This window comes from Sodalis ligni, from assembly GCF_016865525.2.
In the GTDB taxonomy this organism is placed as follows: domain Bacteria; phylum Pseudomonadota; class Gammaproteobacteria; order Enterobacterales; family Enterobacteriaceae; genus Acerihabitans; species Acerihabitans ligni.
On record NZ_CP075169.1, the window covers coordinates 1,557,134 to 1,671,753 of the forward strand.

Genomic DNA, 114,620 nt, shown 5'->3' on the forward strand with positions numbered 1-114,620 from the left:
TTCACCGCGCTGGATGATCCTTCAACCGCGAAAAAAAGTTTTGATGGTAATGTTCTGGGAAGCTACAACAAGCAATCCGGCAACACCACGAGCTCGAATCTGGCGGCCAGCAGCACCATGACGTGGTTTCAACCCACCAACGCCTATAGTATTTGGGGCGAAGCGGCTAACGACTCCTCCAATAATGTACGTTCGGATGAAAAATATCAGGCCGGTGCCCGTGCCCGCCATAATCTGGATACCGATAACTTCCTGTTCGGACAGGCTAACTGGCTAAGCGATCGTTATAACGGCTATCGCTCGCGCTCCACCGCTACCGCCGGCTATGGCCGTCAATTGCTCAACGGTCCTATCTCGCATTTGCGGGTGGAAGCCGGCCCCGGCGTACGGCACGACGAATTTGAAGGCGGCGGCAGACAAACCAAGGCGCTGGCCTATGGCGCAATGTCCTTTACCTATCAGTTAACCGATACCACCCAGTTTATCCAGGGCGTATCTCTTTTAGGTAACGCGGATCTTACCGCGAACTCCGAAACCGGTCTTAGCGTGGCCATCAATAAAAGCTTCTCGCTGAAAGTGACCTACGACGTGACCTATAACAGCGCTCCGCCTGATGGCGCACCAAAACATACCGATACCAAGACCGCCATTGCCTTGGTCTACGGGCTGTAATTTTCCCTTCGATTCAGTCGTGATGAACGGCTGAATCCACGGCTTGAAAGAATATAAAGTCAGCGGAGGGATGTCTTGCGGGTGAAAATCTTATTTTAAGTGTTTTTATCACGTTTTGATGATCTTAAGCTGGACAAAGGACTTACCAATTGCTGTACTACACACGACACAGAGTTAGTGTCTATCATTTTATTAAAGGTAAGTTTGATGTCTAAGATTAAAGGTAACGTTAAGTGGTTTAACGAATCTAAAGGATTCGGTTTCATTACTCCTGAAGACGGCAGCAAAGATGTATTCGTGCATTTCTCCGCTATCCAGAGTAACGGTTTCAAAACGCTGGCAGAAGGCCAACGCGTTGAGTTTGAAATCACTAACGGCGCCAAAGGCCCTTCGGCCGCTGACGTAACAGCTATTTAAATATAGCCGGTTTCCTGAAAAACCCGCCTTGTGCGGGTTTTGTTGTTTCTAAGGAGGGAAAAGTTTTCACTCTAAGGGCACAGACGGTCCGAAGATATGCACCAATCCTATCGCCATGGAAGTCATGAGCAACGAGCCCGCCAGATTCAGCAGAATATTCAATCCCGCCCACATCAATTGCCCGTTAAGCATTAGCGTCACCACTTCCGCCGAGAAAGTGGAAAAGGTAGTTAAACCGCCGCACAGGCCGGTGGTGATAAAGAGCTTCCAGGCCGGCTCGATATGCGTCATGCGCACGAAGAGAGCCAGGCACAGGCCGATAACAAATGCCCCCACCAGATTGACCGCCAGGGTACCGGCCGGGATATGAATCGACGAACCGCTTAATTTCAAACTCACATACCAGCGCAGCACGCTGCCAAGACCTCCGCCAATAAAGACGGCCGAAAGAAGGGTAAACATATAGACCTTTCATGATTGGGGGAATGAAAGCTCACAAAGGCGAACATGACGCTACGTCCCCCTTGCCAGCAGGTTAACGTAGGCATCATCAGCCGAAACGGCGGTTAAAGGAGGAATGCCATCTCCTGCAATCATTATACATAAAAATTGTCTATAGCATAGGAGGGGGGTGCTTACTGAGGGGCGCTCAAGGGGTTAGGCTGGCGAATGCCGCCGGTATTGGAAAATCGTTGTTTCGCCGCCCCGCAATTGCTGGTACGGTAGGTAACAGTGGTGGGTTGGTATCATACCGATCCGGGCGTATTTACCGTTACGTATGTAAATCTGTTACAGATATCTCTTGTAATAGGGCGATAATAACGTTAAAAGCGTTAGACTGTAATTTCGCTGGTTTTATGAGCAAGCGTTAATCAAGAAGGTGATTATGGAAGGTTTAAGCATTACCAAATTATTAGTTATCGGCGCCTTGATTGTGCTGCTGTTCGGTACCAACAAATTGCGCAGCCTCGGCGGCGATCTGGGGGCGGCTATCAAAGGGTTCAAAAAGGCCATGAACAACGATGAGCCGACCGCGCAGAAAACGCAAACTGAAGAACCGGTGGCTCCTCAGGTAACAGAACACCATAAAGACTAAGGCGAGCTGGTAAAAAGGATGGTCGCTTCGCCCATCCTTTTCGGCGTGCCTGCTGTATGCTACACCGCCTAATGAAATAACCCCTGTTGTCCTTTATGCAAAGGACGACGGTTATTTCACCTCGATTCCCTTGGCCTGCAAATCCGCGTGATAAGACGAACGGACAAAAGGACCGCACGCCGCATGGGTAAAGCCCATCGCCAATGCTTCCCCCTTCATGTCGTCGAACTCCTGCGGGCTGACATAACGCTTCACCGCCAGGTGATGCCGGCTGGGTTGCAGATATTGGCCGAGCGTCAGCATGGTCACGCCATGACGGCGCAGGTCGCGCATGACTTCAATGATTTCTTCGTTGGTTTCGCCGAGTCCTACCATTAGTCCGGATTTGGTCGGCAGTTCCGGATTCGCTTCTTTAAAGCGCTCCAGCAGCTTCAGGGACCAGGAGTAGTCGGCGCCGGGGCGCACCTGGCGATAAAGCCGCGGCACGTTTTCCAGATTATGGTTGAAGACGTCCGGCGGCGAGGTGTTGATGATTTCCAACGCGCGATCCATGCGGCCGCGAAAATCCGGCACCAGCGTTTCTATTTTGATGGTGGGGTTTTTGGCCCGGATGGCGCTGATGCAATCGGCAAAATGCCTGGCGCCGCCATCGCGTAAATCGTCGCGATCCACCGAGGTCACCACCACGTAACGCAGACCCATCTCCGCGATGGTTTGGGCCAGTTTTTCCGGCTCGCCGGCGTCCGGCGACGTGGGCCGGCCATGGGCCACATCGCAGAAAGGGCACCGGCGGGTGCAGATGGCGCCGAGGATCATAAAGGTGGCGGTGCCGTGATTAAAACACTCCGCCAGGTTAGGACAGGAAGCTTCTTCGCAGACTGAGTGAAGACCGTTTTTGCGCATCGCGGCCTTTATTCCCTGGATACGCGTGGAATCCGACGGCAGTTTGATCTTCATCCATTCCGGTTTGCGCAACAGCTCTTGCCGCTCAACCGCCACGGTTTTAACCGGAATCAAGGCCATTTTGTCGGCGTCACGGTATTTAACGCCGCGTTCCATCTGTATCGGTTTAGTCATAATGTAGCGGATCCCGTCCCTAAAGTACCGAAATGAACCTTTTCATCCGGACTGTTACGTGGTTGTTCAACTTTATTTGATAAAACGTCAAAAATTATAACATGTTTGACGCCGGCGGTGCATGCACTTCAGGCTCTGTTGGGTAATCTTCCCTACGCCATGGCAGGATCTCGGCGGCGGGGCCCTTTAACAAGGCGAGAAAAGATTCAATCAGCACCGGCGCGACATCGGCCGTTTGCACTCCGGGGACATAGTCGCTTACCTGGGTCATGCGCAATCCGGCATAGCCGCAGGGGTTGATGCGCAGGAACGGCGAGAGATCCATGGCGATATTCAACGCCAGGCCGTGGAAAGAGCAGCCTTTGCGGATGCGCAGCCCCAGGGAACAGATTTTGGCATCCCCCACGTATACCCCCGGCGCATCAGCACGGGCGCGGGCGCTGATATCAAAGCGGGCCAGCGTCGCCACTACCGTGTCTTCCAATAGAGTGACCAGTTGCCTGACCCCGAGTTTACGGCGTTTCAGATCGAGCAATACATACATAACCTGCTGTCCGGGGCCGTGAAAGGTGACCTGGCCGCCGCGATCGCTTTGTATGACCGGAATGGCTCCCGGCTGCAGAATATGTTCGGCCTTGCCGGCCTGTCCCTGGGTAAAGACCTGGGGATGCTGCACCAGCCATATTTCATCCGGCGTGTCAGAGCCGCGGCGATTGGTGAAGCGATGCATCGCCTGCGACACCACGTCATAGGGCTGCAGATCCAACTGACGAATAATGATGTTATCCGATGACACAGGCAGCTCCCCGTTTACAAAACCATGCGGACCATCTCGATCTTGCCCAATTCCTCATACAACGCCTCCACCTGCTCGATATGCGTAGCGGTGATAGTAATGGAAACCGCGTGATAATTGCCCTTGCTGCTCGGTTTGACCTCAGGGATATAATCGCCGGGCGCATGGCGCTGCACCACTTCCACCACATCGTCAACCAGCTCGGGACGCGCGACGCCCATGACTTTATAGGTGAACGGGCAGGGGAATTCGAGCAGTTCATTCAGTTTGGTTTTCATTAGCGCTCCGCTCCGGATAGCGTATATATCCCGGCAAAACCCAGAGGCGGTATGCAGGAATACAAAAATGACACACCCGCGATAGCGGGTGTGTTAACAATTGGATCTATTATACGGCGGAGGCTTTAAGCCTGACAAGGAATGCTTCCGTTACGCGAACCAGTGGTGGAACATCAGTTTGATATAATCCACCATCCGGCTGAAGATATTGCCTTCTTTAACTTCATTCAGTACCACCAGGGGGTGCTGATCGATAATCTTTCCATCGAGCTGAAAATTGATGGTGCCCACCTGCTGATTCAGGGCCAGCGGCGCGTGCAGCTCGGTCTTGTCAAGGGTATAGCTGGCTTTCAGATCTTTCATGCGTCCGCGGGGAATGGTGAGATAGGCATCTTTATCCACGCCCAGCTTGACAATATCGGTATCGCCGAACCAGACCGGCTCGGAGGCAAATTCTTTACCGGCTTTCAGCGGCGCCACGGTTTCGAAGAAACGGAACCCCCAGGTCAGCAATTTGCGGGTTTCGTTTTCACGTCCCTTCGGGGAATGGCCGCCCATCACCGCGGAAATCAGCCGCGTCGGGCCGTCGGTGGCTGAAGCCACCAGGTTGAAACCGGCGGAATCCGTATGGCCGGTTTTGATACCGTCCACGTTCAAATTGGTATCCCACAATAAACCGTTACGGTTCAATTGACGGATATTGTTGAAGGTAAATTCCCGTTCTTTATAGGTGGCATACTCATCCGGCACGTCGCGGATGAGCGCTTTGCCGATCATCGCCATATCCCGGGCGGAGCTGAACTGGCCCGGCGCGTCGAGACCGTGCACCGTCTCAAAATGCGTATTGGGCAGGCCCAGGGCGGTGACGTAATTATTCATCAGGCTGACAAAGGCATCCTGGCTGCCGGCGACAAAATCCGCCATGGCAACGCAGGCGTCATTGCCCGACTGAAGGATGATCCCCCGGTTTAACAGAGCCACAGGGACGCGATCCCCCGGTTTGAGGAACATCAATGACGAACCTTTAAATACCGGGTTACCGGTCGCCCAAGCATCCTTATTCACGGTGACGACGTCGTTGGGGGAGATTTTGCCCGCCTTGATCGCCTGGCCGATGACATAACTGGTCATCATTTTGGTCAGACTGGCCGGATCGCGCCGGCTGTCGGCATTCTGCTCCGCCAATACCTTGCCGGAGTTGTAATCAATCAGGATATAGGATTCAGCATCAATTTGCGGTACGCCGGGAATCATGGTCTTGAGATTCACATCATCCGCCTGGCCGTGGGCCAGGGGGATCAACGCAATGACGGTACTTAACGCTAAGCGCTTGAATAAAAGGTGGGTCATTTCTTTATTCATGTCAGGACAACAGCATCCATGGGAGTAAGTTAAAATCGTGCCACACTATAGCAGATGTATAAAAGAGCGGCACCAGACAATCGATTCTCTGGTAAAGGAGAACCTTTTAAGAATGTTTCAGGGTTCCGGGCATTAAAACCCCGGCCGCTGCGGCCCGGCCGGAGCCAGCGCCGGGTTGGGATCCGGCCGGGAAACGGCGCCGCATTTACTCCGGCGCAGCGGTTATAAATGACTGCTGCTGCGCTTCGCTGGTTAACCGCTGCTGCAGCGCGGCGGCCTGCTGGCGGCTGCTGAACGGGCCAAGCTGGACCCGATAAAGGTTGCCGTTGGCGGTCACTTTGCCCGGAACGCCAAAACGCTCGCCGAGGGTCTTTTGCCAGGCCAGCGCGCGCTGTTTATCCCCCAGCGCGCCCACCTGTACCACGTAGCGGCCGGATGCCGGGGCAGTCGCCGCGGCGGAGACATGGGTCTTCGTATAGGTCGCGGCCGGGGCGGCGGAAGCATGGGACGGCGTATAGGTTGCGGCCGGCGCGGCGGACGTATGGGACGGCTGGTAAGTCGCTGCCGGCTGCGGTGCGGCGGGGGCTGGTTCATCAGACTCCACTACGCCGGCCGGCAGCGGGGTGGGCCTGCCCAGAAAACCGCTGCCGGAGCCGGAAGCGGACGGCGCGGGGGCCATATCGGGCTCAGCAGGCACCGGGTCCGCCACCGGGCGGATAGCCGGCGCAGGCGCCGTTCCCGAGGCGACGCGCGTATCATCCACGGGGGCGGACGACTGCATCGCGCCCGGCGACGGGGCATCCAGGTTCGGGCGGGGCGGCAGCGCATAGTTCTGTTTGGCCACCACGGTGCCGATGGTGCCCGGCCCGGACAACGTGCCGTCCGGGGCGACCTGGATGAAATCCACCTTGACCGTGGTTTGATTGGAGATATTGAGCCGTTCGGCGGCGGCCTCCGTCAGGTCGATAATCCGTCCGGGCGTATAGGGCCCGCGATCGTTGACCCGCACCACCAGCTGGCGGCCGTTGCTCAGATTGGTCACCCTCACATAGCTTGGCAGGGGCAGGGTCGGGTGCGCGGCGGCCAGGGCCTGCGCATCGAAGGGTTCGCCGTTGGCGGTGGTGGTGCCGTTGTGCTCGGCGCCATAAGAGGAGGCCAGCCCGGTTTCACTGAAATTCTGCGGATTTTTGACGATACGGTAGGTCTTGCCGCCCATCTCGTAGTCTTGGCCGGTATTGGGGTTATAGGGTTCATAGCGCGGCTCCACGCCGCTGATTTCCACTACCGGGCCGTTATAGGCCGGTGCGGAGGATTGCTGCGGTGTTTCAGTGGTCGTGGTACATGCCGTGAGCAATAGCCCAATCACGCCGATCCAGTGCCATTCCTTCCGCATTGCTCACCTCTATAAATTTTTAGACAGCATCTTCCGATGAGTATGTATCGACATGACGATACCAAACCCCGCCATAAGCACAATCAGGGCCGAGCCGCCGTAGCTTACCAGGGGCAGCGGTACGCCGACCACCGGTAAGATACCACTTACCATGCCGATATTCACGAAGACATAAACGAACAGAATCAGCATCAGCCCCCCCGCCATTACGCGGCCAAAGGTGGTTTGCGCCTTGGCGGCAATCACCAGTCCGCGCATGATTACGCATAGATATAGACCTAATAACACCAGAGCGCCAATCAGTCCGAGTTCTTCTCCCAGTACCGCGAAAATGAAATCGGTATGGCGTTCCGGCAAAAACTCCAATTGGGATTGGGTGCCCTGCAGCCAGCCTTTGCCGCTTAAGCCGCCTGAACCGATGGCGATTTTGGATTGGATGATATGGTAGCCCGCCCCTAGTGGATCGGTTTCCGGATCCAACAGCATCATTACCCGCTCCCGCTGGTAATCATGCATCAAAAAGAACCACAGTATGGGAATAAAGGCCGCCACCAGCAGCGCCGCCAGGATAATAAGCTTCCAGCTCATCCCGGACAGGAACAGGACAAACAGCCCCGAGGCGGCAATCAATATGGCGGTGCCCAGATCGGGCTGGGGCGCCCCCAGCAGGGGCGGTACAAAAATCAGTACCAGGGCGATGGCGGGATTTTTCAGCGAGGGAGGGCAGCTGGTGCGGGTGTAAAACGCGCGACCATCAGCGGCACGGCGATTTTAGCGATTTCCGAAGGCTGAAACCGCACGAAGCCTAAATCCAGCCAGCGCTGGGCCCCTTTACTGACCTGGCCGAAAGCGTCCACCAGCATCAGCAGCACCAGGCTGATAACATATAAATAGGGGGCCCATGCCTCATAAACCCGGGGCGGCACCTGCGCCAGCCCCAGCATGATCAGCAGGCCCATCACGATCTGGCCGATCTTGCGTTCCATCATGCCCACATCCTGGCCGCTGGCGCTCCATATAACGATGGCGCTGTAGCCCAGCAGCAGCATTATAAGGAGAAGAAACGGCAAATCGATATGGAGCTTGGCCCAGAACGTCCCGTTTTGCTGATTATCCGTCATGTCGTTCAATCACCTTCGGTACCGGGCTGAGCGGGCTGCTCGGCCGGTAAGTTAATCGTGTTGTCGCCCAACATGATATGATCAAGGATCTGGCGGGCGATCGTTCCCACCGCCGGACCGACCCCGCCGTTTTCCAGCACCACCACCACCGCCACCTCGGGCTTGTCATAAGGCGCGAATGCCGTCATCAATTTATGGTCGCGCAGGCGCTCGGCAATTTTATGCGCATTATAGACCTCATTGGCCTTCAGGCCGTAAACCTGGGCGGTGCCTGATTTGGCCGCCACCTTATAAGGCGCATCGGAAAAATTCTTGCGGGCGGTGCCGTTCGGCCGGTTGGCCACCCCGAACATACCGTCTTTGGCAATTTCCCAATAACCGGAATGAGGATCGCCGATTTGGACATGTTCCTGCTGCTGGTAAGGAACCAGCTTACCGTTCTCTCGGGTACTGTACAGCAGATGGGGGACCCGCACCGCGCCATCATTGATAAGGGACATCAGCGCCTTGGACATCTGAATCGGCGTTGCGGTCCAATAGCCCTGCCCGATGCCCACCGGGATGGTATCGCCAAGATACCAGGGTTTTTTAAAGCGCTGCAGTTTCCATTCACGGGTCGGCATGACCCCGGCGCGCTCTTCCGAAAGGTCGATGCCGGTTAACGAGCCATAGCCGAATTTCGACATCCATTCCGAAAGCCGGTCGATACCCAAATCATAAGCCACCTGATAGAAAAAGGTATCCGCCGATTCCTCCAGGGCTTTGGTGACGTTAAGCTTGCCGTGTCCCCATTTTTTCCAGTCGCGATAGCGCTTATCCGATCCGGGCAACTGCCACCAGCCGGGATCGAACAGCGTAAAGTTTTTGTTGATGACGCCCAGGGTCATGGCAGACACCGATATATAGGGCTTAACCGTCGAGGCGGGAGGATAGACCCCCTGAGTGGCGCGATTGATTAACGGCCGGTTTTCATCCTCCAGCAAACTCCGGTACTCTTTGCCGGAGATGCCGTCCACGAACAGGTTAGGATCGTAACTGGGATTGGACACCAGCGCGCGGATGCCGCCGTCGCGGGGGTCCGCCACCACCACCGCCGACCGGCTGCCCGCCAGCAGTTGCTCGATATAGATTTGCAGGTGCAAATCCAGCGTCAGGTAAATGTCCTTGCCAGCTTGCGGCGGCTGTTCATGCAGTTGGCGAATAACCCGGCCGCGATTATTGACTTCCACCTCTTCGTAACCGGTTTTGCCGTGCAGGACGCTTTCATAATACCGTTCGATACCCAGTTTACCGATATCATTAGTAGCGGCATAGTTCGCCAGGATGCCTTCTTTGTCCAGTCGCTCCACGTCCTTGTCATTGATTTTGGAAACGTAACCGATGACGTGGGTCAGGGCGGATCCATAAGGATAATAGCGGCGCTGGTAGCCTTTGACTTCCACCCCTGGAAAATTGAACTGATTCACGGCGAAGCGGGCCTGTTCCACGTCGGTCAGTCCAACCTTAAGCGGTATCGAGGTAAAACGATGGGATCGTTTACGTTCTTTTTGAAAATTGGCGATGTCGTCGTCAGTGAGATCGACAATGGGCCTGAGGGCCTTGATGGTGCCCTGCAGATCGTCGACTTTTTCAGGCATCAGCTCGAGCTGGTAAATGGTGCGGTTCAGCGCCAGCGGAATGCCGTTGCGATCGTAAATGATACCGCGGCTGGGGGCGATGGGCACCAGTTTGATCCGGTTCTCGTTGGACCGGGTGCGATAATCCTCAAAACGGGTAATCTGCAGATGGTAAAGATTGACCACCAGAATCCCGCTTAATAGCAGGATACCTAAAAATGCCACCAGCGCGCGGCGAATGAACAGTGCCGACTCAGCCGAATAGTCGCGAAAGGGGTTATGATCTATTTTCATTCCGCGAGATTATACTCAATAGCTTTCAAGTTGCATCTTCACCGGATCATTCCCGATGATAAGGATGGTTGGTGGTAATGCTCCAGGCACGATACAGGCTCTCCGCGACTAACACCCGGACTAAGGGGTGAGGCAAGGTTAACGGCGATAACGACCAGCTCTGTTCCGCCGCCGCTTTGCAGGCCGGGGCCAGCCCTTCGGGACCGCCAATCAACAGGCTGACATCCCGGCCGTCCTGCTTCCAGCGTTCCAGTTGAAGCGCCAGGAATGGCGTCTCCCACGGGGTGCCGGGGATATCCAGCGTCACGATGCGATTGCCTTTACCTACCGCGGCCAACATCAATTCGCCTTCTTTTTCCAAAATCCGACCGATATCGGCGTTCTTACCCCGTTTGCCGGCCGGGATTTCCGTCAGTTCGAACGGCATGTCTTTCGGAAAGCGGCGCAAATAATCCATAAACCCGGTTTGTACCCAATCCGGCATCCTGTTGCCCACCGCGATCAGCTGAAGTCTCACCGATCAGCTCCAGAGTTTTTCCAATTCATAAAGCTGACGACTTTCTGCCTGCATCACATGCACGATGACATCCCCCAGATCCACCACGATCCAGTCGGCGATTTTTTCGCCCTCTACCCCTAACGGCATCAGGCCCGCGGTGCGGGACTCCTGTACTACGTGATCGGCGATGGACATCACATGGCGGCTTGAGGTGCCGGTACAGATCACCATGCAGTCCGTGATGCTGGATTTACCCCGTACGTCCAGGGAAATAATATCCTGGCCTTTCAAATCATCAATTTTATCAATGACGAAATCTTTGAGCGTGTTACCTTGCAAAGGTTCCCCCTTCGGTGTGCTTCGCATCCGCTGCCCTGTGGAACACATGTAGGACATCGCAATTCAATGGGTTGATTCCTGCCCGATTACTGACTGGGATCGGCTGGTGCTTAACCGCGAAATAAGCCGCGCAGTATAACACGGGCGGCACACTAGAGATATAAGCCCTGTTCGTCAATATATCGCTGAACCGACGGCGTCAGCATATCATCGCAACGCAGGCCCTCGTGGCGCCGTTCCCGGATTAACGAGGCTGAAATTGACAATTGCGGGGTGGGCGCCAAATAGATAAGCCCGGCGGGTTTCGTTTGCAATTGACCGACATCGGTGGTCAGGCGCGCCTCAAGCCAGGACTGCAATGCCGGTGTGGACATTTTAGCCCCATAACCCGGGCGGGCGCAAACCAACAGGTGACACTTATCCAATAATTCAAGTCCCCGGTGCCATTGAGGCAGGGTCAGCAGGGAATCCTGCCCGATGATAAACCCCAGCGGCGCGGTGCGGCCTCGCTCCCGGCGCAATGTTTCGAAGGTGTCCACGGTCCAGGAGGGGTTATCGCGCCGCAGTTCACGGTCGTCGATATCGAACAATGAGCCGCCGATATCCGCCAGTGCCATTTGCACCATGGCCAGCCGCTGCTGGGCGCTGGCCTCCGGCTGCGGACGGTGGGGCGGGACATTGTTTGGCAATAGGGTAACGCGTTTAAGCCCCACCAGTTTCGCCAGGGCGATAACCGGTTTGATATGGCCGTAATGTATCGGGTCGAACGTGCCGCCGAACATTGCCGTCAAGGGCGGGGCGGTCAAGGGTTGGGTGACGGTTTCAGACATTGATCGGCGTTCCGGCGGTGATTTTACCGCATAGCAGCAGCGAGAGGGTTTCCAGATCGGACCAGACCGGATAGCCATAATCCTGCTTGAGTGTTATCTCAATGGCGGTCATCAGCGACACCGCCTGATGCAGCTGGCGTGGCGACAGCCGCTGCAAAGCCGCCGTCAGCAGCGGCCGCCGGGTCTGCCAGACCTTGTGCTGATCAAGCAAGGAGCGCAATGGCGACTGGTGCATTTGCCGTTGAATTGTCAGTAACAACATCACCTCTCGCTGCAGGCTGCGTAATAAAATCACCGGTTCGCAGGCTTCCTGCCGCAGCTGCCTGAGTATATGCCCGGCCCGTTTGCTTTTCGCCGCCAGCATGGCGTCCACCCAGTGGAACGGCGTGAAGTGCGCCGCGTCGTTAACCGCGGTTTCCACCCGCGGCAACGTCAGGCTGCCGTCGGGATAAATCAGCGAAAGGCGTTCCAGGGCCTGGGACAATGCCATCAGGTTGCCTTCATAGCAATAACAGAGCAATTGATTCGCGGCGTCGTCCAGGTTGAGCTGCATCGCCTTGGCCCGCAAGGCAGTCCAGCGGGGCAGCTGTCCCTGCTCAGGCGTCATGCAGGCCACATAGACCCCATCGCGGGCGAGCGCCTTGTACCAGCCGCTGTTTTCCTGGGCGCGGGTTAATTTGGTCCCCCGCAGCATCAATAACAGATCCGGATGAAGCAGAGTGGACAATTGCGCCAGTTTTTCGCCCAAGGCTGCGTTGGCCCCGTTGTCCGGCAGTATCAGCAATAAGGTCTGCCGGCTGGCGAACAGGCTCATTGCCTGGCAAAGGCTGAAAATCTCGTCCCAGTCCACGGACGCATCCAGGGTAAAGCTAAGATGTTCGCAAAAGCCCTGGGATTCCGCCTGGCGGCGTATCGCATCGTGGCTTTCCTGCAGCAGCAGCGGATCGTTCCCGAACAGCAAATAACAGGCGCGCAGCGATTCCTGCAACTGCGCGCCGAGCTGCTCGGGGTAAAGCTTGATCATTGCGCTTCCTGCGCCGCCAAGGCTTTTTGCAGGGTGATGCTCGCCTGTTTATCGGCCTGCTCCTTGCTGGCCTCCTCGGCGGCATGAACCGCCAAAAGCCTGCGCACCAGCTGCTGTGCCGCCTGTTCCCGCATCTCCTGCCGGATAATATCGCTTTCATTATCCTTAGCCAGGGCGGTCAGGGGGTTGTCGAAGAACGAGCGGAACACCCTGATACTGATGGGGAAGAGATCTTTGCCCGGCGTCAGCACCGTTGCCTGCACATCCAGCACCAATTGGTATTCGGCGGTTTTACCGTCCTGGAATACCGACACCGTCTCCTGGCTTTCGCTGGCGCCGGTTATGCGTAATGAAGGCAACAGCCGGCTTTTGGCCACGGAGTCGTTGACTATCTTCATGTCATTAAGCCGTAATTCCGATCGCACCGCCCGCGTCAGCGGACCATAGGGATCGTAACTGTTCAGGGTTAATGTCTTCAAATCATCGGGGACCATGGTATGAGCTCCCGTCCCGCGCAAATGATAACCGCAGCCCGCGGTGACCAGCACCGCGAACCCCAGCAATAATGCCTTCATCCGATGTCGCACAAAGCCTCCTTGTCTTAACCTACAACCAGGTTAAGCAATTTGCCCGGTACATAAATGACTTTACGTACCTGGACCCCTTCAAGATATTTTGCCACCAGATGTTCCTGGGCGGCGCGTTCACGTACCAATGCCTCGTCGGCATCGGCGGGCACGGTAATTCTGCCGCGCAGTTTACCATTGACCTGAATCACCACCAGTTTGGCATCTTCCACCATGGCGCTGTCATCGGCAACCGGCCAGGGCGCGTTGTCGATATCCCCTTCGCCCCCCAGTTCCCGCCACAGGACGAAACTGGTGTGGGGGGTAAAGGGATAAAGCATGCGCACCACCGTCAGCAGCGCTTCCCGCAGCAGCGCGCGATCCTGCCCGCTGTCCTGCGGTAACCGCGCCAGCTTGTTCATCAGTTCCATAATGGCGGCGATGGCGGTGTTGAAGGTTTGACGCCGGCCGATATCATCGGTCACCTTGGCAATGGTCTTATGCAGATCGCGGCGCAGCTCTTTTTGCAGGTCGGTAAGGGCGCTCACGTCCAACGGCTCCGCGGGCCCCGCCGCCGCATGATCATAAACCAGTTTCCATACGCGTTTGAGAAAACGGTTGGCGCCTTCAACGCCGGACTCCTGCCACTCCAGCGTCATTTCCGCCGGCGAGGCGAACATCATGAACAGGCGAACGGTATCGGCGCCGTATTTTTCCACCATGACCTGCGGATCGATGCCGTTGTTTTTCGATTTGGACATCTTGCTCATGCCGGCATAAACCAGCTCGCGGCCCTCGGGGTCGACGGCTTTGACGATACGGCCTTTTTCATCCCGATCCACCGTCACATCCACCGGCGAGACCCAGACGCGTTCGCCGCCGGCGCCGGTATAATAAAACGCGTCCGCCAGCACCATGCCCTGGCACAACAGGCGCTTGGCGGGTTCATCGGAATTCACCAGCCCGGCGTCGCGCAGCAATTTATGATAGAAGCGGAAGTACATCAAATGCATGATGGCATGTTCGATGCCTCCTATATACTGATCCACCGGCAGCCAGTAATTGGCGGCGGCGGGGTCCAGCATACCGGTGTCAAAGTGCGGGCAGGTATAGCGGGCATAATACCAGGATGACTCCATAAAGGTGTCGAAGGTATCGGTTTCACGTAATGCCGGCCTGCCGTTCACGGTGGTTTTCGCCCACTGGGGGTCGGCCTTTATCGGGCTGGTGATGCCGTCCATGATCACATCTTCCGGCAGCAGTACCGGCAATTGATCGTCCGGCGTCGGGATGACCGTGCCGTCTTCCAATGTGACCATCGGAATCGGCGCGCCCCAATAGCGCTGCCGGGATACGCCCCAATCCCGCAGGCGATAATTCACCTTGCGCTCGCCTACGCCCAGCGCCACCAGCTTATCGGCGATGGCATTGAACGCGGCGGCGTAATCAAGGCCGTCGAATTCGCCGGAGTTGAACAGCACGCCTTTTTCCGTCATGGCCTGCGCCACGAGATCCGGTTCGCTGCCGTCCGCCGCCAGGATCACCGGTTTGATGGACAGCCCGTATTTGGTGGCGAATTCCCAGTCGCGCTGGTCATGGCCCGGCACCGCCATCACCGCGCCCGTACCGTAGTCCATCAGCACGAAATTGGCGACCCAAATAGGTACCCGCTCGCCGTTTAACGGATGAATGGCGAACAGGCCGGTTTCCATGCCTTTTTTCTCCATGGTGGCCATGTCGGCTTCCGCCACCTTGGTATTACGGCATTCGGCGATAAAATCCGCCAGGGCCGGATTGGCGGCGGCGGCCTGCAGCGACAGCGGGTGGCCGGCGGCGATGGCGACATAGGTAACACCCATGAACGTATCGGGACGGGTGGTATACACCGACAGCTTTTCGCCGCCGTCCTCGACGTCAAAACGGATTTCAACCCCCTCGGAGCGGCCGATCCAGTTGCGCTGCATGGTTTTCACCTGCTCAGGCCAGCTCTCCAGCTTGTCCAGGTCATAAAGCAGCTGGTCCGCGTAAGCGGTGATTTTTACGAACCATTGCGGAATCTCTTTGCGTTCCACCTTGGTATCGCAGCGCCAGCAACAGCCGTCGATAACCTGTTCGTTGGCCAGTACCGTCTGGTCGTGGGGGCACCAGTTCACCGCGGAGGTCTTTTTATAGACCAGCCCTTTTTCATACAGCCGGGCGAAGAACCACTGTTCCCAACGATAATATTCCGGACGGCAGGTAGTGACCTCGCGGTCCCAGTCATAACCGAATCCCAGCAGTTTAAGCTGGGTTTTCATATAATCGATATTGGCATAGGTCCAGGGCGCCGGCGCGGTATTGTTTTTCACCGCCGCGCCTTCCGCCGGCAGACCGAAAGCATCCCAGCCGATGGGCTGAAGCACGTTTTTGCCCAGCATGCGCTGATAGCGAGAAATGACGTCCCCGATGGTGTAATTGCGCACATGGCCCATATGCAGGCGGCCGGAAGGATAGGGCAGCATGGACAGGCAATAGTATTTTTGCTTGCTGCTATCCTCTGTGACTTTGAAGGTGTTGTGATCATGCCAGTGACGCTGGACGTGGGGTTCGATTTCTTCCGGGCGATATTGCTCTTGCATGGCAGCCAGTGGTCCTATAGTGAAATACAGCTACGCCCGTATTTTTTATCGGACGTTCTTAACCAAAGATCCGCATAGCATAGCTGATAAGCAACAGTGGCAACAACACCCGCCGCAGCCCAGAGGCGTATTTCTGCCACAATAGGTGTCATTGGAGCAAAATATTTCCCTGCCGCCGGCTTTATGCCGGATGAGTTTGCCGCCATGAGCTAGAATTATCGGCACAATACCTATTCCGGTTCGGCCAGCGGAGCATGACAGACCGGATTGGCTGAGACGAGGAGTTAATGATGGATAACGTTGCGCTATATTACCGGGAATTACTGGCCTCCCTTAGTCACCAACTGGAGCAGGGCGAACGGGATATTGATGCCTTGGTGGCGGATGGCCACCGGCGGCTTATCGCTGCGGGGGATCTGACCCCCGCCGAAGTGGATAGTCTGACCCGGGCGGTACGCCGCGACCTGGAAGAGTTTGCCCGCAGCTATGATGAAAGCCGCGCGGAAAACACCGATAGCGTTTTTACCCGGGTAATAAAAGAGAGCCTGTGGCAGGAGCTGGCGGATATCACCGATAAGACCCAGCTTGAGTGGCAGGAAATCTTTAAGGATGTATCACATCACGGCGTCTATACCAGCGGCGAGGTAGTGGGGCTGGGCAATCTGGTGTGCGAGCGGTGCCATCACACCCTGCCGGTTTACACGCCGGAAGTGCTGCCGCTGTGTCCGGAGTGCGGTTTTGATCAGTTTCAGCGGCGGCCGTTCTAAGGGGTTAAGAGAGGGCGTGCCGCGCAGGGCTTCATTGACCTGTCCGCGGCAAAATCACTGCAAGGTTAATTAGCCATTAAGATAATGTAATGTAAAATTTCTTATCAAGACCAATGGGAATTAATCGGAGAACACAATGTACTCAAGCAGTAATTTTACCCCACGCTCCTACGTTCCAATACCGCCGGTTAAACAGGTCAGCATCCCCGAAAATATACCTGTCGCACGTTTAGGCGGTGCCGGAAATAATAATTTATCGCCTGTCCCTGACTTCGCCAAGGATGAATACGAACCGTCTTGCGGTCCGACTTTTGATCTGGGAAAAATCAAGGAATGCCTGACTCTCAACATGCCATTCAATGCGGTGGTCTGGAGTTATGGAATTAAAATAGAAACCCTCGATTGCCAATTCCTGCAAATGATAGCCGGCAAATCTTCGGCGCAAGACGTTACGCTGAAGGGTAAATCTTATCTTACCGTCGCCAGGAATTTCGGATTAAAAGGAGAGATGATGATTTTGTGAAGCTGCAAATGATAGCCGTCAACAGTGAAGGTGAACCAAGCATCCGCCAGGGTGAGTCGTGGCAATCCATTGCCGCGAGATTAGAGTTGAAACCGGGGAAAAGGCGTTCGATAAGCTGCAAATGCTGGCTTTTGAAATCAAGGCTGAGCCACGCGTCCGCAAGGGGGAATCGTGGCACTCCGTCGCAAATGAGTTTGCTTTTACCCCTCAAGGCGAAGCCTATGGCAAATTGCAAAAATTAGCATTGGACATCGTGGCTAAGGAACCCATATTCAATAATCAACGCTTCCCCATGGTTGCGGAAAAACGGGGTATCAAGAGGGGCGATCCTGCTTATGTCCATTTGCTCGATATGGCTCGCCATAAAATCATACGGCAGGTTATGAAAGGCAATGATTGTGATCGGATCGATTATTCGAGTCACTGCGCCGCAATGTTATTTGAACTTGATGTAGAAGAGTACGACATACCTCAAGAAGAATTTTTAAAAACGAAGCAGAGGTATATTGATTTGCACCGAAAACATATTGAAGCTTTAATGGTAATGAGAAAGGAAGAATGAATTAAGCGTCGGGTCCACGTAATTTTTATCCTGGCCGGCCACTTCTTTCCCCGTTTCCGACAATAGCGATTTGATATATTTCGAACCGTTATGAAACCCTTAAGTTTGTCATAGCATTAATCCAGCCTATTCAGGATTCCAGCGCCCAGATATTTTTTACCGTGGGTGCGATAAATGTTATCGGTCGAACTTCCCTGTTCGACCGTCTATCCTGGGCCGGTATCAGTGAAGGATTTTCGCCAGGAAATCCCGGGCGCGATCGGTTTGCGGATGCTGGAAGAACGCCTCTTTATGCGTGTCTTCCACTATCCGGCCTTCATCCATGAAAATCACCCGGTTGGCCACTTTGCGCGCGAAGCCCATTTCATGGGTGACCACCATCATGGTCATGCCATCGTGGGCCAGCTCCACCATGACATCCAGCACTTCGTTTATCATCTCCGGATCCAGCGCCGAGGTCGGTTCATCAAACAGCATCGCCACCGGGTCCATGCAGAGCGCGCGGGCAATGGCCACCCGCTGTTGCTGGCCGCCGGACAGCTGGCCGGGATATTTATCGGCCTGTACGGACAGGCCGACGCGCTCCAGCAATTTCAGCCCTTTTTCCCGCGCGGCGTCTTTATTGCGCTTGAGCACTTTTATTTGCGCCAAGGTCAGGTTTTCGATAATGGAGAGATGGGGAAACAGCTCAAAATGCTGGAATACCATGCCCACTTTGGCGCGTAATTGCGCCAGATTGGTATGGCGGTCATTCACCACGATATCATTGACCTGGATTTTTCCCTGCTGGATGGGCTCGAGGCCGTTGACGGTTTTAATCAAGGTGGATTTGCCCGAACCCGAAGGACCGCAAACCACCACGACCTCGCCGGTTTGCACTTCGGTTGAACAGTCGGTCAGAACCTGAAAGTGACCATACCATTTTGAAATATTTTTCAGGGAAATCATCAAACCGTCCTTTTCTTCAGATAATTCACCAGCAGAGAAGCGCTCAGGCTGATGACAAAATAAACCGCCCCGGCAAACAGTATCATTTCCACCTGGGTGCCGTCGCGCTCGCCCACCGACGTCGCGGTGCGAAAAAAGTCCGCCAGGCTTAACACGTAAACCAGCGAGGTATCCTGGAACAGCACGATACCCTGAGTCAGCAGCAGCGGCACCATGGCCCGGAACGCCTGGGGCAGTATCACCAACTGCATCGATTGCCAATGGGTCATGCCCAGCGCCAGCGCGGCGGAGCCCTGTCCGCGGGCGACGCTGATGATGCCGGCGCGGATAATTTCGGAATAATAGGCGGCTTCAAACAGGGAAAACGCCACCATGGCCGAAATCAGCCGGATATCGGTTTTCGGCGACAGTCCCATGACTCTTTGCAGGAAGCTGGGCACCACCAGGTAAAACCACAGCAGCACCATCAGCAAGGGCACGGAACGGAACAGGTTAACGTAAATCTTCGCCAGCCAGCTTATGGGCTTGAACGGCGACAGGCGCATGACCGCCAGGATGGTGCCCCAGACAATGCCGACCACAACCGCGGTAACGGTGATCTTCAGCGTTATCGCCATACCCTGCAGCATATAGGGCAAACTGGGAACAACGGAACTCCAGTCAAATTGATACATCATTTACCTCCTATATGGCCGGGCAAACGCACTTTTTTCTCAAGGAGATACATGGCAAACATAATAACCGCGTTAATGATCAGATAGCCCACCGTAATGGCGGTGAAGGATTCATAGGCATGGGCGGAATAATCCAGCAGTTTGCCGGCCTGCGCCGCCATTTCCACCAGGCCGATGGTGGAGGCCACCGCGGAGTTTTTTACCAGATTCAGCATTTCCGACGTCATGGGCGGCAGGATGACCCGATAGGCGCTGGGCAGCAACACATAGCGGTAGGTCTGGCTCAGGGTCAGTCCCATGGCCAGCCCGGCGGCCCGCTGGCCCGACGGCAGGGACTGGATGCCGGAGCGCACCTGCTCGCAAATGCGGGCGGCGGTAAACAGTCCCAGGCAAACCATTGACGAGACGAAAAATTGTATATTCGGATTGAGCTCTGATTTGAACCACATGCCGATATTCGCCGGCAATAATTCCGGCACCACCAGATACCAGATAAAAAATTGCACGATCAGGGGCACATTGCGGAAAAGCTCCACATAACAGGTGCCCAAGGCGGAAAGGAAACGGTTTGGCACGGTGCGAAGGATGCCGAACAGCGATCCCACCAGCAATGCGATAATCCAGGCGCAAAAAGAGACCGCGACGGTCATTTTAAATCCCGACCATAACCAGCCGAGATACGTGGTGTTGCCAAATGGAGCGGCCTCAAAAAAAATGCCCCAGTCCCAATTTATAGACATAAAAAACTCCGGGAAAAAAGGGTAGCATCGCTACCCTGAAGATTGATGAAGACCACCATGTCCATACCGCGGGGAACGTCCGCGGCATGTCTGTCTGTCCGGGACCTCAAGCAATCGAGAGGACGGGGAGTCGCCCGTCCTTATAGTCGTTATTAGTTTACGGCTTTATCGTTAGGGGTTTTAAAGAGCTGCTTGACGTCATCGGACATCTCGAAATTCATATTCATGTTCTTCGGCGGAATGGGCTGTTTAAACCAGGTATCATACCATTTCGCCGCTTGGCCGGAGGTTTGGATGGAAACAATGGTGTCGTCCATCAGCTTCTTGAACTGCGTGTCGCCTTTACGCAGCATACAGCCATAGGCTTCTTTTGATTGCGGGGTGCCGATGATGTCCCACTGTGACGGGTTTTTGGATTTGGCGCGTTCGCCGGCCAGCAGGGCATCGTCCAGCATAAAGGCCTGCGCCCGTCCGGTTTCCAGCGTACGGAACGAGTCGCCGTGATCTTTGGTGGCGATGATGCGCATATTCATATGCTTTTCGTCGTTCAGTTTATTGATCAGCACTTCGGACGTAGTGCCGGCGGTCACCACGACGGTTTTGCCGGCCAGGTCGGAGAAGTCTTTGATGTCACTTCCTTTTTTGACCGCCAGCCGGGTGCCGATGACAAACAGGGTATTGGAGAAATCCACCTGTTTCTGGCGTTCAAGGTTATTAGTGGTGGAACTGCATTCAAAATCATAGGTGCCGTTTTGCAGCAACGGAATACGGTTTTGCGAACTGATAGGCAGGTACTTCACCTGGAGATTGGGCGCATCGATTTTTTTCTTAATGGCATCCACGATGGCGTCGGAGTAATTCTGGGAGTAGCCCACGACCTTTTGCTGGTTGTCGTAATAAGAAAAGGGTACCGAGGATTCGCGATGACCCACTACCACCACGCCGCTGTCTTTGATTTTTTTCAGTGTGCCGGTCAGGTCTTCAGCGTGGGCCATGCTCCCCGCCATACCTAATATCAATAATGATAAAGCCACTTTGCGCATTTGCATCTTCCAACTCCTTTGCTGTCATTACGGTGCTGGTGGAATAAGCAGCCCGTAATCATGAGTATCACGTTAAGCGCCTAATGCTTAGCGCGTAAAATCAAACGAAGCCTTATAAAAAGGAACTTTATTAAAAATAGTCGATTGTAAATTCTTTGAAATCAAAAAGTTTGAGTTTTGTGAGATTAAGCGCACCAAAATACGGCGTAAGGGGCGGATTCGCACAATAAAAGTGCATAAAATGCACCATGGCGGCGCATTTCGGGCGGAATTCCCACAACAAAAAACAGATTTTAACGACCATCGCATGATTATGGAGCAATATCTATGCCAAGGTCATTAATTACATGCTTATTATGTTTAGTTGGCGTCAAGGGACGATAACGCCACGTGAGCTTTGAAAATGTCCATGGGCTTGGGGATCCGCGCCGGGTCGGGATGCTTTTCCGGGTTCCAGAGGTCGGCAAAACTGACGGCGCGGCCGCAATGGATAAAGGCTTCCTCAACGTCGATGCAAAGGATGCTTTTTGCCGGATGCCCGTTCAGCGGGAAGCGCCGGCACAGCGCCGGATCGACGGAGATGCGTGCCCGGCCGTTGACCCGGAACGTCTCCTGCCAGCCGGGAATGAGGAACAACATGCCCACGTAGGGGTTTTGCAGGAGGTTGTTCAGGCCGTCAAGGCGATTATTGCCGGCGCGGTCGGGCAAAAGCAGCGTCTTGTCATCCTCTACCTGAACGAAACCGGGTTCGCCGCCTTTGGGCGAGCAATCGATGCCATGGGTGCCGAGGGTACCGAGAACCATAAAGGGCGACAGGGCGATCAGGCGGCGGCCATAGTCATCAATATGATTGATTTGCTTGAGGATTACCCCTTTGGCGGGCTGCGCATAGTGCTCGCGAAGCTGAGCGGCATCGGTTATCAGATAACGGGGATCGGGCGTCATGGCATTCTCTTTGCTGAAAATAAAGGGAGGTGTTGCTGTCGAAAAGATAGCAGTAATGAGAATGATTAACAATGGCATGAAAGCGGGCTGGTTCGCCCGCTGTTTGCTCTATCAGAACCGTGGTTGCCGGCGGCGGCCGAATACCAGCGCGGCAAAGCCCAGCAGCAGGGTGGCTATCCACAGCGGCCAATCGCCGAAACGGGCGTAAGGGGTCATGCCGGTGGTGGGAGTTACCCTGGCGTTGAGTACGTCGCGGGTAAACTGAGGCAACTGCGCGTCGATTTTGCCGTCGGCGCCAATCACCGCCGTTATGCCGTTATTGGTGCTGCGCAGCAGCGGACGGCCCAGCTCCAGGGAGCGCATACGCGCCATCTGGAAATGTTGCCACGGCCCGATGGAGTGGCCGAACCAGGCGTCATTGGAGATGGTGAGCAGGAAATCGGTATCGGGGCGGAAGTTATCCCTTACCTGGGAGCCGAGGACGATTTCGTAGCAAATGGCCGCCGTCAGCTTCATGCCGGCCACGCTGAGCTGCGGCTGGATATAATTGCCGCGGCTGAAAGACGACATCGGCAGATTGAAGAGCGGCGCCAGCGGACGCAGCAGCTTTTCAAACGGCACAAATTCGCCAAACGGCACCAGGTGGTGCTTAGAGTAACGATTCGGGCTCGGGTAATGGTAAGGGGTATTTTCCCCCAGCACCACGATGCTGTTGTAATACTGATAGCCCGCCGGCGACGGACGGGAATCGATAATGCCGGTGATAAGGCTGCTGTGCTCGTCCCGCAGCAGCCCATCCAGCGTCAGCAGGAACCGGTTCTGATCCACTTCGTCATCCGGTATCGCCGATTCGGGCCAGATGATGATTTGCGCCTTTCCCAGAACCGGGCGGCTATGGTTCAGATAAATATCCAGCGTCGGCCGTACCTGATCGGCGTCCCATTTCAGGGATTGAGCGATATTCCCCTGAACCATGGCCACGTTAATCGATCGCGCATCGTCGGCGGTGTACCAGCGCAGGGTGCTCAGCGGCCAGGGCAGCAGCAGCAGCGCCAGTCCGCAAACCGCCGCCAATGGGCCGCGCAGCGCCAGGGCGGCCACCAGCAGCCCGCTGACGGCCATCAGCACGAACGTCAGGGACTCGACGCCGAACAGCGGCGCAAGGCCCTTGAGGGGGCCGTCGATTTGCGTATAGCCGAACTGCAGCCAGGGTAGGCCTGTCAGCACCCAGCCGCGCAGGAATTCCGTAATCTGCCAAAGCACCGGCGCGCCCAGCGCCAGCCGCCACAGGGACGTGGCAGGCCAGATGCGCGTCAGCAGGCCGCTGAACAGCATCGGGTAAAGCGCCAGATAGGCCGCCAATATCACCACCAGACCGACATTGACCGGCCCGGGCAGGCCGCCGAACTGGGCGATGCTGACATAAATCCAGTTCATGCCGCTGCCGAACAGGCCGAATCCCCAGATAAATCCCAGCCAGGCGGCCTGGCGGGGCGTGCGGTTTAAACCGACCGCCAACAGGCCGGCCAATGACAAGAGCGCAGCCGGCCAGAAATCATAGGGTGAAAAAGCCAGCGTGCCGCAGGCACCTGTTAACAGCGCCAGCAGCATGCGCAGCCACTGGCGTTCAAATCGCTCGGCGATAACCATGTAAAAATTATTCTTCCATTATGGGTTGCGGTGAATCGTCGGGGATTTTGACATGAACCTGGATGATTCGTCTACTGTCGGCCATGGCGACCTTGAACACGTAGTTGTCAATTTCAATGGTTTCGCCGCGGGCCGGCAAATGGCCGAACGCCTGCATCACCAGACCGCCGATGGTATCCACTTCCTCGTCGCTGAAATGGGTGCCGAACGCGTCGTTGAAATCTTCAATGGGGGTCAGGGCGCGAATGGTAAAGGTATGGCGGTTAAGCTGGCGGATATCCCGATCTTCCTCATCGTCATATTCATCTTCGATCTCGCCGACTATCAGCTCCAGGATATCCTCGATGGTTACCAGGCCTGAGACGCCGCCGAACTCATCGATGACGATGGCCATGTGATAGCGCTGGGATCGAAACTCCTTGAGCATGCGATCGACCCTCTTGCTTTCCGGCACCACCACCGCGGGACGCAATACTTTATCCATGCTGAAAGGCTGGGAATCGCTGAGCATAAAAGGCAGCAGATCCTTGGCCATCAGAATCCCCTCGATATGATCCTTATCCTCGCTGATGACCGGAAAGCGGGAGTGGGCGGATTCGATAATGACATCGAGGCACTCTTCCAGCGACTGGTTGTTTTTCAGGGTGACAATCTGGGATCGGGGAATCATGATATCCCTGACGCGCTGTTCGGCGATGTCCATTACGCCTTCCAGCATATCGCGGGTATCGGGATCTATCAGTTCGTTTTGTTCCGAGTCGCGGATAAGCTCCAGCAAATCATTACGATTTTTGGGTTCACCATGGAACAGTTGATTAAGGATAAGGGTAAAAAAGCCTTTCTTGGGACTGGGGCTGTCATTGCTTTGCGAATGGTCGTCGCTCATGGCGTTTAGTTAATTTCACTCGTAGTGGGTTAGGGGTTAACGTCTTTTTCCGCACGATAAGGGTCCGGATAACCCATGGATTGCAGGATTTCGGCTTCCAGCGCTTCCATTTCCTCAGCTTCCTCGTCGAGGATATGATCATACCCTAGCAGATGAAGGCAGCCGTGAACAACCATATGCGCCCAATGGGCCTCCAAGGGAACATTTTGTTCCAGCGCTTCACGCTCCACCACCTGGCGGCATATCACCAGATCCCCAGCAGCGGCAGTTCAACTTGCGGCGGAGCTTCAAAGGGAACGACAAGACATTGGTGGGCTTATCCATGCCGCGGTAGGTCAGGTTGAGTTCGTGGCTTTCCGCTTCATCCACCAGCCGGACGGTCACTTCGGCCTGCTGGCGAAAACGCGGCAGCACCGCCGTAAGCCAGCGGGTAAAGGCCGTTTCATCGGGCAAACCCGCGACGTCTTCGCAGGCCGGCTGTAAATCAAGAATAACGTCGCTCATCAGGCTTGTCCCTCGTTATCGCCGAACGTCCCATGGCCGTTGTAGTGGTTCTGGGCTTCGCGCTTGCGCAGCTCCGCCAGAGCGTCTTTACGTTTTTGTTCGGCGTTTTCCCATTCCTCATAGGCCACGACGATGCGGGCCACCACCGGATGGCGCACTACGTCTTCGCTATGGAAAAAGTTGAAACTGATTTCCTCGACCCCCGCCAGCACATCGATGGCGTGGCGCAGCCCGGATTTGGCGTTGCGCGGCAGGTCGATTTGCGTGATGTCGCCGGTAATCACCGCCTTGGAATTGAACCCGATCCGCGTCAGGAACATTTTCATTTGTTCAATGGTGGTGTTCTGGCTCTCATCCAGAATGATAAAAGCATCGTTGAGGGTCCGTCCGCGCATATAGGCCAGCGGGGCGACTTCAATAACGTTGCGTTCGATGAGCTTTTCCACCCGTTCGAAACCGAGCATTTCAAACAGCGCGTCATACAGCGGACGCAGGTAAGGGTCTACCTTCTGGGCAAGATCGCCGGGGAGGAACCCCAGTTTTTCTCCCGCTTCCACCGCCGGGCGGGTCAGCATGATACGGCGTACCTCCTGGCGCTCCAGGGCATCCACCGCCGCCGCCACCGCCAGATAGGTTTTGCCGGTACCGGCCGGGCCGACGCCGAAGGTAATATCATGATCGAGAATATGGGCGATATATTGCGCCTGGTTCGGCGTCCGGGGCTTGATGACCCCCCGTTTGGTCTGGATGTTCACCGCTTTGCCATAATCCGGCACGCTTTCGGCGGTTTGTTCAAGAACCCGGCTTTCCTTGATAGCCAGATGGATTTTTTCGGGCTCGATATCGGCGATAAGGCCGCGTACCGGCGCGGTATCCACATAGAGCGTTCGCAGGATGTTGGCCGCCGCGTCGACGCTAAGCGGCGTGCCCACGAGTTTAAAGACGTTGTCACGACGATTGATTTCAATGCCCAACCGGCGTTCAAGATGTTTTATATTGTCATCAAACGGCCCGCAGAGGCTCATCAAGCGGTTGTTATCCGCAGGCTCAAGCACGATTTCTTTAGTGTCAACGTTCAAACTTTTCCTCTTGGCCGTAAAGACCATGTTATAGAGTTTTAGGGGTATCGAGGCCGGCCGGCAACGATAACGCCACGGGATGTATAATTAATAAGAGAAGTAAACACCCGCCGGCGCCACGGGCGCAAGCCTTCAAGATGATATGGGGGCACGAATCGTAAAAAGCAACCGATGGGTGTGCCTGGGGGGAAGGGCGGCGGTAAACCGCCCGCCCCCCGGTGGATCGGGGAGGAATCACGGCTGGTAGATACCCACGCCGATATCGTTCTCTTTGCGGGTGCGGGCAATGACCGACGCCGGGCTTTCACTGACCCGAAGGCCCATTTGCTCCTCGGTGCGCACCACAACGCCGCGCAGCGAGTTCGGGTAAATATCGACGATTTCCACATCCACAAACTTGCCTATCATATCCGGCCGGCCTTCGAAGTTCACCACGCGGTTATTTTCAGTGCGGCCGGAAAGTTCCATCAGGCTCTTGCGGGAGGTGCCTTCCACCAGGATGCGCTGCACCGTGCCCTTCATCCGGCGGCTGTACTGCATAGCCTGCTGGCTGATGCGTTCCTGCAGCAGGTAAAGCCGCTGTTTCTTCTCGTCCCCGCTGACGTCGTCCACCATATCGGCGGCCGGGGTGCCGGGACGGGCGGAGTAGATGAAGCTGTAGCTCATATCGAAATTCACATCGGCGATAAGCTGCATGGTCTGTTCGAAATCGGCCTGGGTTTCACCGGGGAAGCCGATGATGAAATCGGAGCTTATCTGAATGCCGGGACGTGCCTTGCGCAATTTCCGGATAATCGATTTGTATTCCAAGGCGGTATGGGCGCGTTTCATCATGGTCAAAATACGATCCGAACCGCTTTGCACCGGCAGATGCACAAAGCTCACCAGTTCAGGGGTATCCAGATATACTTCGATGATATCGTCAGTGAATTCGATGGGATGGCTGGTGGTGAACCGAACCCTATCGATGCCGTCTATGGCCGCCACCAGGCGCAGCAGCTCGGCGAAGGTGCAAATATCGCCGTCGTAGCTGGCGCCGCGGTAGGCGTTGACGTTCTGGCCCAGCAGGTTGACTTCCCGCACGCCCTGCGCCGCCAGCTGCGCTATTTCGAACAGGATGTCGTCGCAGGGGCGGCTGACTTCCTCGCCGCGGGTATAGGGCACCACGCAGAAACTGCAATATTTGTTGCAGCCTTCCATAATGGAGACAAAGGCAGTGGGGCCGTCGGCGCGCGGTTCCGGCAGGCGGTCGAATTTTTCGATTTCCGGGAAGCTGATGTCCACCACCGGGCTGCGGGTGCCGCGGACGTGATTGATCATTTCCGGCAGCCGGTGCAGGGTCTGCGGCCCGAAAATAATGTCCACATAATGGGCGCGTTCGCGGATATGGGCGCCTTCCTGCGACGCGACGCAGCCGCCGACGCCGATAATCAAATCCGGATTGGCTTTTTTCAGCTCCCGCCAGCGCCCCAGCTGATGGAATACCTTTTCCTGGGCTTTTTCGCGAATGGAGCAGGTATTGAGCAGCAATACATCCGCTTCCTCGGGGTTATCCGTCAACTGGTAGCCATGGGTGCTGTCCAGTAAGTCGGCCATCTTGGATGAATCGTATTCGTTCATCTGACAGCCCCAGGTTTTGATATGCAGTTTTTTCGTCATCGGCTTGCCGTTTACTCAGTGCAGGTAAAAAGCATAAAGGCTTATGCTGGGCGCGTATTGTAATACGTTGGCCTGATTGTGACCAGCCTGCCGAGCATGAGGTTGTCCGGGATAATGAAAAATTGCGTTACACTATGCAAATCCTTATCAGCGATTTAAGTGTAACCGACATGGCAGACAATACATCCTATGATGTGGTGGTGGCGGGAGGCGGCATGGTGGGCGCGGCGGCGGCGCTGGCGCTGGCGCAGGCCGGTTTCAGCGTGCTGGTGCTGGACCACGCTCCTCCCGTGGCGCCGCTGCCCGATGCCCCGCCGGATTTGCGGGTTTCCGCCATCAGTTGCGCCTCGGTTGAACTGTTGCGCCGCCTGGGGGCATGGGAACGTATCGGCGAAGAGTATCGGGTCCCTTATCGCCGCCTGGAAACCTGGGAGTGGGACGCATCCCGGGTGACCTTTGACGCGGCGGCGCTGCGCTTGCCTGAACTGGGATTCATGGTGGAGAATTACCGTGTGCAGCGGGGATTGTGGCAGGCGTTCGAGGCCTGTGATAGCTTGCGGCTGCTGTGTCCCGCCAGCCTGACGGCCATGAGCTATGACGGCGGCAACTGGCGTCTGGCGCTGGATAACGGCGAGACGGTCACCACCCGGCTGCTGATTGGCGCCGACGGCGCGCAATCGCGGGTTCGCCGGCAGGCGGGCATCGGCGTGAGCGGCTGGCAGTATCGTCAATCTTGCCTGTTGATCACCGTGGCCTGTCCCTACGGCCAGCAGGATACCACCTGGCAGGAGTTCTCTCCCGACGGCCCCCGGGCCTTTTTACCGCTCTATAACCAGTGGGCCGCCTTGGTGTGGTATGACAGCGCGGCGCGCATCAAACAGCTGCAGGCATTATCGCTGCCGGCGCTGGAGCGGGAAGTGCTGCGGGTTTTCCCCCGGCGTCTGGGGACGGTCAAAGTGCATGCCGCCGGCGCTTTCCCTCTGGTGCGCAGCCATGCCCGCCGCTATGTCAATCCCGGCCTGGCCCTTATCGGCGATGCGGCCCATACCATCAATCCCCTGGCGGGACAGGGGGTGAATCTGGGATTCAGGGATGTGGAGGCATTGGCGGACGTGGTAGCCGGCGCCCGCGACCATGGCGAGCCCTGGGACGAACTGCGGATTCTCAAGCGCTACCAGCATCGTCGCTACGCCGATAACCTGTTGATGCAAAGCGGGATGGATCTGTTCTATACCGCCTTCAGCAATAACCTGCCGCCAGTGAAATTGGCGCGCAATCTCGGCCTGATGCTGGCCCAGCGGGCAGGGGCGCTGAAAACGCGGGCGCTGAAATACGCCCTCGGATTATAGGGTGTTCTTGTGGCGTCGGGATCGCTCCCCGCCGGATCACATTGCCAGTATGCGGGCTTTTTGGGTGCTGAACTCTTCGTCGCTCAAAATGCCCCGTTCTTTCAACGAAGCCAGTTTTTCCAGCTGGATTATCATCTCCATCGGCGCCGGGTCAAGGGGATACTCCCGCGTTGCCGCCGCTCCGGCGACGGATGTGTTCAGCCGTTCACAGGCGCTGTTCACCAGGTTGGTGAAGGGGATCACTGCGCCTTTCATCACATTCTCGATGGTATAGACTTGGCCGGTGGTGTTCAGGATAATGCTGCCGGTCATCATCCGGGTCCTGCTGCTCACCGATACGATATCCGCCAGACTGACGTTCACCTGTTTAAGGCCGAATACCATGCCCTTATCCAGGAAAATCACCCGCCGGTCGGTCAGGGTGATGAGCCAGGTGTTGCCGCCCATCAGGCCGGCAGCAACGGCCAAGGGAGTTTCGTCATCTTCCAGGATGGCGGGCAGGTGGGAAAATTCTTTGCGGGTGCCAAGGGGCATATCGCCGGCCTGCTTGGATAGGCGTTTGAATTCGATTTTTAATTCTTCAAGCGTTGCGGTTTTATAGTTAATCATCGTTGATTCTCAATCAATAATTTACAATTTCATCTCTATCCATCCTGGATGCGGGGCAGTTTGCACGAGAAGCCGCGTTTAAAACCTTGATCTGGATTTACTTGCGCTGCTTTAGTGGTGGAAATGAACAAACGAGGCCGTCGATGCTGCCTCTCCTTTTTCTCAGAGTATAAAAACCAATCAAGAGTTCATTACGCAACGATGAACGGACCGACGGATCGGTATCTTTGCCCCATTAACGCGTCCTAGGGGAAATAGGCAGAGGATTATGGCGGGGATTATGGTTTAAGGAACAATATATTGACGGCGGCGCGGCCGCGTATTTATGAGGAGAGCAGGGGGACACGCCAGTCGGCCGCCGGGCAGGACCGCCGTTTTCTCTGACGGTATTTGCTTGAGATAAAAAAAACGGAGCGATGTCAACGACATTCGCTCCGTTCTAAACAGCCCGCTGTTACCAGCTTGGCCGTTTGACTGCAAACGCAGTCTTGTATGGCTGGGGTACCAGGATTCGAACCTGGGGTGGCGGAATCAGAATCCGCTGCCTTACCGCTTGGCGATACCCCAAAAATGTGGTGGCTACGACGGGAATCGAACCTGTGACCCCAGCATTATGAGTGCTGTGCTCTAACCAGCTGAGCTACGTAGCCAAATTATACTTAAATATTCGTGGCTTACAATACTTTTTGCCAATTTATTTTGGCTGGGATACCAGGATTCGAACCTGGGGGTGGCGGGATCAAAACCCGCTGCCTTACCGCTTGGCTATATCCCAAAGCAACCGCAACCACAAAAATTCTTGCCTCGCATAACTGAACGAAGCTATTGGCTGGGGTACCAGGATTCGAACCTGGGCGTGGCGGGATCAAAACCCGCTGCCTTACCGCTTGGCTATACCCCATCCGGCGCGTAACCGAAATATGGTGCGGGAGGCGAGACTTGAACTCGCACACCTTGCGGCGCCAGAACCTAAATCTGGTGCGTCTACCAATTTCGCCACTCCCGCAAAGTATGGTGGCTACGACGGGAATCGAACCTGTGACCCCAGCATTATGAGTGCTGTGCTCTAACCAGCTGAGCTACGTAGCCTTCCTTCCGCGTGACCATCATTCGGCGTTGCGGGGCGCATTATGCGTAGTTGCAGAAATTCAGTCAACACCTTTTTTTGGGAATCGGCCTTTGCGCATGCTGTTTGTCCGGCTTATGACCAACCTGATGATAAAAACCGCATAAGGGGGGATTTTAGCACTTTTAGACGCAAAAAAACCGGGCCGTACCGGCCCGAAGATGCTACTAACGGCGCTGCAACAAGTCTGGGCAGGCGGGAAGGCCACGCCTGCTTAACCCCTTCAGCACGGTTTCCCTTTAACACGCTTGCCGCACCCCCGGCGATCGCGGTCTTACCGCGCTGAGGGGCGCTCGATCGGGCAGGAAAACCATGCCCGATTCGACCCCACCAGCACGGTTTCCCTTTATCACGATTGTTGCACGAAAGGCGATCGCGGTCTTACCGCGCTGAGGGGCGCTCGATCGGGCAGGAAAACCATGCCCGATTCGACCCCACCAGCACGGTTTCCCTTTATCACGATTGTTGCACGAAAGGCGATCGCGGGCTTACCGCGCTGAGGGGCGCTCTGTCGGGCAGGAAAACCATGCCCGATTCGACCCCTTCAGCACGGTTTCCCTTTAACACGCTTGTTGCACGAAAGGCGATCGCGGGCCTGACCTATCTGACCTATGCTTCAATAAGCCGATTGATGCACGCCTACGGCGCGTCCCGAGGGATCGTCCATGTTTTTGAAGGACTCGTCCCATTCGATGGCCTTAGCCGACGAGCAAGCCACCGACGGACCGCCGGGAACACACTCGGCGGCGCTGGGTAACGGGAACAGCTCTTCAAAGATTTCGCGGTAGAAATAGGCCTCTTTGGAGGTAGGAGTGTTATAGGGAAAACGGAAATGCGCATTGGCCAATTGCTGATCGGTGATTTGCGCGGCGGCCACTTCCTTGAGGGTATCAATCCAGCTATACCCCACGCCGTCGGAAAATTGCTCCTTCTGGCGCCAGGCAATACTCTGCGGCAGGTAAGACGCAAAGCATTCGCGCAGCACGTGTTTCTCGATTTTGCCGTGGCCGCACATCTTATCCTGCGGATTGATCCGCATGGCCACATCCAGGAAGTTCTTGTCCAGGAAGGGAACGCGGGCTTCCACGCCCCACGCGGACATGGCCTTGTTGGCCCGGGCGCAGTCGTACATATGCAGTGCCTGCAGTTTGCGCACCAGCTCCTCGTGGAACTCTTTGGCGTTCGGCGCCTTATGGAAATAGAGATACCCGCCGAACACCTCGTCGGCGCCTTCCCCTGACAATACCATCTTGATGCCCATGGCCTTGATTTTACGGGACATCAGATACATGGGGGTGGAGGCGCGGATCGTGGTGACATCATAGGTCTCGATGTGATAAATCACATCGCGGATGGCATCCAGTCCTTCCTGCACCGTAAAATGGATTTCATGATGCACGGTGCCCAGATGGGTGGCCACCTCTTTGGCGGCGCGTAAATCCGGGGAGCCTTCCAGGCCGACGGCAAAGGAGTGCAGCTGTGGCCACCAGGCTTCGGTGCGCGCCTGGTCTTCCACGCGGCGGGCGGCATATTTTTTGGTAATGGCGGAAATAATGGAGGAATCCAGGCCGCCGGACAGCAGCACACCGTAAGGCACATCGGACATCAGATGGCTTTTGACCGATTCCTCAAGGGCGTCGCGCAGGGCGGCTTTATCAGTGACGTTGTCTTTGACGCTGTCATAGGAGAACCAATCGCGGCTGTAGTATTCGCGAATTTCGCCATCCTGGCTCCACAGGTAACTTCCCGGGGGGAACTCTTTGATGCTGCGGCAGATAGGCACCAGCGCCTTCATTTCCGAGGCCACGAACAGGGTGCCGTTTTCATCGAAGCCCATATAAAGGGGGATTATGCCCATATGGTCGCGGCCGATGAGGTAAGCGTCTTTTTCGGTATCATAAAGGACAAAGGCGAACATACCGCGCAAATCATCAAGAAATGCCGGTCCCTTTTCCTGATACAGCGCCAGTATCACTTCGCAATCTGAGCCGGTCTGGAATGCGTAGCGGTCCCCCAGTTCCTGACGGAGGGCCTGGTGATTGTAGATCTCGCCGTTTACCGCCAGCACATGGGTGTGGGCGGCATTGTACAGCGGTTGTGCGCCGGTATTGACGTCAACGATGGAGAGACGTTCATGGGCGAGAATCGCTTTGTCGCTGGCGAAGACGCCGGACCAGTCCGGGCCGCGATGGCGCATCAGGCGCGACATTTCCAGCGCTGTTTTGCGCAGTTCCGTGGGATCGGATTTCAGATCCAGGGCACCAAAGATTGAACACATAATTTTTCCTTGCTTCTTTTAGAGTCGTGTAAGCCGTCTCGATAACATCGATTTAGCATCAAAATGCCCCAACTATTCAAGATCTGGCAATGAAAAAAGCCTTGCTGTTGAAGATTAAATAATTTTAATGGCTAAATAATGAGGATTCACTATTAAAAAGGGCCCGGCGGCCCCGGGATTTAACCAATCGTTAATGAATAAAACGGCTCATTCGTCTTTTCCGACATTTAGTTGCCTTCCAGCAAGCGTTGCAGCAGTACGCCGTTGAGCATGGCCCGTTTCACCAGGGCAAAGGCGCCGATGGCCGAGCCGTGGTTCAGCGCGGAAATCACCACCGGCAGATTTTGCCGGAAACCGCTGAGAGTCTGGTTATCAATGCAGCGCTGCACCGCAGGCAGCAGGACTTTATGCGCTTCGGTAATTTCACCGGCCAGCACCACTTTTTGCGGATTGAACAGGTTGATGGCGATGGCGATCACCTTGCCAAGATGATGTCCCACCTGCTCGATGACCTCGCATGCCAAAGGGTCGCCACGGTTGGCGGCTTTGCAAATGGCGTCAATCTGGCAATTGTCTAGAGTGAGCTTGCTCGGGTAGCCCTGGTTGAGCAAATGCCGTACCCGTTGTTCGATGGCGCCGTTGGCGGCAATGGTTTCCAGACAGCCAAAGTTGCCGCAGTGGCACCGCTCTCCAAGCGGGTCTACCTGGATATGACCGATTTCCCCCACGTTGCCGTTACTGCCGAGAAAAATCTGGCCATTCACCAGGATGCCCGCACCGGTGCCGCGGTGCAAACGAACCAAAATGGAGTCATCGCAGTCACGGGATGCACCAAAATAGTGCTCCGCCAGCGCCAAACTGCGGATGTCGTGGCCGACAAAAGCGGTTAAATGGAACCGCTTTTGTAAATTTTCCACCAGAGGCCACTGATTGACGGTGATATGCGGCATATAGCGCACCACGCCGGAATAGGGATCCACCAGGCCCGGCAGAATCACCGAAATGGCAATGAGCTCACGGATCTTGCGCTGGCTTTGTTCCAGAAAACGGCCGATGGCGGTAAACAGCGCCTCTTCCAGCGCCTGCTGGGTCCGCTCAGGCAGCGGCACATACTCTTCGCACAGGGATTTGCCGGTGAGATCATACAGGGTGATGGTCGTGTCGTGACGGCCCAGGCGAATGCCGATGGCCTGAAAGGCGCGGGTTTCGGCAACGATGGAGATTGCCCGGCGGCCGCCGGTGGAGGCCTGTTGATCCACTTCGCGGATCAGGCCGCGTTCCAGCAGCTGGCGGGTAATCTTGGTGATGCTGGCCGGCGCCAGCTGACTCTGTTCCGCTATCTGAATGCGCGATATCGGACCTGATTGGTCTATCAGGCGGTAGACCGCCGCGCCATTAAGTTGTTTTACAAGATCAACATTACCTATCGGGGCCTGTCCGCCTGGGGTCATCAGTGCTCTACTCGCTCATCGTTAAACTTCATCGCCATTCACGATGGTTTTGATTATCCGGTAATCGCGGGTAAAGGCGGTAAGGTTAGCCGCTTTACCCACCTGCAGCGTACCCAGACGATCGCTTATACCCAGAGCCTGCGCGGGGTATAAGGTTGCCATACGCAACGCTTCATCCAACGGAATACCGACATACTCGACGCTATTGCGTACCGCGTCAATCATCGTGAGAGCCGAACCGCTCAGTGTGCCGTTTTCATCCAGGCACAGGCCGTCGCGGTAGTAGATTGTTTTACCGGCGAAAATAAACCGGTCAATCTTGCCGTCGGCTCCGGCCGGCGCGGTGGCATCGGTAATCAGCACCAGCTTTTCACCCTTGATGCGTTTAGCGTTGCGCACGTTGGCGTAATTGACGTGCAGACCGTCGACGATGATGCCGCAGTAAATTTCCGGCGCATCGAAGATGGCCCCGATAAGGCCCGGTTCACGGCCCACCAGTTGGGGCATGGCATTAAACAGGTGGGTGGCGGAGCCGACGCCGGCGGCAAAACCCGCTTTCGCCTGTTCATAGGTGGCGTTTGAATGTCCGGCGGAGACCACGATGCCCGCCTGCCGCAGGCGGCGGATAACGCCGGCATCCACCTGTTCCGGCGCCAGGGTGATCTGGGCGATAACGTCGGCATTGGCGCACAGATAGTCAATCATCGCCGCGTCGGGGGTCCGCATCAGCGCCGGATCGTGTGTGCCTTTTTTGATGGGATTCAAATAAGGCCCTTCCAGGTGCAGACCCAGCGCCTGGTTTTTATGTTGGGCTAAAAAAGCGCGCATCACGTCAATGGCGCGATGCATGAATTCATCAGTGCTGGTGATAAGCGTCGGCAGGAAGCTGGTACAGCCCGATTTCTCATTGGCACGCTGCATAATTTCCAGCGTACCAACCGATAAAGCGTCGAGGGAGTCGTTGAATTGCACTCCGCCGCAGCCATTAAGCTGCAGATCGATAAAACCCGGCGCCAGGATGGCTCCGGACAAATCACGGCGTTCTATATCGGCCGGCAACGAGGCCGTCGGACAAACTGCGCTGATCAAGGCGTCGTCTATGATTAGCGCATAGTCGTCAAGTACTTGATAGCCGGTAAAAATACGGCCATTGATTAATGCGTACATCGTTCGCTCCCGGTTGACAGTCAAACAGCTTTAAGACTATCCGCTTCCAGTTCACGGAAATATTTCACTGTTTTGACCTTAAGTTCCAAAGTAGAAGGTTCATCGCAAACCATCACCGCTTTAGCATGAAGTTGTAGGCAACTGATAGTCCACATATGATTGACATTACCTTCCACCGCGGCTTGCAAAGCCAGGGCTTTTTGGTGGCCAATCACCAGAATCATCACTTCTTCCGCGTCCAGCAGGGTGCCGACGCCCACGGTCAGGGCGAAACGGGGAACCTTTTCCACATCATCATCGAAGAAGCGGGAATTTACCCGGCGGGTTTCCTGTGTCAGGGTTTTGATGCGGGTGCGGGACGCCAGCGACGAGGCCGGTTCATTAAAGGCGATATGACCATCGTTGCCGACGCCGCCCATAAACAGATGGATCTTGCCGTAGGATTTGATTTTCTCTTCGTAGCGTCGGCACTCTTCGTCGATGTCAGGCGCATTGCCGTTAAGAAGGTTGATATTTTCGCGCGGGATATCGATATGATCGAAGAAATTCTTATGCATGAAAGTATGATAGCTCTCAGGATGCGACGCGGGCAGGCCGACGTATTCATCCATATTGAAAGTGACCACATTTTTAAAGCTGACCTGGCCCGCTTTATGCATTTCAATAAGATATTTGTACGCTTCAAGGGGGGTGCTGCCGGTGGGCAGTCCCAGGATAAAGGGTCGTTCCGCGGTGGGTTTAAACGCATTGATGCGGCTGACGATATAGGCGGCGGCCCATTTGCCGACTTCAGCGGCGGTTTGTAACGGAATGAGTCTCATCATTGACCTCTTGCAGATTAGGGCATATCTCCGGCCTGGCATGAAGAGTATAGCGTTGACGCCTTCCCCCTGAAACAATTAGGGACTACTCTTCACGCCGCCGGTACAGTTTTATGCGGATTTTTCGCTTAGCAAAATAAGTTTGACATATTTATCAGAATAAGTCACAAATTCGACAGCAACAAGGTGACAATAATCACATATTGCTGGTATTTAATTTGCGTTGAAAATTAAACTTCCTACACTGCTGGTGATGGGGTCATTTAACGCGAAATTGGAAGCAGGCAGGGGTAACAGCCCAAAATTTGGGTTGTACAATAGGGTCTAAAGGGGAATCAAGGTGAATATACTCAGTTATCTACAGAAGATCGGCCGTGCGCTGATGGTGCCGGTGGCGACATTGCCCGCCGCCGCCATCCTGATGGGTGTCGGCTACTGGATTGACCCGGTGGGCTGGGGAAGCGACAGTTCGCTGGCCGCTTTTTTCATCACAGCCGGTTCGGCAATCATCAATAATATGTCTTTGCTGTTCGCCGTGGGCGTGGCGTACGGCATGTCCAAGGACAAGGATGGCGCGGCGGCGTTGTCCGGCCTGGTGGGTTTCATGGTGGTCACCACCCTGTGCGCGCCGGCGGCAGTGGCGATGATTCAGAAAATTCCGGTGGCCAGCGTTCCCGCGGCCTTCGGCAAGATCAATAACCAGTTCGTCGGCATCTTGGTGGGCATCATTTCCGCCGAGCTGTATAACCGCTTCAGCCAAGTCGAGCTGCCCAAGGCCCTGTCATTCTTCAGCGGACGGCGCCTGGTGCCTATACTGGTTTCCTTTGTGATGATCGTCGTATCGTTCATCCTGATGTATGTCTGGCCGGTGATTTTTAATGCCCTGGTGGGTTTCGGGGTGTACATCCAGCATATGGGCGCGCTCGGCGCGGGCATCTACGCCTTCTTTAACCGCCTGCTGATTCCGGTCGGCCTGCACCATGCGCTGAACTCGGTATTCTGGTTCGACGTGGCCGGCATCAACGACATTCCCAAATTCCTCGGCGGCGCGCAATCCATCGCCAACGGTACCGGTATCCCCGGCATCACCGGCCGCTATCAGGCCGGCTTCTTCCCGATCATGATGTTCGGTTTGCCCGGCGCCGCTCTGGCCATCTATCATTGCGCCCGTCCGGAAAACAGAAGCAAAGTGGCCGGTATCATGCTGGCCGGCGCCTTCGCCGCGTTTTTTACCGGTATCACCGAACCGCTGGAATTCTCCTTCATGTTCGTGGCGCCGGTGCTGTATTTCCTGCACGCGCTATTAACCGGTTTGTCGGTATTTATCGCCGCCAGCATGCACTGGATGGCCGGTTTCGGCTTCAGCGCCGGCCTGGTGGATATGGTGCTGTCGTCCCGCAACCCGCTGGCCGTGCACTGGTATATGCTGATTCCGCAAGGGATTGTGTTTTTCGTCATCTATTATGTGGTATTCCGTTACACCATCAACCGCTTCAATCTGCTGACCCCGGGACGTGAACTGGCCATGGCCGGCGATGAAGCAGACGGTTACGATGTCGATGTGGACGCTAACCCGGTAGCAGGCGGCAAGGCCGGCGAAACCGAAGTGCTGGCGCGCCGTTTTATCAGCTCGGTAGGCGGATCGGATAACCTGACCGGTATCGATGCCTGCATCACCCGTCTGCGCCTGAGCGTCAAAGACTCGGCGATAGTAAATGAATCCCTGGCGAAAAACCTGGGGGCTCAGGGGGTGATTCGTTTAAATAAAGAGAGCGTGCAGATTATCGTCGGCACCCGTGCCGAAATCATTGCCGATGCCATGCGCAAAGTGCTCACCACCGGCCCGGTGGCGGCGGCCAGGTCGGTTTCCCAAGCGCCCGCGGCGGCGCCGGTTACGCCGATTCATGCACCCCAGGACGCGCGTCCGGTTGTGGTCAGCCTGATTTCACCGCTGACCGGTGAAATCGTGCCGCTGGAGCAGGTGCCTGATGAAGGTTTTGCCAGCAAAGCCGTGGGGGAGGGGGTAGCCGTTCGTCCCACCGGTAAGCTGGTCTTGTCGCCCGCCAACGGGACGCTGGTGAAGATGTTCGGTACCCACCATGCATTTTGCCTGGAAACCGACACCGGCGCCGAAGTGGTGGTGCATATCGGTATCGATACCGTCAATTTGCAGGGGCAGGGTTTCACCTGTCTGGTGGACGAAGGCAGCAAGGTCACCCAGGGACAGCCGATTCTTGAGCTCGATCTGGAATATCTGAATGCCAACGCCCGTTCCATGATAAGTCCGGTGGTTATCACCAATATGGACCAGTTCGGTGCGATTTCCGCTACCGCTACCGGCCTGGTGATTGCCGGCGAAAGTAAATTGCTCGATATCACCGCGAAATAAGTCCTGAACCGTTCCGATGGTTGTCGATAAACGTACTGGGAGTCAATTAGTCGGGACGGGATGATAGAAAAGTAAACCGTCCGCGCCAGGGATGGCGCGGATCGAGCCTACAAGGACGTATTCACGGCGGGTTTACGATCTAGTATTCTGTCCCGACCGGGCACGTTGTCAATAAGCTACGGAACGGTAAACCGTCCCTCCATTTTTCCAGCCAAGCCCGTTTGCCCTTATCCCCCGTCCATTCCCTGCTTATGGTAGAATAGTGCTAACCGGCAACGCTCCGTCATTGAACGCCGAGCGGGCATCCGGCCAAGTCCGGCTTGAGATTTTTCGCAACTAACGGTTGTGTCGGAACCTGGCATGTTGGAACATATAGCCTTATGGGTATTAGAGGAATGAATGTCGTGCTTTCGTTTAGAGGAACATCAAGATGAGTGAGGCTGAAGCCCGCCCGACTAATTTTATTCGTCAAATTATTGATGAAGATCTGGCCACCGGGAAGCACACCTCCGTGCATACCCGTTTCCCGCCGGAGCCTAACGGCTATCTGCATATCGGCCATGCCAAATCCATTTGCCTGAATTTCGGCATCGCCAAGGATTATCAGGGAAAATGCAACCTGCGGTTCGACGATACCAATCCGGCGAAAGAAGATATCGAATATGTCGATTCCATCAAGCAGGACGTGAAATGGCTGGGATTTGAGTGGAGCGGTGAAATCCATTATTCCTCGGATTACTTTGATCAACTGCACGCCTATGCCATCGAATTGATCAACAAAGGGCTGGCCTACGTGGACGAGCTCTCTCCCGACGCCATCCGCGAATACCGCGGCAATTTGACCACTCCCGGCAAAAACAGCCCGTTCCGCGAGCGTCCGGTGGAGCAGAACCTGGCGCTGTTCGCCATTATGCGCAGCGGCGGATTCCCGGAAGGTTCCGCCTGCCTGCGGGCCAAAATCGACATGGCCTCGCCTTTTATGGTGATGCGCGACCCGGTGCTTTACCGTATCAAGTTCGCCGAGCATCATCAGACCGGGTCCAAGTGGTGCATCTATCCGATGTATGACTTTACTCACTGCATCTCCGACGCCCTGGAAGGCATCACCCATTCATTATGCACCCTCGAGTTCCAGGATAACCGCCGCCTGTATGACTGGGTGCTGGACAATATCACCATTCCCTGCCATCCGCGGCAGTATGAATTTTCGCGGCTCAACCTCGAATACGCCATTATGTCCAAGCGTAAGCTTAACCAGCTGGTGGCGGATAAGATTGTCGAGGGCTGGGACGACCCGCGCATGCCCACCATCTCCGGCTTGCGCCGCCGCGGTTATACCGCCTCGTCTATTCGTGAGTTTTGCCGCCGCATCGGGGTGACCAAGCAGGAAAACAACGTGGAAATGGCCGCGCTGGAAGCCTGTATCCGCGAGGATTTGAACGAATCCGCGCCTCGCGCGATGGCGGTTATCGATCCGGTGAAAGTCATTATCGAGAATCTGCCGGCGGGTTACGAAGAAGACGTCACCATGCCCAATCATCCCAACAATCCGGCGATGGGAAGCCGTCAGGTAGCCTTCAGCCGCGAGATCTATATCGATCGCGCGGATTTTCGCGAAGAGGCCAATAAACAGTACAAGCGCCTGGTGCTGGGTAAAGAGGTCCGTTTGCGCAACGCCTATGTCATCAAGGCTGAGCGCATCGATAAAGACCTGCAGGGTGAGATCACCGCTATCTATTGTTCTTACGATCCCGAGACCCTGAGCAAGGATCCGGCGGACGGGCGCAAGGTAAAAGGCGTGATCCACTGGGTTTCCGCCACGCGCAATATCGCGGCGGAGTTCCGGTTATACGACCGTTTGTTCAGCGACGCCAATCCGGCGGCGGCGGATGACTTTCTCGCCACCATCAATCCGCAATCCCTGGTAATCAAGCAGGGTTTCGCCGAGTGCGGCGTCCTGAACGCCAAGCCGGAACAGCCCTATCAGTTCGAACGGGAAGGGTATTTTTGCGCCGACAGCCGCTACTTTAGCCAGCAGCATCCGGTGTTCAACCGCACCGTGGGGCTGCGGGATACCTGGACTAAAATCGCCCTTTGACCGGCATGTTCAGTCCCATGCGGGCGGCGCCTATGGCGCCGTTGAAAGAGGACGAAGAGGCCTTGGCAAAGGTCAGCGCCGTATAAGGTAGGGGTTTGCGGGTAAACAGGCCGGTACGCTCCACGAGCCGGTCATAGGGGAAATCCGCCATATCCATCACGCCGCCCCCCAGCAAAACGTAATCGGGATCGAACAGGTTGATCCCGGTTGCAATGGCTTTTGCCGCCAAATCCATAAACTCCGCCAGGCTCTTTTCATTTCGGGCATAGGTGAAAATCTCAGTCAGCGGGTAGTCCCGGGGCGCTCCGGCGTACCAGCGGGCCAGGGCCACGCCGGAGCACAGGGTTTCCAGACAGCCCGGATTGCCGCAGCCGCAGCGGGCGGCGGGATCCCCCAGGGGGATGTGGCCGAGTTCGCCGGCGACCCCGTGCGCGCCGACATAAGGGGCACCGTTCAGCCAGACCCCGAAACCGAAGCCGGTCCCCAGATAGAAGCCCAGAACCAGCTTATCCGCTATCTGCCCCTCGGTGACGTCATAATACAATTGCATATTCACATCACGTTCAAAGGTCACCGGGCATAAAAAATTCTCTTCCAGGCAGGTGGCCAGATCGGTGAATTCCCCGGCATCGCAAGGCAGGTTGGGCACGGAAATAATGGTCCTTTTATCCCGGCCGATGGAGGCGGGAAGACCTATCATCAAGGCGGCGACATCCGCCTCGCGGCCTGACAGATGCCCCTTGATAAAGGCTACCAGCCCCTTGGCCAGGCCGCCGGCTATCACCGGTTGGGTTCTTTCCTTATCGGTTATCACTACCTGGCCGTGAGCGGTTAATAAACAGATCCTGATATGGGTGGCGCCCATATCCACCCCTACCACGACTTTTTGGCGTTTACGCATGGCCGTCAGCCTCGTTCTGGGCATGCTGGATATTCGCCTGCATGATTTGCCAGGCCTGGCGGATATCGGCGGCATTGTTGAATAAACCGGAGGAGCCGACGATAAACACATCCGCGCCCGCCTCAATCAAGGATTTAAACGTCCGCTCATTGCACGAACCGTCAATTTCGATTTCATAGCGCAGCCGATGCTGTTCGCGATAGCGTTTCAGCTCCCTGATTTTATCCAGCATTTCACTGATAAAAGGCTGGCCGGCAAAACCGGGATCGACGGTCAGCACGGTAATTTTATCCGCGAGATGGATATAATATTTCATGACCTCCACCGTGCTTTCCGGACTCAGGATAAAACCCACCTTTAGCCCCAGGGAAGTGATTTTATCCACCACCCGGAACGCCTGGCCGGAAAGCGTTTCGGGATGCAGGGTAATCATACCGGCGCCGGCGGCGGCCAGTGTTTCGATATAATCCTCGGGATTGGTGACCATCAAATGGCAGTCCATGGGCTTGGTGGCCAGACGTTTTACCTGCTCGACAAAAAACGGCGACAGCGTCAGGTTGGGCACAAAATGCCCGTCCATGATATCGATATGCAGATAATCGGCGTGACCATCGATAAATTCGATCTGTTCTTTAAAATTGCTTAAATCCATACACATCAGAGAAGGCGAAATTTTCATATCGGGCCCCTATTTACTGATCAGCCGATCTAATGCCACGGCGGCGATAATTAATCCCCCCATGACCACTAATTGGTAATACGTTTGTACTTGCAGAATATTCAGTCCGTTATTGATGGTACCTATAATCAAACCGCCGATAACCACGGAGAAAATCCGCCCTTTGCCGCCAAAAAAACTGGTTCCGCCGATGATGGCGCTGGCGATGGCATAGGTCTCAAAACCGATACCGGCCAGAGGTTCCGCCGCCCCCAGGCGCGCGGTCGACACCACGCCGGCCAGCCCGGCGCAGATGCCGGAAATGATAAATACGATAAGAATGTGGAATTTGACATCGATGCCGGAAAAGAAGGCGGAATTCTTATTCCCCCCCAGGGCGTAAATGTTGCGGCCAAGACGGGTATGGGAGGTGATGAACCACAGGATGACGGCAATCAACAAGGCAAAGATCACCGGGACCGGGATCCCTAATGGACTGGCGGCGAAAAAATTAACGAAACCGAATGAAAAGCCATAAACCGAATTGGCATCGGAAATAACCAGCGTGACGCCGCGGAAAATCGCGTTGGTACCAAGGGTAATGATAAACGGATGCAGGCCGGTCCAATTCACCAGACAGCCATTAATAGCCCCGAGCAGTCCGCCCACCAACACTCCGCCGATCAGCGCCGCCGATAGAGGGTCAAGACCCGCCAGCATCAATTTTGCCGTTACCATGCCGGACAACGCCAATACTGCCCCAACCGACAGGTCGATACCCGCCACCAGTATGGCAAAAAATTCCCCCATGCCGATAAGCACGGTAACCGACCTTTGCACCAGAATCTGAGTGATATTATTGGCTTTTAAAAAATACTCACTGGATAAAGAACCAAAGATCGCAACGATAATGGCCAGGATAAAAAAGGTGCCGTATTGATCCCAAAATTTCTGGAAGTTGAACTTGGACTTATCCATTTTTATTTCCCCTAATTTTGTGGTAGCGCCCATTTCATGATATCCTCTTCGCTGATAGATTCGTTATTATCAAGAATATTGGCCAGTTGCCCTTCGCAGAATATGGCGATGCGATCGCAGACAGATAATATTTCCTGTAATTCAGAAGAGACCATTAAAATAGTCTTGCCGGTAGCAGCCAGGTTACGCATCACTTTATAAATTTCCGCTTTGGCGCCGACATCTATACCACGGGTGGGTTCATCAAAAATAATAACTTCCGGTTCACAGCATAGCCATTTTGATATCAATACTTTCTGCTGATTACCGCCGGAAAGTTCAGTGATATTTTGATCCACCGAACTGCATTTCAAAGACAATAATTCTTTTTGCTGCTCAGCTAATTCGCGCTCGCGCTCTTGGTTGAATAAACCCATGGCGCCCTTGAAACCACCATCTTTCAGGCTTTTACTGATGGCTATATTCTGGGCGATGGAAAAATTCTCAAAAAATCCGTTTTCGCGCCGGCTTTCCGTGATATACCCCATGCCTTTTTTCAAGGCGTCCAGAGGCGACGAGGGCGTGATATCCACGTTATGCAGCTTAACCCGGCCGGTACTGGTGGGCTCAACCCCGAAAATACAGTTCATGAATTCCGTGCGGCCTGAGCCCACCAGGCCGGCAAACCCCATGATTTCGCCTCTTTTCACCGTAAAGGAGATATGTTTCACCCGGCGTTTGTCTTTGCTGGTGATATCGCAGACTTCAAAAATGGTGTCGGCATCCTCCACGCCGACGCTCTCCTTCATGGCGCGGAACCGATTTTGCAGTTCCCGCCCCACCATCATCCGAACGATATCGTCATTGGTAACGTCGGTGACCCGTCCGGAGGCCACGCTGTTGCCGTCTTTCATGACCGTGAACCGGTTACAGATCCGCCGGATTTCGTTCAGCTTATGGGAGATATAGACGATGGCAGTGCCATCTTGCCGCAGCTGATTCATTATCAGGAAAGATAATCCACCTCGTTATAGGTTAATGAAGAGGTGGGTTCATCCATAATAATAACCCGCGCATCCAGCATTAAGGTTTTAGCGATTTCCAGCATCTGCTTTTGGCTGATGGAAAGGTTACGCACCTTTTCATCCAGCCTGACTTTAATCCTACCCGCAATAACATGATGGCCGCTTTGGTCCGCATCTCCTGCCAGTCTACCCGATTAAATCCCAAGGTCCTTTTAACCGGCAATCGGCCGATAAACAGATTTTCCAACACGGTAAGTTCATCAATAACGCTCAGCTCCTGATATATAATACCAATACCCAGCTTTGCGGCTATTTTATGATCCAGTCTATTGTATTCAATATTATCAATGGTGATTTTACCCGCCGTCGGTTCATAAATGCCGGAGAGAATTTTCATCAGGGTTGATTTGCCGGCGCCATTTTCTCCCAATAACGCATGTATTTCATGGGTGAAGATTTCAAAATCAACGGATTTTAATGCCTGCACGGGTCCGAAACTTTTAGCGATCCCTTCCATTTTAATATATGGCGCGGTCATATCATTCTCCGGCGTATGCATGTTATGCAGATTTAATCGCTATTTGTCGGGATTATTTCGTCACTAATATTGAATCCACGGTGACAATTTTAGGCTGGGCATTCAATGCTATCAGCTTTCCGGATTTAACCGAGTCCACCAAAATAGCTAGGCCGTTGGCGCCGATTTCCGCCGGGTTTTGCGCCACGGTGGCGGTCATCATTCCCTCGGAAACCATCTTACGGGCTTCCGGCACCCCGTCGGTGCCCACCACCAGGATATGTCCGGTTTGTCCGGCATTGGCCACCGCCTGGGCTACCCCCATTGCCATGGTATCGTTAGCGCAGTAAAACGCCTTGAGCTTGGGATTACGCTGCAGGACATTGGTGGCGACATCCAGCGCCTTGATGCGATCCCAATCCGCCGGCTGGCTGGCGACCAGTTTGATATTGCTGTCGGCTTTGAACGCTTGGGTGGCGCCGACACGGCGCGATTCACCGGAAGCATTGCCGGCCTTGCCTTCAATAATGGCCACGTCGCCGCCGTCTTTACCCAGTTTGCCAATAATGTATTTGGCCGCGCTGGCGCCGACGGTAACGTTATCAGTGGTAATGAAGGCTTCCACGTTGCCTTTGGCTTTGGTGAGGCTGTCCATATCGATTTTTTCATCGAGATTCACCAGGTGAATGCCTTGCTGATAAGCCTTGGCCACCGGGATAACCAGGTTTACCGAAGATAAAGGCGCAAAGGCGATGCCTTTATAATTTTTATTGGTCAAATCCTCGAACAACTGTAATTGCGATTGAAAATCCCCCTCGGAGGGTGATGCGAAAATATCGACGGTTACACCCAGCTCCTTTGCCTTTTGCTCAACGCCTTGTTTCATTTCCACCCAATAAGGATTGGACAGGGTTTTCAATACGACGGCGTAATCGGCTGCCGCCCGGGCCGCCACGGTGGACAACATCAACCCGCAGGCCGCACTGCCGACAAATTTAATGAATTTATTCATTTTTTATCTCCAAGAGAGAATTATTTATAATCACGCTTCAGATACTGGGTAATGGCACTGGTTTTTTCCAAATTTTTATTAGCTAAATCAATATCCTGCCTGGCTACCGAAACAAAAAACGCATCCAGCAGGGTCAATTGCAGAATACGGGCCGAGGCATTCCTGCCCAGCAGCGGCGTTTCCGGGGCCGGTGAACAGATGTTGAAATCCGCCAGCCGCGCTATGGCTGAATTGCTGCTGTGGGTAATGCAGATAATTTTCGCCCCGTTGTCCTTGGCAATTTCCACCACCCGCTTGAGATCGGTGGTGCGGCCCGAATGGGACACCACCAGCGCCGCATCGCCGGGCTGTAACAGGGATGCCGACATCATCATCAGGTGGGCATCGCGGAATGCGGTGCAGCGTAGGCCGATTTTCAGGAATTTGTGCTGAACGTCGGTACAAATTGAATTCGAGCCGCCGACGCCATAGAGTTCACGCTGGCGGGCATTGAAAAAACAGCGGGCGGCCTGCTGGATCTCCTGCGCATCGACAATGGCCTGGCCTTCAACGATGGTGCGTACCGTGAGGTTAAACACCTTATTCACCAGATCCTCCGGACTGTCATCCGGCGACAGTTCGGCGGTAATATCATGATCCGCATGATCAAAATATTCGACAATCGCGCTGCGTAGCTGCCGAAAACCGCTGAAGCCCAGAATTTTCGACACCTTGACAATCATGGCTTCCGACATGCCGAGGCTTTGCGCCACCTCTTTAATGCCGGAAATATGGCTAAGATTGCCTGGCGTTAAAAACCACTCCACGATTCGGCTTTCATTTTCGGTCATCCCTTCTTGCTTGATGCGAAGATAGGGAGCGATGCCGATACCTCGGGGCATGGCGCCGTTCAGTTCCGATTCAGTCATTTTCAGATCTCTGATTATCATTGCTGACGGCACTATATCAACATAGGATGCATAACAAATATGCAGCATACTTCACGTTTTAAAATAATTTATAAAGTTAGTGCTTTTTGTAAAAGTAATGCCGGGCATTGCTAATGGCGCCGTGAAAACGACACCGAAGCCTTACTGATAAAATATTATTATAATACAATAGGTAACATGTATTTTTAGCGAAGATTTTTTTTCGCTTGTGGATTTGAACAGCAGGGATGAGAATTGATGGGTGTGTTATTGTTTTAAATATTTATAATAAATTTTAATTTGTGAAGTTTCTTATGCTGACGCGATTCCGCGGCGCAGGCTCAACGGGCTGTGGCCGCCTGGCCGGCATGAAGGGGCTGAGTAGCGAATGGAGTGAAAGAATTAACGGCAGCGGGATAAGAAACGGGACGGCATCAGTCCATGTGCCATCGGCAATTTGCGGAATAACCAAAACCACCCGTTTCAGCAGTGGTTTTCAAGCTTTGAACGATGCCCTGTGTCGCTATGGTTACTCTTTAAGGCTGTGCACCGCTTCGTCAACATCATGATCGTGCAGGGTCTCATCCTCACGGCAATTACCGACTTCACAATGGCCATAAAGATATAAACTGTGATTAGTGAGTTTGATATTGTGTTTTTTAGCGATATCCCGTTGGCGCGCTTCGATAAACTCGTCACGAAATTCAATGACCTTGCCGCAATCGAGGCAGATCAGGTGGTCGTGATGATGTTGCTGCGTCAGTTCAAAAACGGATTTACCGCCTTCGAAATTATGGCGGGTGACGATCCCGGCGTCATCAAACTGATTCAGTACGCGATAAACGGTGGCTAAACCAATCTCCTCACCCATATCGATCAGTTTTTATAGAGATCCTCCGCACTGACGTGATGGCATTCCGGATCTTGCAGCACTTCCAGAATTTTAAGTCTGGGAAGTGTGACTTTCAGGCCGGCCTTCTTCAATGCAATATTATTGTCAGTCATGCGGGTTTAGTCCTGTTGCTTTGATAATCTGATTGTAGGCTAATGTAGCCTATAACAATGGTCGGCCTGAAAAATGTAACGCCGTCTCATTATAGGACTGCCTGTGTAAAATGAAAACCGCGGCCTTTTTACAATGATAGTCTGTTTAAGGTGAGGCAAGTTTTATCACATTTCATTAAAATCGGTCTAACCGCCAGGCTATTGTACTGCTTTGTGGATGAAAGTTAAAAACTTGTATCTATCGATTTGAAAGGAATTATATATCAACAGCTTCAACCGGCCGTCAACGCTATGGACGGCACGGGTTTAGCCGGGAAACCCGGCGGCGGCTCAGCCGAGCTTGAGTTCGGCGCTGATTTGTTTTACCCAGGCGTCCACGCGGTCATTGGTCAGCTCTGGCTGGCGATCTTCGTCTATGGCCAAACCGATAAAATGCTTATCGTCCGCCAGACCCTTCGATGCTTCAAAATGGTAGCCGGCGGTAGGCCAATGACCCACGATGGTGGCGCCATGGGGTTCGATGATATCGCGAATGGTGCCCATGGCATCACAAAAATATTCGGCGTAGTCTTCCTGATCGCCGCAGCCGAACAGCGCTACCTGTTTTCCCGTGAAATCAATGTCTTCCAATGTGGGGAAAAAGTCGTCCCAGTCACATTGCGCTTCGCCGTAATACCAGGTGGGAATGCCCAGCAGCAGGGTGGAGAATTGTTCCAGGTCCTCTTTGCTGCTTTTGGCAATGTCATGCACTTCGGCAACATCGGCGCCCAGCTGCTTTTGAATCATTTTGGCAATATTTTCGGTATTGCCGGTGTCACTGCCAAAAAAAATGCCTACGCTTGCCATGAATTTGAAAACCTCTTAAATATTAAGGATATGGTTTACCAGACGATCAACCGGCTTTTCGGGAAATAATCGTGCAATAATAGCAGACCCTCACAGCGGGAGAAACTCGTTCAACCGGAGTTTTATCGCAAAAGCCGGTCTTTTCCGGTCCCGGACGGCGAGCCCGGCCTTAATCTTCCTTGCCGGCGGCATCCTGATGCCGTTCCAGCTCGGCCAGCAGGATTTGTTCAATCAGCTCGCTGCGGGAGAGATCGTGCTGAAAAGCCAGCTCGTTTAATGCAGCCACCGCCTGCGCATTGATTTTTAACTCAACCCGGCGCAGACCCCGCACCTTGTCCCGGCGCAATTGATTGCGTTTATTGATTCGCAATTGTTCATCACGGGAAAGCGGGTTGGTTTTCGGGCGCCCCGGGCGTTTTTCATCGATAAACAAATCCAGGGTGGTGCGGTCCGTTTGTTCTTTTGCCATAAGTCGTGAAGGGATTGTGCATCCAAAAGCGGGCGGGTAAGTCCTTGCCGGTAAACATAGCAAGCCATATTACCCCACCCCGGTGATAAACGACAATGATTAACACTGCCGGATGGGTAAACCGGCCGGTCGCGGTTAGCTCCCCAGGGAATCCGCCAGAAACCGCACAACGGCGCGCAGCGTCGCTTCAGGCTTTTGGGCATGCACCCAATGGCCCGCGCCGGCCACCACGTGGGCCCGCGCCCGTGGAAACTGCCGCCGGATGGCTTCGCTGTACTCCTCCTTCACATAGGGGGAGAGGCCGCCGCGGATAAATAATACCGGCCCGTCCCAGGGCGGTATTTCCTTCCAGCCGATAAGCGCCGGATAGTTTTCCCATAATGCATCGATATTAAATCGCCACGCGCCCTGGGAAAAGGATTTCAATAAGAACTGAATAGTGTCCTTATCGTCGATATCCTGTTCCATCAGCAGCGCCGCCTCGCTACGCTGCGCCGCTCCCGCCTTCTCCACCCGTCTGAGAGGCGGCGAATACCGAGTCGTGATGGCGGGTGGGATAGGCCACCGGCGCGATATCAATCACCACCAGCGCGGCGATGCGATCCGGCATCAGCGCCGACAGCGCCATAGCCACCTTGCCCCCCATGGAGTGGCCGATAATGATGCATTTCCCCAATTGCAATTCGTCAAGCAAGGCCGCCACATCCCCGCTCATGGCGCCATAACCGGCCTCGTCGTCGTGGGGCGAAAGGCCGTGATTGCGCAGATCGATTTGCAGGGTGGCATGATTTTCCCCCAGCGGGCGCGCCAGTACGCCCAGATTGTCCAAACTGCCGAACAGGCCGTGCAGTAATACCACCGGCAAAGCGTTTCCCGGTTGCCGGGCCGGTTGCAAACGATAATGTAATTTCATCCCGATCCTCGTGTCGACAGCAAAGGCGACTAGCGTATCATGAGGTATTGACGCCTGCGCCGCAAAAAAGGGTATCAATCCCCGCATCGCCGTCGGGGAAATTCCGACTTTATGCCAAAGCCGGATACTAGCGCTGTTCGCGGGGCCGGTTTAGCTTGTATAATCCTGTTGATTGATTTAAGAGAAGAAAGCCCCCGGATAAAGATGAAAACAATCGAACTCGACGAAGACCTCTACCGTTTTATTGCCAGCCACACCCAGCATATCGGCGAAAGCGCCTCGGACATCCTGCGCCGGATGCTGAAATTTTCTCCCCAGGCCAATGAGCCCGTCCGTCCGGCATCCGCCGCGCCGGCAAAAACGGAAGCCTCGACCCCGGCCCGGGATCGCGTCAGGGCGATGCGTGAATTATTGCTCTCGGACGTCTATGCTGAACAAAACAAGGCGGTAGAGCGTTTCATACTGGTGCTGTCCACCCTTTATTCCTTGTCGCCCGCCGATTTCTCCGAAGCGGCGGACGTGCTGCGCGGCCGTACCCGGACCTATTTTGCCGGCGATGAGCACACGTTATTGCAAAACGGCAGCCATACTAAACCTAAGCAGGTGCCGGGAACGCCCTACTGGGTTATTACCAATACCAACACCGATCGTAAACGGGGTATGGTAGAACACATTATGCTGGCTATGCAGTTCCCGGTGGAACTGACAGATAAAGTTTGCGGCACCATTTGATAAACGACAGCCAATGGAGAAGCACCGATGGCTAATAGCCCCCGTGCCGGACAACCCGCCCGGCAAAGTGATTTGATTAACGTGGCGCAGTTGACCTCGCAATATTATGTTTTGCGGCCCGAGCCAGGTAATGCCGCCCATGCGGTGAAATTCGGTACTTCAGGCCATCGCGGCAGCGCGGGGCGCCACAGTTTCAACGAAGCCCACATCCTGGCCATCAGCCAGGCGATTGCGGAAGAACGTCAAAAACAGGGTGTTACCGGGCCTTGTTATGTGGGCAAAGATACCCACGCCCTGTCCGAACCGGCCTTTATTTCCGTACTGGAAGTGCTGAGCGCCAACGGCGTGGACATCATCGTCCAGCAGGATAACGGCTTCACCCCGACGCCCGCGGTGTCTAACGCCATTTTGGTCCACAATCGCCGCGGCGGTCCCCAGGCGGACGGCATCGTGATTACGCCTTCGCACAATCCGCCGGAAGACGGCGGCATCAAATATAATCCGCCCAACGGCGGACCGGCCGACACCAATCTGACCAAAGTCATCGAAGAGCGCGCCAATGCTCTGCTGGCGGATGAACTGCGGGGCGTGCGGCGCCAATCCCTCGACGCGGCCTGGAACAGCGGCCGTGTCCACGCCCAGGATCTGGTGCAGGCTTATGTGGAAGGTCTGGCGGAGGTGGTGGATATGGCGGCCATCCAGGGCGCCGGCCTCAAGCTGGGCGTCGACCCCCTTGGCGGCTCGGGCATTGCCTATTGGCAGCGCATCGCTGAGCATTACCAGCTGGATTTAACGCTGGTCAATGAAGAAATCGACCAGACGTTCCGGTTTATGTATCTGGATCATGACGGCATCATCCGCATGGACTGCTCGTCGCAGTGGGCCATGACCGGTTTGCTGTCGCTGCGGGACAAGTTCGATTTGGCGCTGGCCAACGATCCCGATTACGATCGTCACGGCATTGTCACGCCCGCCGGGCTGATGAACCCGAACCATTTCCTAGCGGTCTCCATTGATTACCTGTTCCAGCATCGCCCGCAGTGGGGCGCCGACGTGGCGGTGGGTAAAACGCTGGTGTCCAGCGCCATGATCGACCGGGTGGTTGAATCCCTGGGCCGCAAGCTGGTGGAAGTGCCGGTGGGCTTTAAGTGGTTCGTCGACGGCCTGTTTGACGGCAGCCTGGGTTTTGGCGGCGAAGAGAGCGCCGGCGCTTCGTTCCTGCGGTTTGACGGCCGTCCCTGGTCCACCGATAAGGACGGCATCATCATGTGCCTGCTGGCGGCGGAAATCACCGCGGTCACCGGCAAGAATCCGCAGCAGCACTATGACGAGCTGGCGCAACGCTTCGGCGCTCCCAGCTATAACCGTATCCAGGCCCCGGCCACCCATGCCCAGAAAGCCGTTCTGTCCAAGCTGTCGCCGGATCAGGTTGGCGCAAGCATGCTGGCGGGGGATGCCATTACCGCCCGGCTTACCACCGCCCCCGGTAACGGCGCCTCCATCGGCGGCCTGAAAGTAATGACCGCCAACGGCTGGTTTGCCGCCCGGCCTTCCGGTACCGAGGAAGCCTATAAAATTTATTGCGAAAGCTTTCTTGGGCCGAAGCACCGCGAACAAATTGAAAAAGAAGCGGTGGATATCGTCAGCGAGGTGCTGGCGGGGGCGAAATAACCCAACCCGTAGCCATTGCCGTGGAGCAAGCCCTCATGGGTGGCTCACGGCGTGTTGGCGAGCGGGTTGTCCCGGCCGGGAACGTTGTCTGTGAGGGTTCAGGCGCTGATAATTCAGCGCCTTTGTGCACGAGGGTTTGAGAGGACGGCGGAGTCTTCCCGCCTTCGATTCGATTGCGCTGAGCGTGGCGCACCCCGTGCCATTTTGAACGTTTTCGCTCTAACGGTTTTGTGCCGGTAAGTTATTCTCCAGCAGGCCAAGCCATGGAGGGAATGAGGTCGATTCATCAGCACGTCGGAAAAGCGAGATTAATTCGCTGAATCCTAGAGGTAAGGGGGTTTTCGCTTCCCAGCCCAATAACGCTTTCGCACGATGAGGATTGCCAACAAATCTGGAAACGTCGAACGCGCGAGAGGGTGCATCATGGATGCCAATCTCGATTCCGTCGGCGGCCAGGGATACCGCAAGGCGAGCCAGCTGATTTAGCGTAACGCCCTGACCCGAGACGAAATGGACGGGAGGCAAGAGCTCTTTCTTCCCCGTGGCTTCCACTAAACGAAAGAGTCCTTCCGCCACATCGGAAACATGGGTAAAGTCAAATGTGTTTGCCCCGCCGTCCACCCTGAGCTCTCCGCCGAAAGCCGCGGTTCTGGCAAATGCCACCGCAACGCGATCGGCATGATCTGAAATGGCTCCATAGACATTGGAAAACCTGCAGATATTGGCCCGGATTCCTGAGGAAACCGCGTCATGAATCAGACGTTCCCCCTGGACTTTCATTTTTGCATAGGCATTTAGCGGCAGAAGCTGAGCATCTTCATGGACAGGCAATTCCGTTGAATTTCCATATACCTCTCTGCTGCTGGCAAATATGATCCACGGTTTTTTCTCTTTATCGGCGACCGCTTTCAACAATGTCCTTAAACCTGCGACATTCACCGAGTAAGCTAACTCGGGATGTTCTTCCGCCCATACCACACGGGAGACCGCGGCTAAATGCACAATGCCTTCTACACCGTGCAGCGCATGCCGGAGAGTATCGGCACATCTAATATCCTCCTGTTGATTGCGTCGAATATCAAATTCCTGTGCGGCAATACCGGCTTTGCGCAGGTAGCGAAGCAAGTATTGGCCAATGAGACCCTGGGATCCTGTTACTAGTATCATCGTCGGCACCTTCCTTATGGCTTTAAGAGAACAATCAATGTCAGAGAGAGTAAGTTATTCAGATTGAAAATAGTCTATTGTTTTTTATAATTTAGCCTGCATTTAACTTAACTCGTGATGCTTTTAATGATCCTGCTGATAGCGGATTTACTAATAGACTTGAAGTGATGATTACTTTATCAAGTATATCTGTTTCCTACTATCAGGTAGTGTTGATTTACACCATACAGTGAAGAAGATGGTAATATAAAAAGATAAGATACACTACCATCAAAAGATGGGTGAGCACGATTTATTTTATATAAATATATGTTACATGGAAATCTAAAATAATGTATCAATTATAAATATATACTTTGTTTACTCTACTCCATTTATAAACTATGCCATTAATATCATATGTTGACTTAGCTTTTATCATTCAGTAGCTTTAATATCAATTTTTCATAAAAGTAATTAATAATAGTTCGACTTAAGGATATAAATATGCGAGCTAAGAGAGCAAATGAAAGAGTTAATCCTTATTGGGAAATAATGATGTTTTCTCTAAATCAATATGCCGGACGGCGATTGCACATTATATGTCTTATTAGTGCATCTGTTTTATTAACCTGCTCGGAGCTGTTCATACCGGTTTTGTAGGGCGCCTGGTTGATATCATAACCCAAGGAGCCGACCATTTTCGGGGCACGGTTTCATTATTAGCGATGATTGTCATTCTCGACATGAGCTCGGTTATTTTAAGGGATATTATCTTCCGCGTGATAATATATTTCACCTCAGGATCATGCGATCATTGACAGTGAATGTCTTCAGCCATATCCAGCGATTACCCACGGAATGGCATATTCACAACCTTGCCGGCGCCACCATACGCAGGCTGAGTCGTGGAGTACTTGCCATGGATCTATTCAACTATCTGATTTTCATAGAGCTTATTCCAAGCGCTTTTATATTGATTGGGGCTACGTTCATTATCGGGCTGCACTGGCCGATTGTGGGCGTCGTTGTGGGGGTCGGTCTTTTGGCTTTCGTCTGCATAACGCTTTTACTGATCCAAAGATATATTTCTCCTGCCGCAAAAGTTGCCAATGACGCCGATGCCGTGCTGAACGGCACCATTGCCGATGCCATATCATGCAACATGCTGGTAAAGAGCTTTGCTTCCGAGCCAAAGGAAGAGGCTCGGGTCAGGCGCGAGGCCGAGGCGTGGCGTTCGCATCTTATGTGTTTTTGGCATCGGAGCGCTACGGCGGGAAGTATCCAGTATGGAATGCTAGTGGCCTTGAACGGCGTATTGATTGGTACAGGATTGTGGTTATGGCAGCGTGGTTATGCTTCCCCAGGTGATGTGACCTACATCATCACTACCTATGCCATTATCAATGGATATCTACGCGGTATGGAACACAACATTCGCAGCCTGCAGCGTTCAGTGAATGAGATGGAAGATTTGGTGACTTTCAATAAGGTGCCTGTAGAAGCCGGAAGGGATGAAACTGTCACCACAAAAGCATTAACGGGGATCAATTGTTTTAAAATATTGATTTTCGCTATCCCGGCCAGGATAAGCTACTTTATAGAAATTTCAATTTATCCATCGCGGCAGGTGAACGCATTGGGGTAGTAGGACATTCGGGTGGAGGAAAAACAACGTTCGTAAAGCTGCTGCAACGGCTTTACGAGGTAGAGCGAGGCACGATCAGAGTTGATGGCATTGATATAAAAGATGTTGATATTGAATATTTAAGAAATCATATTTCCATAGTGAGTCAAGAGCCTTTGCTGTTTCACCGGACCTTGTTGGAAAATATCGGCTATGGTAATGAGAATGTTTGTTTAGCTGATATTCACGGCGCGGCCAAGCGTGCCCGGATACACGATTTTATTATGAGTTTGCCCGAGGGTTATGACACCGTCGTGGGTGAGCGCGGTCTGAGATTATCCGGCGGCGAGAAACAGCGTGTAGCGATCGCGCGGATCATGCTAAGCCAAACGCCGATAATCGTCCTTGATGAAGCCACCTCCAATCTGGACAGTATCTCAGAGGCGGAAATCCAGAATGAGATTGAAAAAAGCTGGTCAGGTCGAACTCTTATCGTTATTGCTCATCGTCTTTCTTCTGTAAGAGATATGGATCGCATTCTGGTGTTCGCCGATGGGCAGATTGTCGAAGAAGGAGATCACGAAACTCTTCTACTTAAAAAAGACGGGAATTACAGGGCGCTTATGGAAAAGCAAAACAGATATTGCCAAGCGACGTGACGTTGGCATCGGCAGCGCTGGCGGCCATGGCAGGATGCAGCCCTCGACATTTAGATATATCTTTTCTTGCATTTCCGATTTAGGTGATCTAACTTAGATATATCTAATTAGTTGTATCTAAGAAACAGGAGATAACCTATGTTTTTCCATTTACATCATCATCATGCCTGCCGGGATACCGGCGAAGGAGCGCGGGATACCGGCAGGGGGCCATCGCCATGGCGGCGAAGGCCAATCTCGCCGGGCAGCTTTATTTGAGAGCCGGCGCGGCGGCGATGATTTTCGCGGCCGGGGCTTTGGCGGCGAACGCCACGGCGATGATTTTCGCGGCCGGGGCTTTGGCGGCGAACGCCACGGCGATGATTTTCGCGGTCGGGATTTTGGCGGCGAACGCCACGGCGATGATTTTCGCGGCCGGGGGTTTGGCGATGAGCGCCGCTGCGGCGATTTTCGCGGTCGGGATTTTGGCGGCGAACGCCACGGCGATGATTTTCGCGGCCGGGGGTTTGGCGATGAGCGCCGCTGCGGCGATTTTCGTGGCCGGGGCTTCGGCGGTGATTTTCATGGCCGCGGCAGAGGTGAAGATCGTGCCGGCGGCCATTTCGGACATGGACGCGACAGCGGAGGGCGGCATGATGGCGACCATCGGGGACGGCGTCCGCTGGAGCACGGCGATCTGCGCTTGGTGCTGCTGGCCCTGGTGGCGCGCAAACCCAGCCACGGTTATGAATTGATCAAGGCTATCGAGCAGGCGTCTTCCGGTTTGTATGTGCCCAGCCCCGGCGTGATATATCCAACCTTAAGCCTGCTGGTGGACCAGGATTTCATCAATGCCGCCAGCCCGGACGGGCAAAGCCGCAAAATCTATCAAATCACTGCCGAGGGACAGGCGGAGCTGGCCAAGCACCAGCCGCTTATAGATGCTGTTTTTACCCGGCTTTCGCAAATCGGCAGGCGGCGTGAGGGCAGTCTGCTTCCCGGCATCAGCGAGAGCCTGGATAGGCTAAGAGGGTTGCTGCGGGGTAATATGATGCGCGCCGATCTGACGCCGGAGCAGGTTGAGCGCATCAATAACGCGCTGCTTACCGCGGTAAAAAATATCGAGGCGGAATTGATGGCGGCCCCCGATGCCGGCGCGGCGCAAGACTGATGCAGCGAGGGACGATGCTTTTCAGGGCGGCTTACCGGCCGCCCGGTTTTATGCCGTTCCCAATACCGGCTAACCCAGCGCCACCATCAGCGCGCCGGCGGTTATCAGCACTACGCCGGCACCCGCCACCCGCGCTACCTTTTCCCCAAACAGCAACACCGCCATGACCACCGCGAATACCACGCTAAGTTTATCAATGGGGGCGACCTGCGAGACATTACCGGATTTTATCGCCATAAAATAAAATAGCCAGGATAACGCGCCGGCCACTCCGCTCAATAAGATGAATGCCAGGGCTTTTTTGTCGGCCAGGATATCGCTCACCAGACTCATCTTACCCTGCACCACCACCACGCCTACCAGAAACAGCGCCATGACCACCGAACGGACGGCAGTTGCGCTGTTGGCATCCAAATGCTGCAATCCGATTTTACCAAAAATCGCCACCAGCGAGGCGGTAAGCGCGGAAAGCAGGGCGTAAATCAGCCAGGTACTCATAGGCGTGTCCATAAAATTGAAAGTTCTGATGATACAAGCCTCTGGATAGCGTGACCAGATTTTGTGAGCAGGTTCACATCCTGTCAGGACATAAAACGATAGCCGATGCCGGTTTCCGTAAGCAAGTGACGGGGGCGGGCCGGATCTTCTTCGAGTTTTTGCCGCAGATGCCCCATGTATATCCGCAGATAATGGCTGTGTTCCACCGCGTTGGGGCCCCATACCTCGCTCAGCAGTTGGCGCTGGGTGACCACTTTGCCCTGATGGGACAGCAGTGTGGCCAGCAGGCGGAATTCAATGGGCGTCAAATGGAGTAGCTCGCCGTCCCGCGTCACCTGGCGATTGACCAGGTCTACGTTGATGGCGGCAAAGGTCACCGTCGACGGTTTGTCTCCCCCCCGCAGCGGATGGCGCAGGGAGACCCGTACACGGGCCAGCAGTTCACCGATACCGAAAGGTTTGGTCAGGTAATCGTCCGCCCCGGCGTCCAGGGCGTCAATCTTGTCCTGCTCATCGCTTCGGGCGGACAGCACCATCACCGCAACCGAACTCCATTGGCGCAGGTCGCGAATAAAATCAACGCCGTTGCCGTCCGGCAAGCCCAGGTCGAGAATCACCAGATCCGGCTTGCGGGTAGCCGCCTCAAGCAGGCCGCGGGCCATATTTTCCGCATCGAAGACCCGGTAACCCTCCCGCTCCAGGGCCTGGCGGACAAAGCGCCGAATGGCAGCCTCATCTTCCACAATAAGAATATTCACTGTCATGGCGCTCATCATCCCATCCTTATGGCATTGCCCGGTTTGCGAAGCGGCGGCGGGTGGAACCCAACCTAAAACAATGTCACCACGCCGGGACATTATCCACTTAAATATCATTGCGGTGAATCCCCCTGGCGCCGGCGGCGGCCGAATAGCGAATCATCGCGGATAAACCGGCAAGACTTTTGTTAAAAGCCGGCCACCGGGCGCGGCATAATCGTCTACGCTTTGCTGAACAAACAATAGTCTAGGAGGGCCCTGAATGAGCAATAAAATTCCTGTCGGCATCAGTGCCTGCCTGACGGGAGATGCGGTGCGTTTTGATGGAGGCCACAAACGCCTCTCTTTCGCCATGGATGAGCTGGCTCCTTATGTTCGGTTCAATCCTGTTTGTCCAGAAATGGCCATTGGCCTGCCGGCGCCGAGGCCCTCTTTGCGGCTGGTGAAGGATAGCGGCGGTCGCATCAGCCTGCGCACCGGCAAAAGCGGTAACGATACCGATTTGACGGAATCCATGCAGCGGTTCGCCCGCGAGCGAAGCCGGCAGCTGACGGATCTTTGCGGTTTTATTGTCTGCGCCAAATCCCCCAGCTGCGGTATGGAGCGGGTGCGGGTTTATGATGGCGCCGGCTCGCGGAAAAACGGGGTGGGCCTGTTTTGCCAAGTATTGATGGCTGAGTTGCCTTGGTTGCCGGTGGAGGAGGACGGACGGCTCCAGGATGCGCTGCTGAGGGAGAATTTTGTCGGACGGGTATATACGCTGTATGAATTTAATCAACTGCTGCGGGAAGGGCTGACTCGCGGTGCGTTAATGGCGTTTCACCGGCGCTACAAGCTCTTGCTGCTGGCCCATTCCCAACCGGAGTACCGTCGCATCGGGCCCTTTGTAGCCGCCATGGATCGCTGGGAGTCGCTGGAGGCGTTCGCCATGGAGTATCGCCTTCGTTTGATGACGCTGCTATCCCATAAAGCGACGCGTCCCAACCACACCAATGTGTTGATGCATGTGCAGGGCTATTTTCATCGTCACCTGACGCACAAACAGCGGGAGGAATTGTCCCTGCTTATCGACAGCTACCGGCGGGGCGTGCAGCCGCTGCTCGCGCCCCTTGCGCTGGTAAGACATTATATGGCCGAGTATCCCGACCCGTGGCTATCGCAGCAGCGATACTTCGAGCCCTATCCGGAGGCGCTGCGGCTGCGTTACGGACACTAACGGCAAGGAAGAACATGAAAAACCATATCGTCTGGCTGCGAAACGATTTACGCATCCATGCCAATCCGGCTTTATCAGCCGCCTGTTCCCGGCCGGACGCACGGGTGACCGCATTGTTTATCGCGACGCCGGGACAATGGCGAGCCCATGACATGTCGCCCCGTCAGGCAGATTTTCTGTACCGCAATCTCATCGAACTGCGGCGTGCCCTGGCGGATCGCGGTATTCTCCTGCATTACCATCAATGTGACGATTATGTTGCCGCGGCGGCCTGGCTGGCGGATTTTTGCCGTCAGCGGCAAGCGGATGCATTGTTTTATAATTATCAATATGAATATAACGAGCGCCTGCGCGACCGGGCGGTAGAGCAGGCCCTCGACGGCCATGTGATATGTCAGGGATTCGACGACGGCGTGCTGCTGCCGCCGGGGAGCGTCACCACCGGCGATGGGGATATGTACAAAGTATTTACCCCTTTTCGCGCCGCCTTTATCCGGCGGCTGAGAACCGAAGACCCTCACTGTCTGCCGGCGCCGGCGCGCCGCGACGCAACTCCCCAAGATCCGATTGACGAATTGGTGCCTTTCGATTACCCGCGCCGGGAGACCGAGGGTTACCCCGCCGGCGAAGAGGCCGCGTTATCCCGTTTGCGCGACTTTTGCCATGAACGGCTGCAGGGCTATTCCCTTGGAAGGAACCAGCCCGCCCTGGACGCCACCAGCCGGCTGTCCGCCTACCTCACTCTGGGGATATTGTCGCCGGTACAGTGCTACAACCGGCTGCGCACCGCCTGCCCGATAGTGCTGGATCAGGCCGACAGCGGGGCATTCAGCTGGCTGAATGAATTGATCTGGCGGGATTTTTACCGTCACATCATGGTTTTTTATCCCGACGTGTGCCGGCACCGTCCCTTTGTCGCCTGGACCCGCCATGTGGCCTGGCGGCGGGATGAGTCCTTGCTGACCGCCTGGCAACAGGGCCGCACCGGTTTTCCTATCGTGGATGCCGCCATGCGCCAGTTGAACGAGACCGGCTGGATGCATAATCGTCTGCGCATGATCTGCGCCAGTTTTTTGGTGAAGGATTTATTGATTGATTGGCGGGAGGGAGAGCGCTATTTCATGCGCCGGTTAATCGACGGCGACCTGTCGGCAAATAACGGCGGCTGGCAATGGGCCGCCTCCACCGGCACCGATGCCGCGCCCTATTTCCGTATTTTCAACCCCGCCACCCAGGGGCGCCGGTTTGATGAACAGGGCCGGTTTATACGGCGCTGGCTGCCGGAACTGGCGTCCGTGCCGGATAAATTTCTCCATGAACCCTATATTTGGCCTCTGGCCGAGCAAACCGGACTGGATTATCCGCGGCCGATCGTTGATCATGGACAGGCACGTCAATCCGCCCTGGCGGCTTATCAAGCGGCCAAAGCACAAAATTCGGCTCCCTCCCCTGGGTAGCCGGCGAACGGGGATATCGGGCCATGCTTAATACGGAACTTGAACAACTCATCAATCAGCAACTGGGCGCCGGCGCTTTTGAGGACTATGGCCCCAACGGGCTACAGGTGGAAGGCCGCCCGCAAATCAGCCGTATCGTCACCGGCGTTACCGCTTCGCAGGCGCTGCTGGACGCCGCGGTGGCGCATAGCGCCGATGCGGTGCTGGTACATCACGGTTATTTCTGGAAAAATGAATCGCCGGTAGTGACGGGCATGAAACAGCGCCGCCTGAAGACCCTGCTGAACCACGATATCAATTTACTCGCCTGGCATTTGCCCCTGGATGCCCATCCGGTGCTGGGAAATAACGCTCAATTGGCGGCGCTGTTGGACATAGAAGCGCAGGGACTGCTGGAACCGCTGCTGCCCTGGGGGACCTTTGCCACGCCGGTCAGCGGGCAGGAGCTGCAGCGCCGGCTGGAGATGCGGCTGGAGAGGGAGGTGCTGCACTGCGGTGATAACGCACCGGCGCAAATCCGCCGCCTTGCCTGGTGCACCGGCGGCGGACAAGGGTTCATCGAACAGGCCGCCCGTGCCGGGGTGGATGCCTTTATCACCGGCGAAGTCTCCGAGCAGACCATTCACATTGCACGCGAGACGGGGATACATTTCTATGCGGCCGGCCATCATGCCACCGAACGCGGCGGTATCAAGGCGCTGGGGGAGTGGCTGGCGCGGGAACACCATCTCGACGTGACCTTTATCGACATACCGAACCCGGCGTGACCGGGAAAATAAACCCTTGCTTGCAAACGGTCCCAGGCTGTTTGCGGGATTTTTTACCGGACCATTCTGCCGGTACGCACCAGACGGAACCGGCATCGGTTCCCAGGAGGAGAGGTTGCAACGTGCTCGATGTTATTTATTGGGTGAAAGCGCGGTGGTGCTGGAGCTGGAGCCTCCCATAACCCTGGTCAGCCAGCGGCGGATTTGGGGACTTGCCGAACGCCTGATGCATCATGAAGACGTGCGCGAGGTGATCCCGGGCATGAATAATCTTACCGTGCTGCTCACCAACCCCCAGCAGCTGGCGCTGGACGCCATTGAGCGCTTGCAAAGCTGGTGGGAGGATAGCGATGCCATCACTCCTGAGCCGCGGGCTGTTTCCATTCCGGTGATTTATGGCGGCGAGGACGGTCCCGATTTGAGTCTGGTGGCCGAGTTTGCCGGTATGACGCCCAGTGACGTGGTGGCATGCCATGCAGGCAGCGCCTATGACGTTTATTTTATCGGTTTCCAGCCCGGCTTTCCCTATCTTGGCGGTTTGCCGGAGCGTCTTTCCGTTCCGCGTCGCGGCGAACCCCGTCTCAAGGTGCCCGCCGGTTCGGTGGGCATCGGCGGCAGGCAAACCGGCATCTATCCGCTGGCGAGTCCCGGCGGCTGGCAAATCATCGGGCGTACGCCGCTTAAGCTGTTCAATCCCGACGCCAGCCGGCCGACCCTGCTGCTGCCCGGCGACAGCGTGCGTTTTGTCCCGCAGAAGGAGGGCATATGCTGAAAGTATTGCATGCCGGCATCATGACCTCGATACAAGACGCCGGTCGGACCGGTTACCGTTCCCTGGGTATCAGCCCTGGCGGCGTGCTGGACAAGCCGGCCATGAAACTGGCCAACCTGCTGGTGGGTAACCTTCCGGGCGACGCCGTACTGGAGATAACCCTCGGACAGTTCAGCGCGCAGATTACCGCCCCGGGCTGGCTGGCGCTTACCGGCGCGGATTGCCATGCCCACCTGGACGGTAATCCTCTCTGGACCGGCTGGCGTTTCCCGGTACGCCCGGGCCAGGTGGTGAAGCTGTCGACGCCGAAACACGGTATGCGCAGCTATCTGGCGGTCAGCGGCGGATTTGCCGTTCCGGAGGTTCTGGGCTCCCGCAGCACGGATCTTACCGCCGGCTTCGGCGGCTGCTCCGGTCGCCTGCTCCAGGACGGCGACCTGCTGCCGGCGGGAGAGCCGGAAATGGTGCCGGAACGGCAGATCGGCATTCGCCAACTGCTGTTCGGCAACCGGGTCCGCGCGCTGCCCGGTCCCGAATACCGTGAATTTAGCGCCGATTCCCAAGATGCGCTGTGGCGTTCAAGCTGGCAGCTCAGCCCGCAGAGCAACCGCATGGGGTACCGCCTACTGGGCCCGGCCCTGAAGCGCAATACCGAGCGTGAATTATTTTCCCATGGGTTATTGCCGGGCGTGGTGCAGGTACCGCACGGCGGCCAGCCGATAGTGCTGCTGGCGGACGCGCAGACCACCGGCGGCTATCCGCGCATCGCCTGCGTTATCGAGGCCGATTTGTATCATCTGGCGCAGATCCGCCTGGGGGAACCGATTCATTTTGTGCTTTGCACGCTGGAAGAAGCCCATGACGCCTGGATTGAACAAACCCACTACCTCGAACAGATAGCCTTCCAACTGAAAATACTGGAGCCCATATGATCGATTTGAATGCCGATTTGGGCGAGGGCTGCCCCAATGATGAAGCCTTGCTGCAGTGGGTGAGCTCGGCAAACATCGCCTGCGGCTTTCATGCCGGCGACGCCGACGGCATGCGCCGGTCGATCCAATGGGCATTGCGCTACGGCGTCGCCATCGGCGCCCATCCCAGCTTTCCCGATCGGGAAAATTTCGGCCGCAGCGCCATGGCGTTGCCGCCGGAAACGGTGTACGCGCAAATCATTTATCAGCTGGGCGCCCTGGCGGCGCTGGTGCGGGCGGAAGGGGGCAGGATGGCGCACGTCAAGCCGCACGGCATGCTCTACAACCAGTCGGCGCGGGACCCGCTGCTGGCCGATGCCGTCGCCCGCGGGATAAAAGCGGTGGACCCGGCGCTGCGGCTCATAGGGCTGGCGGACAGCGAACTGACCAAAGCCGGAGAACGCCACGGCTTGACGGTGCGGCACGAAGTGTTCGCCGACCGGAACTACCGACGGGACGGCACGCTGGTGCCGCGCAGCGAGGCGGACGCGTTGATTGAGGACGAGGAACAGTCCCTGGCGCATACCCTGTCCATGATAAAGGACGGCCGGGTACAGACGTTGGAAGGTGAGTGGATAAGCGTAAAGGCCGATACTGTCTGCCTGCACGGCGACGGCGCCCATGCGCTGGCGTTTGCCCGCCGTATACGCGCCGCCCTGCAGCAGGAGGGCATAACCGTCGCCGCCGGCTGAGGACGCCATAAACCCGCTACCATAGGTATTCCCTATCTCCCGCCTAAATCATTTAGCGTTACCCTAGCCCGATACGCGCTTCTATCAGCTGATCTATCCACTTTTCAAGAGGGTAAACACATGCAACAAGCGGTGAATTTATGGCCGTTAATGGGCATTTTGGCCATCATTTGCGGTTTTTTATTACGCTTAAACGCCGAATTGGTGGTCATCATCGCCGGTATTATTACCGGGCTGGCGGCGCATATGCCGGTAGGGGATATCCTGGAAAAACTCGGCTCGGGATTTTTGGCTACCCGTAATCTGGCCTTTATTCTGTTGATACCCTTGGCCACCATCGGCTTGCTGGAGCGCCATGGCCTGAAGGAGCATGCGCAAAGCTGGATCGCGAAAATCAAAAACGCCACCGCCGGCCGGCTGCTGATAATTTATATACTGGCTCGAGAATTGACCGCCGCCATGGGCCTTACCAGCCTGGGCGGGCATCCGCAAATGGTGCGCCCGCTGCTGGCGCCCATGGCCGAAGGCGCCGTGGAAAACCGCTACGGCGATTTGCCGCAGCGGGTGCGGTATAGGCTGCGCGCCATGGCGGCGGCCACCGATAACGTCGGCCTATTTTTCGGTGAGGATATTTTCGTGGCGTTCGGCGCCATCCTGTTTATGCATAATTTTCTGCTGGAGTCCGCCGGTATCCAGACCGAACCGCTGCATATCGCCCTCTACGGCGTTCCCACCGCGATCTGCGCCTTCCTGATCCACACCTACCGCCTGCACCGCCTGGATAAGCATATGGCGGAACTGCTGGGTACGGTTAAACGGGATGCGCTGAGCCACGCGGGAGCGGAAAAATGACGTTTCAGCAAGATTACCTGTACTGGCTGGCGGGAATACTGTTGCTGCTGGTGGGCGCCATGTCATTACGTGACAAGGCCAACCCGCGGCGGTGGCTCACCGGCGCCTTCTGGGGACTGTACGGACTGGTGTTTCTTATCGGCGACTGGAGCGTCACTTTTATGGCGCGGATCGTCGGGCCGGGCATGGACCCGCAACAGTGGCTGCATAAAGCCATCGGCGCCTTGGTGGTCCTGCTGGCGCTGATTGCCGGTTTCGGCGGCGTGCGCACGGGCAGCTACCACCAGCCCGGCCGCCGGCAGCGGGAACAGAGCGCCAAACGCCTGGGCAATTTGTTGTTTGCGCCGGCGCTGGCCATTCCGTTGGTCACCGTGGCGGGCGTGTTGATACTCGATAATATGCCCACCTGGCAGCAGGCGCTGTTTGGCGCGGGTAACCACTCCACTTTGATTACCCTCTTTTCCATTACCCTGGGTTGTATTATCGGCCTGCTGCTGGCAGTACGCTTTACCGGCGACCGGCCGCTGCAATCAATCCAGGAATCGCGCCGGCTGCTGGATTCCATCGGCTGGGCCTTTATCTTGCCGCAGATACTGGCCACCCTCGGCCTGTTGTTCACCAGCGCCGGCGTCGGCGCCGCCGTTTCGCATCTTACCGAAACCTATCTGGCGGTGGATAATCGATTTATCGCCGTGGTGGTTTTTTGTGTTGGTATGGCTGTGCTGACGATGATAATGGGCAATGCGTTTGCCGCGTTTCCCATCGTGGCCGCCGGGATCGGCATACCGGTTCTGGTGGTGCAACACGGGGGCAATCCGGCGGTCATGGCCGCCGTGGGTATGTTTTCCGGCTATTGCGGTTCCCTGATGACCCCCATGGCGGCGAATTTCAATCTGGTGCCGGCGGCCTTGCTGGAGCTGCCGGACCGGTATGCGGTGATCAAAGCGCAGATCCCCACCGGCCTGGCGCTGCTGCTGGCAAATGTGGCGCTGATGTATTTTATGCTATGAGATAACCTTCATGAAAACAGTCTTGCTCACCGGTTTCGAGCCTTTCGGCGGCGACTCGATAAATCCGTCCTGGGAAGTGGTGCGGCAGTATCAGTATCGGCGGATAGACACGGCCGACGTGGTGGTCTGTCAACTGCCTTGCGTTTTCGGCCGGTCCGCCGAGGTCTTGAATGAAGCCATCGATCGCTACCGTCCGTCACTGGTACTGGCGCTGGGCCTGGCCGGAGGGCGGCAGCGGATTTCCGTCGAGCGGGTGGCCATCAACGTGGACGATGCGCGCATCGCCGATAATAGCCAGCGGCAGCCCATCGATCGTCCGGTGATTTCAAGCGGTCCGGCGGCCTATTTCGCCACGGTGCCCATAAAAGCGATGGTAAATGCCATGCTCGGCGCCGGCATACCCGCCGAAGTTTCTCAAAGCGCCGGTACCTTTGTCTGCAACCATGTGATGTATGCGTTGCTGCATCGGCTCGCTCACATGTCCGGCGCGGTCAGAGGGGGATTTATTCATCTGCCTTATCTGCCGCAGCAGGCGGCGGCTCTGGCCAATGCGCCCAGCATGGCGCGGGAGACCATGGCAGCGGGACTGGAAATCGTAATACAAACCGCGCTGACGGTGGAAGAGGATCTGCATATCGCCGGCGGGGCCGTCAGTTAAAGTCGAAGGCAGGCTCCGAAGCGGTGCGGATAAAAAAGCAAACGCCGCAAATTGCGGCGTGTTTACCATCCGGCAGCCTGTTCCGACCGGGCGCCTTGTTAACAAACTCACGCCGCATAGAGCGACGTTGATATAATCATCTCATTTAATCTGCGACTTGAATTCCCGTTGATCGTAACCGGTATACAGCTGGCGCGGACGGGCGATTTTGACGCCGTCGTCATGCATTTCCTTCCAATGGGCAATCCAGCCCACGGTGCGCGACATGGCGAAAATCACGGTAAACATGGATGCCGGGATCCCCATGGCTTTCAAAATGATACCCGAATAGAAATCCACATTGGGATAAAGTTTCTTCTCAATGAAGTACGGGTCATGCAACGCGAAGTGTTCCAGCTCCATCGCCACTTCCAGCAGGTTATCCGACAGCTTGAGTTCTTTTAGCACTTCATGGCAGGTTTCGCGCATCACGGTGGCGCGGGGATCGTAGTTTTTATACACCCGATGCCCGAAGCCCATCAGCCGGAAGGAGTCGTTTTTATCCTTGGCGCGTTTGATAAAGGAAGGAATATTCTCGACGGTGTCGATCTCTTCGAGCATGCGTAAACAGGCTTCATTGGCGCCGCCATGGGCCGGTCCCCACAAGGACGCAATACCCGCGGCAATACAGGCAAAGGGGTTGGCGCCCGATGAACCCGCGGTACGCACGGTAGAGGTGGAAGCGTTTTGTTCATGGTCCGCATGCAGAATCAGAATGCGGTCCATGGCGCGTTCCAGCACCGGGTTGATTTCATAGTCTTCACAGGGGGTAGCGAACATCATATGCAGGAAATTGCCGGCATAGGATAGATCGTTACGGGGATAAATGAACGGCTGGCCAATGGAATATTTGTAACACATCGCGGCCACGGTGGGCATTTTGGACAGCAGGCGGAACGCCGCGATTTCACGGTGACGTTCGACATTCACATCCAGCGAATCATGATAAAACGCCGCCAGCGCGCCGGTAACGCCGCACAGCACCGCCATGGGATGCGAGTCGCGGCGGAAGCCATTGAACAAACGGGTAATCTGCTCATGCACCATGGTATGGCGGGTCACAATGGTGCGGAACTCTTCGTATTGTTCCGGGGTAGGGGTTTCACCGTTCAGCAGGATATAGCAGACTTCGAGAAACGTTGAATTCAGGGCCAACTGATCGATGGGATAGCCGCGATGAAGCAAAATACCTTCATCGCCGTCGATATAGGTTATTTTTGATTCGCAGGATGCGGTAGAGGTGAACCCGGGATCGTAGGTAAAATAGCCTTTGCCGCCCAGGCTACGAATATCGATTTCCTTTTCACCCAGCGTGCCTTGCAGCACATCCAGCTCTATTGGTGCAACACCGGGTAGGGTTAACGTTGCTTTATTGTCAGCCATTACATTCTCCTTAGCGCTTATTTGATAAACCTTCCATCATAGGGTACCGGCATGCCCGCGGGGCCTTGCGTTTGTTGTCAGCCCATAGCTCTGGCTTAACGATATGCAGGGTACAGAGCTTAAGGATGGTGCAAGTTATTCCCGTCCAGGATGAAAGAACGGTTGTCCTCGATGTAAAAGATTTATTGATATTAATTTTAGCTATATAAAGTCATCTTAACCCACATGATTAGGATGCACTTTACACTGTTGCATAAACTTAGACGAGGCGGAAGTCTCAATGTATTGCATCCGATACTTATAGCATAACGCGGGGCTGTTTGTAATCAAATTGTTGCTTTTTGTCAATATGGTTATATGAATTTGGGGTAAATGTGATAATCGTGATCCAGGTCACTAATTGGCCCAAATGTTACCAAACAAATTGTAGGGGAATTGTAATCATTATGTGAAAGCCCTATACTTCTCAAAGGTCTCCGGAGTCCCTGTTGTAGGAGCACCCAGCGTTATTTAACGCGTCATTTACGCAAAAGGGAATTGGTTTTGAGCACATGACGTGTCTTGGTCAACCTTAACGCTGTCTGATCCAGCCAGGACCGGAGGAAGGAAAAATAATAATAGCTGTGTGGGCAAAACCGTGAAAAACAAAGACCTATCAACTTGGATCTGCAAACGATCCGGTTTCCCGTTACTGCAATTGCATCCATTCTTCACCGTATTACCGGTGTCATAATGTTCGTGGCAGTAGGCATCTTGCTATGGATACTCGGCTTGTCTCTTTCCTCCGCCGACGGGTTCAGCCAGGCGGCCGCCATGATGGACAGCTTTATCGTCAAATTCATAATTTGGGGAATTTTGACCGCGCTGGCTTATCATGCTGTGGGTGGAATTCGGCACATGTTAATGGATTTCGGCTATCTGGATGAGACATTTGCCATGGGTAAAATGACGGCAAATGTTACATTTGTGATCACTGTCGTGCTTTCAATTCTGGCTGGAGTACTCCTATGGTAAGTAATGCTTCGGCACTGGGACGTAACGGAGTCCATGAATGGTTGCTGGTTCGCGCTTCCGCCATAATAATCTGCCTTTACATCATTTACATGCTGGGTTTCATTCTGTTCGCCGATACCCTCACTTATGATGTCTGGCACGGTTTCTTCGCGTTACCCATGACGAAAGTCTTCACCCTGCTTACGCTGTTTTCCATCCTGGTGCATACCTGGATCGGCATGTGGCAGGTACTAACGGATTACATCAAATTACTGCCGCTTCGCCTGCTGCTGCAATTGGCCATCGTCATCGTATTAATGGTGTATTTACTTTATGGAACTGTCGTGGTGTGGGGTGCGTAAATGAATTTGCCGGTGAGAGAATTTGACGCCGTAGTCGTCGGGGCAGGGGGCGCCGGTATGCGCGCCGCTTTGCAAATTTCCCAAATGGGCCTTTCCTGCGCCCTGGTATCCAAAGTATTTCCCACTCGTTCCCATACCGTTTCCGCCCAGGGCGGCATTACCGTCGCGCTGGGAAATACCCATGAGGACGATTGGCAATGGCATATGTACGACACCGTAAAAGGTTCCGACTATATCGGCGATCAGGATGCCATCGAATACATGTGTAAGACCGGCCCGGAAGCGGTGCTGGAACTTGAACACATGGGATTGCCGTTTTCACGGCTGGACGACGGCCGCATCTATCAGCGCCCGTTCGGCGGCCAATCGCTGAATTACGGCGGCGAGCAGGCGGCGCGCACCGCCGCCGCCGCCGACCGAACCGGGCACGCATTGCTGCATACCCTGTATCAGCAGAACCTGAAAAACCATACCACCATCTTCTCGGAATGGTATGCGCTGGATTTGGTGAAAAACCAGGACGGCGCTTTTGTCGGCTGTACCGCGCTGTGCATTGAAACCGGCGAAGTGGTCTATTTCAAGGCCAGGGCCACCATACTGGCCACCGGCGGCGCCGGCCGCATTTACCAGTCCACCACCAATGCCCATATCAATACCGGCGACGGCATCGGCATGGCGCTGCGCGCCGGCGTGCCGGTGCAGGATATGGAGATGTGGCAATTCCACCCCACCGGCATCGCCGGCGCCGGGGTGCTGGTGACCGAAGGCTGCCGCGGCGAGGGCGGCTACCTGCTGAACAAAGACGGCGAACGCTTTATGGAACGCTATGCACCCAACGCCAAGGATCTGGCGGGGCGCGACGTGGTCGCCCGCTCCATCATGATCGAAATTCGCGAAGGCCGCGGCTGCGACGGGCCGTTGGGACCCCATGTGAAGCTGAAGCTGGATCACCTGGGCAAAGAGGTCCTTGAATCCCGGTTGCCGGGCATCCTTGAGCTCTCCCGCACCTTTGCCCATGTGGATCCCATCAAGGAACCCATTCCGGTAATTCCCACCTGCCATTACATGATGGGGGGAATTCCCACCAAGGTCACCGGCCAGGCCGTGACCGTGGACGCCCAGGGCAAGGACGTAGTGATCCCGGGGCTGTTCGCGGTGGGTGAAATCGCCTGCGTTTCGGTGCACGGCGCCAACCGCCTCGGCGGCAACTCATTGCTTGATCTGGTGGTGTTCGGCCGTTCGGCGGGCATGCATCTGCAGGAATCCCTGGCCGAACAGGGAGCATTCCGCGATGCCGGCAATGACGACATCGAGGCTTCCCTGGCGCGCTATCACCGCTGGAACGACAATCGCACCGGCGAAGACCCGGTTACCATCCGCAAAGCGCTGCAGGCCTGCATGCAAAACAACTTCTCGGTGTTCCGCGAAGGGGATGCGATGGCCAAGGGCCTGGCGGAGCTCAAAGAGATTCGCGAACGGCTGCATCATGCCCGCCTGGATGACACTTCCACGGAATTCAACACCCAGCGGGTTGAATGCCTGGAGCTGGATAATCTGATGGAAACCGCCTACTCCACCGCCGTAGCGGCCAATTACCGCACGGAAAGCCGCGGCGCTCACAGCCGGTTTGATTTCCCGGACCGTGATGACGCCAATTGGTTGTGCCACAGCCTCTATTTGCCGGAAAGCGATACCATGACCCGGCGCGAGGTGAACATGCAACCGACACTGCGCCCGGCGTTCCCGCCGAAAGTGCGTACTTATTAAGGGCGGAGGAGTTACTGATGAAAGTCGAATTTTCGGTTTATCGCTATAATCCCGATATGGACGACAAGCCGCGGATGCAGGAGTATCAGCTGGAGCTCGAAGAGGGCCACGACATGATGCTGCTGGATGCGTTAATCCAATTGAAAGAAAAGGATCCGACACTGGCGTTCAGACGTTCCTGCCGCGAGGGGGTTTGCGGCTCCGACGGTGTGAATATGAACGGCAAAAACGGTCTGGCCTGCATCACGCCGCTGTCCGCCTTGCGCAAGGGCAATAACAAAATCGTCATACGTCCGCTGCCGGGACTGCCGGTGGTGCGCGATTTGGTAGTGGACATGGGACAATTCTATGCCCAGTATGAAAAGATCAAGCCTTACTTATTGAATAACGGCAGGAATCCGCCGGCGCGGGAGCATCTGCAAAGCCCGGACGAACGGGCGAAGCTGGACGGATTGTATGAATGCATCTTATGTGCCTGTTGTTCCACCGCCTGTCCCTCGTACTGGTGGAATCCGGACAAGTTCATCGGACCGGCCGGATTGCTGGCATCCTATCGTTTCCTGATTGACAGCCGCGACACTGAACAGACCGCGCGGCTGGATGATTTGAACGATGCTTTCAGCGTATTCCGGTGCCACAGCATCATGAATTGTGTCAACGTATGCCCCAAGGGACTCAACCCCACCAAGGCCATCGGACATATAAAAAGCATGCTGGTGCAGTACAGCGCCTGATGGACTCGGGCTAAGGAGCCGAACATCGGGAGAGCACGCCTTAGGGGCCGTAGCGGCGAAGGCCGCCGAAGCGCCCCTTGGCGGGCTAGGCCTGATGGACTCGGGCTCAATGCCGGGCAGGAAGCCTTTGAAAACCGGCGCTTAACTACCACTGCCGTTTTTCAAAGGTTCCTTCGGGTTGGTTATTTACGCCGACTGTGGGTAGGTAATTCACCGCTTGAACCGCTTAAACGTTATCCCATACATGATAACCACGGCGAAAACTGAAGCTAAACAGCTTAAGGGATCATAATGCAGAACGGCGCAATGAAGGCCTGGCTGGATTCCTCCTACCTGGCGGGGGCGAACCAGTCCTACATAGAGCAGCTCTATGAAGATTTTTTAACGGATCCTGACTCTGTTGACGATAGCTGGGGCACCATATTCAAACAGCTACCAACCGCGGGAGTCAGTCCTGACCAGCTCCATTCCAAAACCCGGGACTATTTCCGTCGCCTGGCGAAAGATGCTTCGCGCTATACCTCCCCGGTAAACGACCCGGACATCGATTCCAAGCAGGTAAAAGTCCTGCAGCTCATCAATGCGTTCCGTTTCCGCGGTCACCAGCACGCCAATCTCGACCCGCTGGGACTGTGGAAACAGGAAACCGTACCGGACCTTAACCCGGCATTCCACAATCTCACCGAAGCCGATTTCCAGCAAAGCTTCAACGTCGGCTCCTTTGCCATCGGCAAAGAGACCATGAAGCTGGCGGATCTGTACGACGCGCTAAAGCAGACCTACTGCGGATCAATCGGCGCCGAATATATGCATATCACCAACACCGAAGAGAAACGCTGGATTCAGCAGCATATAGAATCGGTGGTGGGCCAGCCGAGCTTCACGGTGGAAGAGAAAAAACGCTTCCTCACCGAACTGACGGCGGCGGAAGGCATCGAACGCTATCTCGGGGCGAAATTCCCCGGCGCCAAGCGCTTCTCCCTCGAAGGCGGGGACGCGCTGATACCGATGCTGAAAGAAATGATCCGCCATGCCGGCATCAACGGCACCCGGGAAGTCGTACTGGGCATGGCCCATCGCGGCCGCCTGAACGTCCTTATCAATGTGCTGGGCAAAAAACCCCAGGATCTGTTCGATGAATTCGCCGGTAAGCACAAAGAACATTTGGGCACCGGCGACGTTAAATACCACCAGGGGTTCTCCTCCGATGTGGAAACCGACGGCGGCATCGTTCACCTGGCGTTGGCGTTTAACCCATCCCACCTGGAAATCGTCAGCCCGGTGGTGGAAGGTTCGGTACGCGCCCGCATCGACCGCCTCAATGAACAAAGCACCCGTATGGTACTGCCCATCACCCTGCACGGGGATGCGGCCATCAGCGGGCAGGGCGTGGTACAGGAAACCCTGAACATGTCCAAGGCCCGCGGCTACGATGTCGGCGGCACGGTGCGGATCGTGGTGAACAACCAGGTAGGCTTCACTACCTCCAATCCCCAGGATGCCCGATCGACTCAGTATTGTACCGACATCGCCAAAATGGTGCAGGCGCCGATATTCCATGTCAACGCCGACGATCCGGAGGCGGTGGCGTTCGTCACCCGGGTTGCGCTGGATTTTCGCAATACCTTCAAGCGCGACGTCATGATCGACCTGGTCTGCTATCGCCGTCACGGTCATAACGAAGCGGACGAGCCCAGCGCCACGCAGCCGATCATGTACAACAAGATCAAAAAACACCCCACTCCGCGTAAAATCTATGCCGACCGGCTGGAACATGACCACATCGCCACGCTGGAAGACGCCACCGAAATGGTGAATCTCTATCGCGACGCGCTGGATCGCGGCGAGTGCGTAGTTCAGGAGTGGCGGCCGATGAATATGCATTCATTCACCTGGTCGCCTTACCTGAACCACGAGTGGGATGAAGCCTATAACAGCCAGGTGGATATCAAACGCCTGCAGGAATTGGCCCGCCGCATCAGCGAAGTGCCGGAGGGGGTGGAAATGCAGCCCCGCGTGGCGAAGATTTACAGCGATCGCGCCGCCATGGCGGCCGGCACCAAACCTTTTGACTGGGGCGGCGCCGAAACCCTGGCTTACGCCACGCTGGTGGATGAAGGCATCCCCATCCGATTGTCCGGTGAAGATACCGCCCGCGGTACGTTTTTCCACCGCCACGCGGTAGTGCATAACCAGAAAAACGGCTCTACCTATACTCCCCTGGCCCATGTCCATAATGGCCAGGGCAAGTTCCGGGTCTGGGATTCGGTATTATCGGAAGAAGCGGTGCTGGCGTTTGAGTACGGTTATGCCACTGCCGAGCCCCGTACCCTGGTTATCTGGGAAGCGCAGTTTGGCGATTTCGCCAACGGCGCCCAGGTGGTGATCGATCAGTTCATCAGCTCCGGAGAACAAAAGTGGGGCCGGATGTGCGGGCTGGTGATGCTGCTGCCGCACGGTTATGAAGGGCAGGGACCGGAGCACTCCTCCGCCCGGTTGGAACGCTATCTGCAACTCTGCGCCGAGCAGAATATGCAGGTATGTATACCCTCCACCCCGGCTCAGGTTTACCATATGTTGCGGCGTCAGGCGCTGCGCAATATGCGCCGCCCGCTCATCGTTATGTCGCCGAAATCGCTGCTGCGTCATCCAATGGCTATCTCTTCCCTGGAAGAACTGGCGCAAGGGAGCTTCCAGCCGGCCATCGGCGAAATCGATCCGCTGGATCCGCGTGGCGTAAAACGCGTCGTGCTGTGTTCTGGTAAAGTTTATTATGATTTGTTGGATCAGCGCCGGAAAAACGGTCAGGAAGACGTGGCTATCGTGCGCATAGAGCAGCTTTATCCGTTCCCGCATCAGGCGGTGCAGGCTGCTCTGAAACCTTTTTCCCATGTGCAGGATTTTGTCTGGTGTCAGGAGGAGCCGCTGAATCAGGGTGCCTGGTATTGCAGCCAGCACCATTTCCGGGAAGTTATTTCTTTTGGCGCATCGCTACGTTACGCGGGACGCCCGGCTTCCGCCTCGCCGGCGGTTGGGTATTTGTCCGTGCACCAGGCGCAGCAAAAAAGCCTGGTTAATGACGCGCTGGACGTTAATTAAATATAAGGATTGATAATGAGTAGCGTAGATATTCTGGTTCCTGATCTCCCTGAGTCGGTTGCCGATGCGACCGTTGCCACTTGGCATAAAAAGCCCGGCGACAGCGTCCAGCGTGACGAGGTGCTGGTGGAAATTGAGACCGACAAAGTGGTGCTGGAAGTGCCGGCCCCCGAGGCGGGAGTATTGGACGCCCTGCTGGAGGATGAAGGGTCCACCGTCACCTCCCGTCAGGTGCTGGGACGTTTGCGTCCCGGCGACAGCACCGGCCAGGAAACCTCGGAAAAGGCCCAGAGCAAGGAATCCACTCCGGCGCAGCGTTATACCGCCGGATTGCAGGAAGAAAGCAATGAGGCCATCAGCCCGGCCATCCGGCGTCTGATTGCCGAACACGACCTGAAAGCCGATGACATCAAAGGCAGCGGCGTCGGCGGCCGGATTACCCGCGAAGATGTGGAAAAACACCTGGCGCGCAAACCGGAAACCGCCCCGGCCACAGCCCCGGCGCCATCGGTGACCACCACCGCGACTCCCGGCGCCATTCCGGCCCTCGGCGGCCGCAGTGAAAAACGCGTGCCCATGACCCGTCTGCGCAAGCGGGTTGCCGAACGCCTGCTGGAAGCCAAAAACAGCACCGCCATGTTGACGACATTTAATGAAGTCAATATGAAACCCATTATGGATTTGCGTAAAGAGTACGGCGACGCGTTTGAAAAACGCCACGGCATCCGCCTTGGATTTATGTCTTTCTACATTAAGGCAGTGGTGGAAGGGCTCAAGCGTTTCCCGGAAGTGAACGCCTCTATTGACGGCGAAGATGTAGTTTACCATAACTATTTCGATGTCAGTATTGCGGTTTCCACGCCACGGGGCCTGGTAACGCCGGTACTGCGCGATGTGGATGCCTTGGGGATGGGCGATGTGGAAAAAAGCATCAAGGAACTGGCGGTAAAAGGCCGCGACGGTAAACTGAAAGTGGAAGAGCTCACCGGCGGTAATTTTACCATTACCAACGGCGGTGTGTTCGGCTCTTTAATGTCCACGCCGATTATCAATCCGCCGCAAAGCGCCATCCTGGGCATGCATGCCATCAAGGATCGCCCGATGGCGGTGAACGGACAGGTTGTTATCCTGCCCATGATGTACCTCGCCTTGTCCTACGATCACCGGTTAATCGACGGCAAAGAGTCCGTCAGCTTTTTGGTGACCATCAAGGAGATGCTGGAGGATCCGACCCGTTTACTGCTGGACGTTTAGCCGATAGCGGATACGGCGCCGCCGTATCCGGTTTCCGCCAAGGGCAGTACCTTTAAATGGTGGCTGGTTGAACGCCGCCGCCGACATTCCCAGACGAAGATGGATAAACATCATGAATTTACATGAATATCAGGCAAAACAGCTTTTTGCTCGGTATGGTCTGCCTGCCCCCACGGGTTTTGCTTGCACCACTCCACGGGAAGCGGAAGAATCCGCTTCGAAAATCGGTGCCGGCCCCTGGGTGGTGAAATGCCAGGTGCATGCGGGCGGGCGAGGCAAGTCCGGCGGTGTAAAAGTGGTCAACAGCAAAGAAGAAATCCGCGCCTTTGCCGAAAACTGGCTGGGCAAACGTCTGGTGACCTATCAAACGGACGCCTTGGGCCAGCCGGTGCACCAGATTCTGGTGGAAGCCGCCACCGATATCGCTAAAGAGCTTTATCTCGGGGCGGTGGTGGATCGCGGCTCACGTCGCGTGGTGTTTATGGCCTCCACTGAAGGCGGCGTGGAAATTGAAAAAGTCGCTGACGAAACGCCGCACCTGATTCATAAGGTGGCGCTGGATCCCCTTACCGGTCCGCAGCCCTTCCAGGGACGCGAGCTGGCGTTCAAGCTGGGCTTGACCGGTAAACAGGTGGGACAGTTCACCAAAATCTTCATGGGCCTCGCCGCGCTGTTTCTTGAGCGGGATCTGGCGCTGGTGGAGATTAATCCCCTGGTCATCACCACCGAAGGCAACCTGGTGTGTCTGGACGGCAAGCTGAGCGCCGACGGCAACGCCTTGTTCCGCCAGCCTGAACTGCGCGAAATGCGGGACAAGAGCCAGGAAGACGCCCGTGAGGCGCAGGCGGCGCAGTGGGAACTGAACTACGTGGCTCTGGACGGCAATATCGGCTGCATGGTAAACGGCGCCGGTCTGGCCATGGGCACCATGGATATCGTCAAGCTGCACGGCGGATCGCCGGCCAACTTTCTTGATGTCGGCGGCGGCGCCACCAAGGAGCGGGTGACCGAGGCGTTCAAGATTATCCTGTCCGATGAAAACGTGAAGGCGGTGCTGGTGAATATTTTCGGCGGCATTGTGCGCTGTGATTTGATTGCCGAAGGCATTATCGGCGCGGTGGAGGATGTGGGAGTTAACGTGCCGGTGGTAGTGCGTCTTGAAGGCAACAATGCCGAGCTGGGCGCCAAAATCCTGGCGGACAGCGGTCTGAATATCATTGCCGCCACCAGTTTGACCGACGCGGCGCAGCAGGCTGTCGCTGCGGTGGAGGGGAAATAATGTCCATTTTAATCGATAAAAATACTAAAGTAATTTGCCAGGGCTTTACCGGCAGCCAGGGCACCTTTCATTCCGAGCAGGCGCTGGCCTACGGCACCAAGATGGTCGGCGGCGTTACGCCGGGCAAGGGCGGCACCCAGCATCTCGGCCTGCCGGTATTCAATACCGTGCGTGAAGCCGTGGAAAAGACCGGCGCCACCGCCTCGGTTATCTATGTTCCCGCGCCGTTTTGCAAAGATTCCATTCTGGAAGCGGTGGATGCCGGCATTGAGCTGATTATCTGTATCACCGAGGGTATTCCGACCCTGGATATGCTGGTGGTCAAGGCCAAGCTTGAGCAGAGCGGTTCGCGCATGATCGGCCCGAACTGTCCGGGCGTCATCACTCCCGGTGAATGCAAAATCGGCATTATGCCGGGGCATATCCATAAACCGGGGCGGGTGGGGATTGTTTCACGCTCCGGTACGCTGACCTATGAAGCGGTCAAGCAGACCACCGATACCGGACTGGGTCAATCCAGCTGTGTTGGTATCGGCGGCGACCCCATCCCCGGTTCCAGCTTTATCGATATCCTGAAATTGTTTGAGCAGGACCCGCAGACCGAAGCCATTGTGATGATCGGTGAAATCGGCGGCAGCGCGGAAGAAGAAGCTGCCGCTTACATCAAGGACCATGTTACCAAGCCGGTGGTGGGATATATTGCGGGGGTTACCGCGCCGAAAGGTAAACGTATGGGCCATGCCGGGGCAATCATCGCCGGCGGCAAGGGCACCGCGGACGAAAAATTCGCCGCCCTGGAGGCCGCGGGGGTGAAAACCGTGCGCAGCCTGGCGGATATCGGCGGCGCGCTGAAGACCCTGCTGTCGTGAGATAGGGGTTTAGGCCCGTGTGCGGCGGGCCGGGCCGCGCGGATAGGTTCGCTGCACGCCCGGCGATCGCGGGCTTACCGCGCTGAGGGGCGCTCGGTCGGGCGGGAAAACCACGCCCGATTCGACCCCCTCAGCACGGTTTCCCTTTAACAGGTTCGCCGCACGCCCGGCGATCGCGGGCTTACCGCGCTGAGGGGCGCTCGGTCGGGCGGGAAAACCACGCCCGATTCGACCCCTTCAGCACGGTTTCCCTTTAACACGTTTGTTGCACGCCCGGCGATCGCGGGCTTACCGCGCTGAGGGGCGCTCGATTGGGCGGGGAAACCACGCCCGATTCGGCCCCATTGTCGCGGTCTCCCTTTAACAAATTCGTTGCACGCGTTTTATTCGCAACATCCCCGGAAAATCTCAGCTACATTTAATTCATATATCGCTGCTTGTGATAGTCATTATTAATGGCGTCATATCATTATTAAATAATAGTGTGTTAACCAATTTTAAATAACGCGTCAAAAATTTTATCTTTACAGGTAATTTACCGATCTGATTAATCACATATAATTAACAAAACGATCATCGCTGGTTAAATTTGAAATGATATTTAACATGAATGAGAAAATATTGCGCTAAATCAATGATTTTTTATAGTGGATTGGGATTAAATTGGCGTAAATTGCGCTGTCTCAATTTTTGCAATGACGGGATGTGATGAATGGATTGATCGAGACGTCATTTCCCGACCGCCGTCACGAAAAAAAATATTTATCATAAGTAAGTTGAGGGGTAGTATGTGGATTGTAAAATTCTGAATAGATCAGCCTTATTTAATACCCGTTCTCGATTTCCCGACACCGATGCCTCGGCGCCAGTGTTTTTGCCGGGTAAACCGCAGGCCGGAAAAATTATAAAGTTTTTATACCTTAAATAATTCACGTTGCAGGAAAGCCAACGTAGCTGCAACGTGAGGTATGGCGGGTATGTTATTCACCGCGGGTTGTTGCAGGGCTTCGGTACATCGAAGCGCCAGATTACCGCACGTGGGATCCATCCTGTGAGGAGCAAGGAGTCAAAATGTTTGATGTCGTCGAACTGTCACGGTTACAGTTTGCCTTAACTGCGATGTACCACTTTCTATTTGTCCCGTTAACCCTGGGATTGGCGTTTTTACTCGCCATAATGGAAACGGTATACGTCCTGTCGGGCAAACAGATTTATAAAGATATGACCAAGTTCTGGGGTAAATTGTTCGGTATCAATTTTGCCCTGGGTGTAGCCACCGGCCTGACCATGGAGTTCCAGTTCGGAACCAACTGGTCATATTTCTCCCATTACGTCGGCGACATATTTGGCGCTCCTCTGGCCATTGAAGGGTTGATGGCCTTCTTCCTCGAGTCCACTTTTGTCGGCCTGTTCTTCTTCGGCTGGGATCGCCTGAGCAAAACCCAGCACCTCACGGTGACCTGGATGGTGGCTTTGGGCTCCAACCTGTCCGCGCTGTGGATACTGGTGGCCAACGGCTGGATGCAAAATCCCATCGCGTCGGATTTCAACTATCAGACCATGCGCATGGAGATGGTGAGCTTCGCCGACCTGGTGCTGAACCCGGTGGCGCAGGTCAAATTCGTTCATACCGTGGCCGCCGGGTACTGCACCGGCGCGATGTTTATCCTCGGCATCAGCTCATATTACCTGCTTAAAGGCCGCGACACCGCGTTTGCCAAACGCTCATACGCCATCGCGGCGGCGTTCGGCATGGCGGCGGTCCTGTCCGTTATCGTACTGGGGGATGAATCCGGCTACGAAATGGGGGACGTGCAAAAAACCAAGCTGGCGGCCATCGAAGCCGAATGGGAAACGCAGCCCGCTCCGGCCTCCTTTACCCTGTTCGGCATTCCCAACCAGGCGACGCAGCAAAATAATTTCTCCATCCGCGTTCCTTATGCTTTGGGTCTGATTGCCACCCGCTCTACGGATCGGCAGGTTACCGGCATCAAGGATTTAATGGCGCAGCATCAAATCCGTATTCGCAACGGCATGAAAGCCTATGCTTTGCTGCAGGAATTGCGTCATGGCAATGCCGATCCGGCGTTGCTGGGCCAGTTCAATCAGGTTAAACAGGATTTGGGCTACGGTCTGCTGCTCAAGCGTTACACCGATAACGTGGCCAACGCTACCGAAGAACAGATCCAGAGCGCTACCCGGGATTCAATCCCGCGCGTGGCGCCGCTGTACTTCTCGTTCCGCATCATGGTGCTGGGCGGTGTGCTGATGCTCATCATTATCACTATGTCCTTCTGGAGCGTGATTCGTAACCGTATCGGCCAAAAAACCTGGCTGCACCGTGCCGCGCTGTACGGCATCCCCATTCCATGGATTGCCATCGAAGCCGGCTGGTTTGTGGCCGAGTACGGCCGCCAGCCCTGGGCGATTGGTGAGATCCTGCCCACCGCCGTCGCCAATTCCACGCTGACGGCCGGGGATATCCTGTTCTCCATGGGGCTAATCTGCGGGCTTTACACCCTGTTCCTGGTAGCGGAAATGTATTTGATGTTCAAGTATGCGCGCCTGGGGCCGAGCAGCCTGAAAACCGGCCGTTATCACTTCGAGCAGCCGACGCTCGCCGTGCAGCAAGCACATTAACAGGAGCTTTTGCCATGTTTGACTACGAAGTTTTTCGCTTAATCTGGTGGGTGCTGATTGGTGTCCTGCTGATAGGCTTTGCCGTCACCGACGGTTTTGACATGGGCGTCGGCATGCTGATGCGTTTTCTTGGCCGCACCGATACCGAACGCCGGGTGTTAATCAATACCATCGCTCCCCACTGGGAAGGCAACCAGGTTTGGCTTATCACCGCCGGCGGCGCGCTGTTCGCCGCCTGGCCTATGGTGTATGCCGCCGCGTTTTCCGGTTTTTATATCGCCATGATCCTGGTTCTGGCATCGCTGTTTTTCCGGCCGGTAGGTTTTGAATATCGCGCCAAAATCGACGATCCCCGCTGGCGCAATGCCTGGGACTGGGGCCTGTTCGCCGGCGGTTTCATCCCGCCGGTGGTTATCGGCGTGGCGTTCGGCAACCTGTTGCAGGGGGTGCCGTTCCAGGTGGATGAATTCCTGCGTCTGTCCTATACCGGTAATTTCTTCCAGCTGTTGAACCCATTCGGCCTGTTGGCCGGTATCGTCAGCCTGTGCATGTTCCTCACCGTGGGGGGCACCTATTTGCAGATGCGCACTGAAGGCGAACTGCTGGTGCGCGCCCGCGCCGTGAGCCAGGCTACCAGCCTGCTGACGCTGGTGACCTTCCTGCTGGGCGGCTTCTGGCTGGTGTACGGTATCGACGGTTTCACCATTACGTCGGCCATCGATACCAACGCCGTTTCCAACCCGCTGAATAAAGAAGTAGCGCACCAGGCAGGTGCCTGGATGGTGAAATATCATCAGTATCCGCTGCTATGGATAGTGCCGGCGCTGGGCGTGCTGCTGCCGTTGCTGACCCTGCTTTTCAGCCGTACCGGTAAAGGGGCCTGGGCCTTCGTCTTTTCCTCGCTGACCATTGCCTGCATTATTCTCACGGCGGGTATAACCCTGTTCCCGTTCATCATGCCCTCGATAACGATGCCTAACGCCAGCCTGACTGTGTGGGATGCCACGTCGAGCCTGCTGACGCTGAAGGTCATGACCGGCGTCGCGGTGATCTTTGTCCCCATCGTGTTGCTCTATACCTTCTGGTGCTACTACAAGATGTACGGGCGCATCACTAAAGAACACGTGGAACAAAACACGCATACCCTGTACTGAGTAAGGAGCTGAAAAATGTGGTATTTTGCTTGGATTCTCGGAACGCTTCTGGCCTGCTCCTTCGGCATCATCACCGCCCTGGCGCTTGAGCATCATGAAGACAGCCAGGGGGAGAACGACGTCCGGTGATCAAAACCCTGGTCGACCGACTCTATGGTGTTACCGATAAGAGCCCATTGCGGGCTCTTTCGCTCATCCTGGCGCTGGTGCTGGCCGGTTGCGTGTTCTGGATGCCGGCGCGTTTTGCCGTGCAGACCAGTCATTTAAATGCCTGGCACAACCTGCTGGTGGTGTGGGCGGTATGCGCCGGCGTCATTCACGGCACCGGCTTTCGGCCGCGCCGGTGGGGCTGGCGGTTATGCTTTTTGCCTTTGGCGTCCCTGATTGTCCTGGCGGCGGCGCTGGTTTACGTCTTTTATTAGCTGTTGCGGCTGCGTTATGGCGGCCGCAGCCTTCATTACATAATTATTTTCATTCCGCAAAGGGAATTTATTCCAAACGTGATCGGTCTTGCGTATAGTAAGCACCGTTGTTTTGCGTTGCTGGGATATACAGTGAGTAATACGTTATTCCAATGGCCGGTACGGGTCTATTATGAAGATACCGATGCCGGAGGTGTGGTCTATCACGCTCGTTACGTGGTTTTTTATGAAAGGGCCCGTACCGAAATGCTGCGCCAGCATAATTTTCACCAACAAGCCTTACTAAGCGCTAATATTGCTTTTGTGGTAAGGCGAATGACGGTGGACTATCTCGCCTCAGCGCGTCTGGACGATTTGCTCCTGGTAGAAAGTGAAATCGTTTCAATGCGCGGTGCCTCCCTGATTTTTGCGCAACGCATCCTGAATGCTGAAGGGCAGCTTCTCAGCCGGGCGGATGTTTTGATTGCCTGTATCGATCCACACCAAATGAAGCCAATTGCGCTTCCTAAGTCTATTGTCGCGGAGTTCAAGCAGTGACTGACATGAACATTGTTGATCTGTTCCTGAAAGCGAGCTTTCTGGTTAAACTGATCATGTTGATTTTGATATGCTTTTCCATTGCATCCTGGGCGATCATTATCCAGCGCACACGCATTCTCAATTCGGCGACCCGTGAGGCTGAAGCGTTCGAGGATAAGTTCTGGTCCGGAATCGAGCTGTCCCGCCTTTATCAGGAAAGCCAAACCCGCCGCGACACATTAACCGGCACCGAGCAGATTTTTACTCCGGCTTCAAAGAGTTCGCCAGACTGCACCGGGCCAATAGCCATGCGCCGGAAGCGGTGGTGGAAGGCGCTTCCCGCGCCATGCGCATCTCCATGAACCGGGAATTGGAAGCCCTTGAAACCCATATTCCCTTCCTGGGCACCGTAGGGTCAATCAGCCCGTATATCGGATTGTTCGGCACCGTTTGAGGTATAATGCACGCCTTTATCGGACTGGGCGCGGTAAAGCAGGCCACCCTGCAAATGGTTGCTCCAGGTATCGCCGAAGCGCTGATTGCCACGGCCATCGGCCTGTTTGCCGCCATTCCGGCGGTTATGGCCTTTAACCGGCTGAGCCAGCGGGTGAACAAGCTGGATCAGAATTACGATAATTTCACCGAAGAGTTCATCGCCATCCTGCATCGTCAGGCCTTCGCCAGCGATAGCGCTAAGTAGAAGGAGGGGAGAACATGGCCCGGAGACGCGGTCGCAGAGAACTGAAGTCAGAGATCAATATCGTTCCCTTGCTCGATGTGTTGTTGGTCCTGGTATTAATTTTTATGGCTACGGCGCCGATAATTACGCAGAGCGTCGAAGTCGACCTGCCGGACGCGACGGATTCGAAAGCGGTGAGCAGTGACGATAATCCGCCGGTGATCGTGGAAGTGGCAGGCGTCGGCCAGTACAGTCTGGTGGTGGACCACAACCGTATGGAGCAATTACCGCCGGAACAGGTGGTTGCCGAGGCGCGATCCCGCATTACGGCCAATCCCAAAACGGTATTTCTGATTGGTGGCGCGAAAGACGTGCCCTATGATGAGATTATCAAGGCGCTGAATCTGCTGCATCAGGCCGGCGTGAAGTCGGTAGGCCTGATGACCCAGCCTATTTGATGGCATGCGGATAATGCGCGCTCTTTTTGGCAAACCTGTTTTTGGGAATCGATTGTGGTAAAGGCAACCGAACAGAACGATAAGCTCAAACGTGCCATTATTGTCTCGATTATCCTGCATATTCTCCTGTTCGGTTTTCTGATCTGGAGTTCTTACACGCAGGATGTCGACACAAGCGGCGGCGGGGGAGGCGGCTCGTCTATCGATGCGGTTATGGTCGATCCCGGTGCCGTGGTACAGCAGTATAACCGTGAACAGAATCAGCAGACGGATGCTCAGCGTGCCTCGCAATTACGTGAAAAGCAGGCTCAGCAGCAGGCTGAAGAGCTGCAGCAGAAGCAGGCGGCCGAGCAGCAGCGTCTGAAGGAACTTGAGAAGGACCGGCTGGCGGCGCAGGAAGCGGCCGAACAGCAGAAAGAGCAGCAGGCCGAGCAGCAAAAGCAGGCCGCGTTGCAAAAACAGCAGGCGGAAGCCGCCACTAAACAGGCGCAAGAGCAGCAGAAACAGGCTGAAGCGGCGGCGGCCCAGGCCAAGGCCGAAGCGGCCGAGCAAGCGAAAGCCGCCGCCGAGCAGGCCAAAGCGGCCGCCGAAGCGAAAAAGCAGGCCCAGGCTGAAGCCAATAAGGAAGCGGCCGCCGCTGCCGCCGCGGCGAAAAAGCAGGCTGATGCCGCCGCGGCAGCCGCCGCTCAGGCTAAAGCGCAGCAGGCGGCTCAAGACAAGGCGGAACAGGCGGCCCAGGCCAAGGCGGCACAGGCCGCCAAGGCCAAGGCCGCGGAAGAAGCCAAGCAGGCCGCCGCCGAAGCGGCGCAAGAAAAAGCCGATGCCGCGGAGGCCGCGCAAGAGAAAGCCGCCGCCGCCACAGCCGCCAAGGAGAAAGCCGCCGCCGCCGCCGAGGCGAAGGCCAGCGCCGCCGCGGCGAAAAAAGCCGCCGCAGATGCCAAGAAAGCCGCTGCGGCCGCCGCCGCCAAGAACTCCAGTGAGGTCGATGATCTGCTGGGAGGCCTGACGGATTCCAAGAACGCGCCGAAAGCCGGCGGCGGTCCCACGAAGGGGGGCAAACCCGCAGGCGCCGGCAACAGCAAGCAGAGCGGGGCGACCGGCGCGGAAATCAATGGCTATGCCAGCCAGGTGAAAGCGGCAATTCAGCAGAAATTTTATTCGGATCCGTCATTTAACGGCAAAATCTGTGATCTGCGTATCAAATTGGCCCCGGACGGTATGCTGATTTCCGTAAGTCCAGAAGGGGGCGATCCGGCGTTGTGCCAGGCGGCGGTTTCAGCGGCCCGACTGGCAAGAATACCGAAACCGCCTAGTGCGCAAGTTGCTGAAGCATTCAAGGATGCGGTAGTTACGTTTAAACCGCAATAAACGGTAAAGAAGTCTAAATGGCAAGGTAAATCTTTAAGATTTAGACTATGTTGTCAGCCTGGTCCTTGTAGTTATGTTTAAGAAGTTTGGCTAAAATTCTGCTAATTTATCGGGGCGTAACGCGTCGGTATGGGAGATGAAATGAAGCAGGCATTTCGAGTAGCGCTAAGTTTACTATTTTTATGGGCATCCATACTTCATGCCGAAGTGAGAATCGAGATCACCCAGGGGGTGGACTCGGCAAAACCTATCGCCGTAGTGCCTTTCAAATGGGCCGGTCCGGGAGCCGCTCCTGAGGAAGTGGGCACCATCGTCGGGGCGGATTTGCGCAACAGCGGCAAATTCAACCCCATCGACCCCGCCCGTATGCCGCAGCAGCCCGCCACCGCCGCGGAAGTGACCCCGGCTGCCTGGACCGCCCTCGGCATTGACGCCGTGGTGGTGGGCCAGGTCCAGCCCGGCGCCGACGGCGGTTATGTGGTGAGCTACCAGCTGGTGGATACTTCCGGCAGCGCTCCCTCCGTGCTGTCCCAGAATCAATTCAAGGTGACCAAGCAGTGGCTGCGCTATGCCGCGCATACCGTCAGCGACGAATCCTTCGAAAAGTTGACCGGGATCAAGGGCGCGTTCCGCACACGCATTGCATATGTGGTACAAACCAACGGCGGGCAGTATCCTTATGAGCTGCGCGTTTCCGATTACGACGGTTTCAACCAGTTCGTGGTCCATCGTTCGCCTCAGCCCCTGATGTCACCGGCCTGGTCGCCGGACGGCAGCAAACTGGCTTACGTTACCTTCGAAAGCGGCCGTTCCGCCCTGGTGGTGCAAACCCTGGCCAACGGCAACGTCCGCCAGATTGCCAGCTTCCCGCAGCACAACGGCGCGCCGTCGTTTTCTCCTGACGGCAGTAAATTGGCGTTCGCCCTGTCGAAGACGGGCAGTTTGAATTTGTATGTAATGGATTTGGGCTCCGGCCAGATCAGGCAAGTCACTGATGGCCGCAGCAACAATACGGAACCGACCTGGTTCCCGGACAATCAGACCCTGGCGTATACTTCCGACCAGGGCGGTCGTCCGCAACTGTATAAAGTGAGTATCAACGGCGGTAGTCCGCAGCGCCTGACCTGGGAAGGTTCTCAGAATCAGGATGCGGATGTGAGCGCGGACGGGAAATTCCTGGTCATGGTCAGCAGCGATGGTGGCGCTCAACATATCGCTAAACAAGATCTGGTTACGGGAGCCGTTCAAGTATTGTCGGCCACGTTCCTGGATGAGACGCCTAGCGTCGCTCCCAATGGCACAATGGTAATCTATAGCTCCACACAGGGAATGGGTTCCGTGTTACAGCTGGTCTCGACTGATGGGCGTTTCAAAGCGCGTCTTCCGGCGACTGATGGACAGGTAAAATTTCCTGCCTGGTCTCCGTATCTGTGATGCATGTGTAAATATGTATGGCAAACTATAAAAGGAAAATGAGATGCAACTGAACAAAGTGCTAAAAGGGCTGATGTTGGCTGTGCCAGTACTGGCTATCGCCGCGTGTAGTTCCCACAAAAGCGCTAACAATGGTGCTGATACCTCCATGGGCGCTGGCACTGGTATGGACAATAGCGGTGCAAATAATTCGTCCTCCACAGAACAGGCTCGCCTGCAGATGCAAGAACTGCAGAAGAACAATATCGTTTACTTTGATCTCGACAAGTACGATATTCGTTCTGATTTTGCTCAAATGCTGGACGCGCATGCTAACTTCCTGCGCAGCAATCCATCCTACAAAGTGACAGTTGAAGGTCATGCGGATGAACGCGGCACGCCGGAATATAATATCGCCCTGGGCGAACGTCGTGCCAATGCCGTGAAAATGTATCTTCAGGGTAAAGGCGTCTCTGCCGATCAAATCTCTATCGTATCTTATGGTAAAGAAAAACCGGCTGTGCTGGGACATGACGAAGCGGCTTACGCTAAAAACCGTCGTGCCGTACTGGTATACTAAGAGAATTGCATGAGCGGTAACTTCAGACGATCTATCATCAGTCTGTCGTTGCTGGTTGGCGTAGCAGCCCCATGGGCTGCTACTGCCCAAGCGCCAATCAGTAATGTCGGCTCCGGCTCGGTGGAAGACCGGGTCACTCAGCTTGAGCGTATCACTAACGCTCACGCCCAGCTATTAACTCAACTTCAGCAACAGCTTGCCGATACCCAGCGCGATATCGATTCTCTCCGGGGTCAAATCCAGGAAAATCAGTATCAGCTCTCGCAGGTTGTGGATCGCCAAAAACAGATCTATCAGCAACTGGACACCTTGAGTAGCGGCCAGGGTGGGCAGGGTCAGCAAGGCAGCCAAAACGCGGCCCCCACGGACGGCGGCACGGCGACGGCGTCAAATGACACCGGCGGCGGCCAGGATGCGGCCCCCGCGGCGGCAGCTCCGGCGGTAGGTGCAGCCACGGGCGATGCCAATACCGACTACAATGCGGCGGTGTCCTTGGTGCTTGAGAAAAAACAGTACGATCAAGGCATCATTGCGTTCCAGAATTTTGTCAAACGCTACCCGGATTCAACCTATCAGCCCAATGCCAACTACTGGCTGGGACAGTTGAATTACAACAAGGGTAAAAAAGACGACGCGGCATATTATTTCGCGTTGGTGGTCAAAAATTATCCCAAATCGCCGAAAAGCTCCGAAGCGCTGTTTAAAGTCGGGGTAATCATGCAGGAAAAAGGCCAAACTGATAAAGCGAAGGCCGTTTACCAGCAGGTGATCAAACTTTATCCCAATACCGATTCAGCCAAGCAGGCGCAAAAACGTCTGGCTGGTCTATAAGGCTATACCCAAAAAATTTGAGTGGCAGGGCGGGGCCGTGTAATGCCAACGCACCTGCAACTTGAAGTATGATGGGTATATTCTGGCCTGGAACGTGGTTTAATCACCTAGTTTAGGCCTGAGTGCTCGAAGATCAGGCAGTTGAACGCTCCTATTGGAAATTTAGGTTGCGCAGAATTAATTAATTAGTAATATATGCCGCCGTTGCCATGGGAAAGCGTTCTGTCCAGGGTAGCAGTAAGAAATCGGGTAAAAGGGTCGTTAGCTCAGTTGGTAGAGCAGTTGACTTTTAATCAATTGGTCGCAGGTTCGAATCCTGCACGACCCACCATCATCCGACCAGGTCAATTTTTTGTGACGCTCGCGGGATAGCATTTGCCCCGGCGAGTAACTCTTTTTTGCCGTGTTTTGCTCCTTTCGCATAACACCGCCCCAGTGGGTCGTTAGCTCAGTTGGTAGAGCAGTTGACTTTTAATCAATTGGTCGCAGGTTCGAATCCTGCACGACCCACCACTTTCAAAAATACCTCCCCTAGCAGCAAATTTCCTCAAAACGTAAATATTCCACGTGTCGTGCTGGATGAGAACCTGCGCAGGTTTGAGCCGAGCGAAGCGAGACAGCGTTGCCGTATGGCAACGACCCGAAGGGCGAGGCCAAAGGCCGAGTCATCCTGCACGACCCACCACTTTCAAAACACTTCCCCTAGCAGCAAATTTCCTCAAAACGTAAATATTCCACGTGTCGTGCTGGATGAGAACCTGCGCAGGTTTGAGCCGAGCGAAGCGAGACAGCGTTGCCGTATGGCAACGACCCGAAGGGCGAGGCCAAAGGCCGAGTCATCCTGCACGACCCACCACTTTCAAAACACTTCCCCTAGCAGCAAATTTCCACTTAACGCTTATATCGCACGAGTCGTCCTGCACCACCTACCAACATCTTGCTAGAATCCTTTCAACTAAACAAATATACAAAATAACACAAATTTATGGGGACTTTTGCTGCAAATTTGATTATTTTGTTTAGTATATAAAACATTCAGGTCGTAAACAGACCCACTGGCACAGGTCGGCATGTTGCCCTTGCACCGGAATATATGCGAGATAAAGATGATTGAGCTACTGGATACCAATGCTGCCATTTACCCGTTTCCGCCTAAACCACGGCCGCTCAGCGTGGATGAAAAGCAGTTTTATTATAGCAAAATCAAAGAACTGTTAAAGCGGCGCAATGCGGTAATGGTCGCTCATTATTATACTGACCCTGAGATCCAGGCGCTGGCGGAAGCCACCGGCGGCTGTGTGGCCGACTCCCTGGAGATGGCCAGATTCGGCAGTACCCATCCCGCCACCACATTGCTGGTGGCCGGTGTGCGTTTTATGGGCGAAACGGCAAAAATTCTCAGTCCGGAAAAAACCGTGCTGATGCCGACCCTCAAAGCGGAGTGTTCGCTGGATTTGGGCTGTCCCATTGAAGAGTTCAGTGCTTTTTGCGATGCTCATCCCGATCGCACCGTGGTGGTTTATGCCAATACCTCCGCCGCGGTGAAAGCCCGTGCCGACTGGGTTGTCACCTCCAGTATCGCCGTGGAACTTATCGAGCATTTGGACGGCCTGGGTGAAAAAATCATTTGGGCGCCGGATCGTCATCTCGGCCGCTACGTGCAGCAACAGACCGGGGCGGATATTCTCTGCTGGCAAAGTGCCTGTATCGTCCATGACGAATTCAAAACCCAGGCGCTACTGCGTATGAAGGCCCTTTATCCCGAGGCCGCGGTACTGGTTCATCCCGAGTCGCCCCAGGCGATTGTGGAGATGGCCGACGCGGTGGGGTCCACCAGCCAGCTCATTCAGGCCGCGAAAAGGCTGCCGCAGCAGCAGATGATTGTCGCCACCGACCGGGGCATTTTTTACAAAATGCAGCAAGCCTGCCCCGATAAAATGCTGTTGGAAGCCCCTACCGCCGGCGATGGAGCAACCTGTCGCAGCTGTGCCCATTGTCCCTGGATGGCCATGAACGGCCTTGAAGCCATAGCACGGGGACTTGAAGAGGGAGGGGAACAGCATGAAGTGCATGTGGCTGCAGGGCTGCGTGACAAGGCGCTGGTGCCGCTGAACCGCATGTTGTCGTTCGCGGCCGGGCTGAATGTCAAGGTCACCGGCAATGCCTGAACCTGACAATGAGGATGATGCCAGGGATGGAGCGTTCCCGCGTCTTGCCGGGCGGACTGAGGCTGCCGGCATTCAATGCGGGTGATGGGCATGTGCGTGGGCATGGGCATGTGCCGGTTCCACCGTGTCTACCGTAATACCGCAATCGTCCTCCGGACACTGCTGGTACTCCATTTGTACGGTGGCGTGGCTTATCTGATAGTGATCCAGCAGGTAGTGCTGGATCTGATGAAGCAGGGCGTCGTGGTCATAGGGGGGAATGACCTGGGCATGCAGCGTCATCACCGGTCTTTCACCCACCTGCCAGACATGCACATGATGGATGTTGCGCACTTCGGGGATATTAAGACACATATCGCGTTTGAGTTTTTCAATATCGATTTGACTCGGCGTACCTTCCAGCAGCTCATGCAGGCTCTCCTGCAACAGCCGCCAGCCGCTGCGCAGCACCAGGCATGACACCAGGCATGACAATATGGGGTCAATATACAGCCAACCGGTGAAAACAATCACTCCCGCCGCCACGATCGCCCCCACCGAACCCAGCAAATCTCCCAGGACATGCAGGGCGGCGGCGCGCAGATTGATATTCTTTTCCCCTTCGCCGCCGTGGAGCATCCAGAAAGAGAGCAGATTCGCCGCCAGGCCGCCCACCCCGATGATCAACATCGGCCAGCCGGCGATGGGATGGGGCTGGTAAAAACGCCGGACTGCTTCCCATACGATGAGCAGAGTGATGACCAGCAGGGCCAGGGCATTGATAAACGCCGCCAGGGTGGTCAGGCGCAGATAACCGAAGGTATGACTGCTATTGGGTTTGCGCTGGGCGAACCTGACCGCCAGCAACGCCATCAGCAGCGCCGCGGCATCGGTGAGCATATGTCCGGCGTCGGCCAGCAGCGCCAGCGAGCCGGTAAAAAGGCCGCCCGCGACTTCCACCACCATAAACAGGGCGGTTATGGCAAACGCCGCCAGCAGCCGCCGGTTATTGCTGTTTTCCGCCGCGCCATGCGCATGATTGTGTGTAGCCGCCATCAGGGTACCTTAAAATGAATAAAGTCATAAATGAAACGCATTTACCTCGAGTATACCGGTGATTGCGAAAGTTACCGTAAAATTTTATGCAGCTATTTTTTACCAAAAAGCACCGGGGCGTTCGGTGTGGCTGCCCCTAAGGTAACGTATCGACGGCTGCGGGATATGCTCGCGTCAATGGCCGGATGCGGTGGTGAAATCCGAATAAAAAAAGGAATCAGGCCATGGCCTGATTCCCGGTATAATACTCAGTAAAAGATGGCGCTATATAAAAGTGCGGCATTAATCAGAGTATTTGAACAGAAATACTTAAATAGCCTTACTGTGTCGTTCCGTCTGTTTTTGTCCCATTGGGCGTTGAACCGGGACCAGTTTGGACTTTGCTGTTGATGTTAGGACATTTACCATCTTTGCATTTGGTATTTTTATCAATGTCACTGGCGCTCATATTGGAACTGTCGGTATTGCTGGTGTTAATCTTGCTGTTATCGACATTATTAGGCGGCAGGTTCTGTTTTGCGCCGGGACTGTTCGATTGATTTTCCTGACCATTATTGGAGGTTGAGCCGGTATCGTTGGATGAACTTGCCGTCGCGGCTAATGCTGCTCTGCTATCCAAAGTCATTACCGCTGCCAAAAAAAACATTGCCATGTTCTTTAGGGTGGTGGTTTGCATAATATTTTCCCTCTTTCGGACTGGGGGTGAATGAAAGCCCGCATTTTTACATTTTTCACGATCGGAAAACCTGTTTAAGGCGCATCCGGGGGCCTCGCAAGAAAATGTTAAGCCAATGAATACGGCAGGTTAAGTGCCGGTTATTTTTGGCTTATCATTGTTTAAGCATAGCCAACAATCGGCATTGATCAACTTTGAGTTGGCTTATGCCCGAAATGCGCATTTACAGACGAAGTCTGCCGGGCTAGATTATCCGGCATATATCATGAAGTTATCCCCAGGCGCCGCGGTGCGCAGAGAACTAAAGTTTATGAATTATCTCAATGACGATTTAAGAATAAGAGAAATTAAAGAATTGCTGCCGCCGGTGGCCCTTTTGGAAAAATTTCCGGCCACCGAACAGGCCGCCAAAACCGTTGCCGCCGCCCGGGCATCCATTCATCGCATCCTCAAAGGCAATGACGATCGTCTGCTGGTGGTGATCGGACCCTGTTCCATTCATGATACCGAGGCGGCAAAAGAGTATGCCGGTCGTTTATTGGCGCTGAGGAATCAATTACAGGACGAGCTGGAAATCGTCATGCGGGTTTATTTTGAAAAACCACGCACCACGGTGGGCTGGAAGGGGCTGATCAATGACCCTTACTTGGACCATAGTTTTCAGATTAACGACGGCTTGCGCATCGCCCGCAAGTTATTACTGGACATCAACGATAGCGGGTTGCCGGCCGCGGGCGAGTTTCTGGATATGATTACGCCGCAATATGTCGCTGATTTGATGAGCTGGGGCGCTATCGGCGCCCGGACCACCGAGTCCCAGGTCCATCGCGAGCTGGCATCGGGCCTGTCCTGTCCGGTTGGGTTCAAGAACGGCACCGACGGCACTATTAAAGTGGCTATCGATGCCATTAACGCCGCGGGCGCGGCGCACTGTTTCCTCTCCGTAACGAAGTGGGGGCACTCCGCCATCGTCAATACCAGCGGCAACGCCGACTGCCATATTATTTTGCGCGGCGGCAGAGAGCCGAATTACAGCGCCCACCATGTGAAAGCGGTTAAAGACGGCCTGGCGAAAGCGGGACTGCCGGCGCAGGTGATGATTGATTTCAGCCATGCCAACAGCAGCAAACAGTACCAGAAACAGTTGGATGTCGCGCGGGATGTCTGCGGACAGCTGAGCGGCGGCGAGCGGGGTATTATCGGCGTAATGGTGGAGAGCCATTTGCTGGCGGGAAATCAAAACCTGGAAAGCGGTGAAGCGCTGGTCTATGGCCGGAGTATTACCGACGCCTGCATCGGCTGGAACGACACCGAAACCATGCTGGGAGAATTGGCGCAGGCGGTGCGCGATCGTCGCCTGCAAGGCGAAAAGCCGGCCTGATTTGATTTTGTGAACGCGATTGCCGGTAAAGCGTTCATCGCCGGCAATCGCTTCGGTTCAACGGGACAAATTACTTGGCTTTGCCCTGATTGGCCACCGCGGCCGCTTTGGCGGCGATTTCAGCGGCGTTGCCCAGATAATAATGCTTGATGGGTTTCATGTTATCGTCGAATTCATAAACCAGCGGTACCCCTGTGGGGATATTCAGCTCAAGAATTTCTTCTTCGCTCATATGGTCGAGGAATTTCACCAGGGCGCGAATGGAGTTGCCGTGGGCGGCGATAATAACGCGTTCACCGCTCTTCATGCGCGGTAAAATCGTCTCGTTCCAGTACGGGGTGACCCGTTCGATGGTCAGCGCCAGGCTTTCCGTGGTGGGCAGTTCAGCCTCTGTCAGCTTGGCGTAGCGGGCATCATGCCCCGGGAAACGTTCATCATCACGGGTGAGTTCCGGAGGGGTCACGGCAAAACCGCGACGCCATTGTTTCACCTGTTCGTCACCGTATTTTTCGGCGGTTTCGGCTTTGTTCAGTCCTTGCAACGCGCCGTAATGGCGTTCGTTCAGACGCCAGGATTTTTCAACCGGCAGCCAAGCCTGGTCCAGTTCGTCCAGTATATTCCACAGGGTATGAATGGCGCGCTTCAAGACGGAGGTATAGGCGAAATCGAAAATAAAACCTTCATCTTTCAGCAGTTTACCCGCTTGTTTAGCTTCAGTACGGCCTTTGTCGGACAAATCGACGTCCGTCCAGCCGGTAAAGCGATTTTCATTATTCCACTGGCTTTCACCGTGTCGTACCAGAACCAGTTTCGTTACCGCCATCGTTGACTCCTTAAAGTCTAAAGATTTTTGTGAAAACTCCTTTTATTATATTGCCTGCCCGGTGGATGCGGCAACCGCATAGCGTTAAACAGCGTGAAATAAATAACCCGCTACACTATTGCTATCTTGCTATAACGCCACGAACTGATAACGGGTTTGGGAACGATAGGTCTCGCCCGGCTGGAGCCAGCAGTCAGGCTGCGGCCATTCCGGGTGATGCGGACTGTCCGGCAAAAACTCGCTCTCCAAAGCCACTCCGCTGTAGTTGAGGTACTCCCCGCCCTGGCGCGCCGGCGTCCCCGCCAGGTAATTGCCGGTGTATAGCTGCAGAGCCGGCGCGGTGGTAAAGACCTTCAACAGCACCTGGCCGTCAGCCGACCAGAGCTGCGCCGCGGGACTGTCGCCGTCGCGGCAGGCGGTATACAGCAAAAAGGCATGATCGTACCCTTTGACCCTCTGTTGATCGCGATCGCGCAGAAAATCCTGGGAAATGGTCTTGGGTTTACGAAAATCCATGCCGGTATTGTCCACATCCGCCAGCGGCGCGCAGGGTATGCCGTCGCTGTCCACCGGCAGGTACTGGCCGGCATAGATCTGCAGCGTTTCCTGTCGGATGTCGCTATTGGCGCCGTCCAGATGAAAATAGGCATGATTGGTCAGGTTGACCGGACAGGGATGATCCACGGTGGCGCGGTAAGCGATGGCCACGGCGTTGTCTTCGGTGACGGTATAACGCACCATCGCCGTCAGGTTGCCGGGAAAACCCTGGTCGCCGTCGGCGGAGGATAAGCGGTATAGCACCGAGGTCAGGGTATGTTCCACGCACTCCCAGCGGCGGGCGTTGAAGCCTGTCGGACCGCCGTGCAACTGGTGTTCGCCCTGATTGGCGCTTAACGGCCAATGATGGCCGTCCAGGGTAAGATTGGCTTTTGCGATACGGTTGGCATAGCGGCCCACCGTCGCTCCCAGGTAGGCGCTCTGCTTGAGGTAATCCGCCGGGGTCGGACACCCCAGCAGCACTTCCCGTTTGGCGCCGGATTTCAGCGGCAGCTGGCATGAGAGCCAGGTAGCCCCCCAATCCATCAGGGTTATCTGCAGACCCGTTTCAGAGCCCAGGGTCAGGCAGTTGAACGGTTTACCGTCGGGGGCAGTGCCGGATTCAAACTCTTTTAACATAGACCTGTTCCTTCGGAAGCATGGCAAACATAAAAAGTCTCTTTAAGGCCGGTTTTTTGCCGGTATTGTTCCGCAACCGCCGCGCGTACCGACTCAACGCGCTCTGTGGGCACCAGCGCCACCACGCAACCGCCAAACCCGCCGCCGGTCATGCGAACGCCGCCTTCGGTACCGATTTCCTGTTTAACGATTTCCACCAGGCTATCGATGGGGGGAACGGTGATTTCAAAGTCATCCCGCATGGAAGCGTGAGACTCCGCCATCAAAATTCCCATTTTGGTTAAATCTCCCGCGGCCAGCGCCTCGGCGGCGGCCAGGGTACGCGCATTTTCAGTCAGCACATGCCGCACGCGTTTGGCGACCACCGGATCCAATTCGTGTTCCACCGCTTCGAACTGGCTCAATTCCACATCGCGCAGTTTGTCGACGGCGAAAAAACGCGCGCCGGTTTCACACTGTTCGCGGCGGGCGTTATATTCGCTATCCACCAGGCCGCGTTTCACGTTGGAGTTGATGATGATCACCGCGACGTTCGCCGGCATGGGCACGGCCCGGGTACCCAGAGTGCGGCAGTCGATCAGCAGCGCATGGTTATCTTTGCCCAGCGCTGAAATCAATTGATCCATAATGCCGCAATTACAGCCGACAAACTGGTTTTCCGCTTCCTGGCCGTTAAGCGCCAGGGCCACGTCATCCAGCCGGAGGTGATACAGGGTCTGGATGGCCTTGCCCACCGCCACTTCAAGCGAAGCCGATGAACTCAGGCCCGCCCCCTGGGGAACGTTGCCGCTGAGCACCAAGTCGGCGCCGCCGAAATTCGAGTCACGCTGCTGCAAGTGTTTCACTACGCCGCGGACATAGTTGGACCACTGCTGGCTGTCATGGGATAAAATTGGCTCATCCAGCGAAAAAATATCTTGCTGATGGTCACAATCCACGGCAATAACCCGAATCTTGCGATCATCGCGTTTGGCGCAGCTCACCACGGTTTCATAGTCGATGGCGCAGGGGAGAACAAAACCATCGTTATAATCGGTATGTTCGCCGATCAGGTTAACGCGGCCGGGTGCTTTCACCGTGAGCGCGGCATCGTAACCAAAGGATTGACGGAAGGTGGTTTCGGTGATGTTTTTTAACGTCATAGGGATACTCCGGTGTCCCGAAAATGAATGTCGCCGACCGCACGCAGGCGGTCGCTGGCTTGCTCGGCGGTCAAATCGCGCTGGGTTTCCGCCAGCATTTCATATCCGACCATAAACTTGCGCACCGTCGCCGAACGCAGCAGCGGCGGATAGAAATGGGCATGCAGTTGCCAATGGCTGTTGTCCTGGTTGATAAACGGCGCGCCGTGCCATCCCATGGAATAGGGGAATGAGCATTTGAACAGGTTGTCATATCTGCTGGTAAGCTTCTTCAGCGCTACCGCCAGATCGGCGCTTTGTGATGCATTCAGGGCGTCCAGGCGCAATACATGGGCTTTTGGCAGCAGCAGGGTTTCGAACGGCCAAGCCGCCCAATAGGGCACCACCGCCAGCCAGTGCTCGGTTTCCACCACGGTGCGCGCACCGTCGGCCAGCTCATTGGCCGTGTAGTCCACCAGCATCGGCGAACCGTGCTGACGGAAGTAATCCCGCTGGTATCGGTCTTCCCGCTCGGCTTCATTGGGCAAAAAGCTGTTGGCCCAGATTTGGCCGTGGGGGTGGGGATTGGAGCAGCCCATGGCGGCGCCCTTGTTCTCAAATACCTGCACCCAGGGATAACGCTGTCCCAGTTCGGCGCTCTGTTCTTGCCAGGTTTTGACAATGGCCTCCAGGGCGGGCAACGGCAATTCCGGCAGGGTTTTACTGTGATCGGGGGAAAAGCAGATGACCCGGCTGGTGCCGCGGGCGCTTTCACTGCGCATCAAGGGATTGTCGCCCGGCGCGGCATCGGGCGTATCCTCCATCAGGGCGGCAAAATCATTGGTAAAGACATAGGTGGTCTGATAGTCGGGGTTTTTATCCCCCGAGACACGGGTATTGCCCGGGCACAGGAAACACTGCGGATCGTGGGCGGGCAATTGATTGGAGGCCGGCGTTTCCTGCTGGCCCTGCCAGGGCCGTTTCGCCCGGTGCGGAGAAACCAGCACCCATTGACCGGTCAGCGGATTGTAACGGCGATGGGGATGATCGACGGGGTTAAACTGCATGTGAATCTCCTTTATTCCGGATAACCATTCGGGTGCCGGGACTGCCAGCGCCAGGTATCTTCGGCCATATCGGCCAGAGAGCGGGTTACCCGCCAGTTCAGTTCACGGGCCGCCTTATCCGGTGAGGCCCAATAGGCGGCCAGATCGCCGTCGCGCCGCGGGGCGAATTGATAGGGGATCTCCCGGCCGCACGCCTTGCTGAACGCGTTGACTACCTCCATGACGCTGTGTCCGACGCCGGAACCCAGGTTATAGATATGGGTGCCCGCCTTATTACGCAGGGCGTTCAGCGCCGCCACATGGCCGTCGGCCAAATCCACAACATGAATATAGTCACGAACGCCGGTGCCGTCCGGGGTGGGGAAGTCATTGCCGAAAATCGTCAAGGACGGCCGACGGCCCACCGCCACCTGGGCGATAAACGGCATGAGATTATTGGGGATGCCTTGCGGGTCTTCTCCCATCTCTCCGGAGGGATGGGCGCCTACCGGATTGAAATAACGCAGCAGGGTGATGCTCCAATCGGGTTCAGCCCGTTGCAGATCCTGCAGTATCTGTTCCGCCATGAGTTTACTGCGGCCATAGGGGCTTGATGGCTGACCGGCGGGCAAACTCTCGTCATAGGGAACGACGGGCTGATCGCCGTAAACCGTGGCGGAGGAGCTGAAAATCAGATTTTTCACCCCGGCCTCGCCCATGGCGTCCACCAGCGCCAGGGTGCCGTAGACATTATTTTCGTAGTATTCCACCGGCTTGATTACCGATTCCCCCACCGCCTTCAGGCCGGCGAAATGAATAACCGCTTCGATGTGATGTTCGCGAAAGATAGCCGAGAGCAGGGTTTTATCGCGGATATCGCCCCGGTAGAAGGTTGGTTTGGCGCCGCACAGGCGCGCCAAGGTATCCACGACGCTGGCTTTGCTGTTATACAAATTATCCAAAATGATCGGATCGTAGCCCGCCCCGTGGAGCTGCAGACAGGTATGGCTACCAATGTAACCGCTACCACCCGTTACTAATATTGACATTAGCTGGTCCTCTATCCTTCCATGGGGTTAAATTATCATGTCACATCGCCTCAAAAGGTGATCTTGTCGATATAAATGAAATCGATTACACATGATTTTAGCTGAAATTTGCGACCTCGCCTACAGCATTAACAGGAAGTATCAGGGGAGAAGAGGGCGCCGTACCGTACGGCATGGGAGCGAGGAATATGGTAACGCTTACATTACTGAAAACCCAGGCCAATGGAAAGGACCGGCCCGAGAGATGTGGCGATTATAACGTCTCGAACCGATAGCGGTAGATGTCCCCTTGCGGCACAAAGGTCAGCCGGTGGGTGATGCATTCGGGCGCATCTTCCGCATGGTGTGAAACGAATAGCAGCTGGGTATCCCCTTCGCCGATAAGCACATCTACCCAGCGGCGCACCAGCGCGCGGTTCAGGGGATCGAGACCCTGCAAAGGTTCATCAAGGATCAGCAGGGCCGGATGTTTGACCATGGCGCGGGCAATCAGCACCAACCGCTGCTGCCCCCAGGATAAGCTGTGGAAAGGCGCGTCCGCCGCGCCGGTCAGTCCCAATAAGTCCAGCCACTGCCGGGTTAACAACTGCTGGCGTTCCGATACCGCCTGGTAGATGCCGATGGAGTCGAAAAATCCCGACAAAATGACGCTGCGGGCAGTGGCGCTGACCCGGTAATCCAGGTGCAGGCTGCTGCTGACATAGCCGATATGGCGTTTGATATCCCAGATGGTTTCACCGCTGCCGCGACGGCGGCCGAACAGCGTGAGATCGTTACTGTAGCCTTGAGGCTGGTCTCCGGTGACCAGGCTCAACAGGGTGGATTTACCGGCTCCGTTCGGCCCGACGATTTGCCAGTGCTGGCCCGGCAGCACCTGCCAGTCCAGGTGGTGCAGGATGGGACGATCCTGATAGGTGACGACGCCGTTGCGCAAGGTAATCAAGGGTTCGCCGGCGGGCAGGGGGTTTTTTTGCCCCGGCGCCTCGGTGTCGGGCAATTGGATGCCGTTCATTGATTCGGCATGGGCCAACTGGGCCACCAGCGCTTGTGCCAGCAGCGTTTCGCGATCGCCGGTACAGGTTAATTCACAATCCGCCAAGATCCCCACATTGCCGATATAGGCCGGAATGTCGTCGAACCGGTTGAGTATCAGCACCAGGGCCATGCTGCCGTCTCCCAGACCATGCAGCATGTCGCTCAGCTGGGCGCGGGAGGCCACATCAAGGCCGTCGAAGGGCTCATCCAGGATCAGGATATCGGGTTTGGCCATCAGCGCCTGGCACAATAAGGTTTTACGCGTTTCGCCGGTGGAAAGGTATTTGAAACGCCGGGACAGCAGATGGGTGATGCCGAATTGTGTCGCCAGCGTTTGGCACAGCGCCGGGTCTTTATAATCCTGCTGGATAATTTCTCCGGCGGTCCGGCCGGTATCCTCCTCCCCTTCGCTTAACAGATCGGTGTTATTGCGCTGCCACTCCTCCGCCACCAGCTTTTGCAGCTGTTCAAAGGAGAGCCTGGCTATGCGCCGGTAGTCGCTGCGCCGGGAGCCGGACATAAGGGGGAGTTCATCCGCCAGCGCCCGCGCCAACGCGGATTTGCCGCTGCCGTTGGCGCCGACAAACGCCCAGCCTTCACCGGCACGAATGTCCAGCTGTGGGATGGATAACGTACGTGTATCGCTAAGACGAAATAATCCTTGCGAAATATGCAATGACGGCATCGATTGTTCCTTTTTATGCAACTGATGCCGTCAGCATCAATATTTTACCCGCCGATGTCAACTTTTTTGCCGCCTTCAGCACAGCGTGGCGAGGATCACCTTATCGGCATTAAAATATGCTGTGATTTTCTGGCCGAGAGTGAAATGCTGCTCCGCCATCACGGCTTTGGGCAGCGTGGCGCATAACACTTCGCCTCCGGCCAGGGTCAGCAACACCTCATCGTTATGCTCTCCCTGTTCAATATGGGTCAGGGTGCCGTAGAGGACGTTGTCGGCGTCGTCGATGGTTTGCTCCCCGGCTACCACGGAAACCCAGGGGGCCTTGATTAACGCCAGCACCTCTTTGCCCGGCGCCAGCTGCAACCGATCGCCGCTCTGCTGGGTCAGGGCCACCATCAAGCGGGTCCGGCCGTCCGCCAGCAGGATTTCAACCTGCTGCTGCACATGCTGGTGGGTGCGGTCAATGACGGTGCCAAAGAACTGGTTGCGGGCGCTGGTTTGCAGGGAAAAACGCGAAATGGCCGCCAGCAGGCTGTCCAGCGGCATACGATCGTCTTGTAAAACGTCAAAGGCCTTTTGCTGAATCTGGCCCAATAAATCATAGAGTTGCAGTAACCGTTCGGCATAGCGCGTCAGGGTCGCTCCGCCGCCGCCTTTGCCCCCGGTGGCCCTTTCAACCAGGGTTTGTTCCGCCAGTTCGTTCATGGCGCTGATGGCGTCCCAGGCGCTTTTGTAGCTAATACCCGCCAGTTTGGCGCCCTGGCTTATGGAGCCGGTCAGCTTTATCTGTTTAAGCAGGGCTATCCTTCGCGGGTCGGCAAAAAGACGCTGCTGAAGTTTCAGGGTTAAAAGGATTTCGGCCTGCATGCCTGTCTGCCTTGTCTGGTGGTTGATGGTTGGCTCGGCGATGGGGAAGCCGATAAATTCTCGCCGATTCAGCGCCCGGGGGCAAATGATATGCCGTCGCCAAGGCACATCCCGTGCGCTATAACATAAAAAGCTTAAGCAGCCGCGCCAGAAACTGGTATAAAGACATCATGATCCTGATAACACCTGCCGCCGGCATGAAATGAGGCCAAATGCTAGAATTACTGGAAAGCTTGTTAGTCGTAGTGCTCATGGTGCCAATCGTCATGGCCGTCATTTTAGGCTTGATTTACGGATTGGGCGAACTGTTCAATGTTATCTCCAAAATCGGCCATGCCAAGGAACATGACAAAAACACCTCCGCCAAAACAGATGTGACGTCGGAACGCCGCTAACGGCGTACCCGGTCAAGGCTTGTCGCGATGCCATCCCACCGGATGGCATTATTTGTTTCACCTGCCGCTTTGTCCTTTCACGCCACTGCAAAAAAAACATGAGGATGCCTATCCGGCCAGGACAAGAGCAAAGTGAATATATTCTTTAATAAGTATGATATGACTACCTCTTGTATTTATTAAATAACTTTCTTCATTTATTTGACGGTTATAACAGTATATTTGACATTGAAATTAGTGTAATAGTTAAATGGTGTTTTCTTTTAGGTGACTTAAAAAAATAAATTTATCAGATATAATGCCACTCCACTGGCTATAGATTAATGGCATGCGCCATTTCCGGAGGAAAAATGGATTTCAATACTAATGGCATTGCGCCGGCATGCGGCGCGAACGCCGGGACGGGAAGCCCTGACGGTGGAAGCATTAATCGCATGGAATCATTTAGCAGCTTTTGTTTTGGCGTCGGTAACGGTTCCGCCCGCACCATGCCCATCGACATCCCCGGGCAAAACCGGTCCTTACGGCGGTCTTTTGCCCATGCGGAGCAAAGCCCGGAAAATGTTCAGCCTGCCTGCCGGTTCCTGGTGAAAGACCAGGAGGATGCGCGGCAGGTTGCCGCCTTGCTGAAAAACATGCGGGGGGTGGCGGATCGTATCGCCTGCACCCCGGACCGCCGGCGTTTCCTGGTTCAGCATCAAGGGTCCATATTCAATTTTTGCCTGGATGGGAACGGGAGCATTGCCGCATCGGCAATGGTTCATCCCACATCCTGCCTTCGGCAGGATTTTGCCGGCGTCGCGGGTCAGCCCGCCCAGGTGTTCCAGAAGATGGAAGGCGCCCGGCAAATTCTTAATGCCTATCTGGCGGGAAAAACCAATGCTTCCCATCCGGCGTCCGCAGTCGCCGGCAGCGGCGGTGACTCGCTCCCGGACGATTTTTTCCCCTTTGGCCTCCCGCCGCTTCCGTAATGGGCCACTGTTCTTTTTGGTAATATTTGCGATTCGTTTAATGTCCAGCCCTGTTATTCCGTCGGGTATTGATTATAGAATAAATATCCATGGCGGCGCTGAGCCGCTGTGAAAATAACCCGAACATTATCTGGATAATGGAAGGGATAATGAAAAACAGTGTAAACAGTGACCGGAGAAACTGGCGATGGTGCAACCGCAATCGTTCAACGCAATAAAAATTCTGCTCACCGGACTTAATGGCGGCCTAACGCCGCGTCGTGAAGATATTCCGTTGAACATCGAAGATAATTCTGATTTTGATGCGGTTTACAATAAAAGGCTGAACACGTTTTTTGCCGGTTATGGCGACCTTTATCAAGCAGTACAAAACCAGGACAAGGCGGCGATAAAAACCGCGCTGACGCGGGCAAAAATCGCCACTCTGTCCCTGACCAGTTTTTTCACCGCCCTGGAAGATGACTGCATCAGCCTGTTAACCCATCTTGACGATGGTCCCCCTGGGCAGGATGCGCTCGCGGAACCCCATGCCGGCGGTAAAGGCGTAATGGTTTGATGACGCGGATGCACAGGATGGATCAAACTTTAAACGACCGCTCCAGCCGGTGCTTTACATGCACTTCCCCGGCTAATACTCTGTTGGCGTTAATATCTTGTCTTAACGACCAAAGAGGATGTGATGGAACAACCGGTAAACGGCAAAAAGCGGCTGGCGGTACTGTTCGGCGGTCAATCCACCGAACACGAGGTCTCGTTGCGATCGTCGATCAATGTTATCAAAGCCGTTGATCGGCAAAAGTATGATCTGACGTTGATTGGCGTCGATAAGCTTGGGCGCTGGATGCTGTGCGATGAGGCCGATTATCTGGTCAACCCGGACGATCCGGCGCGCATTGAACTCGCTCCCTCCGCGCATTATCTGGCGGTCGTTCCCGGGGGCCACGGCGGTCAATTGAAAGATCTCGCCAGCGGCGAAACGTTGCCGGCGATTGACGTGGCGTTTTCCGTGCTGCATGGCGCGGCGGGCGAAGACGGTTCCGTGCAGGGGCTGCTGCGGGTGCTTGGGATTCCTTTCGCCGGGCCGGACGTACTGGGTTCCGCCGTCTGCATGGATAAAGACATGACCAAGCGGATCCTGCGCGACGCCGGCTTGCCGGTGACGCCCTCGGTGACCATCCATCGCACCGATGCCGCCACGGCGGATTTCAGCGCCATTGTCCACCAGCTGGGGTTGCCCCTGTTTATCAAACCCGCCAGCCAGGGATCCTCGGTAGGGGTAAGCAAAGTGCTCGATCAGGCCGGTTTCCGGCACGCGCTGGACCTGGCGCTGGTTTACGATCATAAGGTCCTGGTGGAAACCGCCATCGACGGACGTGAGATTGAAACGGCGGTGTTGGGCAACGACCAGCCCGCGGTCAGCGTATGCGGCGAGATTCTGTCCAATGATGAATTTTATGCTTACGACACCAAATATCTGAAAGACGGTCAGGCCGGGCTGGTCATCCCGGCGCAGCTGGAAAATCGTCTGAGCGATGAAATCCGCCTGATAGCCCAGGCGGCATATCGGGTGCTGGGCTGTGCCGTTATGGCGCGGGTAGATTTTTTCGTCACCGAAGACGATGACATTATCATCAATGAAGTCAATACCCTTCCCGGTTTTACCTCCATCAGCATGTATCCGAAGCTCTGGGAAGCCAGCGGCCTGGATTATCCGCAGCTAATCGACCGGCTGCTTTCCCTTGCGTTTGAACGCGCGCGGGACGCCGCCGCCATCAAAACCGAACTATGATGTTTTAGCCGGCGCCGACGCCCGTAAAGAGAGAACCGGGTCCGGCGCCAGTTTTATATTTGGTAACAATGCCTAACACCCTACAATAAATAATGACAAAAAAAACCTCGCGTTATATGCTTTTTTTTATAACGTTACCTCAAGGGAATAATATGAAACAGCATACATTTAAATGGGTTGCCGGAGCGGTATTGACCGCCGGCATGGTTTTTCAGGCGCTGGCGGCACCGGCTGACGGCAAGGTAACGGTATTCGCCGCCGCCTCATTGACCAATGCCATGCAGGAAATCGCCAAAAACTATCAAAAAGATCGCAAGGTGGATATCGTTTCCTCTTTTGCTTCTTCCTCTACCCTGGCGCGTCAAATCGAGCAGGGCGCCCCGGCCAATCTGTTTATTTCCGCCGATCAGCAGTGGATGGATTATGTGCAAAATAAACAGCAGATCGTGAACGATACCCGCTATACCTTGCTGGGCAATGAGCTGGTCCTGGTGGCCCCTAAAGAGAGCGCGCTGAAGAACGTCACGATCGACAAACAAACCAACTGGACCTCTTTGTTGAAAGGCCAGAAGCTGGCGGTGGGCGATCCGGATCATGTGCCGGCGGGTATTTACGCCAAGGAGGCGTTACAGAATCTCGGCGCCTGGGATACCCTGTCGCCGGTGATGGCTCGGGCCAATGACGTTCGCGGCGCATTGGCGCTGGTAGAGCGTCAGGAAGCGCCGCTGGGCATCGTTTACGGTTCGGATGTGCTCTCCAGCAAGGCGGTGAAAGTGGTGGGCATTTTCCCGCAAGAGAGCCATAAACCGGTGGAATATCCTATGGCGCTGGTTAAAGATAACGACACGCCCGCGGCCAAGGCTTTTTATGCCTATCTGAAAACCCCCGCCGCCGCCGCGGTGTTTAAACAATATGGTTTTACCCCTAAATAATGCACCTCACCGAGTATGAATGGCAGGCGGTGGACTTAAGCTTGAAGGTTTCCCTTTGGGCAGTGGTTTGCAGTTTGCCGTTCGGTATTTTGGCGGCCTGGGTTTTGGTTCGCTGCCGTTTTCCCGGCAAATCCCTGGTGGACGGGATTATCCATCTACCGCTGGTGCTGCCGCCGGTGGTGATCGGTTATCTGCTGCTGATTGGCATGGGGCGGCGGGGTATTATCGGCTCCTGGCTGTATCAGCTTACAGGCTTCAGCTTCAGTTTCAGCTGGCAGGGCGCGGCGCTGGCCTCGGCGGTGGTGGCGTTCCCGCTGATGGTTCGCGCAATACGCATGTCGCTGGAGGCCATCGATTTACGTTTGGAGCAGGCGGCGCGAACCCTGGGCGCCGGTCCCTGGCGGGTTTTCTTCACCATTACCCTGCCGTTGTCCTTTCCCGGCATTGTGGTGGGCACGGTACTGGCTTTTGCCCGTTCCCTCGGTGAATTCGGCGCCACCATAACCTTTGTATCCAATATTCCCGGCGAGACCCGTACCATCCCGCTGGCGATGTACACGCTGATCGAAACTCCCGGGGCGGAGGGCGCGGCGGCCCGCTTATGCGTTCTGGCAATCTTATTATCCCTGGCATCGCTGATGATTGCCGATGCCTTGGCCGGCTGGGGCCGCAAGCGGCTGGGTGGATGATGCTACAGATTGATATTCGTCAACGGCTCGGGGATCTGGGCATGGAAGTGACCGCCGATGTGCCAGTCAAGGGTATCACCGCCATTTTCGGCGTTTCCGGCGCCGGCAAGACGTCGCTTATCAATGCCGTCGCCGGCCTGACCCGTCCGCAGCAGGGACGGATTATTCTCAATGACCGGATCCTGTTCGATGCTGAAAGGCGTATTTTTTTACCGCCGGAGGCTCGGCGGGTGGGATATGTCTTTCAGGACGGACGCCTGTTTCCCCATTATCGGGTGCGGGGCAATCTGTTTTACGGCATGGCTCCGTCCATGCGCCCTCAGTTCGACGGCATTATATCGCTGCTGGGTATCGGCCACTTATTAAAACGCTATCCCGCCACCCTGTCCGGGGGAGAGAAGCAACGGGTGGCCATCGGGCGGGCCCTGCTCAGCGCGCCGGAAATCCTGCTGATGGACGAGCCGCTGGCCTCGCTGGATTTGCTGCGCAAGCGCGAGCTATTGCCGTATCTGGAGCGGCTGGCGAAAGAAGTCGAGATTCCGGTGCTTTATGTCACCCACAGTCTGGAAGAGATCCTGCAATTAGCCGAACGGGTATTGATACTGGACAACGGTAAAATGAAGGCCTTCGGCACGCTGGAATCGGTGTGGGCCAGCCGGGCGCTGCGCCCGTGGCTGCCGCGGGAAGAGCAAAGCAGCGTGCTGCAGGTGGCTGTCGCCGAGCCCCATCCTGATTACCCCATGACCGCCTTATCCCTTGGCAAACAGCGGCTTTGGGTCGGCCGGGTATCGCAGCCGGTGGGTACGCCGTTGCGTATCCGCATTGCCGCAGCCGATATCTCGCTGGCGTTGACGCCGCCCCTGGGCAGCACGATCCGTAATATTCTGCCCGCCACGGTCAGCGAGTGCCTGACGGTGGGGGATCAGGTTGAGGTCATGCTGGATATCGAAGGCCATACCCTGTGGGCGCGAATCAGCCCGTGGGCCAGGGATGAACTTGGATTGCACGCCGGCATGCCGGTTTACGCGCAAATCAAAAGCGTATCCATCACTCCCTGATCCCTGCTTGCTGAACTACACTTGCTGAACTATAGCCTTGGACTACTGCCCTGGACTAAAGCCCCAGCACCCGCTGATAAATGGTTTCGGCGATGGCCGGTGACTCGTTATCGCCGATAACCAGGTCGGCCCGCCCTTTGATTTCGTCAACGCTGTTGCCCATCGCTACGCCCAGGCCCGCCGCTTCCAGCATACTTAAATCATTAAAATTGTCGCCGAAGGCGATAACCCGATCCATGCCGATGCCTTCCGATTCCACCCATTGCTGCAGCAATTTTCCTTTGCTGTTGCCGGTTTGGGCAACGTCCACCTGATCGTGCCAGGACCATTCGCACGCCAGGCCCAGCTCCAGTTCCACCGTTTCGGCAAAGGCCTGCAGTGCGCCCTTATCGGGATGCGAGGTGGCGAACTTCCAGATGGAGTCCGCCCGTTCCGCCGTATCGGCCAGGCTGTCGACCTGGATGATATTAGGCCGCTGGGCCAAAGGCAGCGTATTCGCCCAGGCCAGGGAACGAATCACGTGCTCGCTGGGCTGCTCATAGACCATGGCGTCGTCCACATAGATAAGACCGTGGATATCGTACTGGTTCAGCAGGCCGATGACCCGCTTGGCCTGCGATTTTTTCAGCGGATTGGAGGTCATGACTTTTCCGGCCTGATAATCATATAGATAGGTGCCATTGCAGCAGATAGCCGGGGTAGTGATTTTCAATGCCTGATAAAAAGGGTGAATGGCCACATGGTGACGGCCGGTGACCACCACCACCTGGACGCCGGCGGCCTGGGCGTCCGTTAATGCTTTGAGAGACGCCGGCAGAATTTTCTTCTGTTTATCCAGTAGGGTACCGTCCAAATCAAGTGCAATTACGCTATAGTTCATGTTTATCTCATTATCATATTAATAATATTCTTCGTTAATGGTACACCGGAAGCGAGTTGGCGAAAACCGCGAAAATGTCTGTGGATTACAAACAACAACAGTGACATGCTAACTGCAGGTTCGCATTTCCCCTCTCATTATGAATGCCACAGGTGCAGGTGCTAATAAGGAGTATACATGAAGCAGATCGTCTATATTGCCAGTCCCGAGAGTCAGCAGATTCATGTCTGGCAAATGGATAAAGAGGGTCTGCTGACCCTATTACAGGTGGTGGATACCCCCGGACAGGGTCAGCCAATGACTATCAATCCGGATAAAACCCATCTTTATATCGGTGTGCGCCCGACCTTCGGCGTAGTGAGTTATTCCATTGATGAGAAGGGCCTGCTGACGGAAGCCGGCATGGCGCCCCTTCCCGGCAGCCCCACCCATATCTCCACCGATCACCAGGGCCGGTTTTTATTTTGCGCCTCCTACAGCATGAGCTGCGCCAGCGTCAGTCCCATTGATGAGCGGGGGATTGCCGGGGCGCCGATCCAGGTCTTGGAAAACATGACCAACTGCCATTCCGTCAATGTCGATCCCACCAATCAGATTGTCTGGATACCCTGTCTGAAAGAGGACCGTATCCGTCTGTTTGACCTGGGCGCCGACGGCCAATTACAGCCTCATCGCCCGGAAGCCGTGTATTCCGTTGCTGACGCCGGCCCGCGCCATATGGATTTCCACCCCCATCGGCCCTATGCCTATTGCCTGAACGAACTGAACAGCTCGGTGGACGTGTTTGCCCTGGATGACGGCGGCGCCGCGCCGCGCACCGTTCAGACCCTCGACAGTATGCCGGCGGGATTTGCCGATACGCGTTGGGCGGCGGATATCCACATCACCCCGGACGGCCGTTATCTGTACAGCTGCGATCGCACCGCCAGCCTCATTACCTGTTTTGCCGTTTCGGAAGACGGCAGCACCCTGAGCGTGGTGGGGCATCAAGCTACCCAAACGCAGCCGCGCGGATTCAATATTGACGCCAAGGGGCATTTCCTGGTGGCGGCGGGTCAGAAGACCGACCATATCGAAGTGTACCGCATCAATGATGAAACCGGCGCATTACAACCGCTGGCGCGTTATCCAGTAGGCAAGGGCCCGATGTGGGTAAGTATACTGAGTCGCTGAAAAGGCCGCGCGGCGCCCCATGGCTCGGTAGCCCCGCTATCATCGACCGTGCAATGAGACCGTTAAAGGGCCACCGTGCCCGGCCGCGGATAGTTCAGATATACGTCACGGTCAACGACGCGCTGCCCAGCGTATGGAAATGCACATTAAAGCCCACCATCGCGCCGCTGGCGTTTTCATCCACATCAATGGATTCCACATCCAGCGCATGGACGGTAAAAATATAACGGTGCGTCTCTCCCGCCGGCGGCGCCGCGCCGCCGTAACCGGCTTTGCCGAAGTCGGTCCGAGCCTGCACCGCTCCCTCCGGCAGCCCATCCTGACCGGAACCGGCCCCCTGAGGCAGTAGACGGATATCGGCGGGGATATTCGCCACTACCAATGCCACCAGCCTGAACCGGTGGGAGCATCGGGGTCGTAAACCGACACCACAAAGCTTTTGGTGCCCGCCGGAACATCGTCCCAGACCAAATGCGGCGAAATATTATCCCCTTTATAACCCATGCCGTTAAAAACATGGCGTTCAGGCATTTTTTCGCCGTCTTTCAGATCGTTACTGAATAATGTAAAAGCCATTTGTGCCTCATCGGTAAGTTATCGTTTAACGCTGGCGCCAATCCTTAGCATTTAAGCAGCTTCAGCACATTTTGCGCCGCCGCGACGGAGGACGCGGGATTCTGACCGGTCACCAGATGCCCGTCGATAATGGATAAAGACTGCCAGTCATCGGTTCTCTCGTAAACCCCTCCCAAGCGTTTTAACTCATCTTCCACCAAAAAGGGCACGATAGCGTCGAGCTTAACCGCCTGCTCTTCGCTATTGCTGAATCCGGTCACCCGCTTGCCGGCCACCAGGGGCGTCCCGTCGGGCTTTTTCACATGGCGCAGCACGCCGGGAGCGTGGCATACCGTTCCCACCGGTTTGTTGTCGGCAAAAATCTCTTCAATCAGCGCAATGGAATGCGGGTCTTCCGCCAGGTCCCAGAGGGGGCCGTGCCCGCCGGGGTAGAATATCGCATCAAAATCTTCTGCCCGCAGTTGAGCCAGCGGGACGGTTTGGGCCAATGCCTGCTGCGCGGCGCGGTCGGTGCGAAAGCGCTCGGTATCCTGGGTCTGGGCGTCCGGCTGGTCGCTGGCAGGATCAACGGGAGGCTGGCCGCCCTTGGGCGACGCCAGGGTAATCTCCATGCCGGCATCGAAAAAAATATAATAAGGAGCAACAAATTCCTCCAGCCAAAAGCCGGTTGGCTTGCCGGTGTCGCCCAAGGTGTTATGGGAGGTCAAAACCATAGCAATTTTCATTGTTTATCTCCGGTATGTGGGCCTGCAAGCAGGCTCAAAGAGTATCGCCTCCGACCCGTATCACCAGCTTGCCGAAATTTTTTCCCTCCAGCAGACCGATAAACGCCCGCGGCGCATTTTCCAATTCCTCCACCAGATCTTCGCGCATCCGGACCTTGCCTTCGGCTACCCAGGGTTCCATGGCCTCGATGAATTCCTGGTGGCGATGTCCGTAATCCTGGGTAATGATGAAACCCTGCATGCGTATGCGTTTACGCAAAATGATGCCGGCGAGCAGCGGCAGCCGATCGAGGCCTGCGGACAGGTCCTTTATATTGTAGTTGGCAATCAGACCGCACAGGGGAATGCGTGCCGAGGTATTCAGCAGGGGAAGCACCGCATCGAAGACCGCGCCGCCGACGTTTTCAAAATAAATGTCGATACCGCCCGGGCAGGCTTGCGCCAGCCGATGGGCGAAATCCGGCGCCCGATGATCGATACAGACGTCAAAACCCAGCGTTTGCGTCACATACCGGCATTTTTCCTCCCCGCCGGCCACGCCTACCACCCGGCAGCCCTTGAGTTTGGCCACCTGGCCCACCACCGCGCCAACCGCGCCGCTGGCTGCCGCCACCACCAGCGTCTCGCCGGCCCTGGGCTGGCCGATATCCATCAATCCCATATAGGCGGTGAAACCGGGCATGCCCAGGACGCCCAACGCCCAGGAAGGGTGTTGAAGAATATCCCCTTGCAGCTTCCTCACCTCCCCGGCATTTGCCAGGGCGTAATCCTGCCAGCCGCCTTGATTAAGCACCCAATCCCCGGGACTAAAGTCGGGATGACGGCTGGCTTCCACCCGTGAGACGGTGCCGCCGACCATGACCGCGTTCAATTCCACCGGCGGAGAATAGGAAGGGGCATCGTTCATTCTGCCGCGCATATAGGGATCCAGGGAAAGATAAATGGTGCGCAGCAACAGTTGCCCGTCATCGGGCTGAGGAATGTCGCCGGTCTCCAAACGGAAATTATTCAATACGGGTTTGCCGTCGGGGCGGGAAGCCAACACAATACGGCGATTGACGTTTTTATTTTGGTTCATATTACCCGAACTCCTCGATCCAATGATTGACGTTATGGATGATAGCGCTTGGCCGTGGGCTTTGGGCCGTTCAGGGGGCGAAATGCGCGGGTTCGTCCAGGGACGCGGCCAGTGCGCCGGTCAGCAGCGCCAGCTGGCTGCTGGAAATAATATACGGCGGCATCAGGTAAATTAATCGTCCAAACGGGCGAATCCAGACGCCTTCATTGACAAAAAAGCGTTGCAGCGCAGGCATGTTCACCGGCGTATGGGTTTCCACCACGCCGATGGCCCCCAATACCCGCGTATCGGCCACGCGGGCATGGGCGCGCAGCGGCAGCAAGGCCGTGCGCAACTGCGCCTCGATTGCCGTTACCTTTCCCTGCCATTGTCCCTGTTCCAGCAAGGCCAGGCTGGCGTTGGCGGCGGCGCAGGCCAGGGGGTTGGCCATAAACGTCGGACCGTGCATAAAACATCCCGCTTCGCCATTGCTGATGGTATCCGCCACCACGCGGCTGGTAAGGGTGGCGGACAGGGTCATATAACCGCCGGTAAGGGCTTTGCCCAGGCACAGGATATCCGGGGCGATGTCCGCATGCTGGCAGGCGAACAGCTTGCCGGTACGGCCGAAGCCGGTGGCGATTTCATCGGCGATGAGCAGGATGCCGTAGCGGTCGCACAATTCCCGCACCCGCCGCAGATAGGCCGGATGGTAAAAGCGCATACCCCCCGCGCCCTGGACGATAGGCTCGAGGATGACCGCCGCCAGGGTATGGCTGCCGGCCGCCAACGCGGCGGCCAGTTCGTCGGCATCGCTTTCCCTCCAGGGTTCGTCAAACCGGCACGCCGGCGCCGAAATAAAATCATGCTCCGGCAGATAACCCCGGTATAGGCCGTGCATGGAGTTCTGCGGATCGCATACCGACATGGCGCCGAGTGTATCGCCATGGTAGCCGTGGCGCAAAGCCAGCAGGCGTTTACGGGATTCTCCCCGCGCCTGCCAATACTGCATGGCCATTTTTATCGCCACCTCCACCGCCACCGAGCCGGAATCCGCCAGAAAGACACACTCCAGGGACGGCGGCGTCATCCCCACCAGCCGCCGGCAGAGCTCAACGGCTTGGGGATGGGTAATGCCGCCGAACATGACATGGGACATATGCTGCAACTGATCGGTGACCGCCCGGTTGATGGCGGGGTGGTTGTAGCCGTGAATGGCCGCCCACCAGGAGGACATGCCGTCCACCAGGCGTCGTCCGTCGGCAAGCTGTAGTTCACACCCCGCGGCGTCCGTTACCGGATAACAGGGCAGCGGGCGGGTCATGGAGGTATAAGGGTGCCAGATATGGCGTTGATCGAAAGCGAGATCTGCCGGCGTCATAGGTTTAATCGTCAACCATATTATAAAAATTTAGTTGACAGTATACCCACTGGACTTACACTGACGAAACTATTTTAAGTCCGTTATCGAGGACCTTTTCTCATGGAACACAACCCCCGCTGGACGGTGCGGCAGGCCCAGGCGCTGTTTGCCAAACCCTTTATGGATCTGCTGTTCGAGGCCCAGCAAATCCACCGGCAGCATTTCAATCCCAATCACATCCAGGTCAGCACCCTGTTATCCATCAAGACCGGCGCCTGCCCGGAAGACTGTAAATACTGTCCGCAAAGCGCCCGTTATAACACCGGTCTTGCGGCGGAGCAGTTGATGCAGGTTGAACAGGTGCTGGTGTCGGCCGCCAAGGCCAAGGCCGCCGGCTCAACCCGGTTTTGCATGGGGGCCGCCTGGAAAAATCCCCGCGATCGGGATATGCCCTATCTGGAGCAGATGGTGCAGGGGGTGAAGGAGATGGGAATGGAAACCTGCATGACACTGGGCATGCTAAGCACCGCGCAGGCGCAACGGCTGGCGGCGGCCGGCCTGGATTTTTATAATCATAACCTGGACACTTCGCCGGAATTTTACGGCTCCATCGTAACAACCCGCAGCTATCAAGACCGCTTGTCTACGCTGGATAAAGTGCGCGAGGCCGGTATCAAGGTCTGCTCGGGGGGCATTGTCGGCCTTGGCGAGTCGGTAACCGATCGCGCCGGGTTACTGGTACAGCTGGCCAACCTGCCGGAACCGCCGGAGAGCGTGCCGATTAATATGCTGGTGAAAGTAAAAGGCACGCCGCTTTCGGAAAATGAGGATGTCGATGCGTTCGATTTTATCCGGACCATCGCGGTGGCGCGCATTATGATGCCCCGCTCTCACGTGCGGCTCTCCGCCGGCCGCGAGCAGATGAATGAGCAGACCCAGGCCTTGTGTTTCCTGGCAGGGGCCAATTCGATTTTCTATGGTTGCAAGCTCTTGA

102 protein-coding genes, 8 tRNA genes, 2 other RNA genes, 8 pseudogenes and 1 riboswitch (2 of these 121 running past the window's edge) are annotated in these 114,620 nt (G+C 55.7%); of the genes and pseudogenes, 57 read left to right on the plus strand and 63 right to left on the minus strand.

The genetic code is table 11. From position 1 onward, the window contains the following. Positions 1-672, plus strand: partial view of a DUF481 domain-containing protein gene (locus GTU79_RS07285; RefSeq protein ID WP_132922848.1) — the 3' portion only. 93 nt of this gene lie to the left of the window's left edge; 672 of the gene's 765 nt are visible here — the last part of the coding sequence; its start codon lies off the left edge, out of view; its stop codon occupies positions 670-672. Positions 673-879: 207 nt separating this feature from the next. Then, entirely contained in the window at positions 880-1,089 is a 210-nt protein-coding gene (cspE, locus tag GTU79_RS07290; RefSeq protein WP_025244663.1) for a transcription antiterminator/RNA stability regulator CspE, read from the plus strand. 66 nt (positions 1,090-1,155) lie between these two features. On the opposite strand, the gene crcB is transcribed toward cspE, so the two are convergent. Continuing rightward, a complete protein-coding gene (crcB, locus tag GTU79_RS07295) occupies positions 1,156-1,551 on the minus strand; it encodes a fluoride efflux transporter CrcB (protein ID WP_203522339.1) in 396 nt (131 codons plus the stop codon). A 72-nt stretch (positions 1,552-1,623) separates the two neighbouring features. After that, positions 1,624-1,686: riboswitch (Fluoride riboswitch) on the minus strand. 289 nt (positions 1,687-1,975) lie between these two features. On the opposite strand from crcB, the gene tatE reads away from it, so the two are divergent. Beyond that, on the plus strand, positions 1,976-2,185 hold the full coding sequence (gene tatE / locus GTU79_RS07300) for a twin-arginine translocase subunit TatE (protein ID WP_203522338.1): 210 nt from the start codon (positions 1,976-1,978) through the stop codon (positions 2,183-2,185). Between the two features lie 111 nt (positions 2,186-2,296). Here tatE and lipA read toward each other — a convergent pair whose 3' ends face one another. From lipA to leuS, 13 genes and pseudogenes are all read right to left on the minus strand, one after another. Next, a complete protein-coding gene (lipA, locus tag GTU79_RS07305; RefSeq protein ID WP_203522337.1) occupies positions 2,297-3,262 on the minus strand; it encodes a lipoyl synthase in 966 nt (321 codons plus the stop codon). A 94-nt stretch (positions 3,263-3,356) separates the two neighbouring features. Continuing rightward, positions 3,357-4,058 carry a lipoyl(octanoyl) transferase LipB gene (gene lipB, locus GTU79_RS07310; protein WP_203522336.1) on the minus strand — a complete coding sequence of 234 codons (702 nt, stop codon included), beginning with the start codon at positions 4,056-4,058 and terminating at the stop codon, positions 3,357-3,359. 14 nt (positions 4,059-4,072) lie between these two features. Further along, on the minus strand, positions 4,073-4,336 hold the full coding sequence (gene ybeD, locus GTU79_RS07315) for a DUF493 family protein YbeD (protein ID WP_132922843.1): 264 nt from the start codon (positions 4,334-4,336) through the stop codon (positions 4,073-4,075). Between the two features lie 150 nt (positions 4,337-4,486). Then, on the minus strand, positions 4,487-5,698 hold the full coding sequence (dacA, locus tag GTU79_RS07320) for a D-alanyl-D-alanine carboxypeptidase DacA (RefSeq protein WP_132922842.1): 1,212 nt from the start codon (positions 5,696-5,698) through the stop codon (positions 4,487-4,489). A gap of 205 nt (positions 5,699-5,903) precedes the next feature. Then, complete coding sequence (gene rlpA, locus GTU79_RS07325; protein WP_203522335.1) at positions 5,904-7,091, minus strand: endolytic peptidoglycan transglycosylase RlpA; 1,188 nt, start codon at positions 7,089-7,091, stop codon at positions 5,904-5,906. Positions 7,092-7,100: 9 nt separating this feature from the next. Next, positions 7,101-8,212, minus strand: a pseudogene (gene mrdB / locus GTU79_RS07330) (peptidoglycan glycosyltransferase MrdB). Between the two features lie 5 nt (positions 8,213-8,217). Then, positions 8,218-10,122 (minus strand): peptidoglycan DD-transpeptidase MrdA, encoded by a 1,905-nt coding sequence (mrdA, locus tag GTU79_RS07335; protein ID WP_214513809.1) that lies wholly within the window; start codon positions 10,120-10,122, stop codon positions 8,218-8,220. A 46-nt stretch (positions 10,123-10,168) separates the two neighbouring features. Further along, the gene (rlmH, locus tag GTU79_RS07340; protein WP_132922838.1) at positions 10,169-10,639 is read right to left on the minus strand and encodes a 23S rRNA (pseudouridine(1915)-N(3))-methyltransferase RlmH; all 471 of its coding nucleotides are present in this window, start codon (positions 10,637-10,639) and stop codon (positions 10,169-10,171) included. 3 nt (positions 10,640-10,642) lie between these two features. Continuing rightward, on the minus strand, positions 10,643-10,960 hold the full coding sequence (gene rsfS, locus GTU79_RS07345; protein ID WP_132922837.1) for a ribosome silencing factor: 318 nt from the start codon (positions 10,958-10,960) through the stop codon (positions 10,643-10,645). A gap of 152 nt (positions 10,961-11,112) precedes the next feature. Further along, positions 11,113-11,790: a nicotinate-nucleotide adenylyltransferase gene (gene nadD, locus GTU79_RS07350; RefSeq protein ID WP_243701447.1), complete on the minus strand. Its 678-nt coding sequence runs from the start codon at positions 11,788-11,790 to the stop codon at positions 11,113-11,115. Continuing rightward, on the minus strand, positions 11,783-12,814 hold the full coding sequence (holA, locus tag GTU79_RS07355) for a DNA polymerase III subunit delta (RefSeq protein WP_203522333.1): 1,032 nt from the start codon (positions 12,812-12,814) through the stop codon (positions 11,783-11,785). The genes nadD and holA overlap by 8 nt, the downstream gene beginning before the upstream one ends. Then, positions 12,811-13,401 (minus strand): LPS assembly lipoprotein LptE, encoded by a 591-nt coding sequence (gene lptE / locus GTU79_RS07360; protein WP_203522332.1) that lies wholly within the window; start codon positions 13,399-13,401, stop codon positions 12,811-12,813. Before lptE ends, holA begins: the two co-directional genes overlap by 4 nt. 14 nt (positions 13,402-13,415) lie before the next feature. Beyond that, a complete protein-coding gene (gene leuS, locus GTU79_RS07365; RefSeq protein ID WP_203522331.1) occupies positions 13,416-15,998 on the minus strand; it encodes a leucine--tRNA ligase in 2,583 nt (860 codons plus the stop codon). Between the two features lie 290 nt (positions 15,999-16,288). Between leuS and GTU79_RS07375 the strand changes: the two genes are divergently transcribed. The 3 genes from GTU79_RS07375 to GTU79_RS07385 all read left to right on the plus strand — a co-directional run bounded on the left by GTU79_RS07375 (position 16,289) and on the right by GTU79_RS07385 (position 17,850). After that, positions 16,289-16,765: a zinc ribbon-containing protein gene (locus tag GTU79_RS07375; protein ID WP_132927842.1), complete on the plus strand. Its 477-nt coding sequence runs from the start codon at positions 16,289-16,291 to the stop codon at positions 16,763-16,765. A gap of 136 nt (positions 16,766-16,901) precedes the next feature. Beyond that, positions 16,902-17,288 (plus strand): hypothetical protein, encoded by a 387-nt coding sequence (locus GTU79_RS07380; RefSeq protein ID WP_214513810.1) that lies wholly within the window; start codon positions 16,902-16,904, stop codon positions 17,286-17,288. Between the two features lie 58 nt (positions 17,289-17,346). Further along, positions 17,347-17,850: a hypothetical protein gene (locus tag GTU79_RS07385; RefSeq protein WP_214513811.1), complete on the plus strand. Its 504-nt coding sequence runs from the start codon at positions 17,347-17,349 to the stop codon at positions 17,848-17,850. Between the two features lie 222 nt (positions 17,851-18,072). Here GTU79_RS07385 and GTU79_RS07390 read toward each other — a convergent pair whose 3' ends face one another. The 10 genes and pseudogenes from GTU79_RS07390 to miaB form a co-directional block, all read right to left on the minus strand. Next, entirely contained in the window at positions 18,073-18,798 is a 726-nt protein-coding gene (locus tag GTU79_RS07390) for an amino acid ABC transporter ATP-binding protein (protein ID WP_203522328.1), read from the minus strand. Beyond that, positions 18,798-19,472, minus strand: coding sequence for a glutamate/aspartate ABC transporter permease GltK (gltK, locus tag GTU79_RS07395; protein WP_132927841.1), 675 nt, complete (start codon positions 19,470-19,472; stop codon positions 18,798-18,800). The genes GTU79_RS07390 and gltK overlap by 1 nt, the downstream gene beginning before the upstream one ends. Next, complete coding sequence (locus GTU79_RS07400) at positions 19,472-20,212, minus strand: amino acid ABC transporter permease (protein ID WP_203522327.1); 741 nt, start codon at positions 20,210-20,212, stop codon at positions 19,472-19,474. The genes gltK and GTU79_RS07400 overlap by 1 nt, the downstream gene beginning before the upstream one ends. A 152-nt stretch (positions 20,213-20,364) precedes the next feature. Further along, positions 20,365-21,261: a glutamate/aspartate ABC transporter substrate-binding protein gene (locus GTU79_RS07405; protein WP_203522326.1), complete on the minus strand. Its 897-nt coding sequence runs from the start codon at positions 21,259-21,261 to the stop codon at positions 20,365-20,367. 354 nt (positions 21,262-21,615) lie between these two features. Next, a complete protein-coding gene (locus tag GTU79_RS07410; RefSeq protein WP_203522325.1) occupies positions 21,616-22,200 on the minus strand; it encodes an MSMEG_1061 family FMN-dependent PPOX-type flavoprotein in 585 nt (194 codons plus the stop codon). 111 nt (positions 22,201-22,311) lie between these two features. Continuing rightward, positions 22,312-23,850: an apolipoprotein N-acyltransferase gene (gene lnt / locus GTU79_RS07415; protein ID WP_203522324.1), complete on the minus strand. Its 1,539-nt coding sequence runs from the start codon at positions 23,848-23,850 to the stop codon at positions 22,312-22,314. A 7-nt stretch (positions 23,851-23,857) separates the two neighbouring features. After that, positions 23,858-24,736: a CNNM family magnesium/cobalt transport protein CorC gene (gene corC, locus GTU79_RS07420; RefSeq protein ID WP_132922826.1), complete on the minus strand. Its 879-nt coding sequence runs from the start codon at positions 24,734-24,736 to the stop codon at positions 23,858-23,860. A 29-nt stretch (positions 24,737-24,765) separates the two neighbouring features. Then, positions 24,766-25,240: pseudogene (gene ybeY, locus GTU79_RS07425) on the minus strand (rRNA maturation RNase YbeY). After that, positions 25,240-26,319 carry a PhoH family protein gene (locus tag GTU79_RS07430; RefSeq protein WP_203522323.1) on the minus strand — a complete coding sequence of 360 codons (1,080 nt, stop codon included), beginning with the start codon at positions 26,317-26,319 and terminating at the stop codon, positions 25,240-25,242. The pseudogene ybeY and the gene GTU79_RS07430 overlap by 1 nt, the downstream one beginning before the upstream one ends. A 234-nt stretch (positions 26,320-26,553) precedes the next feature. After that, on the minus strand, positions 26,554-27,978 hold the full coding sequence (gene miaB / locus GTU79_RS07435; protein ID WP_203522322.1) for a tRNA (N6-isopentenyl adenosine(37)-C2)-methylthiotransferase MiaB: 1,425 nt from the start codon (positions 27,976-27,978) through the stop codon (positions 26,554-26,556). 170 nt (positions 27,979-28,148) lie between these two features. Between miaB and ubiF the strand changes: the two genes are divergently transcribed. After that, positions 28,149-29,327: a 3-demethoxyubiquinol 3-hydroxylase gene (gene ubiF / locus GTU79_RS07440; protein ID WP_203522321.1), complete on the plus strand. Its 1,179-nt coding sequence runs from the start codon at positions 28,149-28,151 to the stop codon at positions 29,325-29,327. Positions 29,328-29,363: 36 nt separating this feature from the next. On the opposite strand, the gene GTU79_RS07445 is transcribed toward ubiF, so the two are convergent. The 11 genes from GTU79_RS07445 to nagB form a co-directional block, all read right to left on the minus strand. Further along, on the minus strand, positions 29,364-29,936 hold the full coding sequence (locus GTU79_RS07445) for a PH domain-containing protein (RefSeq protein WP_214513812.1): 573 nt from the start codon (positions 29,934-29,936) through the stop codon (positions 29,364-29,366). A gap of 493 nt (positions 29,937-30,429) precedes the next feature. Further along, a tRNA-Gln gene (locus tag GTU79_RS07450) sits at positions 30,430-30,503 on the minus strand. A gap of 6 nt (positions 30,504-30,509) precedes the next feature. After that, positions 30,510-30,586, minus strand: a tRNA-Met gene (locus GTU79_RS07455). A gap of 50 nt (positions 30,587-30,636) precedes the next feature. Beyond that, positions 30,637-30,711, minus strand: a tRNA-Gln gene (locus GTU79_RS07460). A 51-nt stretch (positions 30,712-30,762) separates the two neighbouring features. Further along, positions 30,763-30,837: transfer RNA gene (locus GTU79_RS07465), tRNA-Gln, on the minus strand. 20 nt (positions 30,838-30,857) lie between these two features. Continuing rightward, positions 30,858-30,942 (minus strand) — tRNA-Leu (locus tag GTU79_RS07470). A 6-nt stretch (positions 30,943-30,948) separates the two neighbouring features. Then, a tRNA-Met gene (locus GTU79_RS07475) sits at positions 30,949-31,025 on the minus strand. A gap of 653 nt (positions 31,026-31,678) precedes the next feature. Further along, positions 31,679-33,340 carry an asparagine synthase B gene (gene asnB, locus GTU79_RS07480; protein ID WP_203522319.1) on the minus strand — a complete coding sequence of 554 codons (1,662 nt, stop codon included), beginning with the start codon at positions 33,338-33,340 and terminating at the stop codon, positions 31,679-31,681. Between the two features lie 227 nt (positions 33,341-33,567). After that, the gene (nagC, locus tag GTU79_RS07485) at positions 33,568-34,791 is read right to left on the minus strand and encodes a DNA-binding transcriptional regulator NagC (RefSeq protein ID WP_132922819.1); all 1,224 of its coding nucleotides are present in this window, start codon (positions 34,789-34,791) and stop codon (positions 33,568-33,570) included. A 21-nt stretch (positions 34,792-34,812) separates the two neighbouring features. Then, positions 34,813-35,958: an N-acetylglucosamine-6-phosphate deacetylase gene (nagA, locus tag GTU79_RS07490; RefSeq protein ID WP_203522318.1), complete on the minus strand. Its 1,146-nt coding sequence runs from the start codon at positions 35,956-35,958 to the stop codon at positions 34,813-34,815. A gap of 20 nt (positions 35,959-35,978) precedes the next feature. Further along, on the minus strand, positions 35,979-36,779 hold the full coding sequence (gene nagB, locus GTU79_RS07495; protein ID WP_132927840.1) for a glucosamine-6-phosphate deaminase: 801 nt from the start codon (positions 36,777-36,779) through the stop codon (positions 35,979-35,981). Positions 36,780-37,119: 340 nt separating this feature from the next. Here nagB and nagE point away from each other — a divergent pair, with 340 nt between their 5' ends. After that, positions 37,120-39,168 (plus strand): N-acetylglucosamine-specific PTS transporter subunit IIBC, encoded by a 2,049-nt coding sequence (gene nagE, locus GTU79_RS07500; RefSeq protein WP_203522317.1) that lies wholly within the window; start codon positions 37,120-37,122, stop codon positions 39,166-39,168. Positions 39,169-39,598: 430 nt separating this feature from the next. Continuing rightward, positions 39,599-41,266, plus strand: a complete 1,668-nt coding sequence (gene glnS, locus GTU79_RS07505) for a glutamine--tRNA ligase (protein WP_203522316.1) — start codon at positions 39,599-39,601, stop codon at positions 41,264-41,266. Here the strand turns inward: glnS and alsK are convergent. The 10 genes and pseudogenes from alsK to GTU79_RS07555 all read right to left on the minus strand — a co-directional run bounded on the left by alsK (position 41,250) and on the right by GTU79_RS07555 (position 50,477). Further along, positions 41,250-42,167: an allose kinase gene (gene alsK, locus GTU79_RS07510; protein WP_203522315.1), complete on the minus strand. Its 918-nt coding sequence runs from the start codon at positions 42,165-42,167 to the stop codon at positions 41,250-41,252. The two genes, glnS and alsK, sit on opposite strands and share 17 nt — an antisense overlap. Beyond that, positions 42,160-42,846 (minus strand): D-allulose 6-phosphate 3-epimerase, encoded by a 687-nt coding sequence (gene alsE / locus GTU79_RS07515; RefSeq protein WP_132922815.1) that lies wholly within the window; start codon positions 42,844-42,846, stop codon positions 42,160-42,162. Before alsE ends, alsK begins: the two co-directional genes overlap by 8 nt. Positions 42,847-42,855: 9 nt before the next feature. Next, a complete protein-coding gene (alsC, locus tag GTU79_RS07520) occupies positions 42,856-43,803 on the minus strand; it encodes a D-allose ABC transporter permease (RefSeq protein WP_420854158.1) in 948 nt (315 codons plus the stop codon). An 11-nt stretch (positions 43,804-43,814) separates the two neighbouring features. After that, a pseudogene (alsA, locus tag GTU79_RS07525) lies at positions 43,815-45,345 on the minus strand (D-allose ABC transporter ATP-binding protein AlsA). A gap of 52 nt (positions 45,346-45,397) precedes the next feature. Continuing rightward, positions 45,398-46,336: a D-allose transporter substrate-binding protein gene (gene alsB, locus GTU79_RS07530; RefSeq protein WP_132922812.1), complete on the minus strand. Its 939-nt coding sequence runs from the start codon at positions 46,334-46,336 to the stop codon at positions 45,398-45,400. A gap of 20 nt (positions 46,337-46,356) precedes the next feature. Further along, a complete protein-coding gene (alsR, locus tag GTU79_RS07535; protein ID WP_203522312.1) occupies positions 46,357-47,244 on the minus strand; it encodes a transcriptional repressor AlsR in 888 nt (295 codons plus the stop codon). A 529-nt stretch (positions 47,245-47,773) separates the two neighbouring features. Next, positions 47,774-48,249, minus strand: a pseudogene (gene fur / locus GTU79_RS07540) (ferric iron uptake transcriptional regulator). A gap of 330 nt (positions 48,250-48,579) precedes the next feature. Beyond that, positions 48,580-49,095 (minus strand): flavodoxin FldA, encoded by a 516-nt coding sequence (gene fldA, locus GTU79_RS07545; protein WP_203522311.1) that lies wholly within the window; start codon positions 49,093-49,095, stop codon positions 48,580-48,582. Positions 49,096-49,264: 169 nt separating this feature from the next. Then, positions 49,265-49,564: a LexA regulated protein gene (ybfE, locus tag GTU79_RS07550; protein WP_203522310.1), complete on the minus strand. Its 300-nt coding sequence runs from the start codon at positions 49,562-49,564 to the stop codon at positions 49,265-49,267. Between the two features lie 135 nt (positions 49,565-49,699). Beyond that, positions 49,700-50,477: pseudogene (locus GTU79_RS07555) on the minus strand (alpha/beta fold hydrolase). Positions 50,478-50,681: 204 nt separating this feature from the next. On the opposite strand from GTU79_RS07555, the gene seqA reads away from it, so the two are divergent. Further along, a complete protein-coding gene (seqA, locus tag GTU79_RS07560; RefSeq protein ID WP_132922806.1) occupies positions 50,682-51,209 on the plus strand; it encodes a replication initiation negative regulator SeqA in 528 nt (175 codons plus the stop codon). Between the two features lie 27 nt (positions 51,210-51,236). Continuing rightward, positions 51,237-52,880, plus strand: a complete 1,644-nt coding sequence (pgm, locus tag GTU79_RS07565) for a phosphoglucomutase (alpha-D-glucose-1,6-bisphosphate-dependent) (RefSeq protein ID WP_203522308.1) — start codon at positions 51,237-51,239, stop codon at positions 52,878-52,880. Between the two features lie 219 nt (positions 52,881-53,099). Here the strand turns inward: pgm and GTU79_RS07570 are convergent, their stop codons facing one another. After that, the gene (locus GTU79_RS07570; RefSeq protein WP_203522307.1) at positions 53,100-54,047 is read right to left on the minus strand and encodes an NAD-dependent epimerase/dehydratase family protein; all 948 of its coding nucleotides are present in this window, start codon (positions 54,045-54,047) and stop codon (positions 53,100-53,102) included. A 787-nt stretch (positions 54,048-54,834) separates the two neighbouring features. On the opposite strand from GTU79_RS07570, the gene GTU79_RS07575 reads away from it, so the two are divergent. From GTU79_RS07575 to GTU79_RS30135, 3 genes and pseudogenes are all read left to right on the plus strand, one after another. Further along, positions 54,835-55,674 carry an ABC transporter transmembrane domain-containing protein gene (locus GTU79_RS07575; RefSeq protein ID WP_253073506.1) on the plus strand — a complete coding sequence of 280 codons (840 nt, stop codon included), beginning with the start codon at positions 54,835-54,837 and terminating at the stop codon, positions 55,672-55,674. Next, entirely contained in the window at positions 55,665-56,312 is a 648-nt protein-coding gene (locus GTU79_RS07580; RefSeq protein ID WP_253073630.1) for an ABC transporter ATP-binding protein, read from the plus strand. Before GTU79_RS07575 ends, GTU79_RS07580 begins: the two co-directional genes overlap by 10 nt. A gap of 463 nt (positions 56,313-56,775) precedes the next feature. Beyond that, positions 56,776-57,462 (plus strand): annotated as a pseudogene (locus GTU79_RS30135) (PadR family transcriptional regulator); the annotation flags it as partial. Positions 57,463-57,531: 69 nt separating this feature from the next. On the opposite strand, the gene GTU79_RS07590 reads toward GTU79_RS30135, so the two are convergent. Further along, positions 57,532-57,960, minus strand: coding sequence for an EamA family transporter (locus GTU79_RS07590; RefSeq protein WP_214513815.1), 429 nt, complete (start codon positions 57,958-57,960; stop codon positions 57,532-57,534). 83 nt (positions 57,961-58,043) lie between these two features. Continuing rightward, positions 58,044-58,724: a two-component system response regulator KdpE gene (kdpE, locus tag GTU79_RS07595; protein WP_420854159.1), complete on the minus strand. Its 681-nt coding sequence runs from the start codon at positions 58,722-58,724 to the stop codon at positions 58,044-58,046. Positions 58,725-58,980: 256 nt separating this feature from the next. Here kdpE and GTU79_RS07600 point away from each other — a divergent pair, with 256 nt between their 5' ends. The 9 genes from GTU79_RS07600 to pcp all read left to right on the plus strand — a co-directional run bounded on the left by GTU79_RS07600 (position 58,981) and on the right by pcp (position 67,113). After that, on the plus strand, positions 58,981-59,934 hold the full coding sequence (locus tag GTU79_RS07600; protein WP_203522302.1) for a YbgA family protein: 954 nt from the start codon (positions 58,981-58,983) through the stop codon (positions 59,932-59,934). A gap of 14 nt (positions 59,935-59,948) precedes the next feature. Then, a complete protein-coding gene (gene phrB, locus GTU79_RS07605; RefSeq protein ID WP_203522301.1) occupies positions 59,949-61,391 on the plus strand; it encodes a deoxyribodipyrimidine photo-lyase in 1,443 nt (480 codons plus the stop codon). 23 nt (positions 61,392-61,414) lie between these two features. Continuing rightward, complete coding sequence (locus tag GTU79_RS07610) at positions 61,415-62,158, plus strand: type 2 GTP cyclohydrolase I (RefSeq protein WP_203522300.1); 744 nt, start codon at positions 61,415-61,417, stop codon at positions 62,156-62,158. 115 nt (positions 62,159-62,273) lie between these two features. After that, positions 62,274-62,930: a 5-oxoprolinase subunit PxpB gene (pxpB, locus tag GTU79_RS07615; RefSeq protein ID WP_132922797.1), complete on the plus strand. Its 657-nt coding sequence runs from the start codon at positions 62,274-62,276 to the stop codon at positions 62,928-62,930. Next, entirely contained in the window at positions 62,924-63,862 is a 939-nt protein-coding gene (pxpC, locus tag GTU79_RS07620; RefSeq protein WP_203522299.1) for a 5-oxoprolinase subunit PxpC, read from the plus strand. The genes pxpB and pxpC overlap by 7 nt, the downstream gene beginning before the upstream one ends. Next, a complete protein-coding gene (gene pxpA, locus GTU79_RS07625) occupies positions 63,859-64,593 on the plus strand; it encodes a 5-oxoprolinase subunit PxpA (RefSeq protein WP_203522298.1) in 735 nt (244 codons plus the stop codon). Before pxpC ends, pxpA begins: the two co-directional genes overlap by 4 nt. A gap of 120 nt (positions 64,594-64,713) precedes the next feature. Continuing rightward, positions 64,714-65,445, plus strand: a complete 732-nt coding sequence (locus tag GTU79_RS07630) for a DUF969 domain-containing protein (protein WP_203522297.1) — start codon at positions 64,714-64,716, stop codon at positions 65,443-65,445. Then, complete coding sequence (locus tag GTU79_RS07635) at positions 65,442-66,455, plus strand: DUF979 domain-containing protein (RefSeq protein ID WP_203522296.1); 1,014 nt, start codon at positions 65,442-65,444, stop codon at positions 66,453-66,455. Before GTU79_RS07630 ends, GTU79_RS07635 begins: the two co-directional genes overlap by 4 nt. Before the next feature lie 10 nt (positions 66,456-66,465). Then, positions 66,466-67,113 (plus strand): pyroglutamyl-peptidase I, encoded by a 648-nt coding sequence (gene pcp / locus GTU79_RS07640; RefSeq protein ID WP_203522295.1) that lies wholly within the window; start codon positions 66,466-66,468, stop codon positions 67,111-67,113. Positions 67,114-67,254: 141 nt separating this feature from the next. Here pcp and GTU79_RS07645 read toward each other — a convergent pair whose 3' ends face one another. Beyond that, on the minus strand, positions 67,255-68,535 hold the full coding sequence (locus GTU79_RS07645) for a citrate synthase (RefSeq protein ID WP_132922791.1): 1,281 nt from the start codon (positions 68,533-68,535) through the stop codon (positions 67,255-67,257). Between the two features lie 621 nt (positions 68,536-69,156). On the opposite strand from GTU79_RS07645, the gene sdhC reads away from it, so the two are divergent. From sdhC to nadA, 24 genes and pseudogenes are all read left to right on the plus strand, one after another. Beyond that, positions 69,157-69,549: a succinate dehydrogenase cytochrome b556 subunit gene (gene sdhC / locus GTU79_RS07650; protein WP_214514128.1), complete on the plus strand. Its 393-nt coding sequence runs from the start codon at positions 69,157-69,159 to the stop codon at positions 69,547-69,549. Then, positions 69,543-69,890 carry a succinate dehydrogenase membrane anchor subunit gene (gene sdhD / locus GTU79_RS07655; protein ID WP_132922789.1) on the plus strand — a complete coding sequence of 116 codons (348 nt, stop codon included), beginning with the start codon at positions 69,543-69,545 and terminating at the stop codon, positions 69,888-69,890. The genes sdhC and sdhD overlap by 7 nt, the downstream gene beginning before the upstream one ends. Beyond that, positions 69,891-71,657 carry a succinate dehydrogenase flavoprotein subunit gene (gene sdhA, locus GTU79_RS07660; RefSeq protein ID WP_132922788.1) on the plus strand — a complete coding sequence of 589 codons (1,767 nt, stop codon included), beginning with the start codon at positions 69,891-69,893 and terminating at the stop codon, positions 71,655-71,657. Between the two features lie 17 nt (positions 71,658-71,674). After that, complete coding sequence (locus tag GTU79_RS07665; protein WP_132922787.1) at positions 71,675-72,391, plus strand: succinate dehydrogenase iron-sulfur subunit; 717 nt, start codon at positions 71,675-71,677, stop codon at positions 72,389-72,391. A 291-nt stretch (positions 72,392-72,682) separates the two neighbouring features. Then, positions 72,683-75,490, plus strand: coding sequence for a 2-oxoglutarate dehydrogenase E1 component (gene sucA, locus GTU79_RS07670; RefSeq protein ID WP_203522294.1), 2,808 nt, complete (start codon positions 72,683-72,685; stop codon positions 75,488-75,490). Between the two features lie 15 nt (positions 75,491-75,505). Next, positions 75,506-76,744, plus strand: coding sequence for a 2-oxoglutarate dehydrogenase complex dihydrolipoyllysine-residue succinyltransferase (gene odhB / locus GTU79_RS07675; RefSeq protein WP_132922785.1), 1,239 nt, complete (start codon positions 75,506-75,508; stop codon positions 76,742-76,744). A 112-nt stretch (positions 76,745-76,856) separates the two neighbouring features. Continuing rightward, complete coding sequence (sucC, locus tag GTU79_RS07680) at positions 76,857-78,023, plus strand: ADP-forming succinate--CoA ligase subunit beta (RefSeq protein ID WP_132922784.1); 1,167 nt, start codon at positions 76,857-76,859, stop codon at positions 78,021-78,023. Then, positions 78,023-78,892 carry a succinate--CoA ligase subunit alpha gene (gene sucD / locus GTU79_RS07685; RefSeq protein ID WP_132922783.1) on the plus strand — a complete coding sequence of 290 codons (870 nt, stop codon included), beginning with the start codon at positions 78,023-78,025 and terminating at the stop codon, positions 78,890-78,892. Before sucC ends, sucD begins: the two co-directional genes overlap by 1 nt. Positions 78,893-79,963: 1,071 nt before the next feature. Continuing rightward, complete coding sequence (gene cydA, locus GTU79_RS07690; RefSeq protein WP_132922782.1) at positions 79,964-81,532, plus strand: cytochrome ubiquinol oxidase subunit I; 1,569 nt, start codon at positions 79,964-79,966, stop codon at positions 81,530-81,532. A gap of 14 nt (positions 81,533-81,546) precedes the next feature. Further along, positions 81,547-82,686, plus strand: a complete 1,140-nt coding sequence (cydB, locus tag GTU79_RS07695; RefSeq protein ID WP_132922781.1) for a cytochrome d ubiquinol oxidase subunit II — start codon at positions 81,547-81,549, stop codon at positions 82,684-82,686. A 15-nt stretch (positions 82,687-82,701) separates the two neighbouring features. Further along, complete coding sequence (gene cydX / locus GTU79_RS07700; RefSeq protein WP_132922780.1) at positions 82,702-82,815, plus strand: cytochrome bd-I oxidase subunit CydX; 114 nt, start codon at positions 82,702-82,704, stop codon at positions 82,813-82,815. After that, complete coding sequence (gene ybgE, locus GTU79_RS07705; protein ID WP_420854171.1) at positions 82,815-83,108, plus strand: cyd operon protein YbgE; 294 nt, start codon at positions 82,815-82,817, stop codon at positions 83,106-83,108. The genes cydX and ybgE overlap by 1 nt, the downstream gene beginning before the upstream one ends. A gap of 132 nt (positions 83,109-83,240) precedes the next feature. Next, a complete protein-coding gene (gene ybgC, locus GTU79_RS07710; protein WP_132922779.1) occupies positions 83,241-83,645 on the plus strand; it encodes a tol-pal system-associated acyl-CoA thioesterase in 405 nt (134 codons plus the stop codon). Beyond that, a pseudogene (tolQ, locus tag GTU79_RS07715) lies at positions 83,642-84,327 on the plus strand (Tol-Pal system protein TolQ). The gene ybgC and the pseudogene tolQ overlap by 4 nt, the downstream one beginning before the upstream one ends. 14 nt (positions 84,328-84,341) lie before the next feature. Next, positions 84,342-84,764 carry a colicin uptake protein TolR gene (gene tolR, locus GTU79_RS07720; RefSeq protein WP_132922777.1) on the plus strand — a complete coding sequence of 141 codons (423 nt, stop codon included), beginning with the start codon at positions 84,342-84,344 and terminating at the stop codon, positions 84,762-84,764. A gap of 54 nt (positions 84,765-84,818) precedes the next feature. Beyond that, positions 84,819-86,132: a cell envelope integrity protein TolA gene (tolA, locus tag GTU79_RS07725; RefSeq protein ID WP_214513816.1), complete on the plus strand. Its 1,314-nt coding sequence runs from the start codon at positions 84,819-84,821 to the stop codon at positions 86,130-86,132. A gap of 141 nt (positions 86,133-86,273) precedes the next feature. Continuing rightward, positions 86,274-87,566: a Tol-Pal system beta propeller repeat protein TolB gene (tolB, locus tag GTU79_RS07730; protein WP_132922775.1), complete on the plus strand. Its 1,293-nt coding sequence runs from the start codon at positions 86,274-86,276 to the stop codon at positions 87,564-87,566. A 43-nt stretch (positions 87,567-87,609) separates the two neighbouring features. Further along, positions 87,610-88,125 carry a peptidoglycan-associated lipoprotein Pal gene (gene pal / locus GTU79_RS07735; RefSeq protein ID WP_132922774.1) on the plus strand — a complete coding sequence of 172 codons (516 nt, stop codon included), beginning with the start codon at positions 87,610-87,612 and terminating at the stop codon, positions 88,123-88,125. A 9-nt stretch (positions 88,126-88,134) separates the two neighbouring features. Continuing rightward, positions 88,135-88,956 carry a cell division protein CpoB gene (gene cpoB, locus GTU79_RS07740; protein ID WP_203522291.1) on the plus strand — a complete coding sequence of 274 codons (822 nt, stop codon included), beginning with the start codon at positions 88,135-88,137 and terminating at the stop codon, positions 88,954-88,956. 255 nt (positions 88,957-89,211) lie between these two features. Next, positions 89,212-89,287, plus strand: a tRNA-Lys gene (locus GTU79_RS07745). A gap of 106 nt (positions 89,288-89,393) precedes the next feature. Beyond that, a tRNA-Lys gene (locus GTU79_RS07750) sits at positions 89,394-89,469 on the plus strand. A gap of 45 nt (positions 89,470-89,514) precedes the next feature. After that, positions 89,515-89,641: non-coding RNA, RtT sRNA (locus tag GTU79_RS07755), on the plus strand. Positions 89,642-89,685: 44 nt separating this feature from the next. Continuing rightward, positions 89,686-89,812: non-coding RNA, RtT sRNA (locus GTU79_RS07760), on the plus strand. Positions 89,813-90,062: 250 nt separating this feature from the next. Next, positions 90,063-91,124 (plus strand): quinolinate synthase NadA, encoded by a 1,062-nt coding sequence (gene nadA / locus GTU79_RS07765; protein WP_132922772.1) that lies wholly within the window; start codon positions 90,063-90,065, stop codon positions 91,122-91,124. Positions 91,125-91,196: 72 nt separating this feature from the next. Here the strand turns inward: nadA and zitB are convergent, their stop codons facing one another. Together zitB and GTU79_RS07775 are read right to left on the minus strand one after the other, a co-directional pair. Beyond that, positions 91,197-92,159, minus strand: a complete 963-nt coding sequence (gene zitB / locus GTU79_RS07770; protein WP_203522290.1) for a CDF family zinc transporter ZitB — start codon at positions 92,157-92,159, stop codon at positions 91,197-91,199. Between the two features lie 319 nt (positions 92,160-92,478). Then, a complete protein-coding gene (locus tag GTU79_RS07775; RefSeq protein ID WP_214513817.1) occupies positions 92,479-92,835 on the minus strand; it encodes a protein YbgS in 357 nt (118 codons plus the stop codon). Positions 92,836-93,145: 310 nt separating this feature from the next. Here GTU79_RS07775 and aroG point away from each other — a divergent pair, with 310 nt between their 5' ends. Continuing rightward, entirely contained in the window at positions 93,146-94,216 is a 1,071-nt protein-coding gene (gene aroG / locus GTU79_RS07780) for a 3-deoxy-7-phosphoheptulonate synthase AroG (RefSeq protein ID WP_203523133.1), read from the plus strand. A gap of 70 nt (positions 94,217-94,286) precedes the next feature. Here aroG and gpmA read toward each other — a convergent pair whose 3' ends face one another. The 7 genes from gpmA to modE all read right to left on the minus strand — a co-directional run bounded on the left by gpmA (position 94,287) and on the right by modE (position 102,018). Next, positions 94,287-95,039, minus strand: coding sequence for a 2,3-diphosphoglycerate-dependent phosphoglycerate mutase (gpmA, locus tag GTU79_RS07785; protein ID WP_132922769.1), 753 nt, complete (start codon positions 95,037-95,039; stop codon positions 94,287-94,289). 129 nt (positions 95,040-95,168) lie between these two features. Continuing rightward, positions 95,169-96,215: a galactose-1-epimerase gene (gene galM / locus GTU79_RS07790; protein ID WP_132922768.1), complete on the minus strand. Its 1,047-nt coding sequence runs from the start codon at positions 96,213-96,215 to the stop codon at positions 95,169-95,171. Beyond that, positions 96,209-97,357 (minus strand): galactokinase, encoded by a 1,149-nt coding sequence (gene galK / locus GTU79_RS07795; RefSeq protein WP_203522288.1) that lies wholly within the window; start codon positions 97,355-97,357, stop codon positions 96,209-96,211. Before galK ends, galM begins: the two co-directional genes overlap by 7 nt. Continuing rightward, positions 97,354-98,403, minus strand: coding sequence for a galactose-1-phosphate uridylyltransferase (galT, locus tag GTU79_RS07800; RefSeq protein ID WP_132922766.1), 1,050 nt, complete (start codon positions 98,401-98,403; stop codon positions 97,354-97,356). Before galT ends, galK begins: the two co-directional genes overlap by 4 nt. 11 nt (positions 98,404-98,414) lie before the next feature. Continuing rightward, positions 98,415-99,431: a UDP-glucose 4-epimerase GalE gene (gene galE, locus GTU79_RS07805; RefSeq protein WP_203522287.1), complete on the minus strand. Its 1,017-nt coding sequence runs from the start codon at positions 99,429-99,431 to the stop codon at positions 98,415-98,417. Positions 99,432-99,684: 253 nt separating this feature from the next. Next, the gene (gene modF, locus GTU79_RS07810; protein WP_214513818.1) at positions 99,685-101,151 is read right to left on the minus strand and encodes a molybdate ABC transporter ATP-binding protein ModF; all 1,467 of its coding nucleotides are present in this window, start codon (positions 101,149-101,151) and stop codon (positions 99,685-99,687) included. A gap of 75 nt (positions 101,152-101,226) precedes the next feature. Continuing rightward, positions 101,227-102,018: a molybdenum-dependent transcriptional regulator gene (modE, locus tag GTU79_RS07815; RefSeq protein WP_203522286.1), complete on the minus strand. Its 792-nt coding sequence runs from the start codon at positions 102,016-102,018 to the stop codon at positions 101,227-101,229. Positions 102,019-102,230: 212 nt separating this feature from the next. Between modE and GTU79_RS07820 the strand changes: the two genes are divergently transcribed. The 7 genes from GTU79_RS07820 (at position 102,231) to modC (ending at position 107,852) form a co-directional block, all read left to right on the plus strand. Beyond that, positions 102,231-102,413 (plus strand): AcrZ family multidrug efflux pump-associated protein, encoded by a 183-nt coding sequence (locus tag GTU79_RS07820; RefSeq protein WP_214513819.1) that lies wholly within the window; start codon positions 102,231-102,233, stop codon positions 102,411-102,413. A 434-nt stretch (positions 102,414-102,847) separates the two neighbouring features. Beyond that, positions 102,848-103,384 (plus strand): hypothetical protein, encoded by a 537-nt coding sequence (locus GTU79_RS07825; RefSeq protein WP_203522285.1) that lies wholly within the window; start codon positions 102,848-102,850, stop codon positions 103,382-103,384. Between the two features lie 187 nt (positions 103,385-103,571). Next, entirely contained in the window at positions 103,572-103,940 is a 369-nt protein-coding gene (locus GTU79_RS07830; RefSeq protein WP_214513820.1) for a hypothetical protein, read from the plus strand. A gap of 123 nt (positions 103,941-104,063) precedes the next feature. Then, a complete protein-coding gene (gene ddlA / locus GTU79_RS07835; RefSeq protein ID WP_203522283.1) occupies positions 104,064-105,173 on the plus strand; it encodes a D-alanine--D-alanine ligase in 1,110 nt (369 codons plus the stop codon). 152 nt (positions 105,174-105,325) lie between these two features. Next, positions 105,326-106,105 carry a molybdate ABC transporter substrate-binding protein gene (gene modA, locus GTU79_RS07840; RefSeq protein ID WP_203522282.1) on the plus strand — a complete coding sequence of 260 codons (780 nt, stop codon included), beginning with the start codon at positions 105,326-105,328 and terminating at the stop codon, positions 106,103-106,105. Continuing rightward, positions 106,105-106,794 carry a molybdate ABC transporter permease subunit gene (gene modB, locus GTU79_RS07845; RefSeq protein WP_132922757.1) on the plus strand — a complete coding sequence of 230 codons (690 nt, stop codon included), beginning with the start codon at positions 106,105-106,107 and terminating at the stop codon, positions 106,792-106,794. Before modA ends, modB begins: the two co-directional genes overlap by 1 nt. Further along, positions 106,794-107,852: a molybdenum ABC transporter ATP-binding protein ModC gene (gene modC, locus GTU79_RS07850; RefSeq protein ID WP_203523132.1), complete on the plus strand. Its 1,059-nt coding sequence runs from the start codon at positions 106,794-106,796 to the stop codon at positions 107,850-107,852. The genes modB and modC overlap by 1 nt, the downstream gene beginning before the upstream one ends. Before the next feature lie 55 nt (positions 107,853-107,907). Here modC and GTU79_RS07855 read toward each other — a convergent pair whose 3' ends face one another. Continuing rightward, positions 107,908-108,732: a pyridoxal phosphatase gene (locus tag GTU79_RS07855; RefSeq protein WP_132922756.1), complete on the minus strand. Its 825-nt coding sequence runs from the start codon at positions 108,730-108,732 to the stop codon at positions 107,908-107,910. A 177-nt stretch (positions 108,733-108,909) separates the two neighbouring features. On the opposite strand from GTU79_RS07855, the gene pgl reads away from it, so the two are divergent. After that, positions 108,910-109,905: a 6-phosphogluconolactonase gene (gene pgl, locus GTU79_RS07860; RefSeq protein WP_203522281.1), complete on the plus strand. Its 996-nt coding sequence runs from the start codon at positions 108,910-108,912 to the stop codon at positions 109,903-109,905. 94 nt (positions 109,906-109,999) lie between these two features. On the opposite strand, the pseudogene GTU79_RS07865 reads toward pgl, so the two are convergent. From GTU79_RS07865 to bioA, 4 genes and pseudogenes are all read right to left on the minus strand, one after another. Further along, a pseudogene (locus GTU79_RS07865) lies at positions 110,000-110,481 on the minus strand (kinase inhibitor). Between the two features lie 44 nt (positions 110,482-110,525). Beyond that, positions 110,526-111,206 (minus strand): type 1 glutamine amidotransferase domain-containing protein, encoded by a 681-nt coding sequence (locus GTU79_RS07870; RefSeq protein ID WP_203522280.1) that lies wholly within the window; start codon positions 111,204-111,206, stop codon positions 110,526-110,528. A 34-nt stretch (positions 111,207-111,240) separates the two neighbouring features. Then, positions 111,241-112,284 (minus strand): NADP-dependent oxidoreductase, encoded by a 1,044-nt coding sequence (locus GTU79_RS07875; protein WP_203522279.1) that lies wholly within the window; start codon positions 112,282-112,284, stop codon positions 111,241-111,243. A 70-nt stretch (positions 112,285-112,354) separates the two neighbouring features. Next, positions 112,355-113,644, minus strand: coding sequence for an adenosylmethionine--8-amino-7-oxononanoate transaminase (bioA, locus tag GTU79_RS07880; protein WP_203522278.1), 1,290 nt, complete (start codon positions 113,642-113,644; stop codon positions 112,355-112,357). 102 nt (positions 113,645-113,746) lie between these two features. On the opposite strand from bioA, the gene bioB reads away from it, so the two are divergent. Next, positions 113,747-114,620, plus strand: partial view of a biotin synthase BioB gene (gene bioB / locus GTU79_RS07885; protein WP_203522277.1) — the 5' portion only. The gene runs 167 nt beyond the window's last position; 874 of the gene's 1,041 nt are visible here — the first part of the coding sequence; it begins with the start codon at positions 113,747-113,749; its stop codon lies off the right edge, out of view.

What these genes read in the sequence shown, in the direction of transcription:
- GTU79_RS07630 (WP_203522297.1), top strand. Translation starts at nt 64,714, where the DNA reads ATGCAACAAGCGGTGAATTTATGGCCGTTAATGGGCATTTTGGCCATC.
- sdhA (WP_132922788.1), top strand. Translation starts at nt 69,891, where the DNA reads ATGAATTTGCCGGTGAGAGAATTTGACGCCGTAGTCGTCGGGGCAGGG.
- dacA (WP_132922842.1), bottom strand. Translation starts at nt 5,698, where the DNA reads ATGAATAAAGAAATGACCCACCTTTTATTCAAGCGCTTAGCGTTAAGT.
- cspE (WP_025244663.1), top strand. Translation starts at nt 880, where the DNA reads ATGTCTAAGATTAAAGGTAACGTTAAGTGGTTTAACGAATCTAAAGGA.
- gpmA (WP_132922769.1), bottom strand. Translation starts at nt 95,039, where the DNA reads ATGGCGGTAACGAAACTGGTTCTGGTACGACACGGTGAAAGCCAGTGG.
- GTU79_RS07855 (WP_132922756.1), bottom strand. Translation starts at nt 108,732, where the DNA reads ATGAACTATAGCGTAATTGCACTTGATTTGGACGGTACCCTACTGGAT.
- sucD (WP_132922783.1), top strand. Translation starts at nt 78,023, where the DNA reads ATGTCCATTTTAATCGATAAAAATACTAAAGTAATTTGCCAGGGCTTT.
- leuS (WP_203522331.1), bottom strand. Translation starts at nt 15,998, where the DNA reads ATGCAAGAGCAATATCGCCCGGAAGAAATCGAACCCCACGTCCAGCGT.
- GTU79_RS07870 (WP_203522280.1), bottom strand. Translation starts at nt 111,206, where the DNA reads ATGAAAATTGCTATGGTTTTGACCTCCCATAACACCTTGGGCGACACC.
- galE (WP_203522287.1), bottom strand. Translation starts at nt 99,431, where the DNA reads ATGTCAATATTAGTAACGGGTGGTAGCGGTTACATTGGTAGCCATACC.
- GTU79_RS07610 (WP_203522300.1), top strand. Translation starts at nt 61,415, where the DNA reads ATGCTTAATACGGAACTTGAACAACTCATCAATCAGCAACTGGGCGCC.
- GTU79_RS07575 (WP_253073506.1), top strand. Translation starts at nt 54,835, where the DNA reads ATGCGATCATTGACAGTGAATGTCTTCAGCCATATCCAGCGATTACCC.
- pgl (WP_203522281.1), top strand. Translation starts at nt 108,910, where the DNA reads ATGAAGCAGATCGTCTATATTGCCAGTCCCGAGAGTCAGCAGATTCAT.
- pxpA (WP_203522298.1), top strand. Translation starts at nt 63,859, where the DNA reads ATGATCGATTTGAATGCCGATTTGGGCGAGGGCTGCCCCAATGATGAA.
- bioA (WP_203522278.1), bottom strand. Translation starts at nt 113,644, where the DNA reads ATGACGCCGGCAGATCTCGCTTTCGATCAACGCCATATCTGGCACCCT.
- nadA (WP_132922772.1), top strand. Translation starts at nt 90,063, where the DNA reads ATGATTGAGCTACTGGATACCAATGCTGCCATTTACCCGTTTCCGCCT.
- GTU79_RS07635 (WP_203522296.1), top strand. Translation starts at nt 65,442, where the DNA reads ATGACGTTTCAGCAAGATTACCTGTACTGGCTGGCGGGAATACTGTTG.
- tolR (WP_132922777.1), top strand. Translation starts at nt 84,342, where the DNA reads ATGGCCCGGAGACGCGGTCGCAGAGAACTGAAGTCAGAGATCAATATC.
- nagA (WP_203522318.1), bottom strand. Translation starts at nt 35,958, where the DNA reads ATGTACGCATTAATCAATGGCCGTATTTTTACCGGCTATCAAGTACTT.
- GTU79_RS07380 (WP_214513810.1), top strand. Translation starts at nt 16,902, where the DNA reads ATGTACTCAAGCAGTAATTTTACCCCACGCTCCTACGTTCCAATACCG.
- crcB (WP_203522339.1), bottom strand. Translation starts at nt 1,551, where the DNA reads ATGTTTACCCTTCTTTCGGCCGTCTTTATTGGCGGAGGTCTTGGCAGC.
- alsB (WP_132922812.1), bottom strand. Translation starts at nt 46,336, where the DNA reads ATGAATAAATTCATTAAATTTGTCGGCAGTGCGGCCTGCGGGTTGATG.
- GTU79_RS07390 (WP_203522328.1), bottom strand. Translation starts at nt 18,798, where the DNA reads ATGATTTCCCTGAAAAATATTTCAAAATGGTATGGTCACTTTCAGGTT.
- seqA (WP_132922806.1), top strand. Translation starts at nt 50,682, where the DNA reads ATGAAAACAATCGAACTCGACGAAGACCTCTACCGTTTTATTGCCAGC.
- cydX (WP_132922780.1), top strand. Translation starts at nt 82,702, where the DNA reads ATGTGGTATTTTGCTTGGATTCTCGGAACGCTTCTGGCCTGCTCCTTC.
- rlpA (WP_203522335.1), bottom strand. Translation starts at nt 7,091, where the DNA reads ATGCGGAAGGAATGGCACTGGATCGGCGTGATTGGGCTATTGCTCACG.
- corC (WP_132922826.1), bottom strand. Translation starts at nt 24,736, where the DNA reads ATGAGCGACGACCATTCGCAAAGCAATGACAGCCCCAGTCCCAAGAAA.
- holA (WP_203522333.1), bottom strand. Translation starts at nt 12,814, where the DNA reads ATGATCAAGCTTTACCCCGAGCAGCTCGGCGCGCAGTTGCAGGAATCG.
- modF (WP_214513818.1), bottom strand. Translation starts at nt 101,151, where the DNA reads ATGCCGTCATTGCATATTTCGCAAGGATTATTTCGTCTTAGCGATACA.
- tolB (WP_132922775.1), top strand. Translation starts at nt 86,274, where the DNA reads ATGAAGCAGGCATTTCGAGTAGCGCTAAGTTTACTATTTTTATGGGCA.
- GTU79_RS07875 (WP_203522279.1), bottom strand. Translation starts at nt 112,284, where the DNA reads ATGAACCAAAATAAAAACGTCAATCGCCGTATTGTGTTGGCTTCCCGC.
- alsK (WP_203522315.1), bottom strand. Translation starts at nt 42,167, where the DNA reads ATGCGTAAACGCCAAAAAGTCGTGGTAGGGGTGGATATGGGCGCCACC.
- nagB (WP_132927840.1), bottom strand. Translation starts at nt 36,779, where the DNA reads ATGAGACTCATTCCGTTACAAACCGCCGCTGAAGTCGGCAAATGGGCC.
- tatE (WP_203522338.1), top strand. Translation starts at nt 1,976, where the DNA reads ATGGAAGGTTTAAGCATTACCAAATTATTAGTTATCGGCGCCTTGATT.
- pcp (WP_203522295.1), top strand. Translation starts at nt 66,466, where the DNA reads ATGAAAACAGTCTTGCTCACCGGTTTCGAGCCTTTCGGCGGCGACTCG.
- modB (WP_132922757.1), top strand. Translation starts at nt 106,105, where the DNA reads ATGCACCTCACCGAGTATGAATGGCAGGCGGTGGACTTAAGCTTGAAG.
- alsC (WP_420854158.1), bottom strand. Translation starts at nt 43,803, where the DNA reads ATGGATAAGTCCAAGTTCAACTTCCAGAAATTTTGGGATCAATACGGC.
- pxpC (WP_203522299.1), top strand. Translation starts at nt 62,924, where the DNA reads ATGCTGAAAGTATTGCATGCCGGCATCATGACCTCGATACAAGACGCC.
- alsR (WP_203522312.1), bottom strand. Translation starts at nt 47,244, where the DNA reads ATGACTGAATCGGAACTGAACGGCGCCATGCCCCGAGGTATCGGCATC.
- GTU79_RS07445 (WP_214513812.1), bottom strand. Translation starts at nt 29,936, where the DNA reads ATGATTAACTATAAAACCGCAACGCTTGAAGAATTAAAAATCGAATTC.
- aroG (WP_203523133.1), top strand. Translation starts at nt 93,146, where the DNA reads ATGAATTATCTCAATGACGATTTAAGAATAAGAGAAATTAAAGAATTG.
- zitB (WP_203522290.1), bottom strand. Translation starts at nt 92,159, where the DNA reads ATGGCGGCTACACACAATCATGCGCATGGCGCGGCGGAAAACAGCAAT.
- sucA (WP_203522294.1), top strand. Translation starts at nt 72,683, where the DNA reads ATGCAGAACGGCGCAATGAAGGCCTGGCTGGATTCCTCCTACCTGGCG.
- kdpE (WP_420854159.1), bottom strand. Translation starts at nt 58,724, where the DNA reads ATGACAGTGAATATTCTTATTGTGGAAGATGAGGCTGCCATTCGGCGC.
- modE (WP_203522286.1), bottom strand. Translation starts at nt 102,018, where the DNA reads ATGCAGGCCGAAATCCTTTTAACCCTGAAACTTCAGCAGCGTCTTTTT.
- sdhD (WP_132922789.1), top strand. Translation starts at nt 69,543, where the DNA reads ATGGTAAGTAATGCTTCGGCACTGGGACGTAACGGAGTCCATGAATGG.
- galT (WP_132922766.1), bottom strand. Translation starts at nt 98,403, where the DNA reads ATGCAGTTTAACCCCGTCGATCATCCCCATCGCCGTTACAATCCGCTG.
- ddlA (WP_203522283.1), top strand. Translation starts at nt 104,064, where the DNA reads ATGGAACAACCGGTAAACGGCAAAAAGCGGCTGGCGGTACTGTTCGGC.
- ybeD (WP_132922843.1), bottom strand. Translation starts at nt 4,336, where the DNA reads ATGAAAACCAAACTGAATGAACTGCTCGAATTCCCCTGCCCGTTCACC.
- cpoB (WP_203522291.1), top strand. Translation starts at nt 88,135, where the DNA reads ATGAGCGGTAACTTCAGACGATCTATCATCAGTCTGTCGTTGCTGGTT.
- GTU79_RS07570 (WP_203522307.1), bottom strand. Translation starts at nt 54,047, where the DNA reads ATGATACTAGTAACAGGATCCCAGGGTCTCATTGGCCAATACTTGCTT.
- phrB (WP_203522301.1), top strand. Translation starts at nt 59,949, where the DNA reads ATGAAAAACCATATCGTCTGGCTGCGAAACGATTTACGCATCCATGCC.
- cydA (WP_132922782.1), top strand. Translation starts at nt 79,964, where the DNA reads ATGTTTGATGTCGTCGAACTGTCACGGTTACAGTTTGCCTTAACTGCG.
- GTU79_RS07375 (WP_132927842.1), top strand. Translation starts at nt 16,289, where the DNA reads ATGGATAACGTTGCGCTATATTACCGGGAATTACTGGCCTCCCTTAGT.
- alsE (WP_132922815.1), bottom strand. Translation starts at nt 42,846, where the DNA reads ATGAAAATTTCGCCTTCTCTGATGTGTATGGATTTAAGCAATTTTAAA.
- ubiF (WP_203522321.1), top strand. Translation starts at nt 28,149, where the DNA reads ATGGCAGACAATACATCCTATGATGTGGTGGTGGCGGGAGGCGGCATG.
- GTU79_RS07830 (WP_214513820.1), top strand. Translation starts at nt 103,572, where the DNA reads ATGGTGCAACCGCAATCGTTCAACGCAATAAAAATTCTGCTCACCGGA.
- GTU79_RS07405 (WP_203522326.1), bottom strand. Translation starts at nt 21,261, where the DNA reads ATGCAAATGCGCAAAGTGGCTTTATCATTATTGATATTAGGTATGGCG.
- GTU79_RS07645 (WP_132922791.1), bottom strand. Translation starts at nt 68,535, where the DNA reads ATGGCTGACAATAAAGCAACGTTAACCCTACCCGGTGTTGCACCAATA.
- nagC (WP_132922819.1), bottom strand. Translation starts at nt 34,791, where the DNA reads ATGACCCCAGGCGGACAGGCCCCGATAGGTAATGTTGATCTTGTAAAA.
- pgm (WP_203522308.1), top strand. Translation starts at nt 51,237, where the DNA reads ATGGCTAATAGCCCCCGTGCCGGACAACCCGCCCGGCAAAGTGATTTG.
- lipA (WP_203522337.1), bottom strand. Translation starts at nt 3,262, where the DNA reads ATGACTAAACCGATACAGATGGAACGCGGCGTTAAATACCGTGACGCC.
- glnS (WP_203522316.1), top strand. Translation starts at nt 39,599, where the DNA reads ATGAGTGAGGCTGAAGCCCGCCCGACTAATTTTATTCGTCAAATTATT.
- mrdA (WP_214513809.1), bottom strand. Translation starts at nt 10,122, where the DNA reads ATGAAAATAGATCATAACCCCTTTCGCGACTATTCGGCTGAGTCGGCA.
- asnB (WP_203522319.1), bottom strand. Translation starts at nt 33,340, where the DNA reads ATGTGTTCAATCTTTGGTGCCCTGGATCTGAAATCCGATCCCACGGAA.
- sucC (WP_132922784.1), top strand. Translation starts at nt 76,857, where the DNA reads ATGAATTTACATGAATATCAGGCAAAACAGCTTTTTGCTCGGTATGGT.
- fldA (WP_203522311.1), bottom strand. Translation starts at nt 49,095, where the DNA reads ATGGCAAGCGTAGGCATTTTTTTTGGCAGTGACACCGGCAATACCGAA.
- gltK (WP_132927841.1), bottom strand. Translation starts at nt 19,472, where the DNA reads ATGTATCAATTTGACTGGAGTTCCGTTGTTCCCAGTTTGCCCTATATG.
- pal (WP_132922774.1), top strand. Translation starts at nt 87,610, where the DNA reads ATGCAACTGAACAAAGTGCTAAAAGGGCTGATGTTGGCTGTGCCAGTA.
- GTU79_RS07825 (WP_203522285.1), top strand. Translation starts at nt 102,848, where the DNA reads ATGGAATCATTTAGCAGCTTTTGTTTTGGCGTCGGTAACGGTTCCGCC.
- galK (WP_203522288.1), bottom strand. Translation starts at nt 97,357, where the DNA reads ATGACGTTAAAAAACATCACCGAAACCACCTTCCGTCAATCCTTTGGT.
- galM (WP_132922768.1), bottom strand. Translation starts at nt 96,215, where the DNA reads ATGTTAAAAGAGTTTGAATCCGGCACTGCCCCCGACGGTAAACCGTTC.
- GTU79_RS07600 (WP_203522302.1), top strand. Translation starts at nt 58,981, where the DNA reads ATGAGCAATAAAATTCCTGTCGGCATCAGTGCCTGCCTGACGGGAGAT.
- miaB (WP_203522322.1), bottom strand. Translation starts at nt 27,978, where the DNA reads ATGACGAAAAAACTGCATATCAAAACCTGGGGCTGTCAGATGAACGAA.
- GTU79_RS07590 (WP_214513815.1), bottom strand. Translation starts at nt 57,960, where the DNA reads ATGAGTACCTGGCTGATTTACGCCCTGCTTTCCGCGCTTACCGCCTCG.
- GTU79_RS07400 (WP_203522327.1), bottom strand. Translation starts at nt 20,212, where the DNA reads ATGTCTATAAATTGGGACTGGGGCATTTTTTTTGAGGCCGCTCCATTT.
- GTU79_RS07775 (WP_214513817.1), bottom strand. Translation starts at nt 92,835, where the DNA reads ATGCAAACCACCACCCTAAAGAACATGGCAATGTTTTTTTTGGCAGCG.
- odhB (WP_132922785.1), top strand. Translation starts at nt 75,506, where the DNA reads ATGAGTAGCGTAGATATTCTGGTTCCTGATCTCCCTGAGTCGGTTGCC.
- GTU79_RS07410 (WP_203522325.1), bottom strand. Translation starts at nt 22,200, where the DNA reads ATGACGCCCGATCCCCGTTATCTGATAACCGATGCCGCTCAGCTTCGC.
- cydB (WP_132922781.1), top strand. Translation starts at nt 81,547, where the DNA reads ATGTTTGACTACGAAGTTTTTCGCTTAATCTGGTGGGTGCTGATTGGT.
- modC (WP_203523132.1), top strand. Translation starts at nt 106,794, where the DNA reads ATGCTACAGATTGATATTCGTCAACGGCTCGGGGATCTGGGCATGGAA.
- GTU79_RS07665 (WP_132922787.1), top strand. Translation starts at nt 71,675, where the DNA reads ATGAAAGTCGAATTTTCGGTTTATCGCTATAATCCCGATATGGACGAC.
- modA (WP_203522282.1), top strand. Translation starts at nt 105,326, where the DNA reads ATGAAACAGCATACATTTAAATGGGTTGCCGGAGCGGTATTGACCGCC.
- ybfE (WP_203522310.1), bottom strand. Translation starts at nt 49,564, where the DNA reads ATGGCAAAAGAACAAACGGACCGCACCACCCTGGATTTGTTTATCGAT.
- GTU79_RS07820 (WP_214513819.1), top strand. Translation starts at nt 102,231, where the DNA reads ATGCTAGAATTACTGGAAAGCTTGTTAGTCGTAGTGCTCATGGTGCCA.
- lnt (WP_203522324.1), bottom strand. Translation starts at nt 23,850, where the DNA reads ATGGTTATCGCCGAGCGATTTGAACGCCAGTGGCTGCGCATGCTGCTG.
- nadD (WP_243701447.1), bottom strand. Translation starts at nt 11,790, where the DNA reads ATGTCTGAAACCGTCACCCAACCCTTGACCGCCCCGCCCTTGACGGCA.